Source organism: Streptomyces cylindrosporus (assembly GCF_022698165.1).
Taxonomy (GTDB): domain Bacteria; phylum Actinomycetota; class Actinomycetes; order Streptomycetales; family Streptomycetaceae; genus Streptomyces; species Streptomyces cylindrosporus.
The window spans coordinates 1-111,375 of sequence record NZ_JALDAY010000004.1 but is presented as its reverse complement, the minus strand read 5'-3'; the positions used below and the strand labels follow the sequence as shown (position 1 = coordinate 111,375).

Below are 111,375 nucleotides of genomic sequence, written 5' to 3'. Positions count from 1 at the left end.
CGCCGGCGACGAGCTGGAGGCGGAGAGCAGGCTCACGCTGATCTCCGACCGTCTGAGCACCCTTCTCCGCCCGCGCCCGACCCCGGGCCCCACCCGCCCGGACCCCGCCCTCGCCCGCCGCCTCCGCGAACTCCTCGACGAGCGCATCACCGACGGCCTCACCCTCGACCAGGCCGCGGCCCTCGTCCACGCCCATCCGGCCCATCTGGTACGGGCGTTCAGCACGGCGTACGGCATCGCCCCGCACCAGTACCTCAACTCCCGCCGCGTCGACCGCGCCCGCCGCCTCCTCCTGGACGGCCTCCCGCCGACCGAGGTCGCCTCGGCGACGGGCTTCTTCGACCAGTCCCATCTCACGCGCCACTTCCGGAAGTTGGTGGGGGTGACGCCGGGCCGGTACGCGGGCGAAAAGCGGCGGCGCCGCGATGACCCCACCCCATAGGGTCCGGCCATGGACTGGCACGCGTGGCACGACACGTACACCCGAGCGGACTCCCCCCTCCTACAGCGCCTCGCGGCCGTCCAGAACCGCGTCCGCGACGCCCTCGACACCGCGCCGCCGGGCCCGCTCACGGCCATCAGCATCTGCGCGGGCCAGGGCCACGACCTGATCGGAGCGCTCACCGAGCACCCACGGCGGCACGACGTGCGCGCCCGGCTGGTCGAGCTGGACGAGCGGAACGTGGCAGAGGCCCGCCGCGCCGCGGAGGCCGCCGGCCTGCCGGGCATCGAAGTCGTCGCCGGGGACGCGTCGTCGACCGACCACTACGCCGAACTCGCCCCCGCCGACCTGGTCCTGATCTGCGGTGTGCTCGGCAACATCACCGACGCCGACGTCGAACGCCTCCTCGACCAGTGCACCCGGCTGTGCCGCACGGGCGGCACGGTCGTCTGGACGCGCAACAGGAAGGACCCTGACCTGGTGCCGCAGGTGTGCTCCTGGCTGGAGGAACGCGGTTTCGAGCGGCTGTGGTTGTCCGAGCCCGCCGTCAAGCAGGCCGTCGGGGCCCACCGGTTCGGCGTGCGGCCCCGGCCGCTCGTGCCCGGGCAGCGCATGTTCGACTTCGTCGGTTACGACGTCCTGCGTCGGCCCTGAGTCACAACTCCCGCTGGGCCTCGTACAGGTTCCGCGGCCGTACTACACCCGTAGTCGGGTACAGCTCCAGGCGGGAGTGCAGATCCCCCGTGAAGTCCGGGACGTCGATCTGGTCGAAGTCCGTGACCTCGTTCACCGCCACCGTCGCGGAGTACGGAGCCAGGCCGTCGATCTTCATCAGGCCCGCGCGGCCGTTGGTGACGCGGACGTTCCAGTGGGTGAAGCGGGCGCCGAAGAGGGGGCCGGCGTTGGCGTCGCCGCCGTGGCGGCCGTTGTTGTCCACCGTGATGTCGGTGCGGACGTTGGCGAAGGGCAGGCCGCGGTGGGAGTCGAAGGTGCCCATCGCCATCGAGCCGCGCGACCAGACGTTGTAGGAGGACAGGCCCTCGACGTTGATGCCGTGGAGCTGGGTGTCGGAGGGCGCCGGGACCGTGCGTTCCTCGATCGTGAAGTCCTCGATGAGGTTGTCGTGCGAGCCCTCGCGGCAGAAGTACGGGTGGTGTTCGCCCCGGCCGCCGACGCGTGTGCGGCGCAGGGTGCAGGAGGAGGCGGCGACCAGGCCGAAGCCGTTGTCGACGTTGCGGACCGTGACGTCGTCCACCCAGCAGTCGTACGCGCACTGGAGCGCGACCCCGTTGTAGCCCTTGTCGAGGAGGTGCGGGGACTGAGGGGTCTCCATCACCTCCAGGGTCAGGCCCTCCACCCCGGCGCCCGTCAATTCACGTACGTGTGTGGTCAGTTGGGGATTCCACTCCGGGCGCAGGTCCAGTGGCAGCGGGCGTTCCAGTACGACCGTGCGGCCGCGCACCCGTGCTATGCGCACCGGCCATTCGTAGGGGACGTACGACAGCAGCTTGGTCTTGTCGGTCCAGTAGTACGCCGCCGGGCCCGGGCCGCCGCCCGACATGTGCTGAAGGAGGGTGTGGGCCGGGTCGTCCGAGATGCGGAGCAGGACCAGGGAGCCGGGGTGCAGGCGGGAGGGGTCGGCGACCTCGACCGTCCAGTCCCCCTGCCGTGCCGGCTCGACCGGCGTCAGCGGCTCCCACTCGTCCCGCTTGTTGCCCGTCCAGCCCTCGAACGGCCACGCCTGCGCCCTGATCGCCGCGACCAGGGAGTCCCAACGCGCCTTCGGCGCAAGCCAGATCAGGCCGCCCGCCCAGGACCACGCGGACTTGGTGCCGCCGTAACGGGAGCCGTACACGCCGATGAGCTCGGTGAGGTTCTTCGTCGCGTACAGGGTCGTACGACCGCTGCCCGCGCCGCGCAGCACCACGTTGTCGTACCCGACCTGGATCAGGCCGTCGATGCGGAAGGTGCCGGGCGGGATGGAGACCGTGCCGCCGCCGGCCCTTCCGGCGGCGGCGACGGCACGGTTGATCGCGGGGGCGCAGTCCGTGACGCCGTCGGCCACGGCTCCGTACGCGCGCACGTCGGCGACGACGGGACGGCGCGGGAAGCGGCGGGCTCCGCCGCGGCAGCCGGCGCGGCCGACGTACGGGATCTGCGGGTGGGTGAAGGGGGTGCGGGTGAACTCGTGCCACAGCTGCGGGACTTCGGTGGAGGCGGCCCGTGCCGTGCCGGTCGTCGCGCCGAGGGCCACGGCCGTGGCTCCGCCGAGCAGGGCCCGTCTGGTGAGATGCGCAGTACCCATGTCCGTACGCCCTTCCATGCCGCTCTTCATGGATGTGAACGACGTTCAGATGTGCGTTGGCCGTGAGCATGCCACGACCACCATGGGGAGGGAAGACGTCAGTCAGCAGAACGCTGGGTCAGGTGCGTGAACGCTTCGAGGTTCCGCGTCGACTCGCCGCGCGCGATCCGCCACTCGTACTCCTTGCGGATCGCCGAGGCGAAGCCCAGCTCCAGGAGGGTGTTGAAGGCGCCGTCCGCCGCCTCCAGGACCTGGCCGAGGAGGCGGTCGATCTCGTCGGGGGTGACGGCGGAGAGCGGGAGCCTGCCGGTGACGTAGACGTCGCCGAGCCGGTCGACGGCGTAACTCACCCCGTACAGCTTGAGGTTGCGCTCCAGGAGCCAGCGGTGCACGCCCGGCTCGTTCTCGTCGGGGTGGCGGATGACGAAGGCGTTGAGGGAGAGGGAGTGGCGGCCGACGAGGAGGGAGAGGGTCGTCTTCAGCTTGCGGGTGCCGGGGAGCTGGACGACGTAGTTGCCGGGTGCGGGGCTCTCCCACTCCAGCTCGGCGTCCTTCAGAACCCCCTCGATGACCTTCTGCACATCAGCCATGGTGGGAGCGTACGCGACGCCGGTACGACTGCATCGCGGCCGTGTAGACGTCCGCCGTCGCGGCGGCCGCGGTGTCCCAGCCGAAGGACTGCGCGTGCCGGGCGGCGGCCTCGCCGAGGCGGTCCGTGAGGTGCGGGTCGTCGCCGAAGGCGCGCAGCACGCGCGCGTACTCGGCGGGATCGTGACCTCGTACGAGGAAACCGGTCCGTCCGTCGCGCACGGCGACCGGCAGCCCGCCCACCGAGGCCGCGAGCACCGGCGTACCGGCCGCCTGCGCCTCTATGGCGACCAGGCCGAAGGACTCGCTGTAGGACGGCATGACCAGCACGGAGGCGGCCCGGAACCAGTCGGCGAGCTGGTCCTGATCGACCGGCGGGCGGAAGCGGACCACGTCCGCGATGCCGAGGCGGGCCGCGAGCTTCTGCAGGCCCTCGGGCTTGGCGAGACCGCTGCCGCTGGGGCCGCCGACGATTGGGACGACCATCCGCGAGCGCAGCTCGGGGCGCTCGTCGAGGAGGACGGCGACCGCGCGCAGCAGGACGTCCGGGGCCTTGAGGGGCTGGATGCGGCCCGCGAAGAGGGGGATCAGCGCGTCCTGCGGGAGGTCGAGGCGGGCGCGGGCGGCGGCGCGGCCGTCGGCCGGGCGGAAGCGGTCGAGGTTGACGCCCGGGTGGACGACGGCGACCTTGCCGGGGTCGGCGCTGTAGTGCCGTACGAGCTCGTCGGCCTCTTCGGAGGTGTTCGCGATGAGGCGGTCGGCGGCGGCGACGATCTGGGTCTCGCCGATGACGCGGGCGGCCGGCTCGGGGGTGTCGCCGTCGGCGAGGTTGGCGTTCTTGACCTTGGCCATGGTGTGCATGGCGTGCACGAGCGGGGCGCCCCAGCGCTGGGCGGCGAGCCAGCCGACGTGGCCGGAGAGCCAGTAGTGCGAGTGGACCAGGTCGTAGTAGCCGGGGCGGTGGCCGGCCCAGGCCTGCATCACGCCGTGGGTGAAGGCGCAGAGCTGGGCGGGGAGGTCCTCCTTGGCGAGGCCCTCGTAGGGGCCGGCGTCGACGTGGCGGACCAGGACGCCGGGGGCCATCTCGACCTTCGGCGGCAGGGCGGCCGTGGTCGCGCGGGTGAAGATCTCGACCTCGATGTTGATCGCGGCGAGGCGCTGGGCGAGCTCGACGATGTAGACGTTCATGCCGCCCGCGTCGCCGGTGCCCGGCTGGTGGAGCGGTGAGGTGTGCACGGAGAGCATGGCGACGCGGCGCGGGCGGCGGTGCGGCAGGCGCAGCCGGTGGGGTGCGGCCTGGGAGCGCCGACCGAGCCTGCTGACGTACTGGCTCACGTGGCGGTCCTCCTTGCAGCGGGCATGCCTGAGGGAGGGTGTGGGGCGCCCTCCAGGGGGTGCAACAGCGGAGGGACGGGTTCCCATTCCGGGCGGGATGATTTTTGCCGAGACATTACCGAGGGTCGCTCAACCGTTCGAGGGTGGTGTGCGTAGCGGCCGCCGGGTGAGGTGCGTGGCGGCCACGGCCGCCCGCTTACCCTCGTACACATGACATCCCGCGCCGCCCACCGCCCCGTGGGCACGGTCACGCGCGGGACCACCAACCCCAACCGGCTGCGCCGCATGGACCGCTGGATCGCGGCCGCGCACGGCGCCGAACTGCGCCGCGCCGCCGACCCCGTGGCCGTCGACCTCGGCTACGGCGCCGCCCCCTGGACCGCCGTGGAGCTGCTCCAGCGGCTGCGCACCGTCGCTCCGCACGCGCGCGTGGTCGGCATCGAGATCGACCCGGCGAGGGTCGCGGCCGCACAGCCGTACGAGCGCGACGGGCTCGCCTTCCGGCACGGCGGCTTCGAGATCCCGCTCCCCGGACGGCCGTTGCTGATCCGCGCGGCCAACGTCCTGCGCCAGTACGACGAACCGGAGGTCGCCGGTGTCTGGCAGCGGCTGTGCGCGCGGCTCGCGCCGGGCGGCCTGCTGGTCGAGGGCACCTGCGACGAGATCGGGCGCCGGCACGTGTGGGTCGCGCTCGGCCCGGAGGGTCCGCGCACGGTCACCTTCGCGACCCGGCTCGGCTCGCTGGACCGCCCCTCCGACCTCGCCGAGCGCCTGCCGAAGGCCCTCATCCACCGCAACGTCCCCGGCGAACCGGTGCACGCCTTCCTCCGCGACTTCGACCGCGCCTGGGCCGCCGCCGCGCCCTACGCCTCCTACGGCGCCCGCCAGCGCTGGCAGCGGGCGGTGCGCGAGCTGACGGCCGACTGGCCGGTGACGGACGGGCCGGTGCGCTGGCGGCAGGGCGAAGTCACCGTGGCCTGGGAGGCGTTGGAGCCCCGGAGCTGACCGGGCTCCTACGCCCTGACCTGCGGGGAACGATCTCCGTGAGTCGTTCGTCACAAAGGCGGGGAGATCGTCTTTCGGCGGCTTACGACGACGGCGAGGGGGGAAGTCCGAATTCCGACTGGCTCTGTCGTTTTGCGCGTCGGCGTGGCACGATCCCCCAGGCGTCCGTAAGTTACTGACGGTAAATCAGGTTGGGGGAGCCGTATGGGCACGGGCAAGCGCGGACTGGTCGCGACGGCCGTGACGGTGGTCTGCGCGATCACGGTGCTGGCCGCGCCGGGCACTGCCTTCGCGAGCCCGGACCCGACCCCCTCGGCCTCCGCGTCGTCGACTCCCGTGTCCAACAAGGACCTTGAGGCCGTACGCGACAAACTGGACAAGCTGTATCACGACGCGGCGGTCGCCACCGACTCGTACAACGCGGCCGAGGAGCGCGCCAAGCAGCAGTCCGCGGCGATCGTCGGGCTGGCCAAGGAGATCGTCAAGGGCCAGCGGAAGCTGGACGAGCTGAAGAAGCGCGCGGGCGCCGCGGCCGCCGCCCAGTACCGCACCGGCGGACTGCCCGACGAGGCACAGCTGCTGCTCAGCGACGACCCGCAGGAGTTCCTCGACGGGGCGGGGCGGGTCATGCAGGGCGAGCGCGCGACCAAGGGCCTGATCGCCGAAATGACCCAGACCCAGCAGGACTTGAAGCAGTACGCCGCGGACGCCGCCGAGCAGTGGAAGCAGCTGGAGGCCAACCGCAAGGCGAAGGACGCCGCCCGCAAGAAGATCAAGAAGCAGATCGCGGCGGCCGAGAAGCTGGAGTCCCAGCTGGAGGCGGAGGAGAAGGCGCGCCTGGCCGAGCTGGAGGAGGAGGCCGCCTTCAAGGCGCAGACCGCCTGGCTCGACTCCGGGATCCTCGACGAGATCAAGGGCAAGGCCTCCGCGCAGGGCAAGAAGGCGGTCGAGTTCGCGACCAAGCAGATAGGAAAGCCGTACGTCTGGGGCGCCGAGGGGCCCGACTCGTACGACTGCTCGGGGCTGACCTCACAGGCCTGGGCGAGCGCCGGCCGGCCGATCCCGCGCACCTCGCAGGAGCAGTGGAAGCAGCTCAAGCACATCGACATCAAGGACATGCGCCCCGGCGACCTCATCATCTACTTCGACGACGCGAGCCATGTCGGGATGTACATCGGCGACGGCGCGATGGTGAACGCCCCGCGGCCGGGGCGCACGGTGTCGATCGTGGGCGCGGGCTCGATGCCGATCCTCGGGGTGGTACGACCGGACGCGTGAGCGTTCGGTCTCCGGGTGTTCGGGCTCCGGGTGTCCGGAGCTCGTGGGCCTTCCGCCTCGGGCGCCCCGAGTTCGTGACCGCGACCACGTGACCCAGCACACGTCCGCCCGCTCCCAAACCCCCAGTGGACGTGACCTTCGTCATCCCCGCTGGTGGGGCACCCTGTCCAACTGCGGTACGGAACGCGGCATATGACAGTGGCCGGTGTGCGGGCGACGTGGCTCACACCATTCCGTTCGCCCGCCGACAACCGCTATGGTCCCCGTCGGTGGATCGAGACCCTCGCTCCGCCGCGCCCTCGGGGGGAGGGAAGGAACTCAAGACGATGCCCGCACCCATACCGCGGCAGAGAGCAGTCCCGGCCGCGGAGAGCGGTCAGGCGCCCGCCGCGCACCGAGGCGGCACCTCCAAGGAAGCGGCCCCGAGCAAGGAAGCCACGGTCGACACCAACGCCGCCCCCACCCAGCTGACGCTGCTGCTGATCGAGGACGATCCCGGCGGCTCCACGGTCGTACCCGAACTGCACGACTCGGCCGGCCGGCCGATCCGCGTGCGCACCGCGCGCAACCTCACCGAGGCGGAGCGGCTGCTGACCGACGACGTCCACTGCATCCTGCTCGACCTCGCGCTGCCGGCGCCGGGGCGGGCGGCCGCCGACGGGGACGAGCTCGCCGTGCTCAAGCACGTGCTGGAGCTCGCGCCCCGGCACGCCGTGCTCGCCCTCGCCCCCTCAGGTGACGCCGAGCGCGGCGCGGAGGCGGTGCGCGTGGGCGCGCAGGACTATCTCTTCCGGGACGAACTGGACGGGCGGCTGCTGAGCCGGGCGATCCGTTACGCCGTGGAGCGGAAACGTTCCGACACGGCGGAGCGGCGGCTCGCCGAGGGCCGGGTGCGGGCGCAGGAGAACCGGCGCCTGGAGCGCGGGCTGCTGCCCACGCCGCTGCTGGACGGGTCGCCGCTGCGGTTCGCCGCGCGGTACCGGCCGGGGCGGTCGCGGGCGCTGCTCGGCGGGGACTTCTACGACGTCGTACGGACGCCGGACGGGACCGTGCACGCCATGATCGGCGACGTGTGCGGGCACGGGCCGGACGAGGCCGCGCTGGGTGTCGAGCTGCGGATCGCGTGGCGGGCGCTGACGCTGGCGGGTCTGTGCGGGGACGAGCTTCTCGGGACCTTGCAGCAGGTGCTGGAGCATGAGCGGGCCGACGACGAGATCTTCGCGACGCTGTGCACGGTGGACATCGCGCCGGACGGGCGTCGGGCGGGGTTGTGCCTCGCCGGGCATCCGTCGCCGTTGATCGCCCGGCCGGGGCGTCCGGCGAAGCTGCTGCCGTACGACAACAACGGGCCCGCGCTGGGGCTGCTGCCCGGGGCTCGGTGGCCTCGGATGCAGGTGGAGCTGGGGCGGGAGTGGAGCCTGATGCTCTATACCGACGGGCTGATCGAGGGGCGGGTCGGGGCGGGGATGGAGCGGCTGGGGCAGGACGGGATGGTGGAAATCGTCCGGCGTCTGCTGTCGGAGGGGCTGAGCGGGGAAGGGTTGCTGCGGGCCGCAGTCAATGAGGTGCGGGAGCTCAATGGGGGCGAGCTGACGGACGACGTGGCGGTATTGCTGTTGGATCGGGGGGCCTGAGCGGAGACTCGCCGTTGGTGGATCGGTCGTGTGCCGACTGCGGGTCCGTGGGGGCTGGTCGCGCAGTTCCCCGCGCCCCTGAAGGGGCGCTCACCTCGACGTCGCTCTTTGAGTCAGCGGCCGCCGTTGTACGGGCCGTAAGGGCCGTCGCTGCTCGAACCCCGCCTGTTGTTGCGGCCGCCGCCCGGGAGGGCTCTGAGTGCGGGGCGGACGTCCACCATGTACACGATGGTGGCGACCAGGCCGATGATCGGCAGGAACGACAGGATGTTGAAGATCAGGTTCACCACGAAGGCCAGGCCGAGGATGATCAGCCAGAACGGCTTGCTCTGCTTGCCGGTCGCGCGGTAGCCGTCCTCGCGGCGCGTCGCGGCGTCGATCAGTGCGAAGCCGCTGAAAAGGATCAGGGCGATGCTCAGCAGCCACATGAACCCTGCGAACCCCTGCATCAGCACAACGTCCACCACCAGACTCGGCTTGTCATTACGCGGTCACCGTACCCGTTCGAGCAGACCCGCTACACCGAGAACGGGCCGGGCACCGTGAGAGTGCCCGGCCCGTCCCCCATCACCCGTTCGTGTCACTTGGCGGGCGGCGTGGTCTTCTTCGCGGCGGGCTTGCGGGCCGGCGCCTTCTTGGCGGGGGCCGTCTTCTTCGCCGGGGCGGGGGCGGCCTTGGCCTCGGCGGGCTTGGCGGGCTCGTCCTTGACCTCGACCGGCTCGGCCTTCGGCTCGACGGCGACGGCCAGTTCCTCGATCTCCTCGGCGGCCTCGCCGCGCCAGGTCTTCACGGCCTGCTCGCCGTGCTCGGCGACCTTCTCGTAGGTCTCACGGGCCTTGACGGCGTACTCGGCGGCGACGCCGACCCCGCGCAGCGCGAAGTCCTGGGCGGACTCGCCGAACTTCTTCAGGTCGGCGTCGATGGTGGCGCCGAGCTTCTTGAGGTCGCCGTCGATGTTGGCGATGAACTCGGTGACCTTGGTCTGCAGGGTCTCCTGCGTCTCCTTGACCTTGGCGCCGGCCTCCTTGGCGCGGGCCTGGGCCTTCTCCTGGTAGGCCTTCGGGTCGGTGTTGCGGACGGCCTCGATACGGGCCGGGGCCTCGGCGCGCAGCTGCTCCACGAGGCCGGGCACCTTCTTGGCCTGCTGGAAGGCCAGGTCTGCGGTGCCGGCGGCGAAGTAGAGCGGCGTCGGGTCGCTGAGGGTCTTGCGGAGGTCGTCGGTGATGGCCATGGTGATGGTCCTCCCGGATCGCTTTCAGCTGAGGGTTTTGGTTCCCGCGGGCAGCCGGTGCGGCCTGCTCAACCGGTGGGCTGCTGCGGGTCGTGCGGTTCGGCGTCGCTGCCGTCGGACGTGCGGGTGCGGCGCGCGGCGGACTTGCGCCCGCCGGCCGTGCGGGTCTTGCGGGTACGGCGCCCAGGGGCGTCGCCGATGTGACCGGTGCCACCGGTGTCACCCGGCTGGGCCTCCGTAGCCCCGTCGCCGGACGGGTCGGCGTCGGTGACGCCAACCGCTTCGCCGGTGTCGACAACGCGGGGGACGCGGACGCCGTCGTCCGGACCCCTCTCCGTATCGACCGCCGTATCGACCGTGGCCTCGACCACCGCATCGACTGCCGTGTCGATCCCGAAGCCGTTCTCCTTGCGGAACGACTCGTAGATCTGGAGCAGCACCTGCTTCTGCCGCTCGTTCAGCGTGGGATCGGCGAGGATGACGGCGCGCGTCTCCACCTCGTCCCGGTCCCGCTCGGCGTCGAGGATGCCGGCGCGGACGTACAGCGTCTCGGCGGAGATCCGCAGCGCCTTGGCGACCTGCTGCAACACCTCCGCGCTCGGCTTGCGCAGCCCGCGCTCGATCTGGCTCAGATACGGATTGGACACCCCGGCGGCGTCGGCGAGCTGCCTGAGCGACAGCTGCGCCGTGCGCCGCTGCTCACGCAGATACTCACCGAGATTGCCGACGTTGAGCGATGCCATGCCTCCACTGTGCACCACCCCCGCTAACTATTGCAAGCACCCGCTTGCAATAGTGCGCCACGCCACCCTCTCACACACACTTTGCACGGCTGCTGGCTCGGCCCCGCAGAATCGCCGGATGGATGACCACCGGAATCCGCAGTCGTTGAGGGCGCCGCGCTTGCGGCCCGGAGATCGGGTGCGGATCGTCTCTCCTGCCTGTCCGCCGAGTCGGGAGGAAGTCGCCCGGGGTGTCGACCTGCTCACCTCCTGGGGTCTTCAGGCCGAGCTGGGCGCACACGTCTTCGATCAGTGGGGCTACATGGCCGGCCGCGACGAGGACCGCGTCTTCGACCTGAACGCGGCGTTCCGCGATCCGGGCGTCCGCGCCGTGATCGCCGCCAAGGGCGGCAAGGGCACCTACCGCATCGTCGACGCCCTCGACACCGACGCCCTCAGCCGTGACCCGAAGCCGGTCGTCGGCTTCAGCGACATCACCCACCTTCACCTCGCCCTGTGGTCACGATGCCGCCTGGCCACACTCCACGGTCCCTTCGCCAAACGCGACGACACCTACGCCGGACCCGCCTCCGCGGAGTCCCTGCGCCGCGCGCTGATGACCACCGACCCTGTCACCCTCCACCGCGACCCGTCCGAGGCCACCGCGCCCGTCATAGTGGAGGGCACGGCGACGGGCGTCCTGATGGGCGGCAACCTCGACGCGATCCGCACGGAGACCGGAGCAGGCCTGCCCAGCCTCCAGGGAGCGATCCTCTTCCTCGAACACCAGCGAGGAACCGGGCTGGGCGAGGTCGACCGCGCGCTGACCCAGCTCATCCGTTCCCGAGCGCTCGATGGTCTGCGCGGCATCGCCCTCGGCCAGTTCATCGGCTTCGAGCGCGATGCCGACGATCCCACGCTGGGTGGATGGGGCATCCGCGACGTCCTGCGCGACCGACTGTCCGCACTCGGTGTTCCGGTGCTGGGCGGGCTCCCCGCCGGGCACGGCGCCCACCCCCCGACGATCCCCCTCGGCACCCAGGCGACGATCGACACAGCCACAGGAACGCTGACTGTCCTGCCGGCGGTCGTCTAGGGTCCTCCGGAACGCGGGTTCCGTCCGGGAAACGGCATTGTCGGTGGGCTCTGCCAGGGTGTGCGTCGTGGATGAACTGGTGGAGCGTGTCGACGATCAAGATCGCGTGCTGGGGGTGGCGGTCAGCCGCCGACAGGCCATCCGGGAGGGTTGGCTGCACCGGGTCGCCGTGACGGTGTGTCGTGACGAGGGTGAGCGGATCCTCGTCCACAGGCGCTCGGAGCAACTGTCGCGCTTTCCCCGGTTCTACGAGGTCGTGGTCGGTGGCGCCGTGCAGGTGGGCGAGTCCTACGAACAGGCCGCGGCGCGGGAGTTGGCCGAAGAGCTGGGCATTCGGGTACGGCCGCGCTTGCTGTTCACGTTCCTCAACCGCAGCGGTCTGAGTCCTCACTGGCTCGGCGTGCACGAAGCAGTGGTGCCAGATGCCGTAGTACCGGATGCCGTAGTACCGGATGCCGTGGTCCCCGATCCTGACGAGGTCGCCTGGCACGGCTGGCTCACGGAGCCGGAGCTGCGGTCGGCCCTGCTGGCGTGGCGTTTCACCCCCGACAGCCACGAAGCCTTCGGCCGGTATCACGCGTTCCGGACCGCGCACCCCTGACCCTCTTCCGTGGCCCGGGCTCATGAGTTCACCGGAATCACGAGTTCATCTGTCGATCGATGAGCCAGCGCGCCTGAGCCACATCGCCGCTGCCCACGGTCAGGCCGGCTCTGGCAGCGGTGTAGAAGCGATCCCGGCCCTCGTCGGCGCGCCTCACCGCGGCCACCCAGTCGAAGTCGTCGTCGGCGACGCCGCGTGCCGCCCGTTCCAGTTGGAGCACCGCCCAGCGCCACTCGCGTGCGGCGGCCACCGTGTCGGCGTCACCCAGCAACAGCACCCCCTCCCACGCCTTGGTCCGCCGGGCGCCCGGCCCAGTGCTGTGCTCGCAGTGGTCGCCCGGAGCACGCAGCCTCGACGCTCGGCCGGGGCCGAGCGGTCCGAGCAGGTGTCTAGGATCGCCCGCATGGCACTGCGACCCGTGATGGTGAACATCAAGGCGCTGGACGCCGCGGCCGTCGGCCGGTTCTGGGCGGAGGCGCTCGGGTGGAGTGCGTACGGCTCCGGCCAGACCAGGTACGTCGGCCCCGTCGGCGGCCTGGTCTGGCCGGACCCGGTGTTCGTCGGCGTCGACGTCGTACCCGTCCCCGAACCCAAGTCAACGACCAAGAACCGTACGCATCTTGACCTCGCCACCACCTCCACGGCCCACCACACGGAGTTGGTCGCGCGCCTGACAGCTCTCGGCGCGACTCCCGCCGACGTGGGGCAGGGCGGCCAGGTGCCGTGGACGGTGCTCGCCGACCCCGAGGGCAACGAGTTCTGCGTGCTGGAGCCCCGGGAGATCTACCGGGACACAGGGCCGATCGCCGCCGTCGTGGTCGACTGCGCGGATCCGCGGGCCATGGCCCGGTTCTGGGGCGAGGCGCTGGACTGGATACTGCACGAAGTCACCGACGAGTACGCCCGGTTGCGCTCCGCGAGCCATACAGGCCCGTACCTCGAATTCCTCCGCACGACCGACGCGAAGACGGTGCCGGACCGCGTCCACCTCGACCTCCTGCCGTACCCCGGCGACGACCAGGCGACGGAGGTGGCCCGCCTGCGGTCCCTCGGCGCCACGGACCTCGACGTCGGCCAGGGCGAGGTCCCGTGGACGTGCCTGTCGGATCCGGAAGGCCACGAGTTCTGCGTCCTGGCTCCTTCCGCGCGCTAACGTCGCCCCCATGATCGTATGGATCAACGGCACCCACGGCGCGGGCAAGTCCACGACCAGCCCCCTCGTACAGCAACTGCTCCCGGACTCAAGGGTGTTCGACGCCGAGAAGGTCGGCGAGACGCTCATGGACATCAAACCGGGACTGCCGGGCCCAGGGGCCGACAACTTCCAGCACTGGCCACCATGGCGGCAACTCGTCGTCGAAACAGCCCGCCGCGTACTCGAATTCACCGGCGGCACACTGGTGGTCCCCATGACCGTCCTGGTCGAGCAGTACTGGCGCGAGATCAGCACGGGCCTCGCCCAACACGCCATCCCGGTACGTCACTTCGTCCTCCACGCCGACCAGGCCACCCTCCGGGCCCGTATCGCCGCCGACACCGTCATCGGCCCCGACTCCCCCTTCCGCCTCCAATACCTGAAGCCCTACGCCGAGGCCTCCCGCACCTGGCTGCACGACGAGGCGGAGGTCGTCGACACCACCCAACTCACCCCGGCCGAGGCCGCCTTGCGCATCGCCGAGGCCGTCAAAAGCTGAGCAGCCAGGTCAGCGGGAGACCGGCGGGAGACATGCGCGCCTGGGCCCTTACGGCCGGCCCCCGCCGACCCGCCGAGCCCTCACCGAAACGCCCCCACATTCCGCCCCACCCACTCCCCGAACCCCCGAGCACCCCGCCCCAACACCCGCTCCACATCAGGACTCACGGCCCGTTCCTCCTCCGTCGGCGCCCCCAGCAGCGCCAGCGTGCCCTCCACCACCGGCAGCGGCATGAAGCGGGACATCTGCGCGTGCGCCTCCTCGCGGGTCTGCTCGACGAAGTCGACCCGCTCCCCCAGCGCCTCGGCCAACGCCGCCGCCCGCTCCCGCGGCGTCGTCGGCGCGGGGCCCGTCAGGGTGTACGTCGCCCCGGCGTGCCCCGGCTCCCTCAGCACCGCCGCCCCGACAGCCGCCACGTCGTCGGGGTCGACGATGGGCAGGCCGACGTCCCCGAAGGGCGCCGCGGCGGTGCGGTGGAGGCGGACCGGCTCGGCCCACGCGAAGGCGTTCGAATCCAGTCCGCCGGAACGCAGGACGGTCCACTCCAGACCCGACCCTCGTACGGCCGCCTCGAACTCGACCGCCTGCCGGTAGACCTCCGGCCGCGTCCCCGCCCCCTGGCTGGACAGCAGCACCAGCCGCCCGACCCCCGCCTCCTTCGCCACCCCGACCAGCCCCTCCGGATCCTCCCCCGCGACCAGCAGGAACACGGCCCGCGCCCCCTGCAGCGCGGGCCGCAGGCTGTCCGGGTTCCCGAGATCGGCGGCGACCGCCCGCACCCCCGCCGGAACATCGGCCTCCGTGACCCGCCGGGCGACGGCGGTCACTTCCTCCCCCGCTTCCACGAGCAGTCGTACGAGCGTCTGACCGACGTTCCCCGTGGCACCGGTGACTACGAACATGGTGATCCCCCAGCCATGAGCAAGCTAGTGAGTTAGTCGGCTGACTAACTCTTCGGTCGCGACGCTAGCACAGCCCGCCGCCAGTCCGCCGCCTATAGTTAGTCAGGTGACTGACTCACCGAATGCCTCACCAAATACGAGGACCAAGAGAGCCGGAGCCAAGCGGCGCAGCCTGATGGCCGCCGCCGCCGAAGTCGTCCACCGTCAGGGCGTCGAGCGGACCACCATCGCCGACATCGCCCGTGCCGCCGACGTACCGACCGGGAACGTCTACTACTACTTCAAGACGAAGGACGACCTGGTGGCTGCGGCCCTGGCCGAGCACGGCGGCCAACTGGAGCGCATCACCGCCGAGTTGGACCGCCTCCCCGACCCCCGCGAACGCCTCAAGGCGCTCGTCCGCGGCTGGGTCGACCAGCGTGAGCTCGCCGCCCGCTACGGCTGCCCCACCGGCACCCTCGCCGCCGAGCTCGGCAAACGCACCCCGGACGGCGGCCTGGACGCGGAGGCCGGCAAGCTCCTGCGTACGCTCCTCGACTGGGTGGAAGGCCAGTTCCGCGAGCTGGAGCTGCCCGACCCCGACGGCCTCGCCCTGGCCCTCGTCGGCGCCTACCAGGGCATGTCCCTCCTGGCCAACGCCCTGCGCGACCCCGACATCATGACCCGCGAGGGCAACCGCCTCACGGCCTGGCTCGACGCCCTCTGATCCACGCCTCCAGCACGGCGAAGTCCGCGTCCGTCAGGCCGTGTTCAGGGTCCACGCGGTGCAGCAGGGCCGGGGCCGGATGGTGTGCGGCCACCCACGCACAGTCCGCGTCCGTGATCTCGTCGTCGACCCACACGAACTCGCGCCCGGCCGCCCAGTCCACCAACGGCCGCGTCTTCCAGTGCAGCGGCGCGGACACGTCCTCCTCGTCCGGCCAGTCCACGAGCGGGAGTTGCGGCAGACCGAGCCAGGGCGCCAGGCACAGGTTCGCGTCGTCCAGCCAGGTCGTGGCCCACACCAGTTCGCAGCCCAGCGCGATGAACCGCGGCCCCAGCCCGGGGTCGACGCGGCTGGGCTAAGGAAGAGGAGCAGCGGGCACCAGCATCAGCCCTCGAACCCCCGCTCCGCCAGGATCTTGTCGATCCGCGCCCGGTGCGCCTCCTCCCACTCGTCCAGTGACTCCGCGGCCTCCTTGGCCAGCTTGGCGCGTGCCGCGGTCAGTACCTCGTCACGACGGGCGGCCGGTACGACGACCACGCCCTCCTCGTCCGCGACCACGACGTCGCCCGCCTCGACCCGTACGCCCCCGCATGTCACCGGCTCCCCCAGCGGCGCCACCGCCGCCTTGGCGCCGGGGATCGGGATGACGCCCCGGGCGAACACCGGGAAGCGCATCTCGCGTACCTCGGCGAGGTCGCGGATCAGGCCGTCCAGGACGAAGCCGGCCACGCCGCGCCGCTGGGCCACCGCGCACACGTTGCCGCCCGCCAGCGCCCAGTCCAGGTCGCCCGACTCCGCGACCACGACCGAGCCGGGCGCGGCGCGGTGGATGGCGGCGTGGAGCATCAGGTTGTCGCCGGGCGGGCAACGCACGGTGAAGGCCGGTCCGGCCACCCGTTCCGCCGGTCCCCACAGCGGGCGGATGCCGATGTCCATGACCTGCTCGCGGCCGAGGAGATCGGCGAGGGTGGTGGTGGGCACGGCCTGGAATTCACTGGCGTCAGTCATGAACACGAAGCTACCGTTCCGTCCCATGACTGCCGGGTCGGCCTTGTGCCGTGAGCGAATCGGGTGCCCGGCCTCTGAGTGAGGCCGCGGCGGGCCAGGGGCCCGCCTCTTTCTCCGTACCGCGTTGACGCCTCAAACATCAACCACGGAGAAAGAGAAGAAGAGACACGAATGCCCAACCCCTTCAATCAGCAGGTCATCGACGAGTTCCGCGCCAACCACGGGCGCGTGGGCGGCTACTTCGAGGGCGCCCGGCTGCTCCTCCTCACCACCACCGGCGCCCGCACCGGCACCCGGCACACCACCCCCGTCGGCTACTTCCCCGACGGCGGTGACCGTGTCCTGGTCATCGCCTCGGCGGGCGGCGCGGACCAGCACCCCGACTGGTACCGCAACCTCCTGGCCCACCCCCAAGTCACCGTCGAGAGCGGCACGTTCACGTACGAGGCGCTCGCCGTCGTCCTGGAGGGCGCGGAACGGGACCAGGCGTGGGCGCGGGCCGTGGAGACCGACACGGGCTGGGCGGCGTACCAGGAGAAGACGGACCGTCTGATCCCCGTGGTCGCACTTCACACGCTCCCCAACCCCGGCCCCCCGAACATCAACGCCTCCTCGCCCGGCGAGGCGATCAAGGTCGTCCACGACGTCTTCCGCCGCGAACTCGCCCTGATCCGGAAGGAGATGGCGACGACCGAAGGCGGCACGACCCTCGGCGCTCAACTCCGCGTCAACTGCCTGACCTTCTGCCAGGGCCTGCACAACCACCACACCGGCGAGGACACGATCCTCTTCCCGCACCTGGAGAACGACCACCCGTCCACCGCCCCGGTCCTCGCCCGCCTGCGTGAGGAACACGAGCGGATCGCCGACCTCGTCACGGCCCTGCGCCGAGCCGTGACCGCCGACGGGTCCGACCCCGCCGCCGCCCGCACCGAGGTGGAGCGGCTGACACGCGAACTGGAGGCCCATCTCACGTACGAGGAAGAGCAGTTGATCCCGCTCCTCGACACGGACGGGTGACCTTCGGGCGGCCGTTGCCCGCCGCCAGAACGGCACGCTAGAACGGCAACGGCCGCCCGTGCACCACCTCCAGCCGCGAAACCGCCCGGGTCAGCACCACGTACAGCCGATGCAGCCCCCGCGGCTCCGCCTCCGCGATCGCCGCCGGCTCGACGGCGACGACATGGTCGTACTCGAGTCCCTTGACGAGAGTCGCCGGTACGAGGGTCACCCGGGCGCCCAGTTCGTCCGGCCCGGCCGTCGCGATCCCGGCCGCGTCGAGCACCGCCCGCACCCCCTCCACCTCCCGGTCCGCCGCGACGACCCCCACGGACCCCTCCCGCCCGAGCGCGTCCCGCACGGCGTCGACGACCGCACCACCCAAGCCACCCTCCCTCGCCTCCCGCACCCTCAACTCCCCGTCCTTGCGCAGTGATCGGCCCGCCGGTACGTCGACGTCGAGCCGTTCCAGGAGCCGGTTGGCGAGGGTTACGACGGCCTCCGGGACCCGGAAGCCCGTGGTCAGCGGTACGACGGTCGCGTCGGGTTTGCCCAGGTGGCGCAGGGTGGTGTCCCAGGAGCGGGAGGCCCAGGGAGTCGTCCCCTGCGCCAGGTCGCCGAGGACGGTGAGCGATCCGAAGGGCGCCCGGCGGGCGATGGCCCGGCACTCCATCGGGGAGAGGTCCTGCGCCTCGTCGACGACTAGATGGCCGTACCCCTCCGGGTGTTCGACGAGCCCGGCGACCTCGTCGAGGAGAACCAGATCGGCGGCCGACCAGCGGGCCGACTTCCACGACCGCGGCGGCTTCCTCCAGAGCAGCGCGGCCTGCTCGTCCGCGTCCAGCAGCCCCTCGGCCACCGCCCCCAACACCGCCCCGTCCATGAGGAGTTGAGCGAGAACCTCCTCCGGCCGCACCCGCGGCCAGACCGCGTCCACGTACTCCTTCACCGCCCTCGCCCGCGAGACCTTCTGCACCCAGGCCGCCGACTGCGGCCCCGCCCGCCGCTCGGCCTGCAACTGCACGGCCCGCACGACACGCATCCGCACCCGTTCCCGCCCGATGCCGTACGGCGGTTCCTCGGCGCGGACGTCCTCGACGATCCGCACGAGTTCGCCCGCCGGCACCCGCCACTGATACGAACCGTCCGCGACCGAAAGGGAGTTGCTCCAGTCACTGTTCACACGCGCATACAGCGCCCGGCGCAACACCTCCGCCATCCGGGCGTCGTGCTTCACGACGGCGGTCCGCTCACCGTCGACCCCCTTGACCGGATGCCGGGCGATCTCCTCCTCCAGCGTCGGCTGCCGTACGCCGGTCTCGCCGAGGGCGGGAAGAACCTGCGAGATGTACGAGAGGAAGGTGCGGTTGGGACCGAGGATGAGCAACCCCCCGCGCCGGATGCGCGCCGGGTGGGTGTACAGCAGGTACGCGGCCCGGTGCAGCCCGACCGCGGTCTTCCCGGTCCCAGGCGCCCCCTGCACGCACACCGACCGCGCGAGATCCCCTCGTACGAGATCGTCCTGCTCGGGCTGGATGGTCGCGGCGATGTCGCGCATCGGCCCGACCCGGGGCCGTTCGATCTCCCGCGCGACGATGTCGCTGACCTGCGACTCCCCGCGGCCCAGATGCTCGTCCTCCAGCCCCGTGAGGTCGGCGGAGTCACCCCGGCTACCGGCCGCCCAGCCGAAACGCCGACGCACGGCCACGCCCTGCGGATCATGGGCTCCGGCCTGGTAGAAGGCGCGGGAGACGGGGGCCCGCCAGTCGACGACGAGCGGAGGGGCGGCGGGCTGCTCGCTGATCCGCAGCCGCCCGATGTGGTAACTCTGCCCGGCGTGTTCGCCCGCTTCTTCCCGGGTGAAGTCCAGGCGGCCGAAGAACAGCGGCCCCTCCGGCAGTTCCCTCATCTCCTTCGCCTTGCTGCGCAACTGGTAGCCGAGCACTTCGGCGTCGGCACCGGAGGCGGAGACGTCCTCGCCGGTGAAGACGTGTTCCTGGGCTCCGTCGACCATGGCGGCGAGGGCGGTGCGGCAACGGTCGTGGTGGGCGCGCTCGCGGCGGAGGGAGGCTTTCAGGTTCAGGACAGGTTCGACCGACGTCATAGGAGGAGGATACCCGAAAAGCGTGACCGAGTTAAATAATTTACTGAGTCTCAGGCGAGATGCGGCAGCCCCCGCGCCAACTGCCCGAAGGCCCGCTCGGCGGCGGCCACGGCGTCCGCCCGCACGTCCGCGACCCGTTCCCCTCCGGCGATCCGCCGCCAGTTCTCCATCGCGAGGATCCGTCGTACGGCGATGATCTGCCCGGCGGCGAGCCGCGCGTCGAGGTCACCGCCGAGGGCGTCGGCGAGCGCGTCCTCGGAACGTTCGAGGAAGGCGGCGGCGCGGGCGACGAGGGACGGGGTGCCGTAGAGGAGACGGTGAAAGGCGAGGACATCCGGGTGGTCATTGAGCCCGGTGACGGGCTCGCAGCGCTCCAGCCCGTCGAGGAAGTGCCGGCGCAGTGCGGCGAGCGGGGACGGCCCCTCGGCCGCGACCCGGGCGGCCTCCGTCTCGTGATCGGCGATGCGGTGGAGGACGAGGTCCTCCTTGGCCGGGAAGTAACGGAAGAGGGTCGGCTTGGAGATCTCGGCCGCGGCGGCGATCTCGGCGACCGACACGGCGTCGAACCCCTTCTCCAGGAACAGCCGGACGGCGATGTCGGAGAGGTCCTGATACATCCGCTGCCGCTTGCGCTCCCGCAGCCCGGTCCCGCCTTCCTCACTCATACGGCTCCCACCCATCCGGCTCCCACTCATGCGGCGAGCGTAACCAGTCGCCTTGACCTCAAGTCTGCTTGAGGTCGAAGACTGCGGGGAGATGGCTCGGCTCTGACGACTGGGAGTTGTGATGCGAGCAGCGCAGGTGACGAGGTTTGGCGGACCGGAGGTCCTGGTACCGGTGGAGCTCCCGGACCCGGTGCCGGGGCGGGGAGAGGTGCTGATCGAGGTCGCGTACGCCGACACGATCTTCGTGGAGGCGCAGGTGCGGTCGGGGTGGGGGCGGGAGTACTTCCCGGTGACGCCGCCGTACGTCCCGGGCGGCGGGGTCTCCGGAACGGTCGGCGCGGTCGGCCCCGAGGTGCCGGAGTCGTGGCTGGGGCGCCGGGTGGTGTCCTTCGTCCAGGGAAGCTATGCGTCGCGGGCGGTGGCGGCGGTCTCGTCTTTGACGCCCGTACCGGAGGGGCTGGACCTGCTGACGGCGGCAGCGCTGGTGCATGACGGGGTGACGGCGGCGGGGCTGATCGAACTGACGGCGGTCTCGGCCGACGACCGCGTCCTGATCCTCGGCGCGTCCGGGGGCATGGGCACGCTACTGGTCCAATTGGCCCGGTCGCGGGGAGCGCGGGTGGTGGGGGCCGCACGGGGGCCGGAAAAGGTGGCGCTGGTACGGGAGTTGGGGGCGTCGGCGGCGGTGGATGTGACGGACGGGGGCTGGGCTGAGGGGGCTCGGGAGGCCCTTGGGGGCGCGGCGGATGTGGTTCTGGACGGGGTTGGCGGCCAATTGGGCGGGGTGGCCTTCGGGCTGACTGCGGATGGGGGAAGGTTCTCCGCGCACGGGGCGCCGTCCGGGGGTTCGCCCTGACCGACGGGGAGGAGGCGGCCGAGCGCGGGATCAAGATGTTCGGGATCGGGGATGTGCAGTTCGGGCCGGCGGAACTTGGGCGGCTGACCACGTATGCGCTGGGGGAGGCGGCCGGGGGGCGGTTGCGGACGGTGGTGGGGGAGGTGTTTCCGCTGGAGCGGGCGGGGGAGGCGCATGTGGCTGTGGAGGGGCGGGGGTTGGTGGGGAAGGTGGTGCTGGAGGCTTGAGCATCTGCACAAGCCTCCACAGGTCGTCAAAATGCTCATCCCAGGTGGCCGAGTCACAGGCTGTCGGGGTAGCTGGACGCCAGCACTCCTCCATCGTCTCCGTGCGGCAACGCGCGTGCGAGGTAGGGGTTCGCCGTCGACTTCGCCTTGAGGCCCAGGGTCGCGGTGGCTGCGGTCAGCGTCATGGCGTATCTCTCCACCGCCCGCCGGACGTTGGGGGCTTCCAGGCTGTCGCCGGTCACCATGCGGTCGAGATCGACATAGGCCGAGCGGACGGTCTCGATCCAGCGGTACACCCGCCAGTCCTGCTGCCAGCCCTTCGTGCAGTCCTCCGGCAGAAGGGTGGACCACCGGGTGAACAGGCGCCCGCGGATGTCCGGCAACGTCGGCGTCAGATGCATGTGGCGGACCAGATCGTAGAGCGGGTCGCCCACCATCGCCATCTCCCAGTCGATGAGGGTCAGGCCGCTGCCGTCCTCACGGCGCACCAAGTTCCATGGGTTGAGGTCTCCGTGCAGGAGAACGGGACGACGCGGAGTCAGCAGGTGCCGCTCGAGGATCTCGCCGAGCCGGACGGCGCTGGGCAGGCCGAGTTCACGGGCCACGTCGGACGTCTGCTTGGGAAGTTCGGCAACCATACGGATCAGCTCGTCGCGCAGGTGCACATAGAAGTCCGAGTACGAGAAGGACGGGTCGAGGTTCTCGTAGTTCACGTGCGTCAGCGCGCGGAGTTGGTCGACGAGGTCGTCCGCCTCGTACGGCAGCAGACCGTCGGCCGGATGGTCCGGGTGGCGGATCTGCCCATTGGGCCCCTCGTAGGAGTGGATGGTGAACTGGTCTCCGAGCTCACTGGTGCCTAGCGCGAGCACCTTTGGCGCGCGCACCTTCACGCCCGACGCCTCGATGGCCCTGAGCACCGCGTGCTCGTTGAGGAACCGCCGCTCCAGGGGACTTGCCGACCCCACCTTGCGCCGCACCATGACCGGCTCCGGATATCCCCTCACCGTCACGGCCGTACTCAGGTGCATAGTCCCCTTGAACACCCGGTCCGCCGAGGCCGCGCCTTCTTCGAACAGCGCCTCCTGTACCGCGGACGAGGGAAACTGAGGGTGCTCGGGGACCCGCTTGTCACGCGTCCACGAGATCGACGACACAGCCCGGTCCCGGCTGTGCCTCTTGCCGTGGGACACGTTCCAGCGGAAGAGGATGCGTTCGATCGCCTTCTCGTCCGGCACGCTCTTGAGCCGAAGGGGCTCCTCGGCGGCCAGCAGGGCTCGGTGCACCGTGCGAGTCGCCGCGTCCAGATCCCGCTGGTCATAGGAGTCGCCGAGCGAGGTCGCGGCACGCATCACGTCCGGATAGACGGACTGGGCGCGCTCGAAGGCGACGTAGTGCTTCAGGTCCCGGTCGAGACCATTGACCGCTTTGAGACGCCGCTCTCCCATGCGGTCGCGCCACGCCTCTATCACCTCCCACCACTGGTGGTCCGGATACTGCATCCGCACCAGGTGGGTGGCGAGGTCGTGCAGGGGGTCCCCGTAACTTGCGAGCTCCCAGTCGACGCAGATCAGCGGCGGATCGCCGTTGTACGAAACGATCACATTGTCACGGTGCAGATCCGTGTGGAGCAGATTGAACGGGCGGCTGATCATCGACGGCACGCGCTCGGCGAACCGCACCATGGCGTCTTCGGGGATACCCAGCATGGCGAAGAGGCCGCCGAAGCCCGGCCAGTTGCGCTGCCTGATCTGTTCCTCTGCCGCGTACGCGAGGGCACGCAGGAAGGCGCGGCTGTCACGGCTGGACCGGGGCCAGGACTGCGGTAGAGGTGGCAGATCCTTTCTGCCGACCTGCGTCATGTCGCCGAGCAGCCCGACCAGGGCGTAGATCAGATGTGAGTCCACCGGTTTGCCGTTCGGGCAGACGCTGGACAGCGGCACGCCCTGCACATAGCTCAGGATGGTCACATCCCGGCTCTGGACGAGGCATTGCGGGACATGCGGCAGAAACCGCCGGACAGCGCCGAGGATCTCCGCTTCGTCCTGCCAGGTTCTGATGACCACGGACAGCGCAGAGCGGATCCGCTCACGCACCGTGACCAGTTCCCCGTCCGCACAGCCGATGAGCTGCCGCTGCTCCTCCGTGAGTGGCCGAACCATGTAGTTGAGGTTGTGATGCCCCCGGCCGAACTCCCCCATGGCCCTGGCGTAGCGCACGAAGTCGTCGTACGCCCAAGGCCCGACGCCGGGCATAGGTGGACCACCCAAGGGGCACTCCTGAATAGTTTTGCACGTTCTCTAATTTCCATGCACGAAAATAGAGATGGGGCACAGCCTAGTGGCTCGACGGACGCCTTGAGTCCAACATCACGGAACAGAGCCGCACTTGAGCATGTAGTGACCGGACGTCAGTGTTGCCCTTTCGGAATTCCTTCGCGTCAACGGCGGATTTCAGGACGCCGCACCAAGGAGCTCCCACCACGAGTCGTACCAGGCCTGCCAGCTCTCCATGAACACAGATCCGGTGGCGTTCGGATCGCCCGGGTCGTTGACGTGCCTGGTGAGAGTCGAACCGAGACCCAGGACGTCCAGGGCGTCGATCTCCGTGTCATCCTCCAGCAGGATCGAGCGCTTGACCACTTGGTACGGGCCGAAGAGCGCCTCGACGTCCCGCAGCATGTAGAGCTTGAACGGCGGAGCCAGGGTTATCTGCCGAACCTCCACCTCGACGGACGGCACCAGCCCTTCCGTCTCCAGATCCCGCAGCGCGGCGCGCAGCGAAGACGTGTGCCGTCGCGTGATGTCGCGCAGCCGGCTCTGGAGTCGGCGATCGATCTCCGCCGTGTCGAACTGACTCCCGGCCGACTTGTGGGCCCTGGGATACGGCAGGTCGACCGAGTCGGCGGGCAGCAGTATCCGTAGCTGGATGTGCTCGGGACTGATTTCCCCCAGGCGAATCCGCTCAGCCTGGAGCCGGATGTGCGCGTCGAGACTCTCAGAGGTGAGCGTGAAGACATCGAGGCGAACCGCCGGCTGGGCGAAGGCGCGGGCGACGAAAGGCCCGAGCGCCGCCCGCAGTCGCGGCGCCGACGGCGGCTGGATCAGCGAATGTATCGGCGGCTCCACGACCCATGTGCCGCTGCCCTGGCGGGACTCGACCCACCCTTCGCTCTTCAGTTCGGCCAGCACCTTCTGCACCGTCTCACGGGACACGCCGAACTCGTTCGCGAGCGCCCGCTGCGTGGGCAGATGCGAGCCCACCGGGTACTTCCCGTCGGCGATCCGGGCGCGCAACGTCCCCAAGAGGAGTGACCCCCTGCCCACGCCGTCACCACGTTCCGCGCCCACACCGCGACGGTACCTCTCTTGCACCCGGAGCAAACCAATTCAAGTCAAGTTGGGCAGGCTGTTAGCTGATCTAGCAGTCAGGGCACAACCAATCCAAGGCAATCAGTCCAATTGGACCGGGAGTTGATCGGTCTTCGGAAGTGGACAGGGGTGGGAGCTATGCTGGTCATCCAATTGGTGAGTTCGCTGCTGACGCTGATGCTCAACCAGGCGCTGCAGACACGCTACGGAGCCTCGGCGGTGCTGGGGCTCCTCCTCATAGGCGTCGGGATCAGGGCACGCAGCGCGACATGCGCCGGCATCGGCGCCGCGTTCATCATGCTCGGCACGATGACTCAGTCCTGATCCCGCAACACCCGCAACACCGGCAACAGCGACCCGACGACATGCAGCGCGCCCGCGTCCCGCAGTTGCTTCGCCTTGTACTCGTTACGCGCGTAGCCCAGGAACGGGATTCCGGCCTCCTCCGCGGCCCGGTAGTCCGTGGGTGCGTCGCCGATCATCAGGGCAGCCGAGGGGGCCGCGCCCATCGCGTTCAGGGCCCGGTTGAGGGTGTGCGGGTTGGGCTTGAGGAGGTTCAGTTCGTTGGTGCGGCCGTAGACGTGGGGCGTGAAGCAGTCGGCCAGGCCTCGTTGGAAGAGGTAACCCGTCACCGTGCGAGGTGAGTTGTTGGTGGCAATGGCAAGTCGGCTTCCCACGGCGGACCACGTGCGTATCAGCGGATCCGCGTACGCCGTCGGCATCGCGGACGTGACCGCCTTGAGCTCCTGCTGGGTGAGTCTCTCCTCCAGCTCCGCCACCAGGTCGCTGTTCGGATGGCGCCTGTTCACGGCATAGAGGACCACCATGGGGTCGGGGTGGCTCCGCTCCTCCTCGGTGAGCAGCCCGCGCAGGCCTTGCCGGGCCAGCCAGTCGACGAGTTCCTTCGCCACCCTCTCCGCCGTGTGCCCGGCGAACAGTCGGCAGATCGGGCCGTCGAAGTCGAACAGTACGAAGCGGGCGTTGGTGATCAGTTCTCGCAGGTTTCCAGTCTCTGCTGTCACCGGATCAGTCTGCGGCGTATCACTCTGCCTCGTATCACTAGTCACTAGGAGAGTGTCAGGTCCGTCGTGATGGTTTCCCAGAGGGCGTCGAACCACTTCTGGGATTGCTCGACGAAGGCGCCGTCCCGTTGACCGGCCCGCTGTTCGAAGGAGAAGAGGAGCGACTTGCCGCCCAAGGTGTCGTACATCTCCAGCGTTTCGCTGTCCCACTCCTCTTCCCGTTCGGTGATCACGTAGTAGGCGATCAGTGCCTCTGTCCCGTTGAGCAAGTAGAGCTTGATGGGTGGTGTGAAGGGCAGCGCACGGAAAGAGACCCGGACGTCGATCCCATGCGTCGACCGCAACGCCTGGAGGTTGTGCTTGAGCACCTGCCCCTGCGCGTTGCGCTGGGCCAGCCAGCGCTGGTGGACCGGGTCGTCGTCGCTGCGGCCCTCGATCGGGACCGGGAAGGCGAGGGTGATCTCCCGGGACGGCAGGAGGATGCGTACGTCGATCGACTCCGGGCGTATCTCGCCCGCGTGGATACGGCGCAGCGGCTCGCCGAGCGCCAGCATCAGGGTCTCCGCGGTCAGGCAGGCCGCGTCCACGCGCACGTGCGGGGCCGAGAAGGCCTCCGCCAGGCGTGGGGCCAATGCCACCATCGTCGGCTGCGGTTCACCGGAGACCGGGGCCGGCTCCGCGATCCTCGGCGGGCTGCCCTTGCTCACGTTGGTCAGCAGGCCGTCCTCCTGGAGCGCGCGCAGGGCCTGGCGGACGGTGCCGCGCTCCACGCCGAACTCGTCGGCAAGTTCGGCCTGGGTGGGCAGGCGGTCCCCCGCCTTGAGGTCGCCGACGCGGATGCGTTCCCGCAGGATGTCGGCGATCTCCTGGGGCGAGAGCCTTCTGCTGCCGTTCACTGCCACGTTCTCCTGGGTCACGACCAAACGCTACAACTCGGATCCATCTACGGGGAGTTGTTTGTGACTTGTTTATAAGGTGGTACCAAGTGGGGATAACTTAGACGGAGTTGGTTACCAACTTAGCCCAGTTGGCGGAAGTTTTGCCTCCTCAATTCCAACTCGTCCCCACCGCCCCGCCCGCGAAGCACCGAAGGGGGAAACACCGTGCCCGTCCTCGCCCTCCTCTCCGCCGTCTTCGTCGTCGGCATCGAGCAGTCCATCCAGGTGAAGTACGGCGTCACCGGGATCATCGGGCTGCTGCTGCTCACCGTAGGCCTCAAGGCGAAGAACCCCACCATCAGCTCCATGGGAGCCGTCGTCCTCGCCCTGCTGGTCGCCGGACCCGCTCTATGAGCGTAAACGCCCAGGTCAGCAAGGCAGCAGTAACAGCAGTAACGCTGTGGGAGACGATCAGTCCGTGAGCACCAGCTCCGAACTGATCGTCTCCCACAGCGCGTTGAACCACAGATGCGACTGCTCCACGAACGTCGTGTCCCGCAGGTCGGCGCCCTGCTCGAAGGCGAAGAGCATGGACTGCGTGCCCTCCGCGTCGTACATCTGCAGCTGCTCGTCGTCGACCTCCTCCTCACGGCGGGAGAGCGTGTAGTACGCGAAGAGCGCCTCCGTGCCGTTGAGCAGGTACAGCTTCACGGGCGGGGTGAACGGCAGGGCGCGGAAGGTGACCCGGACATCGATGCCATGAGTGGCCCGCAGCGCCAGCAGGTTGTGCTTGAGCACCCGGCCCTGCGCGTTGCGGTTGGTCAGCCAGCGGCGCTGCAGCCGGCCGTCGTCCGCCGGGTCCACCGGCGTCGGGAACGCCAGGTCGATGTCGTCGCTCGGCAGCAGGATCCGGACGTCGACCTTGGCCGGTTTCAGCCGTCCGGCGTGGATCTGGCGCAACGGCACGCCCAGCGCGAGGTTGAGGGAGATCGAGGTCAGGCAGAGGGCGTCTATCTCGACGTGGGTGTCGGCGAAGGCGGCCTCTATGCGGGGGGCCAGTGCCACCATCGTCGGCAGCGGCGGGGCCCCGGGACCGGAAAGCGCCCTGCTCAGGTCCAGGTCGGGCGCGACGGTGGCGGGCGCACCCTTCGACACGTTGGTCAGCAGGTGCTCGGACTGCAGGATGCGCAGTGCCTGGCGTACGGCGCCGCGCTCGACGCCGAACTCGACGGCCAGCCTGGCCTGCGTGGGCATGCGCTGACCCGGTCGGAGCGCACCCGACCTGATACGCGCGCGCAGCTCGTCGGCCACCTCTTCATGTGACCGCTGTGGCCGCTGTGACCTCGTCCGTCCATTGACGGAGGCGTGTTTCGGGTCCACGACCAAACACTACAACTTCCCGCCATCTTTGGGCAGTTCCAGGGAAGGTGGTTATAAGACGCTTCCAAGCGGAGATAAGTAGAGTTGAGTTGGTCGCCAACTTGAGCAACATGGTCAAACTTGGAGGGATCGAAATGCCACCCGTCGCCCTCGTTCTCGCCCTCGTGATCGCCTGCGTCGTGTTCTCCATCGGACTCAAGGCCAAGAACGGCCTGATCAGCGGTGCGGGAGCACTCATTCTCGTCATGTTGCTCGCCCAGGCGGGCTGACACCGAGTCCGGCTGGCCGGGCTCCCTTCCGGAGGGGAGCCGGGAGCCCGGTCAGTCTGCACAGCCACAACTGAACACCGACAACCGAAGAGCTCCAACGGCACTGCCACAACTCAACAGCAACTCAACAGCACAGTCACAACTGCATAGCTAGCTACGGATGAGCGTCAACCGTCCCCGGGAGAAAGGGGCTTCAGAACATGTCCGGGCACCAAGGGCGCCTGGACGTACGCAGCAGGGCGTCGGCCTTTCGGCCGGCGCCCGCTTGTTCTTCCCGCACCAGCCCGAGCGCCGCCAGCCGTACGGCCGACTCGTCGCCCAGCCACAGCCGTGCCAAGTCCGCGATGTCCAGGGTGAGTTCGGCGGCCTCGCGCGTCGGCGTGCAGGACGCGCCCGCCGGCGACGCCTCCAGCCGGTAGCGGCCGCCCGTGAACCCGGCCCGGTCGGTGACCTCCAGGACGAGGTCGCCGGTCCCCTCGTACGAACGCGCCTGCAGAGCCCGTACGACATCCAGGATCCGCACCCACAGCCAGTCCGCCTGCGTGGTGATCCTGGCCGCCCTCGGGTCCGGCAGGAGGTGCGGGAGGAGGTCGTCGGGGGCGCGTGGGCCGGTCTTGACCTGGGTGACCCAGTCGATGGAGCAGAGGTAGCGCCACAGGGCGTGTTCCGCGGCCGGGGTGGTCGTGAACAGGTCCCGGACCGTCGCCGTGTCCAGCGGCTGCTTGGCGTCGCCCCAGGTGTCGTCCACCTCGTACACGGCGAGCCCCTCGACCGTGCCGTCCGCCGCGCGGTAGACGGCGTAGAACGGCTCGGTCCACTTCGGGTCGACGCGCAGCGCGCCGGTGTCGAGCTGCCAGCGCCAGTCGGTGCGGCTGACCGCGCCGGGGGTCGCGCGGCGGAACCGGTCGTGCAGTTCGGGGCCGAGCTTGCCGGCCTCGTCGGCGTCCACCAGGTCGATGCGGGCGCCGTCGTCCGGGCCGGACCAGCGGCGGTCGAGGCCGGCCCGCGGGACGTCGACCGTCCACTCGGCCGTGGTGGTGGCGTCGCCGAAGCCGTAGCGGCCGTAGATCGGGTACTCGGCCGCGTTCAGCGTGGCCACGACGTCGCCGCGCTCCTTCGCCGCCGCGAGGTCCTGGCCCATCATGCGGGTGAGCAGGCCGCGGCGGCGGTGGGTGGCGGTGACGGTGACCGCGGATACCGCGTTGGCGGGGACCAGGGTGCCGCCGGGAGCGGTGACCTCCTGCGCGAAGGAGCGGAAGGTCGCCACGCAGCGGGCTCCGTCGAAGGCGCCGAGGAAGCGGTTGTCCTCGAACTGGCCCTGTCGGGCGTCGAGTTCGGCCTGCGGGACGGCGGGTTCCCGCAGGAACCCGACCTTGACGGCACGCAGCCACTCGGGGAATTCGGCCTCGGTGATCGGACGGACGTCTGTGTCATCGGCGGCTCGGCTCATGGGATCACGGTAGGCGGCGGGCGGAGGGGTGTCGCGCGGATTTCCCCCGCCCCACCCTCACCTCACGTCAGCAGATCGTCCACCTGCGCCTCGCCCTCCCGGTACCTCCGTGCGATCTCCGCGCTGCAGTCGTCCGTCGTACGCTGCAGTCGCTGCCGTCTTCGGGAGACCTGCTGCTCGTAGCGGACCAGCCGCCCCATCGCGGTGTTGAGTTCCAGGTCGGTGCGGGCGGCCAGGTCGGAGAGTTCGACCTCGGCGAGCATGTCGGTGGCCAGCCGTCGGTACTCCTCGTTGTGCGGGGTGCCCAGCGTGACGTGCCGGGCCGAGGAGCGGTGCCGGGCCGGTGCGTCCGTGAGGATCTCCGGGAGCCGCTCCACGACGGACGCCGCCCCCGCGGGCGACCTGCGCGCCAGTTCCGCGCGCAGGATGTCGATACGGCCCTGGAGCAGCCGCCGCACATAGCTGAGGTCGGCCTCGTCGCGCTGGGCGTCCCGGCGCAGGGTGCGCAGTTCGGGCAGGCTCAGCAGGGTCAGGTCGGGCTCGGGCGGATCGGCGGGCAGCCAGGGGCCGCCACCGTCCGGACCCCCGGTGCGCTGCACGGGCGTACGCGTCAAAGAGACGGGCGGCTGCCCGGTACTCGGTGTGCTCATGTGCCTCTACCGTCCCCTCGACCGGCTTGTGGAAGCATCGTGCCACCCCAAGTGGCCGCTATGTGACCGAGTGCCCCCGATCGGCCCCAGATGGGGGGTTAAGGATCATTAAGAAGCCCCGTGCGGTCTCCCCCGGACGGCCCGGCATGATGGTCGTATGCGAGCAGTGGTGCAGAGGGTGGACGGCGCGAGCGTCGTCGTGGACGGCGAGACGGTCGGGGAGATCACCGGCGAGGGGCTGTGCGTCCTGGTCGGGGTCACCCACGAGGACACGAAGGAGAAGGCGGCCGGGCTCGCCCGGAAACTCTGGTCGATCCGCATGCTGCACGACGAGAAGTCGTGCAGCGACATCGACGCCCCGCTCCTCGTGATCAGCCAGTTCACCCTGTACGGCGACGCCCGCAAGGGCCGCCGCCCTACCTGGAACGCCGCCGCACCCGGCGACGTCGCCGAGCCCCTGGTCGAGGAGGTCGTGGCACAGCTCCGCGCGCTGGGCGCGACGGTGGCGACGGGCCGCTTCGGCGCCCGGATGCGGGTGTCCCTGACGAACGACGGCCCTTTCACCGTTCTGTTGGAGATGTGAGCAGCAGTTCCCGGCAGTCCCGTGCCACACCGGCCATGCCGAGTTCCTCGGCCGTCCCGAGCGCGGTGCGCACCAGGTCATGGGCGCCGGCCCGCAGCGCGGGCGCGTTTGTCCGCAGCCGGGCGCGGGCCTCGTCGAGGCGCAGGCGGGCCATCTGCGGGGGCGAGTGCTGCGCCAGCCGTACCGCGCGGCGCAGATGCCCGAGCGCGGTCTCCGGCTCCCCCGCGACCAGCGCGAGCAGCCCGCTGAAGCGCGCGGCCGGTCCCAGCAGGACGGTGGGCCAGCAGGCCAGCACGAGTTCGCCGGGGTGCGCGTCGAGCAGGGCGCGCAACGGCGGGACGTACGGCAGGAGTTCGGTCCGGCGTACGCCCCGCAGCGCGAGCTCGGCGCACGCCTGGGCCAGTACGGCGGCGGTGGGCAGGGCCCAGCCGCTCGGCGGGAAGCCGGTGAAGCCGTCGGTGTCGGCGGCGAAGGCCAGCACCTGGTCCGCGGCCTGGTCGTGCCGGCCGGTCTCGCACAGGGCGAGGGCGACGCCGGCCCGCCACACCGGGAAGTAGTCCCGGCGCCGTACGCCGGACATCAGCGGGGAGGCGAACAGCTCAGCCATCCGGCCCTGTTCGTACCTGAGCCAGTAGGCCTGGCCCAGGCAGGTCTGGCTGAGCGTGTCGGCGGGCACCGACTGCTCACTCTCCATGCGGTCGGCGAGCGCCCGGGACTCGCCGTAGATCCACTCCTCGGCGGCGGCGAAGTCCCCGCGCCACAGGTTCATCAGGGCGTCCAGCGTGTGCTGCTGCCAGTGGGCCAGGGTGCTGTGCCGGTGGGCGGCGTGTTCGCCGTGGCGCCGGACGGTCGCGTCCGCGGCGGGCACCCGGCCCACCCGTAACTGGTCGATGGCGAGGGCGACCAGGGCCTCACCCATGAAGTAGCTGGAGCGGGAGCGAGTGGCGACGTCGCGGAGTTCGGCCGACAGCGCGAGCAGTTCGGCGGCCGGGGCGAAGTCGTACAGGGCCCACCGGCATTCGGTCAGCACCTCGCAGTGGGTGTCGGCGCCGACGCCGGGCAGCCGTTCGCGCAGTTCCCGCAGCACCCCGCGGGCCCGGTGCACGCTGGTGCCGGGCTCCGCTCCGGGGACCGCGGTGTCGTCACCGACGCCCATGGTCAGCTTCTTGGCGCGGTGCGCGGTCAGGCGCAGCCGCAGCTCCACCGCGGGCGGGTCGTCGCGGCCCCCCAGGGTCTTGAGGCTCTCGTCGATCATGGCGATGAGGTCCCGGTCGACCTGGCCCGGGTCCGACCAGCGGCGCGCGCAGCGGACGACGGCGTGGGCACGGGCGAGGTCGTCGCCCTCGGCGGCCTGGTACGCCGCCATGTAGAGCCGGCCGGCCTCGTACATGTCGCCGAGCAGATGGCGGGTGTCGCCGCGCCGGATCAGCTGGGCGAACTCGGTACGGTGGCCGGTGCCGGCCGGCGGGCCCGGGTCGGGCCTGGCCGGACCCCGGCGCCGCTCGGGGCGGGCGGGCGGCTCGGGCCGGGCGGGCAGGAGGGCGATCAGCTCGCCCTCGGCGTGCAGGGCCGTGTCGCATTCCCGGGCCAGCGCGGGGCCTGGTGCGCGGGTGCCGTTCTCCACCCGGCTGAGATAGCTCTTGCTGTAGTTGACGAGCCGTGCCAGGTCGCCCAGCGACAGTCCGGCGGCCCTTCTGCGGATCCGCAGGGCTTCGGCGAACTCCTCTTCCGGCGTCATTGCCGCCCTCCCCCGGGCACCTCGCCAACCCACAGCTCGAACACTTGCTCCCCGTGTCCGACCGGTTGCCGCCCGTTGCCAAATTATGGGTTGTCAACGGCATATCGCGCCCTGTGTTTCCCGGCCGGACTCACCCTGGTTGCCAGGGAGCGCCCCGCACGGGGGGCGGGGCGCTCCCGGCACCGGCACACACGGGGAGAGCCAGGGCAGGCATGAGCACGCACATCACCGATCCGGACGGCGACCAGGACGGACGCTCCGGGGGCCACGGGGGAACTCCGTCCGGCGGGCCGGGCGTCCCGCGCGGCATCGTGCTGGCGGGTCTGATCACCGCGCTGGGCGGACTGACCGGACTGGCCACGCTGATCACGGCTCTCACCGGCCACGGCCGGGCCGGCGACGAGGGCCACGCCACCGCACCGCCGTCGGTCTCCGCCACGGCGAAGGCGGCGGCACCGCGGACCGGCTCCGTCCGGATCACCTATCCGCAGGAAGCGGCCGCGGTCCTCAACCACCAGAAGTTCTACGGGGTGGCGGTGATCCCGCCGCACCACACCCTCTGGCTGATCGGCCAGAAGCAGGCCGAGACCTCGCTGTACCTGCTGCAGCGGGCGAGCGTCGACCAGGACACCGGCAAGTCCGGCGAGGCCGCATGGCACGCCTGTCCGCAGATCGGGGACTTCCCGGCACAGCGCGGGACCCGGTTCCGGATCACCGTGGCGCTCGTCCCGGACTCCGTCTCCGACTACCTCCTGGGCGCCACGACCTACACCGGCGTCCAGCTGGTCCCGGCGAAGATCGGCGCCGACGTGGCGGGTTTCGTCAGCCCGCGGTTCCCGCCGGGCACCGACACGGCCCACGCTGCCGCGGTGTGGGTGACGCTCACCGGCGGCGGCGAGAACTGCTCGAACAGCTGACCGTCCCTACGGCTCGACGACCGGTTCCTGCGCCGCCGCCGTGTCCCCGGCCGTCAGCCGGGCGTCCACCGGCACGTTCCGCTTGACCAGCGCCAGCGCCACCGGCCCCAGCTCGTGATGCCGTACCGACGTCGTGACGAATCCGATCTTCCGCCCCTCGGGCCCCTCGTCCGCGAGCCGGATCTCCGCGCCGGCGGGCGGCAGGTGCACCTCGCTGCCGTCCAGGTGCAGGAAGACGAGCCGGCGCGGAGGCTTGCCCAGGTTCTGGACGCGGGCGACGGTCTCCTGACCGCGGTAGCAGCCCTTCTGCAGATGCACCGCGCTGCCGATCCAGCCCAGCTCGTGCGGGATGGTGCGGTGGTCGGTCTCGAAGCCGAGGCGGGGGCGGTGCTGCTCCACCCGCAGCGCCTCGTACGCCAGGATCCCGGCCGCCGGGCCCGCCTTCTCGGCGTACGCCTCCAGGTCCGCGCGCGGCAGGAAGAGATCACGGCCGTACGACGTCTCCCGTACGACGACACCCTCCGGCACCTCGGCGATCGAACCGGCCGGCAGGTGCACGACCGCGAACTCGGCGGTGCGGTCGGCGACTTCGACCCGGTAGAAGAACTTCATCGACTCCAGGTACGCGATCAGCTCGGCCTGGGTGCCGGGTTCGACGTGGGCCCAGACCGTCTCGCCGTCGTCCACGAGGTAGAGCGCGTGCTCGATGTGGCCGTGCGCGGAGAGGATCAGGGCTTCGGTGGCCTGCCCGGCCGGGAGGTCGCTGACGTGCTGGGTGAGCAGCAGGTGCAGCCAGCTGAGCCGGTCGTCACCGGTGACCGTCACGACCCCCCGATGGGACAGGTCGACGAAACCGGTGCCGTCGGCGAGCGCACGCTGTTCGCGGAACAGGTCGCCGTAGTGGGCGGCTACGCCTTCGTCCACGCCCTCGGCGGGGACGGCGCCGGGCAGGGACAGCAGAGGGCTCTTCATAATCCCCAAGCCTACGACTCGGTAGTTGAACTCTTGAGCTTGCCGGAGCAGTCCTGGCAGCGACCGAAGATCGCGAAGTGCTTCATGTCGGTCTCGAAGCCGAACTCGCGGCGCAGCTTGGCCGTGAAGTCGGCGGCCACCGACACGTCGGCCTCGATCACGTTCTGGCAGTCGCGGCAGACCAGGTGGATGTGGTGGTGGCGGTCGGCGAGGTGGTACGTCGGCGCCCCGTGCCCCAGGTGCGCATGGCTGACCAGCCCGAGCTCCTCCAGGAGCTCCAGGGTCCGGTACACCGTGGAGATGTTGACCCCCGACGCCGTCTTCTTCACTTCCGTGAGGATGTCGTCGGGGGTCGCGTGCTCAAGGGTGTCGACGGCTTCGAGCACAAGTTGCCGCTGCGGGGTCAGCCGGTAGCCGCGCTGCCGCAGATCACTCTTCCAGTCGGTGCTCACCACACCGACGAGTCTAGGCCTACTTGAAAAACGCGATGCCGTCGTCGGGCATGTCGTCGGGGAGGGCCTTCGCCCAGCGTTCGACGTCCTCCGGGGTGACGACCTTCTTCAGGTGGGCCGACATGTAGGGGCGCAGCTCGACCTCGGGGGTCTGCTTCTCGCCGACCCACATGAGGTCGCTGTTGACGTAGCCGTAGAGGCGCTTGCCGCCGGTGTAGGGGCCCGAGGCGGCCGTGCGGGCCACCGCGTCCGTGACCAGGTCGATCTGCGGCTTCTTGTCGGCCAGCTCGCCGTACCAGACCTCGACGACACCGTCGTTGCGGACCATCGTCACCTCGACCTTGCGGTCGGCGTCGACGCGCCAGAAGCCGGACTCGGTCTCCAGGGGCCGGACCTTGTTCCCGTCGTTGTCCAGCACCCAGGTGTGGGAGTGGTACTCCAGGAAGTCACGGCCGTCGTGGGTGAAGCTGACCTCCTGGCCGAAGTTGCACTTCTCGGCGCCGGGGAAGTCGTGCACGCCCGCGCCGGCCCAGTTGCCGAGCAGGAAGACGAGCGGGACGAGGTCCTTGTGGAGGTCGGACGGGATCTCGATCATGAGGGGCGATTCCTAGACGGGGGTCAGCGCTGGCCCTGGTACAGCTTCTTCACGGTCAGCCCGGCGAAGGCGAGCACGCCGACGCAGACCAGGACCAGCAGGGTTTCGAAGAAGATCTCCACGGGGTGCTCCTTGTCGAGCGGAGGTGCTGTACGTACACAGGGCCGGGCCCCAGCTTACGCGGCCGGGACCGGGCCCTCCGTGTGAGGTGCTTCCGTGCGAGGTCTCCCCTGCCGGGCTCAGCTCAGCAGCTGGCTCTGCAGGATCACCGTCTGCTGGAAGGGGACCGCCTTCGCGGCGCCCTTCCGGGACTGGACGACCATGGCGAGGACGTCACCGGCCGACAGATAGGCTTGCCGGACCTGCTCACTGCCGTACGGCTTCGACTCCGCGTACACCGAGTACGGGATCTTCTCGACCCGGGCCGCGGAGGGGAAGTCCTGGTCGGCCGCGAAGTCACCGGCGCCGCGCAGGGAGTATCCCGGGCTGCTGTACGGGGCGACGTCGCCGGAGAAGAGCTCGTCGACGACGGCCGCCGTGTCGAACTGCAGCAGGTAGACGCGCGTACGGGTGCCGTCCGCCGTCGTCCAGCCGCGGGCCGCGATGTGCCGCAGGCCGTTGTCCTTGAGGTTCTGCCGCAGCGCGTCGACGCGCTCCTTGCCGGTGAACTGCGCGAGGAAGTCCTTCGTCGGCAGCCACCCGTCGCTGCCGCGCAGCGCCTTGTCCTCACTCGCCCCCTTGGGCGCGGGCAGCACCAGGGCACGCAGATCGGCGTAGTGGGAACCGGCCTTGTTCTCCTCGGCGAACGGCCCCGGGCTGCCGGAGGGCAGCGGCGGCTTGGTGAGCGTGGGGTAGTCCCACCGCCCGTCCGACTCCGTCTGGAGACCGGGTACGTCCGTCCGCTCCATCCCCGTGATCCCGTACGCCGTCCCCGCCCCGACCGCCGCGAACACGACGACGGCAGCGGTCCACCGCAACACGGCTCGCAACACCCGCCGGTCATTCTTCGGAGGAGCAGGGGGTACGAGGGGCGGGACATCCGGCGATACGAGGGACAGGGCATCCGCCGCCACGACGGGAACCGCGCCCGGCACCACGGCAGGAGCCGCGTCCGGCACCGGCGGGACCTCGGTCCGCTCCGGGGTCACCGGAGGCTGAGGCGTCTCGGTCTGCTCCAGGACGACCGGCCGGGACTCCTCGACCTGCTCCGGCACCACGTCCGGCTGAGGCGTCTCGGTCTGCTCCGGCCCTCCGGCCTGCTGCTGCTCGGTCATACCGCCTCCCCCGGCTCGGCGATGCGGTCGAGCTGTTGCTTCACCAGCGCCGCCACGCTCTTCGTCTGCATCGGCTTGACGCTGCTCGCGGTGACCGTGACCAGGACGTCGCCCACATGGGCCGAGCAGTACATCTCGTCGAGCTTCTCCTTCTTGTCGGCCGGCGCCAGGAAGCAGCCGGCGTCCTTGTGACCCTTGATCTTCGGGCCGGCACGGAAAATGCCCAGCACGTCGAGGAACTCGTTCTGGGCCTCCGAGATGTTGCGGACGGCCGCCCTGTTGTCCATCCGCGTCAGCTCGATGCTGACGATCGAGGCCGTGTCGGTGTAGATCGGCGAGCTCTGGTCGGTGCTGACGTAGCTGCGCATCGCCACACCCTCCAGCCGCTGCTTGTCGATCTGCTTCTCCAGCTGCTTGCGCTGCGTGCGCGGCAGCCCGCTCAGCGACTCCTTGCGCAGCGCCGTGGCCTCGGCGCCGCTGAGCTCGGCGTCGGACCCGTACTGCGCGATGTCCGGCCCCCGGCTCCAGCCGTCCTCGCCGAACGGCACGAGCATCCCCGACAGCCCCTTCGCGGAGGCCGCCTTCGCCTTCTCGGCGTCCTCCTTGGGGAGGTGCCACACCGGCGCCCCGGCGTCCCGGTCGGCGCCGTTCACGGTCACGACGGTGTATCCGACGCCCACGACGAGGGCCACGGCGAACAGCGCGGAACCGGCGACGGCGACGATCCGGCCCCGCCGGACGGGCTTCTCGGCGGGTGCTTCCGGCGCGCCGGCGGACGCGACGAGCTCGACCGGCCCGACCTCGCCGACCGGCTGGTTCTGGTTCTCGCTCACAGCCGCTCCATCTGCCGCTTTGCCAGGTCCATGATCTTCTTCTGCGGGACCGGCTTGCTGTCCCAGACGAAGATCTCCAGGGCGATGTCACCGCGCCAGGCAGCCGCCTCCGCGTTGTACTGCGGCAGATAGCCCGCCTTGGTCTCGGGCCGGGAGTCGACGTACACCATGCCCTTCCCGGTGCCCGGGATCGGCCAGCTGCGGGCGCCGTTCTCGGACTGCCGCCAGTACTGCTGGTCGTCGACGGTGTCGGAGGCCTCCAGGCGCTCCTGCTGCCGGTACTGGACCAGCCGGATCTCCACGCCGTACGTGCTGCCCACCGTCCAGCCGGTGACGGCCGCCCGGCGGAACTCCTCGGAGACGAGGTCGCCGAAGACCGACTGCGGGTGGTCGTAGGTCTCGGCGTAGGCGGCCAGGTCCATCCAGCCGTCGTCGCCCATCAGATAGTCGGCGTCCTTCGCACCGGCAGGCTTCTTCAGCAGCAGCTTGCGCAGGTCCCCGTCGGTCTTGACCCGGCGGTCCTGGGCCGCGGACAGGGGCTCGGGCCCGTCGCCCCCGGCCTGTGCGAGCACCGGCTGGGACAGCGAGGGCAGCTTCGTCGGCTCGCGGTCGGCCTGGACGAGATAGCCGGTGCAGGTACCGGCGACCACGCCGAGCACGGCGGCACCGGCGATCAGCAGAGCGGTACGGCCACGGCGCCGGGCCGTACCAACCGGCACAACCGGCACAACCGGTGCTTCAGCTCCTTCTTCGGGTACTTCCAAGACGTCCCCCCACAAACGTGAAGCGCGCATTCCGTATGCGCGCACAGGAGACCCATGGCCAACGCACGAAGTTGTAAGGGAGTTGATTACGATTCGGCCATGGCGAAGAAGCTGGTGATCAAGGTGACGGCGGGGGCCGACGCCCCCGAGCGCTGCTCGCAGGCGTTCACGGTCGCGGCGGTGGCCGTGGCGAGCGGCGTGGACGTCTCCCTCTGGCTGACCGGCGAGTCGGCGTGGTTCGCGCTGCCGGGCCGGGCGGCCGAGTTCGAGCTGCCGCACGCGGCGCCGCTGCCCGACCTGATCGACTCGGTCCTCGCCGCCGGCCGCCTCACCCTGTGCACGCAGTGCGCCGCCCGCCGGGACATCACGGAGAAGGACGTCATCGAGGGCGTACGGATCGCCGGCGCGCAGGTCTTCGTACAGGAGGCCCTCGCCGAGGACACCCAGGCGCTTGTCTACTAGGCCGTCGACCGGGTCAGGCCGTCGACAAGGTCGTGATCAGGTGCTCGACGAGCGCCAGGAGCAGGTCGCGGCCGACTTCTTTGCTTCTCATGTCGCCCATCACCAGGGGGACTTCGGGACCGAGGGTGAGGGCGTCGCGGACCTCCTGCTCGCCCCGGTCGACCTGGCCGTGGAAGCAGTTGACCCCGATGACGAAGGGGATGCCGCGGCTCTCGAAGAAGTCGATGGACGCGAAGCTGCTCTCCAGCCGCCGGGTGTCGGCCAGGACGACCGCGCCGAGGGCGCCGTGGACCAGGTCGTTCCACATGAACCAGAAGCGTTCCTGGCCCGGGGTGCCGAAGAGGTAGACGACCAGCTGGGGGTTGACGGTGATGCGGCCGAAGTCCATGGCCACGGTGGTGGTCGTCTTCTCCTCCACCCCGCCCACGTCGTCGACGCCTTCGCTCGCGACGGTCAGGTACTCCTCCGTGTGCAGCGGTGTCACCTCGCTGACCGCTCCGACCAGGGTCGTCTTGCCCACGCCGAAGCCGCCTGCCACAAGGATCTTGACGGCCGCGGGTGGTGTGCTCACGTGCACCCCGCCGGCGGCCGGCTCAGAGTCTGCGAAGACCATCTCTCACCGCTCGTAGAAGGTTCATGTCCGATTCGTTGCCCGCCGCCATGGCGATCGGCGGCCGGGTGGTGACCTGGCCGCGGGCGACCAGGTCGTCGATGAGGATCTTCGTCACCGACACCGGGAGGTTCAGCCCGGCGGAGATCTCCGCCACCGCCGCCGAGCCGCGGCACTGTCTGAGGATCACGTGGTGCTCGGGCTGCAGACCGCGCAGGGCGGACCGGCCCGGTGGCGGGTCCACGGTCTTGACGATGGTGATCAGGGTGAGGTCGTCGCGGGCCGGTGCCGTCCGCCCCTGGGTGAGGGTGTAGGGCCGGACGGACAGTTCCTCCGGGTCACCCGCGTCCGCCTCCAGGTCGTCCATCCAGTGGTTCACTCACGTACACCGCCCTCAAGGCTCACCGAGGCGACCCGGGCCTCGGTGCCGAGCCGGCGGCCCACCTGCTGCATGAGGGTGTGCATGGCCACGGCCAGCACCTCGGCCTCGACGTCCTGGGAGGCCACGACCGCGAGGTGGGTGCCGGCGCCCGCGGCGGAGATGAACAGCCACAGGTCGGCCATCTCGACGATGACCTGCTGCACGGGACCGCCGTTGAACAGCTTCCCGGCGCCGCGGGCCAGGCTCTGCTGGCCGGTGGCCACCGCGGCCAGGCGCTCGGCGTCCCGGCGGGCGATGGAACGGGACTGACTCACCACCAGCCCGTCGTCCGACAGCACGATCGCGTGCTGTGTGCCGGGGACCTGTTCGACCAGGCCATCCAGCAACCAGTCGAGGTCCTGATGCGTGGCGGTCGTTCGCTGTGTCATGGTCAGTCTTCCGTCGTGGTCCGTCTGCGGTGCGGCAGGACCTCGGGGCGATCCTGCTCTCCGGCGCGGTGATCCGCCGTGCCGGCTCGGTCGGTGGTGATGCCCCGGTCGGCCACGGCCGTGTGGGCGGTGAAGGCTCCCTGCCGGGCCATCCTGGACTGGCGCTGGAAGGCCCCGATCGTCGCGCCCGAGCGGGCCGCGCCTCCCGCGCGGGCCGCCGGCCGCTCCGGTGCCGGAGTGGGCCTAGTGTCGCCGTCCGGGTCGCGCAGCTCGTCGACGAGGCTGGCCATGCGCACCCGCTTGGGCAGCGGCTCGGTGCTGGGCAGGCGGGGCTCCGGCGCGTCGGCGGGACGGGGAGCCGGAGCCGTCCTGGGCCGCTCGGGCATGCGCCGTACGCCGCCCGGGGTCCCCCCGGAAGCCCGGCGCGGGCCGGAGCCCGGGGCCGGGGGCAGGTCGAACGCGCCGACATGCGCCGTGGGCGCGGTCCGCGGCATCGGCGGCACCCGGTCCGAGGAGGCGGCCGAGCCGGCCATGGCGCCGACGGGCTCGGGGGTCCGCTCGGCCACGGCGTCCTCGAGGACGAGTTCCTCGGGGATGAGGACGACCACCCTGGTGCCGCCGAACGACGAGGGCCGCAGCTCCACCTGGAGACCGAGGCTCTGAGCCAGCCGCGCCACCACGTACAGGCCCAGCCGGACGTCCTCGGCCCGCGACAGCACGTCCATCCGGGGCGGGTCGGCCATCAGCCGGTTCGCCTCCGCGTACTCCCCGGGTGACATGCCCATGCCGCGGTCCTCGATCTCCACGGCGAGCCCGCGCCCCACCCGGGACGCGTAGACCTCCACGGGGGTCGGCGGCTTCGAGAACGCCACCGCGTTCTCCATCAGCTCGGCCAGCACATGGACGACCAGACCGACGGCGCGTTCCGTCAGCCAGACCTCGCCCTCCACCTCGATCTGGACCCGCCGGTAGTCCTGGACCTCGCTCTGCGCCGAGCGCAGCACGTCCACCATCAGCACCGGCTTGCGCCACTTGCGCTGCGGCTGGCCGCCGCCGAGGATCACCAGGTTCTCCTCGTACCGCCGCAGCCGGGCCGTCAGGTGGTCGAGGTCGAACAGGCCCTCCAGGACCTCGGGGTCCTCGTGCCGGCGCTCCAGTTCGTTGAGCTTCTTCATCTGGAGCCCGATCAGCAGCTGCGTACGGCGGGCGATGCGCTGGAGCAGCTTCTCGAAGCCGCGGAACTGGCCGATCTGGGTCACCGTGGTGTCCAGGGCGCTGTGCCGGGCGAGGTTGAGGGCCTGCCCCAACTGGCCCAGCTCGTCGTCGCCGTGCTGGATCGGCGGCAGCTCGGCGTCGGGGTCGACCGCCTCGCCCCGCCGCATCCGCTCGACCACGTCCGGCATCCGGGTCTGCAGGTCCAGCGCCGCCTGGCGCAGGGCGAAGATCCGCCGCCGCAGCATCCGGGTGAGCAGCAGGCTGATCACGACGACCAGGACGACGGCCACCGCGTCCAGGGCGCTGGTGACGATCAACTTCGTCTGCATCGAGTCCAGTTCGTCCGCGATGGAGGCGTTGATGGTGACCCAGTAGGCCTGGTTGAACTTCTGGAGCTGGGGGGCGATCTGGCTCATGCCGCCGCTCCACTTCTTGGCGAGCGCGGCGGAGACGGCTCCGTCGGCGGACGACGATCCGCGCAGTACGGTCTGTTCGCTCGCCGTCTTCTGCTTCCAGGCGCTGCCCGACATCAGCTTCTCGTACATGGCCACCTGCACGGCGGGCATGTTGGGCAGCACCTTGGCCTCGTAGATGAACCGCTGCGATCCCACCAGCTCGGCCAACTGGCCGCGTTCGTCGGCCGACAGGCGTCCCGTCGCACCGGCGCGGCTGACGATCGCGTTCTCGCGCGCGACCATCTCCATGCCCCAGATGGCGTCGTTGGCGGGCCGGATGCGGTAGTCGATGTCGGCCATGCCGAGGTAGCTCATGGTGGAGAAGAGCTTGAGGTCGGCGGAGGTGAGAGCGGTGTAGTCGTCGTAGGTCTGCTGCTGGGTGGAGCTCCGGCGGTCGACGGCCTCGCGGTAACTCTCCAGCTTCCCGAGGCTCTTGATCACATTGGAGACGTCGCGGTCGAGGTCGGCGGGGCCGTCCCAGCCGCTGCTGGGGAGCGCCAGGACCGGCTTCACCGCCGCGTCGGTACGGTCGCGCTGGGCCGCCAGCTGGGTGCGGTACGCGTCGGGGTCGGCCAACGCCGCGCCGCTGAGCCGCCGTTCCTCCTGGAGGTTGTACCAGGCCTGGGCGACCTTGACCGAGGACTGCTGTGCCGAGTCACTGCGGTCCTTCTGTGTCCGCCAGTCGCTGTACAGCTGCACGGAGGTCGTCGACCACAGGGCCACGAGAGCCACGCAGGGCACCAGCGCCAGCACCAACAGGGCTGTGCGCAGCGATAGTTGACGCCTTCCCCCACTGTCCGTACGGCTCTGCTTCTTCGACGCGCGTGCATGCACTGCCACGGATGTCCCCAGCATGCTCGGAATGACGGACCGTTAGGGTCCGCTCGACGGGGCGAGATGTTACCGCTTGCGGAGATTATGTAAATATGCTCCGCAAATCGATTTAGCGGCCACCGCGGGTCAGCCTACAACCGGCAGAGCCGCCGGAGGCGAACTTTGAACGATTGCCCCCTAGAACGATTTAGCTTCGGACGCTAACGTGTGCCGCCGACTCCCTTCGCATCCTCATCACATCCTGCGCACCGCAGAGGAGCCGTCCACGCATGTGCAGCGCCGACGAGACCGAACACCCCACCCGCCGAACCCTGTTGGGCGCGGTGACGGCCTCGGCCCTGGCCGTCGCCCCGCTGATCGGGGCTTCACCGGCCTCGGCCGCGACCGCCTCCGACACCACCGACGCCGCCGACGCGGACCTGAGCCTGGTCCTGCTCGGCACCAACGCCGGACCGCCACCCCTGGCCGACCGGTACGGCATCTCCTCCGCGCTGGTGGTGAACGGCAAGACCTACGTCATCGACTGCGGCCGCGGAGCCGTCACCCAGTACATGCGCGCAGGCCTGTCCCTGCCCTCCCTGACCGGCATCTTCCTCACCCACCTGCACGCCGACCACATCGTCGACTACTACGCCTTCCCGCTGCTGGCCGCCGGCGCGGCCGGCACCCAGGGCTTCCAGACGACGGTTTCCGTCTACGGCCCCGGCTCCGCAGGGATCGCCTCCACCGTGACCGGCGCCCCCGGCACCGTCCCCGGCACCGTCGAGATGACGAAGCTGGCCGGCCAGGCCTACGCCGCATCCCCCACCTTCTTCATGACCGAGCACGCCGGCATCGACCCGGCCACCCTCCTGACCGTCCACGACGTCCTGCCCCCGGACGCCACCGGCGCCTCCGCGACGAACACCGCGCCCGCCATGCAGCCGTTCACGGTCATGGAGGACGACAACGTCAAGGTCACCGCCATCCTCGTCCCGCACGGCGCCGTGTACCCGGCCTACGCCTACCGCTTCGACACCGACCACGGCAGCGTCGTCTTCTCCGGCGACACCGCCCCCACCCCCAACATCATCACCCTCGCCCAGGACGCCGACGTCCTCGTCCACGAGGCCGTCTACCCCGACGGACTGCTCGGCCTCGGCCTCCCCCAGGCCCTCGTCGACCACATCCTGGCCACCCACACCGACGTCGCGAAACTCGGCGCCATCGCCGCCGCGGCCAATGTCGGCACCCTCGTCGCCACCCACCTCGGCCCCGGCGACCCGGCCACCGTCCCCGACACCACCTGGCGCCGCCTCCTGCGCGCCAGCGCGAGCAGCGCCGGCTACAACGGCCGCATGATCCTGGGCAGCGACCTCCTGCACCTCCCCGTGAAACACCGGGGGTAGCCGGGCGGCGGCCGGGCCGCCTACTGTCGGCGCTTCTTGCCGTCCAGCTCGTCCCACCACTCGTCGGACTTCGGGTCGCCGGAGGGGTCGTCCCACCAGCGGTCGTCCGGCCCGCGCCGGTTCGCGACCATCGCGGCGACGGGTGGGATGACCATGGCGACCACGCACATGGCCACGGCCGCCGGGATCGACCAGATGCGTACGACTCCCCAGGCCAGGACGAAGAGACCGATGCAGGTCCCCATCATGGCGAAATACACGCGACGCCGCCGTGCCAGCATGCCTCCAGAGTAGGCCCGGGCATGCCGAAGGGCCGTACTCCGAGTGAGTACGGCCCCTGCGGCGTTCAGCCCTCAGACCGCGATCGCGACCTCGGCCAGGCCGCCCTGCTGGGCGACGACCGTGCGGTCGGCGGTGGCGCCGGGAACCAGCGCGCGGACGGTCCAGGTGCCCTCGGCCGCGTAGAAGCGGAACTGGCCCGTGGCGGAGGTGGGGACCTCCGCGGTGAACTCACCGGTCGAGTCCAGGAGACGGACGTAACCGACGACGGGCTCGCCGTCCTTCGTCACCTGGCCCTGGATGGTCGTCTCACCGGGCTTGATCGTCGAGGCGTCCGGGCCGCCGGCCTTCGCTCCACACATGTCTTTCTCCAGATTCAGAGGGGTCTGACCGGAAGGAAGGCCGGTCGGGTTGAGAGGTTTTCGGGGCTTACTTGTTGGCGCCGAGCTCGATCGGGACGCCGACGAGGCTGCCGTACTCGGTCCAGGAGCCGTCGTAGTTCTTGACGTTCTCGACACCGAGCAGCTCGTGCAGGACGAACCAGGTCAGGGCCGAGCGCTCACCGATGCGGCAGTAGGCGATCGTGTCCTTGGCGAGGTCCACCTGCTCCTCGGCGTAGAGCTCCTTGAGCTCCTCGTCCGACTTGAAGGTGCCGTCGTCGTTGGCGTTCTTCGACCACGGGATGTTGCGCGCGGACGGGACGTGACCCGGACGCTGCGACTGCTCCTGCGGCAGGTGCGCGGGAGCGAGCAGCTTGCCGGAGAACTCGTCGGGGGAACGGACGTCGACGAGGTTCTGCGAGCCGATGGCCGCCACGACGTCGTCGCGGAAGGCGCGGATGGAGGTGTCCTGCGGCTTGGCCTTGTAGTCGGTCGTCGGGCGCTCGGGCACCTCCTCGACCAGCTCGCGGGCGTCCAGCTCCCACTTCTTGCGGCCGCCGTCGAGAAGCTTGACGTTCTCGTGGCCGTAGAGCTTGAAGTACCAGTAGGCGTACGAGGCGAACCAGTTGTTGTTGCCGCCGTAGAGGATCACCAGGGTGTCGTTGGCGATGCCCTTCGACGACAGAAGCTTCTCGAAGCCCTCCTGGTCGATGAAGTCACGGCGGACCGGGTCCTGCAGGTCCTTGGTCCAGTCGATACGGATCGCGTTCTTGATGTGGTTCTTCTCGTAGGCGGACGTGTCCTCGTCCACCTCCACGATCGCGATCTCGGGGTTGTCCAGGTTCTCCTGGACCCAGTCGGCGTCTACGAGGACGTCGCTGCGGCTCATGCTCTTTCTCCTCCGGGGCAGTTCGGGGCGCACGGGTGCCCGTGACAGGGCAGCTGGGAATGCGGAGGTCGGTGCCGTCCGCTCAGAAGGCGCGACAGAGCATGGCGGCGACGCGGCACAGGTCTACTGCCCGCCGCTTCGTGAGAACCGCCTGTCGCTTCATAGCGTTGAGCTTAGGGACGGAAACGCGGGCATGTCACCGGTGTGTCGTATTGTGAGATGCGATCGTCCGGAATGCGGGATGAATCAACCGGGAAGGCCGCTCCCGCAGGGGTTCGCGGCCCGTGTAGCCGCCGTCACACCTCTGGTACGGACATCACCGTCTCGCCCTTCGGACTGCCCTACCCCGCCAGCTTGACGTTCGAACCCTTCACCGCGATCTCCACACCATCCGCCGCGGCCTTCACCGAGTCCAGCTTGATGCCGCCGGGGAGCTGGTCGATGGCCTGGCCGAAGTCGGAGGCCTGGCGGAAGCGGTCCTCGACGAGGCTGATCCCGGGGAGCTTGGGGAGGTTGTCGGCGTGCACCTGGACGGTGTTGTTCTTGACGGTGACCGCGCTGAGGACGTTCACCCTCTGGTTGTCGACAGCGGGTCCGTTGACCTCGAGGGTGACCTTGATCTTGCCGTTGCCGCCGTCGCCGAGACCGACGACCTTGCCGGTGTAACCGAGGCCGATGTCGACGGGCTCCGTCGCCGCGTTCTTCAGCAGCTCGTCGTAGGAGACCAGCGCGGTGCCGGTGGCGGTCTGCGCGGTGGCGGAGCTGTAGTCGCCGCTGAAGGTGACGTCCTTCATGTCGGCGTGCAGGTCGTCGATGCGGATGGTCTTGCCGGCGGTGCCGGTGTCGGCCTCGTAGTCCTTGATGTCGACCACGACGTCGTCCAGTTCACCGGAGGCGACCTGGGTGAGGAAGGGGAAGCCCTTGATCGAGACGTCCGGGGTGGCGTCCAGCCCCTCGGTGCTGCGCACCTTGTCGGCCGCCTCGTTCTCGGCGAAGTGCACGGCCACGCGGTCGGCGATCACGAACAGGCCGCCCAGGATCACGACGACGATCAGAAGTATTCGCAGGGCGCGCATGCGGTGATTCCCCCCGGAGCGGCGGTAGGCGGAGCGGCGTTTCGACCGACGGACGGGTTGGCCGTCGACGGCGACACTAACCCCCGGGGCAAGGGGAGCCGGAAAATTGTCGATCACCTGTGACAGAGCCGGAGGGGGCCCGGGAGGCCGCCGACATCCCCGCCCTCGAAGGCATCACCCGCTGAGCGCGCGCCCCATCACATAGACCGCCGGTGCTGCCGCCGCCAGTGGCAGCGCCACACCCGCCGTGAAGTGGACGAACCTCGACGGATAGTCGTAGCTCGCGACCCGGTGCCCGATCAGGGCGCACACCGCCGCGCCCGCGCCCAGTAGCGCACCCTTCGCGCCCAGACCCGTCATCCCGCCGACCGCGATGCCCGCGCCCGCCGCCGCGAGGACGGAGACGACCACCGAGGCCGGCGTGGGCAGCGGGAGGGCGCGGGCCAGGACGGCCACCGCGACCGCCGCCGCGCCCACGGACACCGCGTCCGGGTCGGCGGCGAGGTAACCCGCCGCGACGATGGCCAGCGCCGCCGAGGCGACCGTCGCCATCAGGCCGTACATGCGGGTGTCCGGGTCGGCGTGGGAACGCAGCTGCAGGACCAGGGAGAGCAGGACCCAGACGCCCAGCGTGCCGAGGATCGCCGCCGGGCCGTTCTCCCGCCCGGCCGCGAGCAGCGCGACGTCCGCGACCAGCGCGCCCAGGAACGCCAGCGCGATGCCCTGCCGGGCGGGCCACATGCCGTTCAGCCGGAACCAGCCCGCCGCGGTGACGGCCTGGAGGACGACGAGCGGTACGAGGAGGGCGTACGAGCCGACCGCCGCCGTACCGGACAGCAGGAGGCCGAGAAGAGCCGTGAGGCCGGCGGGCTGCATGCCGGGCTCGATGATCGGGGAACGCCCTTCGAGGCGGGCCCGCTGGGCGTCGGTGATGCGGGCGTTGCCGGAGAGGGTGGCGGGGCCGTAGCCGGAGGTCGCCGGGGATTCCTCGGGGACGGGGGCCGGAGCGGGGGCGGAGGCGGGGGCGGGGGCCTGGAGCGGCTCCTGCTGCTGCACCTGCTGGTTCCAGGAAGGGTCCTGGTTCCCGTACTGCGGCGGGAGGTATCCCGTCTCCGCAGCCGTCGTGACCGGCGCCTGGTACTGCGTCTCCCAGGTCTGCCCCTGCCACTGCTGCGTGTACTGCTGCGCGGCATACGGGTCGTCGTACCCCTGCGGCGCCTGCTGCCACCGTGGGTCGTATCCCTGCGGATACTCGTTCTGGTACGGCTGATCCGTCATCGTCACCCTCCTGCGAACGGCGGGAGCACCTCGACCGTGCCGCCGTCGGCCAGCCGTACCGTCTCATGTCCGCGGGTGCCCACGGGGTCACCGTCGACGAGGAACGAGCATCGCCGCAGCACGCGCGCCAGTTCCCCGGGGTGTCGCTCGCGCACCGCGTCCAGCGCCTCGGCGAGGGTGGCCGCGTCATACGGCTCCTCGGCGACCCCGGCCGCGGCCTTCGCGGCGGCCCAGTAGCGCACCGTGACCTTTGGCATCCGCTTCCTCAAATCAGTGGTGATGAACACGGCCAGGCTCACACATGTCCTCGGGAATCGGATAACGGTAGGTCATCCGCCGCCGTCATGCTGCGTGTCCGGCACCGACACCAGATTCGCACACGGATACAGCCGTCGAATGCGTGACCTCTCAACGAAGGCGTCGTTAATCGGATGACAGCATCGCGGACGCGAGGGGGTGCATGTGAGCCGGAAGCTGCGACTCGCCGAGGGCGAGACCTCTCGCGTCGCGTCCGCACGCGTGCCGGTACGTACAGCCGTGGACGAGAAGACCGGCGAGATCCTGCCGCGGGCCGTGCTCACCGAGCGGGTGGGATGGTGCGCCGAGCTGGTGGCGGGCATGGTCTGCCAGCTACTGGTCGAGCACTGGAACGCAGGTGACGTTGATGTACTGGCCGGCGGGGTGGATGCGGGCGGACAGAAACTGCCGTCGAACGCATGGATGGCGCTGCGCCGCCTGGGCTGGACCACCGCTGCACCGGATGCGGTGAAGGTCAACGATCGGATCGTGCGCATGGCCCAGGAGCAGGCAGGCCGCGCCCTGCGGTCGGTGAAGTGGCGTGCTGACCTGGCCGCAGGGGTACTGGCCACGTGGCCGGACGATCCGGCCAAACGCACCCCGGTCGAGTGGCAGCAGGTGCGGGACGCTGTGCCGGGGGGCGAGTATCTGCCATCCAGCATCATCAAGGGCCGTACCCAGCAGGTGGTCAAGTTCCTCAAGATCAACGGTCGCCTGCCGGCCGATGTGTACGAACTGGAGGGCATCCCCAAGGTCCCACGGACTCTGCTGCTTGCCGCGTGCGACGGACAACAGGCCATGGTCGAGCGCTCAGAAACCGAAGCGACACGGGCGCTGCTGAGGCTACAGCTACCCACCCGCCCCGATCCGGCCGGCTACCAGGACTGGACGTGGGTGGCCTGTCGGCTGTCCCTGCCGCCGACCGTACCGGCAGGTGCGGTGCTCCACCTACCCACCCTCCGCATCATGGGCGGACAGGTACGGGCAGACGTCGCATACACACACTCTGTCTTGAAAGCCCAGCGCACCGGGCACACAACCGCTCTCGGCGTGGATTGGGGCCTGAACACGCTCCTGTCCGCAGGGGCCGGCAAGCTCCATGAGGACGGGCGTATCACAACGCTCGGATCGGGAGCGCAGTTCCGGGCCGCTGGGGTGCTGGCCAAACAGCATCGTCTCCGGCGGTTGTCAGAGCGTCTGCACACGAAGGCCGAACAGTACGTACGGCTGCTCGGCGGCCACTGCGACGAGCGGCTGGCAGCGAAGCACGAGCTCCTGCGCAGCGAGATCCGGCACCTGTCCGACCGCAGATCGAACCTCAACGACGCCCTTGCCCGGACCGCTGCCCGTTGGGCCGTTGATCAGGCCATTGCGGCTGGAGCAAGCGTGATCTACCTCGAAGACCTGCGCTCGCTGGAAGCCAAGGGGATGGGCCACACCATGAATACGCGGCTGTCCCAGCAGGTGCGCGGGCAAATCGTCGATCGGACTCGGCACCTGGCCGCCGAAGTCGGCATCGCCGTGGTGACCGTGCCCGCCCGTGACACATCGCGACTGTGTCCGCAGTGTCTTACTCCCCTACGACACCGCAAAGCCCCGGACAGACCGACCGTCTCCGGCTGGAAGTGGGCCCTGTGCCCCAACCAGTCGTGTTCCTGGCAGGGCGATCGGGACGACGGCGCCTGGCGCCGTATTGCCGCGCGCGGCCTTACTCATCAGGCCAAAACCGTCATCGACCGAAGGAGCGGCGGCATGCTGATCCGCTCAGTGGTCGACAAACTCGAAGCCAAGGCCGTCATCTCCCCGAAGACCAGCCGGAAGGACCGGTCGAAGACGGGCTCCACCTGGCCTCACACCTCACGCCCCGCGCCCAGGCGACGCAGGGCACCCTCCCCGACACGGCCTTGCGGTCCTGTCGGCAAGCGTCCGGAGGGACACGCACCAACGGACCGGACCCGGCTGCCCCGTGCAGCCCACCGGCACCAGGGCGTGAAGGCGATCAGCACACCCACCGGCGGTCACCGGCCGCGGGGAGCAGCACTGGGCGCGGGATTCCATCTGCACGCCCACGCTTCCCCACCCAGATGGGCAGAACCTGCGCCAGACGTCATGTCCCGCGTGGACAGCTTGGCTGATCCGAGACGCTAGCCCGCCGCGCCGACAGCCCAGTCCCCGATCCGGCCGAGGAGCTCGTCGTCGGCCGCGTGTTCGGCGTGGCCCATGGGTTCCATCCACAGGTCGGCGTGGCCGTCGGACGCCTCGTGCAGGGACCTGGGGTGGTCCACCGGGAAGTAGCCGTCGCGGTCGCCGTGCACGATCAGGAGGGGGGTGGGCGCGATGTGCGGTACCGCCTCCACGGGGGAGAGCGGGACCGGGTCCCACTCGCGGTGCGTGATCCTCGTACGGAATCCGTAGCGGCCCACCAGGCGGCCCTCGGGGCGGGTTACCAGCCAGTGGAGCTTCCGCATAGGGGCCGTACCCCGGTAGTACCAGCGAGCCGGTGCACTCACCGAAACCACCGCGTCCGAGGACGCTTCCGTGCGCCCCTCCTGCCCCGACCGGTACAGAGCGGCGTGCCGCAGCACCACGGAGCCGCCCATGGAGAAGCCGACGGTGGCCACGCGCGTGTGCCCGAGCTCCCGGGCCCAGCGCACCGCGGCGGCCAGGTCGAGCACTTCCTTGTCGCCGACCGTGGAGAGTCCGCCGGACGCGCCGTGCCCGCGGAAGGAGAAGCTGACCACGGCTCCGTACTGCGCGAACGCGTCGATCACCCGGCGCACGTGCGGCTTGTCCACGTCACCGGTGAAGCCGTGCGCCACGACGAACGCGAGGTGTCCGGCAGGCTGCGCGGAGACGTCGTATACGGCCCTCGACGGGTCGTATACGGAATCGATCGTCACGCCGTCGTCCGTGTGTAGAAACGTCCGTAAAGGTGTGCGTCTGCTCGTCTCGAAGTTCGGACGAACGGTGGATCGCGCCACATGACCTGCCGGAGTAGTGCTCATGTGGGCTATTCTGCTGGGCAGAGGACTCGGGCAGCGTAGCCCCCGGGTCCTTTTGTGCTTTCGGAAGCGTTGTATACGAAGCGGGAAACTCCAGGTGACCGCCGGTGTACGGGGCTTTTCGGGATCGCAGAGCAGGTGATGCACCACACACGTCCTCGCAGGGACCGAGGAGGAACCAGACGTATGAGTTCTCTGCTGCTCCTGACCAATGCCCTCCAGCCGTCGACGGAGGTGCTGCCGGCCCTCGGCCTGCTGCTGCACAACGTGCGCGTGGCACCGGCGGAAGGCCCGGCTCTCGTCGACACCCCGGGTGCCGACGTCATCCTCATCGACGGCCGCCGTGACCTCCCGCAGGTCCGCAGCCTGTGCCAGCTGCTGCGCTCCACCGGCCCCGGCTGTCCGCTCATCCTGGTCGTCACCGAGGGCGGCCTCGCCGCCGTCACCGCCGACTGGGGCATCGACGACGTGCTCCTCGACACCGCCGGTCCCGCAGAGGTCGAGGCCCGGCTGCGGCTGGCCATGGGCCGCCAGCAGATCGTCAACGACGACTCCCCGATGGAGATCCGCAACGGCGACCTGTCGGTCGACGAGGCGACGTACAGCGCGAAGCTGAAGGGCCGGGTCCTCGACCTCACCTTCAAGGAGTTCGAGCTCCTGAAGTACCTCGCCCAGCACCCGGGCCGCGTCTTCACCCGCGCCCAGCTGCTCCAGGAGGTCTGGGGCTACGACTACTTCGGCGGCACCCGGACGGTCGACGTGCACGTACGGCGCCTGCGCGCCAAGCTCGGCCCCGAGCACGAGTCGCTGATCGGCACCGTCCGCAACGTCGGTTATCGATTCGTTACGCCCGAGAAGGCCGACCGCGTCTCCGACGAGGCGAAGGCCAAGGCCGACCGGGCAAAGGCGGAGGATGCGGACGAGACGGTGGCCCTGGACGCGGCCGAGGTACCGGCGGAGGCATAGCGGGCCCCCGGGCAGGGCATTGCTTCCGCATACGAGGTACCCCCGGAAGCTTCCGCTCGCCCTGCCCGGAGCGGGTATATCCGCGTAGACTCCGCGCGTGGCCAAGGTGACTCGGGATGATGTGGCGCGGCTGGCGGGGACTTCGACCGCCGTCGTCAGCTATGTCATCAACAACGGACCCCGGCCGGTCGCCCCGGCAACGCGCGAGCGGGTACTCGCCGCGATCAAGGAGCTGGGGTACCGGCCCGACCGGGTCGCCCAGGCGATGGCGTCCCGGCGCACGGATCTCATAGGCCTGATCATCCCGGACGCCCGCCAGCCCTTCTTCGGCGAGATGGCGCACGCGGTCGAACAGGCCGCGTCCGAGCGCGGGAAAATGGTCCTGGTCGGCAACACCGACTACGTCGCCGAGCGCGAGGTCCACTACCTGCGCGCGTTCCTGGGCATGCGGGTCTCCGGGCTCATCCTCGTCTCGCACGCCCTGAACGACCAGGCGGCCGCCGAGATAGACGCCTGGGACGCCCGGGTGGTGCTGCTGCACGAGCGGCCCGAGGCCATCGACGACGTCGCCGTCGTCACGGACGACCTCGGGGGCGCGCAGCTCGCCGTGCGCCACCTCCTGGAGCACGGCTACGAGTACGTCGCCTGTATGGGCGGTACGGCCGAGACGCCCGCCGTCGGCGACCCCGTCTCCGACCACGTCGAGGGCTGGCGGCGCGCGATGGAGGAGGCCGGCCGGCCCACCGAGGGGCGGCTGTTCGAGGCGCCGTACAACCGCTACGACGCGTACCGGATAGCGCTGGAGCTGCTCGCCGGGCCGCGGCGGCCGCCGGCGATCTTCTGCTCCACCGACGACCAGGCGATCGGTGTCCTGCGCGCGGCCCGCGAGCTGCGCATCGACGTGCCGGGCGAGCTGGCGGTGGCGGGCTTCGACGACATCAAGGAGGCGGCCCTCACGGACCCGCCCCTGACGACGATCGCGTCCGACCGCAGCGCGATGGCGCGGGCGGCGGTGGACCTCGTACTGGACGACGGGCTGCGGGTGGCGGGCTCGCGCCGGGAGCGCCTGAAGACGTTCCCGTCGCGGCTGGTCGTGCGGCGCTCGTGCGGGTGCGAGTGACTCCATGAGGCCTGTCTGAGAGACCCCGCTCAGCTGCCAGTACGGCCTTTATATCGGGCATACGAGGTTCTGGCGGGCTTCTCAGCGGGCACTCAGGAAGCTCTCATGGTCGCGCGACAAGCTCTGTGACATGACCGAGAGCTTCCGCCGCGACGGCGAGTACGAGCAGTACGAGAACCCTTACCAGGGCGCCCAGCAGCACTCCTCGCCCGTGAACCCGGAGTGGCCGCCGCCGCCCGCGCACCAGCCCGCGCAGCAGCACCCCGCGCCGCACCCGCAGCCCGTGGAGCCGGTCACCGTAGAGCCCGGCACCACGGTGTGGCCCGCCCAGGCCGCACACGCCGCGGCGCCCGCCGGCTTCACCGCGGAGGGCAGCGGCGGGGACGGCAGCGGCGGCGGTACGGCCGTGCTGACCGCCGTACCGGCCGAGCCCGCGCCCGGCACCGCGCCGGCCGCGAAGAAGCGCGCCCGGGGTCCCTTCGCCCTGCTGGCCGCCGTCGCGATAGTCGCCGCGGCCGTCGGCGGCGGCACCGCCTACGCCTTCCAGGAGCTGACCGGCAGCGACACCGTCGCCACCAGCTCCACGACCACCAGCGTGGTGCCGTCCAGCAAGAAGGGCGACGTCGCCACCATCGCCGCGGCCGTGAGCCCGAGCGTCGTCGAGATCAGCGCCACCTCCAACTCCGGCGAGTCCACCGGCTCCGGCGTGATCATCACCAGCGACGGCGAGATCATCACCAACAACCACGTCATCTCCGGCGCCTCGTCGATCAAGGTGACGACCAACAACGGCAAGTCGTACACCGCGAAGGTGGTCGGCACCGACAGCAAGAAGGACCTCGCCCTGATCAAGCTGGAGAACGCCTCCGGCCTGACGAAGGCCACCCTCGGCGACTCCGACGGCGTCCAGGTCGGCGACACGGTCGTGGCGATCGGCTCCCCCGAGGGCCTGAGCGGCACCGTCACCAGCGGCATCGTCTCCGCCCTCAACCGTGACGTGACCGTCGCGACCGACGAGGGCCAGAGCCAGAGCCAGGGCCAGGGCGGCAACGGCCAGTGGCCGTTCTCCTTCGGCGGCCAGCAGTTCAACGGCGACACGGGTTCGTCGACGACGACCTACAAGGCGATCCAGACGGACGCCTCGCTCAACCCCGGCAACTCCGGCGGCGCGCTGATCGACGCCTCCGGCGACATCATCGGCATCAACTCCGCGATGTACTCGGCCAGTTCGTCCTCGTCCGGCTCCTCCTCGGACGCCGGCAGCGTCGGCCTCGGCTTCGCCATCCCGATCAACACCGTCAAGTCCGATCTGGCCACGCTGCGGGCCGGCGGCACCGACAGCTGAATCCCCCCTTCACGAGCAGGGAGTACGTCATGATCAAGCAGGTTTCGCACACCGTCACCGGCACCGACCCGGCCGGCTTCGCGCTGGCCCTCGAAGTGGCGTACGAACTGCACGCACCGGCGGCCCGGGCCCCCGAGGTCGCGCCCGCCCTGGGCGCCGGGCGCCGGGCGAGTGCGGCGCGTGGCCGCCGCCGTACGGCAGCCGCCCGCGGCTGAGCCGCTTTCCGCGCTCCGCCTTTACGCGCCCGCCGGGAAACATGCGAGGCTGAAAGCCGTCAGCAGCAGTGCCGGCCCCATGTCGTCCCACCGCACCCGAGGAATCCACGCCCATGAGCCCCGCCGATGGCGACCGTGAACCCCAGCGCATCCTGATCGTCGACGACGAGCCGGCCGTGCGCGAAGCACTTCAGCGCAGCCTCGCCTTCGAGGGGTACGACACCGAGGTCGCGGTGGACGGCGCCGACGCGCTCGAAAAGGCCACGGCCTACCGTCCCGACCTGGTCGTCCTCGACATCCAGATGCCGCGCATGGACGGCCTGACCGCGGCGCGCCGCATGCGGGGTGCGGGCACGACGACGCCGATCCTGATGCTGACGGCGCGGGACACGGTCGGGGACCGGGTGACGGGCCTGGACGCCGGGGCCGACGACTACCTGGTCAAGCCCTTCGAACTCGACGAACTCTTCGCGCGTGTACGTGCGTTGCTGCGGCGCAGCTCCTACGCGGCGGCGGCCGTCGCGGGCGCCGAGGAGGACGAGGCGCTGACCTTCGCGGACCTCCGCATGGACCTCGCCACGCGTGAGGTGACGCGGGACGGGCGGCCGGTGGAGCTGACCCGCACGGAGTTCACGCTCCTGGAGATGTTCATGGCGCACCCGCGCCAGGTCCTCACGCGCGAGCAGATCCTGAAGGCGGTCTGGGGCTTCGACTTCGAGCCGTCGTCGAACTCGCTGGACGTGTACGTCATGTACCTCCGCCGCAAGACGGAGGCGGGCGGCGAGCCGCGACTGGTGCACACGGTGCGGGGAGTCGGGTACGTGCTCCGCCAGGGCGGCGCGGAGTGAGGAAGCCCAGGCTTCTGCGCCGCTTCCAGACCCTGCCGATCAGGTCGCGGCTGGCGTTGCTGGTGGCCGCAGCGGTGGCCTTCGCGGTCGCGGCCGTCTCGGTCACCTGCTGGTTCATCGTGCAGGGGAAGCTGTACGACCAGACGGACAACGACCTCAAGAAGGCCATCGGCATGCGAGGGCCGGACAACGACCTCCGGCAGGTGGTCGTCGACTGTCTGCAGACCCCGCAGCAGTCCACCAACGGTGGCTTCCGCAACAGCTACTCGCAGGTGGTCAAGGCGAACGGGACGGTCTGCCTCTTCCCCAACTCGGTGGGCAAGATCAAGGTCTCGCAGGCCGACAAGACGGTGATCAAGAAGGCGAACACCACCGATGCCCGGGCGGTGTTCCACAACGGCTCGGACGAGGACGGCAACGCCCTGCGTGTGCTGACCATCCCGCTGACCATCACCGACCCCATCACCCAGGTCAGCTCCAACGGTGCCCTGATCGTCGCCGTGTCCCTGAAGGGCACCCAGTCCACCCTCAACGACCTCGCCCTGATCCTGCTCCTCGTCTCCGGCATCGGAGTCCTCGGCGCCGGTGCCGCCGGGCTCTTCGTGGCCCGTGCCGGTCTCCGCCCCGTCGACAAGCTCACCGAGGCCGTGGAGCACGTGGCCCGGACGGAGGACCTCGGCATCCGCATCCCCGTCGAGGACGACGCCGAGGACGAGATCGCGCGGCTCTCCCGGTCCTTCAACTCGATGACCTCCTCGCTCGCCAGCTCCCGCGAGCTCCAGCAGCAGCTCATCGCCGACGCCGGGCACGAGCTGCGCACTCCGCTCACCTCCCTCCGTACCAACATCGAACTCCTCACCCGCAGCGAGGAGACCGGCCGCCCCATCCCCCCGGCCGACCGCAAGGCGCTTCTCGCCTCGGTGAAGGCCCAGATGACCGAACTGGCCTCTCTCATCGGCGACTTGCAGGAGCTGTCGAGGTCGGAGGGCCAGCGGGGCGAGCGGGTGCAGGTCGTGTCGCTCCAGGACACCGTCGAGGCGGCCCTGCGCCGCGCCCGGCTCCGCGGCCCCGAGCTGACGATCACCGCCGACCTCCAGCCCTGGTACGTACGGGCGGAGCCCTCCGCACTGGAGCGGGCGATCGTCAACATCCTCGACAACGCGGTGAAGTTCAGCCCGGAGGGCGGCACGATCGAGGTCCAGCTCGACCACGGCACGCTCACCGTCCGCGACCACGGCCCCGGCATCCCCGCCGACGAACTCCCCCACGTCTTCGACCGCTTCTGGCGCTCCCCCAGCGCCCGCGCCCTGCCGGGCTCGGGCCTCGGCCTGTCGATCGTGGCCCGCACGGTGGAGCAGGCCGGCGGCGAGGTCTCACTCGCCCGCGCGGACGGAGGCGGCACGATGGCGACCGTGCGCCTGCCGGGGGCCCCGACCCCACCGCCGGAAAGCCCGTGACGCCGCCGAACGGGTGAAACGGGGCATACCCGTGCAACCGCTGGGGATGGTGATCTTGGCCAGCTCGCCTCATCACCTCCCCGGGATCCTCCACATGCGTCAACTCCTCGTCGCCGCCGCCGTGTTCGCGGCCCTTGTGCCCACCGCCGCGCCCGCCGCCGCCCGCCCCGCCGCCGTACCGCCGGGACAGGTGTACTTCTGGCCCGAGCCCGGGCAGATGGGTGCGGGCGGCGCCTGGGCGTACACACCGCCCGGTTACCGGGAGGCCGACTCCCGGGTGAAGCGGCACGCGTACTCCTTCGACTCGCACGCCGCCGTCAGCGTCTACGCGATCAGCTACCAGGGCGGTGGCAGCTGTCTGTACCGGGAGATCCGACCGGACGACTACGACAACGACTGGACCGCCTGGGCCACGAAGTTCGACGGGGTCAGCGATACGACCATGGGGTGCGAGCAGGGCTGATCCGCCGATGCTCCTCGCGCGCACCCTCGCACGCGCCCTCGCGCTGCTGACCGGTGGGGTCCTCCTCACCGCCTGTGCCGGCACCAGTCCATCGTCCCCTCCGGCCCGGCCCTCCCCCGACGACCTCATCAAGGCCGCCACCCAGCTCCTCACCGACGGCTGCCTCACCCGCCAGGGGCTCACCCCGCCGCGCCCGGGACAGGGCCCGGCGTCCGAAGCCCGGCAACAGCGGGTCGCCGACGCGCTGTTCGGGGCCGGGCCGGCCGAGCTGTCCCTCACCCTGCCCACCGGGTACGTCGTACGCGCCCACACCGACGGCTGTCTCGCCGCCGCCAACCAGCGGCTCTACGGCGACCAGCGGCGCTGGTTCCGCGCGTCGGTGATCGTCGACAACCTGCGCGCCGAGGCCGCCCGGGCCCACCTCACCCTCGACCGGGTCCGCGCCCGGCACCGCGCCGAACTCGCCGACTATCGGCGGCTGCGCGCCCACGCCGTCCGCGAGGCTTCCGCACTCCTGAACCACACCGATCAGCCATCGACAGAAAGCACCCGACCGTGAAGCGTCTCACCGCCCTGCTCACCGCCACCCTTCTCGCCGCCGGCGCCGTGCTCGCCACCTCCGCCGCCGCGCAGGCCGTGCCCTGCGGCAGCGGCAACTTCTGCGTCTGGACGGACGCGAACTTCACCGGGCTGAAGATCGAGCACAGCGGCGACGACCGCTGGTGGGAGGGGGACATGGCCTGGCACGACTCGTCCTGGGCGAACCACGGCATCTCCGGCCCGGGTGTGAAGGACCACGTGCAGGTCTACTCCGCCCGCGAGCTGCTGGGCCACGTCACCCTCTGCCTGGCCCCGGGCCAGGAGGTCGGCTACAACGCCGCCGCCAACGACCAGGGCGCCTCCCACACCTGGACGACGGGCTGCTGAGAAACCCCGGGCGACCCCGGCAACCTTTCCGTGCGCGGTGACGACCCCTCACCGGTCCCTGTCACCCGCACGGAATGGATGCACCCCCCATGGCCCAGCACAGACGGCGTCGTACCGCCCTCGCGATCGCCATCCCCGTCGCCCTGACGGCCGCCTCGGCCGCCGCCTACGGACTGCTGCCGGGCTCGCAGTCCAGGGCCTCCGCCGCGACCGCGCCGGCCTGGGCCACCGCCACCGCCGACGGCTTCGCCTCCGTCAACGCCCTCGGGCAGAACGGGACTTACGGGGGACGGGACGGCAAGACGGTCACCGTGAAGACCCTCGCCGATCTGGAGAAGTACGCCACCGCCTCCGAGCCGTACGTCATCGTCGTGGCGGCGACCATCACCATGGATCCGGTCGGGAAAGAGATCAAGGTCCAGAGCGACAAGACGATCGTGGGGTCCGGGACCTCCGGGCAGATCGTCGCCGGCGGGTTCTTCCTCGGCGAGGGCGTCCACAACGTGATCATCCGGAACCTGACGATCCGGGACGCCTACCAGGGCACCTGGAACGACAAGGAGCACGACTACGACGGCATCCAGATGGACGGCGCCCACCACGTCTGGATCGACCACAACGACATCCGGCACATGGCCGACGGGCTCATCGACAGCCGCAAGGACACCACGTACCTGACAGTGTCCTGGAACAGGCTCAGCCAGGAGAACAAGGCGTTCGGCATCGGCTGGACCGACAACGTGACTTCGGACATCACGATCCACCACAACTGGATCCGCGAGACCGAGCAGCGCAACCCGTCCACCGACAACGTCGCCCACGCCCACCTGTACAACAACTACCTGGAGGACGACCCGGGCACCGACATCACGTCGTCGTACGGCAACTACTCCCGCGGCAAGACCAACATGCTGCTGGAGAACTCGTACTTCCAGGGCGTCAACAACCCCGTGATCAGGGACAGTACGGCCACGCTCGTGCAGAAGGGGAACGTCTTCTCCGGGACCAGCGGGCGGAACGAGAGCGGGGGCAGCGGGGCCGCCTGGGATCCGAGGAGCTACTACCCGTACACCCTCGACAAGGCCGCCGACGTGCCGGCTCTTCTCAAGTCCGGCGCCGGGCCCCGTACTTCCATCGGTACGACCGCCACGACCACCTCCGCTGCCGCCACCACGCTCACCGTCGCCCAGGACGGGTCCGGGCAGTACAAGACGGTGCAGGCCGCCGTGGACGCCGTGCCGGTCAACAACCCCTCCCGGGTGGTCATCTCGGTCAAGCCGGGCACGTACCGCGAGGTCGTCAAGATCCCGGCGAACAAGCCGCACGTCACCATCCAGGGGGCGGGCAGCAGCCGTAAGGACACGGTGATCGTCTACAACAACGCGGCGGGGACGAAGAAGCCCGACGGGTCGACCTACGGCACTCCCGGCAGCGCCACGGTCTCCGTACAGTCCGACGACTCCCAGCTGCGCAACCTGACCGTCACCAACGACTTCGACGAGGCCACGCACCAGGACATCGCCAATCAGGCCGTGGCACTGCTGACGCAGGCGGACCGGATCTTCCTCGACGGGGTCATCGTCAACGGCGACCAGGACACCCTGGAGATGGAGACCGCGGCCGCGGACAAGCTCGGCCGGGTGTACATCGCCAACTCCTACATCACCGGCAACGTCGACTTCATCTTCGGGCGGGCGACGGCCGTCGTGGACAAGTCCGTCATCACGCTGAAGAAGCGCTGGGACGGCACGTCGGCCGGCTATGTCACCGCCCCGTCGACCGCCGCGGACCGCAAGGGCATCCTGATCAACAGGTCGACGGTCAACGGCGACGTCTCCGCGGCCTCCTTCTACCTCGGGCGCAGCTGGCACCCCGGCGGCAGCACGACCGTCGACCCGCAGACCACGGTCCGCAACTCCACGCTGAGCGCCGCGATCAGGTCCACCCCCTGGTCGGACATGGGCGGCTTCTCCTGGAAGGACGACCGGTTCGCCGAGTACAAGAACACCGGCGCCGGTTCGGGCGCGGCGAGCGGCGACCGCCCGCAGCTGACCGACGCCCAGGCCGCGGACCAGGAGGTCGCCGACTGGCTGGGCGACTGGACGCCGTCCGCGTCCTGACCTTCACAGCTCCCCGCCCTACCATCGGCCTCGAACAACAGGGGGAGGGCGTATGGGCGGGGACGCCGACGGGATCGAGCGGGTGTACCGGAGACGGCGCAGGCCGCCGGGGCTGGTCGTAGGGCTGTTGGGGCTGGTGTGCTGCAACGCCCTGCTCCAGGTCGACGGCTCCGGCGAGGACCGCGACAGGTGGTTCTCGTGGATGACCGTGGCGGCGCTGGCGGTGGCCGCCGCGCATCTCGTCCTGACGCAGTACCGGGCCTACACCCGGGTCACGCGCGAGGGCATCACCGTCCAGTGGGCCGTACGGTCGCGCTCCTGGACCTGGCAGCAGGTGTACGACATCCGGGTCGAGCCCGCGGGGCGGGGTTCGAGCCGGACCAGTCCCCAATGGGTCGCATACCTCCACGACTTCGACGGCCGCCGCTTCCTCCTCCCCCACATCGACGACCGGCAGCTCGACGACCCGTACGCCGAGGTGTCCGACCTCTGCCTGGCCGCCGACCCCGGCCGCAGCCTCGGCTGGGAACGGCTCCCGCAGGTCGAGACCCTGATCCTGCGGCGGGCCGCCCGCCGCAAGGCGTGGATCCGGGCCGCCCTCGGCGCGGCGTTGGTGCTTCTCATCACGTCGGCAGTCGACACCTGGGAAGTCATCGTCGGCCGCCCCGAACACCCGTTCCTGCTGTTCGTGTGCGTGCCGCTGGCCTCCTTCGCCCTGCTGGGTGCCCTGCTGGAGCGGCGCTGGAAGTCGCTGGTCCCAGCTCAGCCATAAGTCGCTGCCAGCTCCAGCACAGCACCTCGTCACACCTTGTTCAGATGGCTCGGAAGACAACGGTTCTGCTGGCCGACGACGACGAGGCCGTGCGGGAGGGGATCGGGCGGCTGCTCCGGTTCGAGGGGTACGACACCCTGCTCGCCGGGGACGGGCGTACCGCCCTCGACCTGCTCGGCGTGCCCGAGGGGGCGCCCGATCTCGTGCTGATGGACGTCACCATGCCCGGCCTCGACGGGCTGGCCGCCACCCGGCGGATCCGGGCCTCCGGGTCCACCGTGCCGATCCTGATGATCACCGGGCGGGATGCCGTGGGCGACCGGATCGTCGCCCTCGACAACGGCGCGGACGGGTATCTCATGAAGCCCTTCGCCGCCGAGGAACTCCTCGCGCGGGTAAGGGCGTTGCTGCGCCGTGTCCCCCGGCAGCCGACCGAGCCCGTCCCCGACCACCGGCTCCGCTTCCAGGACCTCGCCCTGGACCCGCGCACCCGCACCGTCACCCGCGCCGACCGCCCCCTCGACCTCACCAGGACCGAGTACGCCCTGCTGGAGTACCTGATGCGGCACGCGGGCAAGGTGCTCAGCCGCGGGCAGATCCTCAAGGACGTGTGGGGCTTCGACTTCGAGCCGACCTCCAACACCCTCGACGTGTACGTCATGTACCTGCGGCGCAAAACGGAGAGCCGCGGCGAACCGCGGCTCATCCAGACCGTACGGGGACTCGGCTACACCCTCAGGGCTACCACCTGAGGATCATCGTCTCGTCCACCGTCGGCGGTACGTCCGCCACCGCGTCCGGCAGCGGCTCGGCGAGCGCCGCGTAGGCGCCCTGCTTGGCGAGCAGTTCCTTGTGGGTGCCCGACTCGACCAGGCGCCCGCGGTGCACGACCAGGATCCGGTCCGCGTCCGGCGCGAGGCTCAGATCGTGCGTGATCATGATCGTCGTACGGCCCGCCATCAGCTTCCGCAGCGGCGCCACCACCTGGCGGGCGGCCACCGCGTCGAGGCCGGCGGTCGGCTCGTCCAGGACGAGGACCGGTGCCGCGCGCAGCATCGCGCGGGCGATGGCGACCCGCTGGAGCTGGCCGCCGGACAGCGCGGCCGTGCCGGGCGCGATGTGGGTGTCGTAACCCTCGGGCAGTGCGGTGATGAAGTTGTGCGCCGCCGCCTCCTGTGCCGCCCGCTCGATCTCCTCGTCGCTCGCGCCGGGGCGGCCGCAGGCGATGTTCTCGCGGATGGTGCCGTTGAGGATGAGGGTCTCCTGCGGGAGCAGCGCGACGTTCTCGCGCAGGAACTCCAGTGACACGTCGGTGAGCGGGACGCCGTCCAGGGTGATGGTGCCCTGCGCGGGGTCGTAGAAGCGGGTGAGGAGCTTGGAGAGGGTGGACTTGCCGGCGCCGCTGGAGCCGGTGACGATCACCAGCTCGCCGGGGCTCGCGGTGAAGCTCACGTCGCGCAGGGAGGCGCGGCGGGACTCCGGGTAGCGGAAGGAGACGTCGTGGAAGGCGACCCAGCCGCGCGCGGGCCAGGGGGCGACCGGTTCGGCGGGGTCGGTAACGGCCGGCTCCGAGTCCAGGATCTCGTTGAGGCGCTGGGCGCCCGCCGTCGCCGCGGTGAGGGTGAGGCCGAGCTGGCCGAGGCTGCGGACCGGCGGGTAGAGGTAGCCGATGAACGCGGCGAAGGCGAGCAGTTGGCCCAGCGTCATGCGGTCGGCGGAGATCTCCCACACCCCGAGGCCGATCACCGCGAGCACGCACAGCGTCTCGACGACCTCGACGAACTGCTCGTACATCTCGCTCAGCCGTGCGCCGCGCACGCTCGCCCGCATCCAGGCGCGTGCCTCGCGGTCGAGGCGCTTCTCCTCGTCCGCGCGGCGGTTGTACGCCTGCGTCAGCACGATGTTGCCGAGCGACTCCTCGACCACGGAGGTGATCGCGCCGTCGGCGACCCGCTCGTCCTGCGAGGCCGTGCGGATACGGCCGGAGAAGCGGCGCGCGGCCAGGAGGAAGAGGGGGGCCAGGACGAAGGTGGCCAGGGCCAGGTCCCAGCGGAGGTAGAGGGCGGCGGCGGAGTAGAAGACCGCCGAGAAGGCGGCGGAGACGGTGCCGACCACGCCGGAGACGACCATCTGCTCGATGGCCTCGACGTCACCGGTCAGCCGCTCCACCAGGTCGCCCTGGCGGTGCTTCTGGAAGAAGTGCGGGGGCAGGTCCTGGACGTGCCGGAAGACCTTCGCCCGCAGCCGCAGGACGAATCTCTCCGCGGTCCAGGTGGCGAGCGAGTTGCCGAAGTAGCCGACGAGCGCGCCGAGCGCGGCCACGCCCAGCCAGGCGCCGGCCGGACCCCAGAACGCGGTGATCGAACCGGCCTTCAGGGCGTTGTCGGTGAGCTCGGCGAACAGCAGGATCGAGGCGGTCTCGGCGAGCGCGGACACCACCACGCACGCGACGATCGCCGCCAGCCACTTGCGGTCACCGCGGGTCAGCGGCCAGAAGCGGCGGAAGGCCTCGCGGACCTCTCTCATGATCAACTCCCTTCGGGGGCACGGTGGCCACGGCATGGCCGAGGCGGGGCCACCGGCGCGAGCTCGCTCGCTAACCGGTGACCCCGCCTCACGGGACGGCTCAGCCCTGGTGGCCGACGGGGCGGCGCTTCGGGGCCTTCTTCGGCGCGGGCTTGGCGGCGCGCTTCGCGGCGGGCGCGGCCTTCTTGCAGTCGTTCTTCTTGACCGGGGCGATCTTCTTGAAGCTCATGTCTGTGTCCCTCGCTACTGTTCTGCAACAGTCCTTCTACCGATCTGCTGCAATTGCCTGTGATTTACGTGGGTAAATTCTGCGTCAGTGCTTGTGCTCGACCGGGCGCCGCTTCGGGGCCGGCTTCTTCGGAGCGGGCTTCTTGGGCGCGGGAGCGGGCTTGCGGGTCTTCTTGACGGGGACGATCTTGTGGAAGCTCATGATGTTTCCCTCCCTGGTTTCTTTACGTTCTTCTTCTTTACGAGTGACTTACTTGTGGCCGACCGGGCGGCGCTTCGGGGCCGGGGCGGCCTTCTTGACCGGCTTCTTCTTGGGGGCCGGGGCGGGCTTGTGGGTCTTCTTGACCGGGGCGATCTTGTGGAAGCTCATCGTGCTCTCCTTCGTTTCGGTGTCGTCCGCGCCGTTCGCTTTCGACATGGAAAACACTACGGCATTTCCGAAGCCGGAAAAGCCGAATTGCCTTAGACGTCAATAAGGATCGATGTGGGTTGCCTCTGAATTTAAACTGCTACACAAACCCCGGAACTGGAACCGCGCTCACACAGAATTTACGCGGGAAAAGGGAACGGCCGCCGGTCTGTGACCGGCGGCCGTCTGCGGGCGGGGAGGGGCGTCACGTCTCCGTGCGGTACATCAGGTCCGTCTCGTACGTGGTGAAGCCGAGCCGCTCGTACACGGACACCGCCGCCTTGTTGTCGGCGTCGACGTAGAGCATCGCCGTCGGCAGCCCCTGCGCCTCCAGGTGCCGCAGCCCGATCGTGGTGAGCGCCTTGCCGAGCCCCCCGCCCTGCTCGCCGGGCCGCACTCCCAGCACGTACACCTCGCCCAGCCGCTCTTCCGCGTGCACCTTCGTCCAGTGGAAGCCGACGAGTTCGTCGCCGCGGAAGGCGAGGAAGAAGCCGGCCGGGTCGAACCAGGGCTCGGCCATGCGGGCGTCGAGGTCCCGCTGGGTCAGCGAGCCCTGCTCGGGATGGTGGGCGAAGGCCGCCGCGTTCACCGCGAGCCAGGCCGCGTCGTCCTGGCCGGGCACGAAGGTCCGCACGGTCACGTCCAGCGGCAGCACCGGCTCGGACAGGTTCAGCCCCTCCAACGGCCGCCGCATCTGGCGCAGTTCACGGAAGAGGGTGAGCCCGAGGACCTGCGCGAGATGCCGGGCGGCGGAGTGGCCGCCGTGCGCCCACACCCGCAGCCGCTTGCCGGACGCGGCGAGCAGGGCCGAGCCCAGCGCCCGCCCGTGCCCGTGCCCGCGGTGCGCGGGGTGCACGACCAGTTCGGCGGCCGGCGCCTCCACGGGGTCGGTGTCCTCCAGCTGCGCGTAGCCGACGAGTTCCTCGCCGACCGTGAGCAGCAGATGGGAGACGCCCTCGCGCTCGCCGTCGCGCAGTTGCAGCCGGCCCTGCTCGGACACCGCCTGCCGGCCGTCGTTCTTGGCGGCCTCCGCCAGCAGGGCGAGCACGGCCTCGGTCTGCCCGGGGGAGAGCGCGGAGTGGGTCTCGATGGAGCGGGTCCGGCCCGCGTTTGCGGTGTCGTCGCTGGTCATGCGTACGAGGGTAAAGGCGTCGGCCGTCAAAGTGGGGGCGGGTGGCGAACCGGACGTAAAGGCAAAGCGGAGGGCAAAGGGAAACCAGGATGTAACCAAGAACCCCCTGTCGCGCTACGCGCGTTGACCCTAGGCTGCCGCCGGACGGGGCCATGACACTCAGCAGACCCACAGCGGGGCTGCCGACCCACAGGGGGGCGTATGCCAGCCACCACACAGCCGTACCCGCGCCGCAGACGGGCCTACCGACTGCTGGCCGCGGCCGCCGCGCTCGCCACCGCCGGTGCCCTCGCGGCCGCGCTGCCGGCCGACGCGCACGAGAGCAAGGGCGGCGGTCATCTCCCGAGCCGCTACCAGGACGTCCAGCTGCTCTCCTTCAACGACCTGCACGGCAACCTCGAACCCCCGTCGGGTTCGTCGGGCCGGGTCACCGAGCTTCAGGCGGACGGTACGACGAAGACGATCGACGCCGGTGGTGTCGAGTACCTCGCGACGCATCTGCGTGAGGCCCGCAAGGGCAAGGCGTACTCCATCACCGCGGCGGGCGGCGACATGGTCGGCGCCTCCCCGCTGATCTCGGGTCTCTTCCACGACGAGCCCACCATCGAGGCGCTGAACAAGCTGGACCTGGACGTCACGAGCGTCGGCAACCACGAGTTCGACGAGGGCGCGAGGGAGCTGGCCCGCCTGCAGAACGGCGGCTGCCACCCGACCGACGGCTGCTACACGGACGAGGAGTTCGAGGGCGCCGACTTCCCCTACCTCGCCGCGAACGTCCTCGACGAGAAGACGAACAGGCCGATCCTCAAGCCGTACTGGGTCTGGAAGAAGAAGGACGTCAAGGTCGGCTTCATCGGCGTGACGCTGGAGGACACCCCGGGTGTGGTGTCCGCCGAGGGCGTCAAGGGCCTGAAGTTCAAGGACGAGGTCGAGACGATCAACAAGTACGCGCGCGTGCTCCAGGCGCAGGGCGTGAAGTCGATCGTGGCCCTCATCCACGAGGGCGGGCTGCCGGCCTCCGGCTCGTACAACTACGACTGCGACTCCGGGAGCGCGGGCAGCGGCATCTCCGGCCCGATCGTGGACATCGCGAAGAACATCTCGCCGTCGGTCGACGCGCTGGTCACCGGCCACACGCACGCGGCGTACGTCTGCACGATCCCGGACCCGGCGGGCAAGCCGCGCATGGTCACCTCGGCCGCCTCCTTCGGCCGCCTCTACACCGACACGACCCTCACGTACGACCGTTGGACGGGTGACATCGCCCGTACGTCGGTGAAATCGGCGAACCACGTGGTGACCCGGACCGTCGCCAAGGCGCCGGACCTGACCGAGCTGATCGCCAAGTGGAACACCCTCGCCGCCCCGATCGGCAACCGCGCGATCGGCCACATCTCGGCGGACGTCTCCAACACCGGCACGGAGTCGCCGATGGGCGACCTCATCGCCGACGCGCAACTGGCGTACGGCAGGGAGCTGGACGCGGAGACCGACCTCGCGCTGATGAACCCGGGCGGGGTGCGGGCGGGTCTGACCTACGCGGCGAAGGGGAGCGAGGGCGACGGTGTGGTGACGTACGCCGAGGGCTTCACGGTCCAGCCGTTCTCCAACACGGTCAACCTCCAGGACTTCACCGGCGCACAGCTCATCCAGGTGCTGAGGGAGCAGGTGAGCGGCACCAACGCCGCCTCCCCGAAGATCCTCCAGCCGTCGGCGAACCTCTCCTACACGCTGGACCTGACGAAGTCCGGCGCGGACCGCGTGGTGACGGACTCCATCAAGCTGAACGGCACGGCGATCGACCCGGCCGCCACCTACCGCGTCGCGACGAACAGCTTCCTCGCGGGCGGCGGCGACGGCTTCACGACCCTGGGCCAGGGCACGAACGACCTGGTCGGCGGCGACGACCTGGCCGCGCTGGTGGAGTACCTGACGGCGAACTCGTCGGCATCCGCGCCGATCGCACCGCCGGTGGCGAACCGGATCACGATCGTTCAGTGACCACTTGGGACATATGAGCCGGTGCGACGGCGGAACAGCCTCCGCCGCCGCACCGGCTCCCCCAGACACGCCACCCACACCACAACGGTCGCCGCCAGCACCATCCCCCACCGTTCGTGCGACGCCTCCCACCTCTTGTCCTGTGGGAAGACGAGCAGTGCCCAGCGGGCCGGGAGCGACAGGGGGCCGACCACGGCCGTGAAGAGCAGGGCCGCCGCCACCGAGGGGCCCGGGCGGGGTTCGTCCGTCAGGCGGATCGCGAGGGCTCCCGCGGCGAGCGCCAGGGCGCAGGCCGCGCCGGCCTCCAGGGTGACGGGGCCGACCGGAGGGCGGAGGTCGGACGGGATCAGCAGGACGACCGCCGTCCACCAGAGCACGGTGACCGGGGTGACCAGCGCGACCCGGAGCAGCGTGCGCAGGGGGCGCCGGGTCGGTACCGCCGCGGTGGTGTGGCGGGCCGGGTCGTCGAGGAGGAAGGCCAGGCCCAGGGCATGGGCGAGGGCGGCGGTGCGCAGCAGGGTCAACGCGGACCAGCCGGCGAGCGAGTCGCCGTACAGCCGCAGCAACCCCGCGAGCCCCAGCCCGAGCCCGCCACCCGCAGCGAGCGCCCGCCAAGGCAGGGTGCGCAGGACCGGAAGCGTCAACTCCCGTACCAGGCTCCGCACTTCACCGGCCCCGCGTTCCCCCCTCAGTCGCACTTGTCCGCCTCCTTCGGCGCCGCAACCCCGAGCAGCTCCGCCACCCGCGCGCTCGTCACCTTGGGTGCCGTCAGCTCGGCCCAGTGGGCCTTCACCTTCGCGGCAACGGACTGCTGCGGCTTCGCGAGCAGTTCGCGTACGACGTCCGTCTGGCCCGCCGTCATCTGGAGCGGGTCGGTCGGGGACAGGACGATCGCCGAGCCCGTCACGCTGTCGTCCAGGCGGACGTCGCGCAGGGATCGCATCGGGTCGGGCTGCCAGGACAGGGCGAGCCACATCGCGGTGACCATGCGGCCGTCGCACATCCCGCCCGTCGCCTTCTCGCTGCCCGCGACCAGCACCGAGGAGACCGCCGCCGAGAACTCGGGGACGCGGTTGCCGCCCCACCCCGTGCCGACCGTGACCTGGTAGGGGTTGGCCGAAGGGTCGATCGCGCCGTCGGAGTAGAGGCCGTCCGTGGCGTAGATCCGCTGCCGGACGAGGACCGGCTGGGTGTGCGCCCTGCCGCCGGCCAGGGACTGGACGTGCCGCACGACGGAAGCCCAGGTGGCCGTCCGCGGCTGCCATTCCGGGAAGGAGCAGTACGTGGAGCCGTCCCGGTTCACGCAAGTCTGCTGCTTCTCCGGGTTGTTGGTGGCCGCCGCCCGCGCCACGACCGTCTTCGCCGGAAGCCCCGAGGTCTGCGCCACCCCGCCCGTGACCGCCAGTGCCAGCGCCGCCGCCACCGCGCCCTTGAGCGCCCAGCCGCGACCGCCCCCGGCGACCACCGCGAGCAGCCCCACCGTCAGGCCGAGCCCGAGCAGGTACAGCGCGTGCCAGGCCGCCGGGCGGTCCATCAGGTCGGACGGGATGGCGCCGCTGCTCATCTCGCCCACCACCGGCGCCAGCCAGCGCGTGCCCCGCTCGCCGGTCCCCGTGGGGACCGCCCCGGCGAAGAAGAGGAAGAAGAACAGCACGATCGCCATCGGCACCGCGAACCCGGACGGGATCAGCCGCGCCAGCAGCACCCCGACCGCCCCGAACAGCAGCACGAGCAGCGGTCCCACGAGCAGTTCGGCCACCGAACCGGTCCCGACGGCGCCCGGCCGCAGCGCCTCCCACCCGAACTGCCCCGCCACGCCCACCGCGACGAGCAGCACGGCCGGTACGACGGACAGCACATGCGCCGCCGTACGCCGTCCGGGCGTGAGCACCAGGACCCCGAAGTGCCGTTCCGTGTCGTGCCGTTGCGAGCGCAGCACCGCGTGGTTGGCGCACAGCATCACCGCGAGGCCGACCAGCAGCGGGCCGCTCTGGGTGGCGCGGTCGGCGTTCTGCAGGGCGGGGAAGCCGTCCTCGAACTTCGGGGTGCGCCACACGATCCAGGCGACGTACGCCGCGAAGGCGAGCAGCATCGGTATGCGGGTCAGCAGTCGCCGCGCCTCGAACAACGCCAGGTCGAGCGTCGCCGACGTGGCCCCGCCGGAGTGCGCCGTCCGCTCCGTCACGGGCGCTTCTTCCAGCACCGCGCTCATGCCGCCACCCCCGCGCGCACGCCCGCGTCGTCGAGGGTGAGCAAGTAGCCGTCCTCCAGGGTGGGTTCGGCGAGGTCCGCGCCCTCGGGCGGGTTGCCGACGTTGCGGAAGGAGCCGGTGCCGGTGCGCCAGCCGGCCTTCGCGCCGGGGTCGCGTCCGGTGCTGTTCCAGACGCGGCCCGCGGCCCGTGCGGTCAGCTCGGCGGGGGTGCCGTCGAAGCGGATGGCGCCGCCCGCCATCACGAGCACGCGGTGGCAGAGCATCGCCACGTCCTCGGTCTGGTGGGTGGACAGGAGGACGGTCCGGCCCTCACCCGCCTGCGCGATCAACTCCCGGAAGCGCATGCGCTGTTCGGGGTCGAGGCCGACCGTCGGCTCGTCCAGGACCAGGAACCCGGGGTCGCCGACCAGCGCGGCGGCCAGCGCGACTCGCTGCCGCATACCGCCGGACAGCTTCCTGATGCGCTTGCCGCGCACCTCGGAGAGGTCGACCTGGTCGAGCACGCGCCGCACCTCGCGGTGGCGGGCGCCCCGGTCGGTCAGTTCCTTGAGGATCGCCACGTAGTCGACGAACTCGAAGGCCGTGAAGTCCGGGTGGAAACCGGGGGTTTGGGGCAGATAGCCGAGCCGCCGCCGCACCTCCTGCCGGCCGGCCGCCGTGCCCGGGTCCTGGCCGAGCACGGTGAAGGCTCCGCCGTCGGCGGGCACGGCGGTGGCCAGCACCCGCAACAGGGTCGTCTTTCCGGCGCCGTTGGGGCCGAGCAGGCCCGTGACGCCCGGTGTCAGCCGCAGCGACACGTCGTCGAGGGCGCGGGTCGCGCCGTAGCGCAGACTCAGCCCGGAGGCGGAAACGGTGGTGGTCATTCGGTACTCCCCCAGAAGCGGTCGGACAAAGAAGGCGCGACGGCGGTCATGCGGCGCTCCCCCGAAAGCGGTCGAATCGGTCCCGTACGAGAAACAGCAGGCCGCCCGCGAGCACGGCGACCGCCGCCGCCACCCCCTGGCCGGCCGCGGTGAACGGCGCGAGCGTGGAGCCGGGGCCGGCGTCGGCGGCCTTCGCCGCCAGCAGCACCGCGACCCACCCCCCGCCGACCAGCGACGGCGCGAGCACCGGGCCGAGCCGGGCGGACAGCGCGAGCCCGGTCGAGGTGAGCGCGAGCGCGGGCAGCAGCCAGGCCAGGGCGCCGAGGCCGTAGCCGGGCAGCGCGAGCGTCGCGAGCCCGCTGAGGCCGAGCACGGCGGCGAGGACGGCGACGGTACGGATCATCAGCAGCCGGAACCCGTGCACCGGGGCGACCACCGCCATCTCGTACGTCGAGTCCAGCGCGGGCCCGTACGACAGCGCGACCCCGGCGAGCGGGAGCAGCGGCGCGAGGGCCAGGAACAGGGTCGGCGACGCGGAGTTGCGGGCCGAGTGGGCGGCCGCGACGGACATCACGAGGACCGCGACGACCGAGCCCAGCCAGGAGCGGCGCAGCACGGGCGTCGCCGCGAGCAGCCGCGCGACGTGATCGGCGACCCCGACCCGCACCAGCGTCCGCTCGAACAACCCCGGCCGGGGAGCGTCGAGTTCGGCGTCGAGCCGCTCCCAGCCGGCGTCGAGGGAGACGGGATCGCTCACGGAGGCGAGCACCCCGCGGCACTCGGCGCACGCGACCAGATGCGTGTCTGCCGACCAGAGCATCGGGGCCGCCAACTCGCCCTGGGCGTAGGCCCGTAGATCCTCGGCTTCCACATGCCACGTCATGCCAGCGCCTCCCTCAGCTGCTTGCGGGCCCGCATCGCCCGTGTCTTGACCGTCCCCGGCGGAATCCCCAGCAGGACGGCCGCCTCGCGGGTGGTCAGCCCGTCGATGACCGTCGCCTGGAGGACCGCCCTCAGCTCCGGCGAGAGCCGGACCAGGGCGCCCGCGAGGTCCCCGTGCTCCACCCCCGCGAGCACGCGCTCCTCCGCGGACGCCTCGTCCCGGTGCCGCAGCCGCGCCAGCGCCTGCCGCAGCCGCCCCCGCGCCCCGTCGCCGCGCACCGCGTCGACCAGCCGCCGCGACCCGATCCGCCACAGCCACCCGGCCACGTCACCGTCCTCGCGGTAGCGGGCCTTGCCCCGCCAGATCGCCAGGAACGTCTCCTGTACGACGTCGTCGACGATCCCCGCGTCGGCGCACCGGCCGCGCAACCGGGCGGTCAGCCACGGCGCGTACCGCCGGTACAGCTCCTCGCAGGCGCGCCGGTCCCCGTCCGCGGCGGACCGCAGCAGCTCCCCGTCGCTTCTCGTTTCGCTCACGTCCCCTCATCGGATGGGCACGGCGGATCGGTTCACGCGATCTCGCTTGACTTTTTCAGACCCCTTCAACCACCCTTTCACTACTCAATTAGTGAAAGGGTGGTTGTACGGGTGGTCGAGTACCGCATCGACCGGCGCTCCGGCGTCGCCACCTACGTCCAGATCGTCCAGCAGACCAAGCAGGCCCTCCGGCTGGGCCTCCTGGAGCCGGGAGACAAGCTGCCCACCGCGCGCGAGGTGGTCGAGGCCACCGCGATAAACCCGAACACCGTCCTGAAGGCCTACCGCGAGCTGGAACGCGAGGGCCTGGTGGAGGCCCGCCGCGGCCTCGGCACCTTCGTACGCCGCTCACTGGGCACCGCCACTCCGGCCGAGTCGCCCCTGCACGGGGAACTGGACGCGTGGGCGTCGAAGGCCCGCGAGGCCGGCCTGGACCGGGAGGACGTGGCGGCGCTCTTCACCGCCGTACTCGAGAAGCACTTCACCGACAAGCACAGCCTGGGGGACGTTTCATGACCGACACCGCCGGCCTCGCCCTGGAGGCGACCGCCGTGGGCAGGCGCTTCGGCGCCCGTTGGAAGGCGCCGGCCTGGGCGCTGCGCGACTGCACGTTCAAGCTCGCCGCGGGCCGCGTCTGCGCGGTCGTCGGCCCGAACGGCGCCGGCAAGTCCACGCTCCTCGCCCTCGCCGCCGGCCTGCTGGTCCCGACCGAGGGCACGGTCACCGTCCTCGGCACCGACCCGGCCTCGGCCCGCACCCGCGTGGGCTACGTCGCCCAGGACAAGCCGCTGTACCCGCAGCTGACCGTCGCCGAGACCCTGCGCATGGGCGCCGATCTGAACCCCGGCCGCTGGGACGCGGCGACCGGCGAGCGGATCGTGGCCGACGGCGGCCTCGACCCGGCCGCCCGCGTCCGCTCCCTCTCCGGCGGCCAGCGCACCCGCGTGGCGCTCGCCCTGGCCCTCGCCAAGCGGCCCGAACTGCTGCTCCTGGACGAGCCGATGGCCGACCTGGACCCGCTGGCCCGGCACGAGCTGATGGGCGTGCTGATGGCGCAGGCCGCCCAGCACGGCACCACGATCGTGATGTCCTCGCACGTGGTCGCCGAGCTGGAGGGCTCCTGCGACCACCTCCTCCTCATCGGCGGCGGCCGGGTGCGGCTGTCCGGCGAGATCGACGACCTCCTCGCCGCGCACGTGCGCGTGTCCGGCCTCGCGGAGACCTCCCTCGACCCGCACACGGTCGTCGAGGCCCGCACCACGGGCCGCCAGCTGACCGCCCTGGTCCGGCCGTCCGGCCCACTCCCCGAGAGCCTGCGCACGAGCACACCCTCCCTGGAGGAGCTCGTCCTGTCCTACCTGCGCAACCCCCAGGCCCCGGGCACCACCCCGGCCGAGCACGAGAAGGCCGCGATATGACCGCCCTGGCCGCCCCCGCCGCGCTCCGCGCCCCGTCCCCCCGCCTGTCCCGCTGGCTGCTGCGCCTGCACCGCCCGGCCCTGTACGTGTTCACGGGACTGGTCCTCGTACTGGCCGCGGCGCTGCTGTGGCTGTGGGGCCCGCTGACGGACGCCGCCGCCGAGGGCTGGCGGCAGTGGAACGCGTGCGGCGACCACCCGCGCTGCTCGTACGACCAGGACGCGATCCTGCGCTACAAGAAGGTCTACGACGTCACCACGCTGGCCATGTTCCTGCTCCCGTTCCTGGTCGCCGCCTGGGCGGGCGGTGCGCTGACCGGCGGCGAACTGGAGAACGGCACCGCCGAGCTGACCTGGACCCAGGGCGTGACCCCGGCCCGCTGGCTCGCCGCCAAGCTGGCCCTGCCGGCCGCCCTGGTCGCCGTCGGCACCGGGCTCCTGGTCCTGCTGCACCATCTGATGTGGTCGGCGGGCGAGGGCCGCATCGACACCAGCAAGTCCTGGTATGACACCCTCACCTTCGCCGTCAACGGCCCCGGTCTGGTCGGTCTCGCCCTCGCCGGTCTGGTCGTCGGGGCCCTCGCGGGCCTGGTCGTGCGCCGGGCGCTCGCCGCGCTGGGCGTCGCTCTGGCCGCGATGGCCGCCCTGTGGTTCGCCACCTTGTCGGCGCTGCCGTACCTGTGGCCGGCCGTCACCACGACGGGCGACCTGGACAGCGGCTTCGCCGTCGACGGCCTCCACGTCGACTACGGCCTCGTCACCTCCACCGGCCGGCACATCCCGGTGCCGGTCTGCAACGGGAGGTGCGAGGACGTGTACACGAAGCTCGACGCCGTCGGCATCTACAACGACTACCACCCCCGCTCCCACTTCTGGCCGCTGCACCTGATGGAGGCCGGGCTCCTGCTCGCCCTCGCCGCGCTGCTGACCCTGCTCGCCTTCCGCCTGCTCACCCGCCGGACCGCCACGGCCCGCCACCGCGAGGAGGCCGCCGTATGACCACATTCGCCCTGCCCGGACTGCCCCGCACGGTTCTGCGGCTGCACCGAACGGCACTGATCGTCTGGGGCACGTTCGTCGCCGCCGTGATCGGCTGGCTGGTCTGGCTGAACACGGTCACCGCAGACCGGGGCGAGCGGGAGATGGCCTACTGCGAGCACCACGAGACCTGCAACATCCTCACCGCGCTGAACTACAGCGAGCGGACCGGCTACATCGGCACCCTCGTCTGCTACAGCTTCCTCGCGGTCGCCGCCTGGGCGGGCGCCGCGCTGATCGGCCGGGAGCTGGAGTCGGGTACGGCGAAGCTGGCGTGGACGCAGGGCGTCACCCCCGTCCGCTGGCTGACCGCCAAGCTGGCCCTGCCCGCGCTGCTGCTCACCCTCGGCGGGACGGCGCTGGTGCTGGCGTTCCGCTGGGGCTGGAGCGCCCACCGGGACCTGATGGGCGACGACTGGACCTTCGCCGACGTCTTCGTGGCCCGCGGTCCGGCGACGGTGGCGTACGGGCTGTGCGCCCTCGCGGTCGGCACGCTCACCGCGCTCCTGATCCGCCGCACCCTGCCCGCCCTCGGCATCTCCCTCGCCGCGATGTGGCTCCTCAACTTCGTCCTGGAGCGCCACCGCGGCTCCTTCTGGCCCACGCTGACCCGGACCTCGGCGACCCGCTTCGACCTCCAGAACGGCCTCTGGCAGCTGACCAAGGGACATGGCGCCGACGGCTATTACGTCACCTACCACCCGCAGTCCCACTTCTGGCCCATGCACCTCGTGGAGACCGGCATCGTCCTCGCCGTCGCCGCCCTCGCGACCCTGATCGCCTTCCGCCTGCTCCCCCGCCGCACCGTGTGACGCACCCGATCCGCGTACGTCCTTTCCACGGGGGGACGGACGTACGTACCCTCGGGGGCGGCTCCCAGCCAGGTGTTACGCCGGTCCGGCCGGCGTAGACGCCCGGGAGCCGCTCCCCGATATCCCGCACGCCATGTCGCCGTAACCAACGGTTCAGACGGGCTTGCGACGCTCGGCCAATGACGCCCTCCGTGCCAGAGCCTTCGCCGCCCTCCGAGGGGACCGCGGGGAACGGGGACGCCCTCCACACCGTGGCCGCTCTCCCGCCCGCCGCCTCCGACGCGCCCGTGACGCCGTTGGCGCGGAAGAATGGGTCCATGAGTCAGCCAAACGCCCAGGCACAGGTCCAGCACCCGCAGCCCTCCGTGGGCTCCATAGCCGCGCACCGCCCGCACACGGTGGCCGCCGCGGTCTCCGACCTGGAACCCGACATCGACGCCGACCTCGATGCCTACGAGGAGTCCCAGGTCGACGGGGTACAGCTGCCGCAGGGCCGGTTCCTGGACCGGGAGCGCAGCTGGCTCGCGTTCAACGAGCGCGTCCTCGAACTCGCCGAGGACCCGAACACCCCGCTGCTCGAACGGGCCAACTTCCTCGCGATCTTCGCCAGCAACCTGGACGAGTTCTTCATGGTCCGGGTGGCCGGTCTGAAGCGCCGTATCGCCACCGGGGTCGCCACCCGTTCGGCGTCCGGCCTCCAGCCGCGCGAGGTGCTGGAGATGATCTGGGCCCGCTCCCGCGAGCTGATGGCCCGGCACGCCGCCTGCTACCACGAGGACGTCGCCCCCGCGCTCGCGGAGGAGGGCATCCACCTGGTCCGCTGGAGCGAGCTGACGGAGAAGGAGCAGGCGCGCCTCTTCACGCTCTTCCGGCACCAGATCTTCCCGGTCCTGACCCCCCTCGCGGTCGACCCGGCGCACCCCTTCCCGTACATCTCCGGCCTCTCCCTGAACCTGGCCGTGGTGGTACGCAACCCGGTCACCGGCCACCGGCACTTCGCCCGCGTCAAGGTCCCGCCGCTGCTGTCCCGCTTCCTGGAGAGCTCCCCCGGCCGTTACGTGCCCATCGAGGACGTCATCGCCGCGCACCTGGAGGAGCTGTTCCCGGGCATGGAGGTCCTGGAGCACCACGCCTTCCGCCTCACCCGCAACGAGGACCTGGAGGTCGAGGAGGACGACGCCGAGAACCTGCTCCAGGCCCTGGAGAAGGAGCTCATGCGGCGCCGCTTCGGACCGCCGGTGCGCCTGGAGGTGGAGGAGTCCATCGACCGCGAGGTCCTCGACCTCCTGGTCCGCGAGCTGAAGATCTCCGAGGCCGAGGTGTACCCGCTGCCGGGTCCGCTGGACCTCACCGGCCTCTTCCGGATCGCCTCCATCGACCGGCCCGAGCTGAAGTACCGCAAGTTCATCGCGGGCGTCCACCGCGACCTGGCCGAGGTCGAGTCGGCGTCCGCGCCGGACATCTTCGCCGCCCTGCGCACCCGGGACGTCCTGCTGCACCACCCGTACGACTCCTTCTCCACCTCCGTCCAGGCCTTCCTGGAGCAGGCGGCGAACGACCCGGACGTCCTCGCCATCAAGCAGACCCTGTACCGGACTTCGGGCGATTCCCCGATAGTCGACGCGCTCATCGACGCCGCCGAGTCCGGCAAGCAGGTGCTCGTCCTGGTCGAGATCAAGGCACGCTTCGACGAGCACGCCAACATCAAGTGGGCGCGCAAGCTGGAGGAGGCGGGCTGCCATGTCGTCTACGGCCTGGTCGGCCTGAAGACCCACTGCAAGCTGTCCCTGGTGGTCCGTCAGGAGGGCGACACGCTACGGCGTTACAGCCACGTCGGCACCGGCAACTACCACCCGAAGACGGCACGCCTGTACGAAGACCTCGGCCTGCTCACCGCCGACCCCCAGGTGGGCGCCGACCTGTCCGACCTGTTCAACCGCCTCTCCGGCTACTCTCGCCGGGAGACGTACCGCCGCCTCCTGGTCGCCCCGAAATCCCTGCGGGACGGCCTGATCGCGCGGATCAACAAGGAGGCCCAGCACCACCGTGCCGGGCGTCCCGCGTTCATCCGCATCAAGGTCAACTCGATGGTCGACGAGGCCCTCATCGACGCGCTCTACCGCGCGTCCCAGGCCGGCGTGCCGGTCGACGTCTGGGTGCGCGGCATCTGCGCGATCCGCCCCGGCGTGACCGGCCTGTCGGAGAACATCCGGGTCCGCTCGATCCTCGGCCGCTTCCTGGAACACTCCCGGGTCTTCGCCTTCGGCAACGGCGGCGAACCCGAGGTGTGGATCGGCAGCGCCGACATGATGCACCGCAACCTCGACCGCCGTATCGAGGCCCTGGTCAGGGTTACCGACCCGGCCCACCGCGCAGCCCTGAACCGGCTGTTGGAGACCGGCATGTCCGACACCACCTCCTCCTGGCACCTCGGCCCGGACGGCGAGTGGATCCGGCACGCCATCGACGCGGACGGCCAACCCCTGCGGAATATCCAGGAGATGCTCATAGACGCCCGGAGGCGCCGGCGTGGCACAGCAACACCTTGACCCGACGGACCCCACGGCCGGGCCCGCCCCCACCGGGGACGCCCTCGCGGGCTACCTGCGGGCCCAGGCCACGGAGTTCCTCCGCGCCCTGCGGCTGCACCGCGAGTCCGGTGCGGCCGCGAACGGCACGGACGAATCCGTCGACGCGGCCCGCGCCCTGCGCCGCTCGGTCCGCCGCATCAGCGGCAGCCTGCACACGTACCGGCCGCTGCTGGAGACCGACTGGTCGGAGAGCCTGCGCCCGGAACTGGCCTGGCTGTCGGGCACGTTGACGATGGAGCACGCGTACGCGGCCCGTCTGGAGCGGCTGTTGCTGGCGCTGCACCGCTTGTCAGGAGCCGCGGTCTTCCCTGCTCAGACCAGCGCAGCTGTGGGCACTCCCGCCGACGTAGCTGCGGGCAGTCGTGCCGCTGGGGCGGCACCCGTCCCACTGAAAGCGGCACCGTCCCACGCCGGGCCCCCAAACCCCGCCCCCACTGCGGACCGCGGCAATCTCACCGTCGGCGCGGCAAAAGCAGGCGCCCTCCTCGAACGTCAGCTCACCCTCGCCCGCACCCGGGCCCACAGCACCGCCCTCCAGGCCCTCGGCTCCTCCCGCTTTCACGCCGTCGCGGACAAGGTCGCCGTCCTGGCCAGCGAGGTCCCCCTCACCCCCACCGCCGCCACCACGAACCTCCACCCCCTGGCAGCCGCGGCCGAGGAACGCCTCACGGACGCCATCGCCGCCCTCCCCCTCGTCACCGCCGGCCACCCCTACAACGCCGAGGCCCTCATCCACGGCCTCTCCCCCGACCCGGCCCCGCACCCCCAGGACGCTCCCTGGCACCAGGTCCGCCTCCTCCTCCGCCTGCACCGCTACGCCCGCGAGGCCCTCCACGGCGAGAACGTTCCCGTGGACGTCCGCCTCCTCACCGCGGGCCAGGCCCTGGACCGCCACCGTGACGCGTCGGAGGCGGCGGCGGCCGCGGCCTCGGCGGCCCGGACCCCCCGTATCGCGCCGGCCACCGCCTACGCGCTCGGGGTACTCCACGCTGATCAGCGCCACGAGGTGGAGGCGGCGCGGTTCGCGTTCCAGCAGTGCTGGCAGAAACAGGTGGTGAGTACGTGACGGCGACCCCGGAAGGCAACCACACCCTCATCCAGGCGGCCGGCTGCATCCTCTGGCGCCGCTCCCCCGTGGACGGCGAGCTGGAGGTCTGCCTGGTCCACAGGCCGAAGTACGACGACTGGTCCCATCCCAAGGGCAAGCTGAAGCGCGCCGAGGAGCCGCTCGCGGCCGCCCTGCGCGAGGTCGCGGAGGAGACGGGTTACACGGCGGAGCCCGGCGTCGAGCTGTCCTCGGTGCGGTACTTCGCCAACGGCCGTCCCAAACAGGTGCGTTACTGGGCCGCCGAGGCGATCTCCGGCGGCTTCACGCCCAGCACGGAGGTGGACCGCATCCTGTGGCTCTCCCCCGCCGCGGCCCGCAGCCGCCTGACCCAGCACCGCGACCGCACGCTCGTCGACGAACTGCTGACGGCACTGCGTCACGCCTGAGGGGTGGTCAGGTGCACCTGGGCGTCCGTCCGGGCCTGGCTCCGGGCTCTGCGCGCCGGTCCCCGCCACCCGCAACTGCACCGGGCGAAGCAGAACCGCCCTTGTTCGACCGTCATCGTGCGGTGTTCCTCCTGAGCCACGCTGACAACGTTACCGAGCCCGAGTAAAGGCCTCGTATGCGCGTGACGGCCCCTCCTACCCGTCGTTAAGCGGAACGACAGGGGGCCCGTGACGGACGTACCGGCTGGGGGTAGGCAGGCGATGGCGGAGCGGCAGCACAGGGTGGGCGGGGCGGTCGCCGCGGGGATCGCCGTCTGTCTCGGCGCGGCCGGATGTTCCGGTGGCGCTGCCGCCGAGGACTCCCGCGGCTCCGACGCCGTGCAGGTGCTGCACCGGGCGCCCGGCACCCTGGTCGACGCGGGCAGCTCGAAGGCGACGACCTCGATGGAGATGGCAACCGGCGGCACCCGCGTCACCATCCGCGGCCAGGGCGTGTACGACTACCGGCGGCAGCTCGGCCGGTTGTGGGTGCGGTTGCCGCAGGATCCGACCGGTACCGCCGAGCACCGCCCGATCACCGAACTCCTCGCGCCCGGCGCCCTGTTCATGAAGAACCGGGGCGCCGGAGTGCCCGCCGACAAGTGGGTCCGGGTGGACACGGCCGGCCTCGCCGACGGGAACCTGGTGACCGGCGGCGCCACCGACCCGTTCGCCGCGGCCGGGCTGCTGCGCGGGACGCGTACGGCGACGTATCTCGGGAAGACGCGGCTGGCGGGGGTGCCGGTGCGGCACTACCGCGGGACGACGGAGCTGCCCGCGGCGGTGGTGAAAGGGTTCGCCAGGAGGTCGGTGCCGTTCGACGCGTACCTCGACGAGCAGGGCCGTGTCCGCAAGGTCCGGCACGAGTTCAGCTTCGTCAACGGGCGGCAGAAAGGCACGGTCGTGGTCTACTCGACGACCTTGCTGTACGACTTCGGGACCCCCGTCGACGTACGTCTCCCGGCCTCGAAGGACATCTACGCGGGGAAGATCGCGGAATAGCAAGTGGGCGTGACGGGCGTCAAGAACTAGCCCGTCCGTGCCATGCGCGGTGTGTAGGCCGCTCCCTACTCTAGGAAGTCGGTGACGGCAGAGATGAGGTGACGCACGTGGCTCCGGTCGGCGGTACGGCAGTTCAGGACCACGTGGCCCTCGCCGAGATCGAACTGTGCGGAGAGCTGATCATCGCGGCCTCGGCCGCCGAGGAGCGGCTCAGCCTTGCGAGCATCGACGAGGTGCTGAAAGTGGCCGAAGAGCGTGAGGCCTCCGGCGACTAGCCGGAGGCCCCCCTTCGGATCCGGGCCCGGGTCAGGTGCGCAGCAGGCGTCCGATCGCCTTCGTCGCCTCCTCGACCTTCGCGTCGATCTCGTCACCGCCCTTGACCGCCGCGTCCGCGACGCAGTGCCGCAGGTGCTCCTCCAGCAGCTGCAGCGCGAAGGACTGCAGGGCCTTGGTGGAGGCGGACACCTGGGTGAGTATGTCGATGCAGTAGACGTCCTCGTCGACCATCCGCTGCAGGCCGCGGATCTGGCCCTCGATCCGGCGCAGCCGCTTGAGGTGCTCGTCCTTCTGTTTGTGGTAGCCGTGCGTGGTGGTTCCGGAGGGCGCCGTGGCGCCGGCCTCGGTCGTCGTCATCGCGTCCTCCCGCAACTCAAGGGGACATATACCCCAGGTGGGTATATGGTATCGAACTTTGCTGGGTATAGGGCCTTTGGCCAAGGCCGGAACCCGAGCCCCGTACCGCCCCCGTGCTGAGCACTCTGCCTGATGGGCGACACTGGACGACGGCCCATTAGCCGTGGCCGGATGATGCACTTAGCATCAGCCTGACCGAAACCGATGCAATCCGAGGACCCCTTGTGCGCTTTCGTCTGACCCCCAGGGAGACGAGCTTCTACGACATGTTCGCCGCATCCGCGGACAACATCGTCACGGGCTCGAAACTCCTGATGGAACTGCTCGGGGCGGACGCCTCCGCCCGGGCCGAGATCGCAGAGCGTATGCGGGCCGCTGAACACGCAGGTGACGACGCCACGCACGCGATCTTCCACCAGCTGAACTCCTCCTTCATCACGCCCTTCGACCGCGAGGACATCTACTCCCTCGCGTCCTCCCTCGACGACATCATGGACTTCATGGAGGAGGCCGTCGACCTGGTCGTCCTCTACAACGTCGAGGAGCTGCCCAAGGGCGTCGAGCAGCAGATCGAGGTCCTGGCGAGGGCGGCGGAGCTCACGGCGGAGGCCATGCCGAACCTCCGCACGATGGACAACCTCACCGAGTACTGGATCGAGGTCAACCGCCTCGAGAACCAGGCCGACCAGATCCACCGCAAGCTTCTCGCCCACCTCTTCAACGGCAAGTACGACGCCATCGAGGTGCTGAAGCTGAAGCAGATCGTGGACGTCCTGGAGGAAGCGGCGGACGCCTTCGAGCACGTGGCGAACACGGTGGAGACCATCGCCGTCAAGGAGTCCTGAGGCGTCGATGGACACCTTCGCCCTGGTCGTGACCATCGCGGTCGCGCTCTTCTTCACGTACACCAACGGCTTCCACGACTCGGCGAACGCGATCGCGACGTCGGTCTCCACGCGGGCGCTCACGCCGCGAGCGGCCCTGGCCATGGCCGCGGTGATGAACCTCGCCGGTGCCTTTCTCGGCAACGAGGTCGCCAAGACCGTCAGCGAGGGGCTGATCGAGACCCCGTCGGGTTCGCACGGGATGGGCATCCTCTTCGCGGCGCTGACCGGCGCGATCGTCTGGAACCTCGTCACCTGGTACTTCGGCCTGCCCTCCTCGTCCTCCCACGCCCTGTTCGGCGGCCTGGTCGGCGCGGCGCTGGCGGGCGGCTCCGACGTCCTGTGGCACGGGGTGCTGGAGAAGGTCGTCATCCCGATGTTCGTCTCGCCCTTCGTCGGCCTGATCGTCGGCTACCTGGTGATGACGGCCATCATGTGGCTCTTCCGCCGCTCCAACCCGCACAAGGCCAAGCGCGGCTTCCGTATCGCGCAGACCGTCTCCGCGGCGGGCATGGCGCTCGGCCACGGCCTCCAGGACGCCCAGAAGACGATGGGCATCGTCGTCATGGCACTGGTGATTTCCGGCCATGAGACGTACGGCGACCCGATCCCGGTCTGGGTGAAGATCGTCTGCGCGCTGATGCTGTCCCTGGGCACGTATGCGGGCGGCTGGCGCATCATGCGCACGCTGGGCCGCAAGATCATCGAGCTGGACCCGCCCCAGGGCTTCGCGGCGGAAACAACCGGCGCGTCGATCATGTTCGTCACGGCCTACCTCTTCAAGGCCCCCATCTCCACGACCCACGTGATCACCTCGGCCATCATGGGCGTAGGCGCGACGAAGCGCGTGAACGCGGTCCGCTGGGGCGTGGCCAAGAACATCGTCCTGGGCTGGTTCATCACGATGCCGGCGGCGGCGCTGGTAGCAGCGGGAGCCTTCGGCCTGGTGAACCTGGCGTTCCTGTAACTGCTCAGGACATCGGAGCACGTACGGGGGCGTTCGGGGACGAGCAACTGCCGCCCCGATCCCCCGCCCCCACTCAGCCCGTCCGGGGACATTCGAGGACGAGCGACTGCCATCCCCATCCCCCCCCCCCCCCGCCGAGAGCGACCCCACACGCTCCTGCCCGGCACCACCCAGCCCGCCCCGGGGGCGTTCGAGGACGAGCAAACGCCATCCCGATCCCCCACCCACCCACTGAGGGCGGCCCCACACGCCCCCGCCCGGCACCACCCAGCCCGTCCGGCGTTTGAGGACGAGGCCCCTTCAGGGCCGATCGGGGGGCTGGGGGCGTGTACCCCCGCACAGCCGCAGGCATACGACGACGGGCCCGCCCCCGGGAGCCAGGGGCGGGCCCTTCATCGTCCTCGCGGTGGCACCGCCATGCAGCACCGCGAGGGGTTCGTCACGGCCTAGCCGAAGCGGCCGGAGATGTAGTCCTCCGTGGCCTGGACCGACGGGTTGGAGAAGATGCGTTCCGTGTCGTCGATCTCGATCAGCTTGCCGGGCTGTCCGACGGCGGCCAGGTTGAAGAACGCCGTGCGGTCGGAGACACGCGCCGCCTGCTGCATGTTGTGCGTCACGATGACGATCGTGAAGCGCTCCTTGAGCTCACCGATCAGGTCCTCGATTGCGAGGGTGGAGATCGGGTCCAGGGCCGAGCAGGGCTCGTCCATGAGCAGCACCTTCGGCTCGACCGCGATCGCCCGGGCGATGCACAGCCGCTGCTGCTGACCACCGGACAGACCCGAGCCCGGCTTGTTCAGGCGGTCCTTGACCTCGTTCCAGAGGTTCGCGCCCTTGAGCGACTTCTCGACCGTGTCGTCGAGCTCGCTCTTCTTGAACTTGCCGTTGAGCTTGAGACCGGCGACCACGTTCTCGTACACCGACATCGTCGGGAACGGGTTCGGCCGCTGGAAGACCATGCCGATCTCGCGCCGCACGGCCACCGGGTCGACCCCGGCGCCGTACAGGTTCTCGTCGTCGAGCATGACCTTGCCCTCGACCCGGCCGCCCGACGTCACCTCGTGCATCCGGTTCAGGGTGCGCAGGAACGTGGACTTGCCGCAGCCGGACGGGCCGATGAAGGCCGTGACGGTACGGGGCTCGATGGTCATCGAGATGTCCTCGATGGCCCTGAACGAGCCGTAGTAGGCGCTGAGGCCGCTGACGTCGATTCGCTTGGCCATTACTACTTCACTTCCAAAAGTCTGGTGGGGTCGCTGTCTGGCCCCACGCGGCGGTAGCCGCACATTGACGCTTTAGCGACCGGACTTGGGGGCCTTCCAGCGGGCGATGCCGCGGGCCACCAGGTTGAGGATCATCACGAAGGCGATCAGCGTGAGCGACGCCGCCCAGGCGCGGTCGTACGCCGCGTTCGCGCCGGCGCTCTGCGCGTACTGCTGATAGATGTACAGCGGCAGCGACTGCTGCGCACCCTCGAACGGGTTGTTGTTGATGAACCGGTTGCCGAACACCAACAGCAGGACGGGCGCGGTCTCACCGGCGATACGGGCGACCGCCAGCATGACACCGGTCGTGATGCCGCCGATGGAGGTCGGCAGGACCACCTTGAGGATCGTGCGCCACTTCGGCACGCCCAGCGCCAGGGACGCCTCGCGCAGCTCGTTCGGGACGAGCTTGAGCATCTCCTCGGTGGAGCGGACGACGACCGGCATCATCAGGATGGCCAGGGCCATCGAACCGGCGAAGCCGAACGGCTCCATGTCGAAGATCAGCATCAGCGACAGGATGAACAGACCCGCGACGATCGACGGGATACCCGTCATGACGTCGACGAAGAAGGTCACCGCGCGGGCGAGCTTCCCGCGGCCGTACTCCACCAGGTACACGGCGGTGAGGATGCCGACCGGCGCCGCGATGATCGTGGCGAGGCCGACCTGCTCCAGGCTGCCGATGATGGCGTGGTAGATGCCACCGCCCGGCTGGGAGTCGGGGACGACACCCATCGAGTGGGTCAGGAAGTAGACGTCCAGGACCTTCACACCGCGCGAGATGGTCGTCCACACCAGGGAGACCAGCGGTACCAGGGCGACCAGGAAGGCGACCCAGACCAGGCCGGTCGCGATGCGGTCCTTGGCCTGCCGGCGTCCCTCGACGTAAGCGGCGATGCCGTACGTGGCGAAGAGGAAGAGCAGCGCGGCGATCAGGCCCCACTGGACCTTGCTGTCGAGCCCGGCGCCCGCGCCGATGCCGACGGCCACGAGCAGGGAGCCGGCGGCGATCGCCCACGGCGACCACTTCGGCAGACGGGCGCCGTGCAGGGCGCCGGGGCGCTTGTCGGCGATGGTGGCGTTGCTCATGCGTTGGCCCCCGAGTACTCCGCACGACGGGCGATGATGAGCCGGGCCGCGCCGTTGACGAGCAGGGTGATGACGAACAGGACCAGACCGGAGGCGATGAGCGCGTCACGGCCGAACTCGTCGGCCTCGCTGAACTTGCTGGCGATGTTCTGGGCGAAGGTGCCGCCGCCGCCGTTGAGCAGGCTGGCGTGGATCAGGAAGTCGGGGGAGAGCACGGTCGCGACGGCCATGGTCTCGCCGAGCGCGCGGCCGAGGCCGAGCATCGAGGCGGAGATGACACCGGAGCGGCCGAAGGGGAGGACGGCCATGCGGATGACCTCCCAGCGGGTGGCGCCGAGCGCCAGCGCCGCTTCCTCGTGCATCTGCGGGACCTGGCGGAAGACCTCGCGGCTCACGTTGGTGATGATCGGCAGGATCATGATCGCGAGCAGGATGCCGACGGTGAGCATCGAGCGCGGCGGGCCCTCGTCCCAGGAGAGGACGCCGGTCCAGCTGAAGTAGTCGTTCAGCCAGCCGAAGAGGCCGGTGAGGTGCGGAACCAGTATCAGCGCGCCCCACAGGCCGTAGACGATCGACGGCACGGCGGCCAGCAGGTCGATCACGTAGGCGATCGGACCGCGCAGCTGGCGCGGCGCGTAGTGGGTGAGGAACAGCGCGATGGCCACCGCGATCGGGACCGCGAGGACCATGGCGATGATCGAGGAGATGATCGTGCCGTAGGCCAGCACCGCGATGCCGAAGGTCGGCGGCTGGATGTTGGTGTTCCACTCGAAGGTGGTGAGGAAGTTCCCGTGGTCCTTGCTGATGGCGAGGGACGCACGGTAGGTGAGGAAGACCGCGATCGCGGCCATGATCACCAACAGGAAGATGCCCGACCCACGGGAGAGACCGAGGAAGATCCGGTCTCCGGGTCGGGTGGCGCCGCGGGCGTTGCGCTTCTGCTCGGCCTCGGTCGGCTGCGGGGCGGGGGGTGGTGTGTCTTCGGTGTTCTGCGTCGTTATGTCCATCGGGTTCTCCGGTCTGCGGAACCACATCCATGATGCGGTTCTGCGAAGCCGTACGTCTCGGTACGGCTCGTGGCGGCGGTGCACCGGACGGTGCGGTCCGGTCCCGGGACGAGGCCCGGGACCGGACCGCACTCTCAGATCAGCTAAGGCCGTCGATGGTGGTGCGGACCTTGGCGATGATGTCGGCGGGCATCGGGGCGTACTTCAGACCGTTGAGGAGGCCCTGGCCGTCCTCGGAGGCGATGTACGTCAGGAACGCCTTGGTGGCGGGCAGGGTGTCCGCCTTGTTGCCCTTGTCGCAGGCGATCTCGTAGGTGACCAGGGTGATCGGGTAGGCGCCGTCGGCCTTGGTCGTGTAGTTCAGCTGGAGCGACAGGTCCTTGCCGGTGCCGATGACCTTGGCGTCGGCGATGGCCTTGGTGGCGGAGTCGCTGCTCGGGGCGACCGGGGCGCTGGCGCCCGTGTCGATCGAGACGGCCTTCATGCCGTCGGCGACGTAGGAGAGCTCCATGTAGCCGATGGCGCCGTTGGTCTGCTTGACACCGGCGGCGACACCCGCGGACTGGGCGGCGGCCTGGCCACCCTTGGCCTGCCACGCCTTACCGCCCTCGTACTTCCAGTTGTCGGGGGTGGCGGCGATCAGGTACTTGGTGAAGTTGTCCGTGGTGCCGGACTCGTCCGAGCGGTGGAACGCCTGGATCTTCAGGTCGGGAAGCTTCGCGTCGGGGTTCAGCTTCTTGATCGCGGCGTCGTTCCACTTGGTGATCTTGCTGTCGAAGATCTTCGCCAGGGTGGGGGCGTCCAGGACCAGGTTGTCCACGCCGGAGAGGTTGTAGGCGACGGCGATCGGGCCACCGACCATCGGGAGGTCGATGCCCTGGCCGCCGGTGCAGACCTTCTTGGAGGCGGTGACCTCTTCGGGCTTCAGCGCCGAGTCGGAGCCGGCGAAGGCGAGCTGGCCCTGGTTGAAGGAGGTGACACCGGCACCGGAGCCGGAGGCCTTGTAGTTGATCTGGACGCCACAGGCCTTGGAGAACTGCGCGACCCACGCGTCGATCGCGTTCTTCTGCGCGGACGAGCCGTCGGCGAGCAGCTGGCCCTTGGCGTCGTTGCACTTGATCGAGCCGGCCTGGGTGGAGGCCGAGGCGCTGCTGGAGCTGCCGCTGCTGTCGCCGTTGTCGTCCGAGCCGCACGCCGTGAGGACCAGGGCGCTCGACGCGGCGAGAGCACCGAGGGCGATGGCCCGCCGATTCATGCGCTGAAGCTTCACTTGAAAGAGTTCCTTCCAGGAGCCGCCGTCCTGAATCGGCGGCGTGCGGGGTTGCGAAGTCTGTCGACGCGGGACGCACCTCTGTCGAAGGACGACCCACATCGGTAAGGCCGAAATTAGGCAGATCAGGTGAAGGCGCCGACTGGCGCAAATGAACGGAAGGTGAACCCCTGCAGACGTTGTGGTTAGGTCACGGAACGCTTACGGGCAGGGCACATAGCGGTTCCAGACATACGGTGACACAGGAGTGACACTGGCCCTGGAACCCGTGGGGTCGGCGTGCCGTCTCGTTCCCCGAGAGCCATCGGGAGGCAGAGCATGGAACGGCGTACGTTCATAGGCGGCGGCGCGGCCGCCATGGCCGCGGTCGCGACGGCCGCGTGCAAGGGCGGTTCGGCGGACGCGGACACCAGCTCCTCGTCATCCTCAGGAACCTCCGGTACGTCGATCCGGTCCCAGTCCGCCGCGGCCGCCCCCGCGAACTGGACCGCCCTCGCCCACGACCTCGACGGCACCCTCGTGCGTCCGGGTGACGGGAAGTGGACGACGGCCCACCAGCTCTACAACACCCGCTTCGACGGGCTGAAGCCGGCGGCGGTCGCCTATGTCGCGCACGCCGACGACATCCGTACGACCCTCGCCTACGCCCGCGCCCACCGTATCCAGGTCGCGATCCGCAACGGCGGCCACTCGTACGCCGGCTGGTCCTCCGGGAACGGCAAGCTGATCCTCGACGTCTCCAGGCTGAACCAGATCCGGGTGAGCGGTGGCCAGGCCGTCGTCGGCGCCGGCGCCAAGCTGATCGACGTCTACCGCGGGCTGACCGCGAAGGGCGTGACGATCCCGGCCGGTTCCTGCCCCACGGTCGGCGTCTCCGGCCTGGTCCTCGGCGGCGGCCACGGCGTGGTCTCCCGGGCGTACGGACTGACCTGCGACAGCCTCACCCAGGCCACGCTGATCACGGCCGACGGCAAGGAGATCACCGCGAACTCCACGACCAACAAGGACCTGTTCTGGGCGCTGCGCGGCGCGGGCAACGGCAACTTCGGCGTGGTGACCGAGCTGCACTTCAAGACCCACCCGGCCCCGCAGGCCGTCTCCGCGTACGTCACCTGGCCGTGGTCCAAGGCGGCCGCGGTGGTGAAGGCGTGGCAGGAGTGGGGTCCCGACCAGCCGGACGAGATCTGGTCCTCCTGCCATCTGGAGAACGGCGGTTCGCCCAGCGTCTCGGTCGCCGCGTTCTCGCTCGGCACGTACGGGGAGTTGCAGAACGCGCTCGACCGCCTGGCCGACCAGGTCGGCGCGCCGGCCCGCAGCGTCACGCTGAAGCGGCACACGTACGAGGGCGCGATGGAGGCGTACGCGGGCTGCTCGTCCTTCCCGACCGCCGCGCAGTGCCACCTGCCGGGCTCCACGCCGGGCCGCAACCCCCAGGGCTCGCTGGGCCGGGAGACCTACGCGGCCCGCTCGGACTTCTTCGACCGCTCGATCTCGACGGCGGGCGTCCAGACCCTGCTCTCGCACATCGCCTCGGTCCAGGGCGGCGCCGGCAGCATCGCCCTCACGGCCCTCGGCGGCGCGGTCAACCGCGTCTCCCCCACGGCAACGGCCTTCGTCCACCGCCGCTCACGCATGCTGGCCCAGTACATAGTGTCCTGGCACGCGGGCTCGGCGGGCACGACGGCCCAGTCCTGGCTGACGAAGGCTCACGACGCGATGAAGCCGTACGCCTCCGGAGCGGCCTACCAGAACTACACGGACCCGACCCTGACGAACTGGCGCAAGGCGTACTACGGGGACGCGGCGGCCCGTCTGGCAACGGTGAAGAAGCAGTACGACCCGAACCGCTTCTTCATATACCCACAGTCGCTGTAGCGCCCCAAAGGGGCGCGGGGCTGTATTGATATGCGGCTCCGCCGCGTGGGCGCGACCAGCCACGACGCAGCCGCAGACGGCTCTCGGCAGACCGCTACGCGGCGAGATCCCGCTCCTCCGCCCCCACCGCCTCGGTCCGCGCCCCCGGGATCAGCGCGTCCTGCCCTACCCCGGCCCGTCCTCGCGCCCGTACGAACCACCCACCCCGCGGCGACTTCTCGACCGCCTTCATCAACGGAGTCAGCAGCGCCATGGCCAGCGGCGACAGCAGCAGCGCGACCGCCGTGCCGAGCGCGAACCCCCCGACCACGTCCGTCGGGTAGTGCACGCCCATGTACACCCGGCAGAACCCTTCGAGCAGTGCCAGCCCGATCCCGGCGATCCCGAACTTCCGGTTGGCGACGAACAGTCCGACCCCGAGGGCCATGGCGATCGTCGCGTGGTCGCTGACGAAGGAGTAGTCGGTCTTCCCGGAGATCAGGACGTCGAGCCCCTGGTGGTCGAGGAAGGGCCGGGGCCGCTCCACGAATCCCCTTATCGGCACGTTCACCAGCACGGCGATCCCGGCGGCGAGCGGCGCCCACACCAGCGCGGCGACCGAGGAGGCCGCCTCCTCGCCGCCCCGCCTGCGCACGGACCACCAGCACCACACCACGAGCAGCACCAGGGCGAGCACGATCCCGTACTCCCCGACGTACTCCATGATCCGGTCGAACCAGTGCGGGGCGTCCTTGGCCAGACCGTTGATGTCATAGAGCAGGTCGACGTCGGGGTTCGACCCGGATTCGGCGAGTCCAGCCATGGTGCTGCGGCCCCTTCGTCGTCTGCTCCCGGACGCGCTCGCGCACGCCCGCCTACCCACCCCCGTGGTTGTAGATCACGTCGTAGATCACATCGTCGCTGACTACGACAACAGGAACGCACGGCCCCGGTTGATACGTTCCACACTCCACCGAATGATCACGCAGACGTTATCGAAGAGAGACCCGTTCCCCCAGCTCAGGGGGTGGGTTCACACTCGGCTCACACCGTCGTGGGCAACGCTTTCGCGCCATCTTCGGTGACCCGGGTCGCACCGAAGTAATCCGGGGTGTCGATCGGGTCGAACCGGATCACGGCCCCCGTCCGGGGCGCGTCGATCATGTATCCGCCACCGACGTAAATCCCCACATGCCGGATGGCCCGGGAGTCGGTGAGGTCGTCCGAGAAGAACACGAGATCGCCGGGCAGCAGCTCGTCCCGCTTGGGGTGCGGACCGGCGTTGTACTGATCGTTCGCGACGCGCGGAAGCGTCACCCCGACACTCTCGTACGCCGCCTTCGTCAGCCCCGAGCAGTCGAAACGCCCGTTGTCCGCGGCCGTCCCGTTCCCGCCCCACAGATAGGGCGTGCCGAGCTTCCTCTGCGCGTAGTAGATCGCTCCGGCCGCCTGCTTGCTGGGATCGACCCGCGTGACGGGCGCCGCGAAGCTCTCCTCCAGCGTCGTGATGGTCTTGACGTAGTTCCGGGTCTCCGAGTACGGCGGCACGCCCCCGTACTTGATCACCGCGTAGGCCCCGGCGTTGTACGAGGCGAGCATGTTTTCGGTCAGGTTCCCGGGTACGTCCTTCACGTACGAGGCGAGTTTGCAGTCGTACGACGCGGCGGACGGGATGGCGTCCTGCGGGTCCCAGACGTTCTTGACACCGTCGCCGTTCCCGTCGATCCCGTGCGTGGCCCAGGTCCCCGGGATGAACTGCGCTATCCCCTCCGCGGCCGCCGCGCTCTTCGCGTTCGGGTTGAAACCGCTCTCCTGGTACAACTGGGCGGCGAGCAGCGCGGGGTTGATGGCGGAGCAGAGGTTGCCCCACTTCTGCACGATGGCCGAATAGGCGGCGGGCACCGACCCCTTGGCGAGCGCCTTGGTCCCGCCGCCGACCCCGTTGACGAGGTTCCCGGCGACGACGTAGACGCCCACCACGAGCAGCATCACGAAGGACAGAGCCGAGCCGACGGCGACCCCGGCGATGACCCACGCCTTACGCACCGTCAACCGCCCCTCGCCGCCCAGCAGTCCATAGCCCAGGTCAGTGTAGGCGCGGGGGCTGTGTTCCGGGGTGATCACACAGGAGCGAAAACAGGTCAGGGATCAGCAGCGGCATCCTTGTAAAGCTCGGCCGCCTCGGTGCCCAGCACCACGCTGTACGAGATGTCGTCGGTGTTCCCGCCCTGTTCGTGCCCGCCGAGGACCCCCACGACCTGCTCGTCCCCGTTCACCCAGGGGCTGCCGCTGGTCCCGCCGCTGAGGTCGGGGCAGTCGATGCGCTGCTGGGTAGGGCTGTGCGTAGTCGGTTTGTTGGTGCAACTGACCGGCACCTCACGGGAGTTGGGGTACCCGGTGACGGTGACGGCGGTGGCCCCGGTGGCCGTGCCGGTGACGAACCGGTTGCCCCCGACGACGTCCTCGATCCCCTTCTCCGTGCCCTCCGCCTTCTCCTCGCCGAGCACGGCGAACGCGACGTCGCTGTCCTCGTCCTGCGCCTTGGACCACCCGTCGGGCAGGAACCGCCGCTTGACGTTCCACACCCCGTACGGCGCCTTCCCGTCCCGGTACCCCGGCACGAAGACGAGGTCCCCGGCGTCGTCCCCGTCCAGGCAGTGCGCCGCGGTGACGATGAGGTTCCGGTTGGGGCTGTGCACGACGGAGGCGGTGCAGAAGTGCCCGCCGGCCAGCTTGTCGGCCCGGTCGGCGCCGAAGAGGGCGCCGATCCGGGCCGTCTGTCTGTCCGCGGCGGCGACGGCGGTCACTCCGAAGGGCCCGGGCCCGTCGTCGGCGGACGCGAGGGAGGCGGAGGTGAGGGCCGGCACGAGCAGGACGACGGCCGCACAGAGGGGGCTGGAGACGCCTCCGCGGATGCGTGGGGTGCGTGGGGTGCGCTTCATCGGAGGCCACTGTGTCCGACGAAGGTGAGAGAACGGCCGGGGTATCAATGAGATCTCTCCGTGAGAGACCCCTTCTGCGGCTCCGGACGGGTCGCGGTCCCGGCCTTCTCGGCAACCTCGGGCGACACGGACATGGCTCGCTGCCTCCGTCCCTCCACCTCGCCGACTGCGTCAACGGGGTCGCCGGGAGGTCCGACGTCCCGCTCGGTGTCGAATCCACCGTACTGTGCGACCCCGTACACCGCCCCCCGTACCTCCTGCCCTGAGCAGCCACTCGACCACCGTCGGCCCGGTGCGTCTCCCTCCCCGCCTACCGCGCTCCGGTGGGCGCGACCGGGCGACCGCCCACGAAGGTGCGGGTGGGATGGAGGTCACGCAGGGCTTCGCCGAGGCAGTCCGCGGGGTCCTGGTCCCAGATCGTGAAGTCGGCCCACCGGCCCGGGGTCAGCATGCCGCGCAGGTGGGACTCGCCCGTGAGCCGGGCCGCCTGGGTGGTGTGCAGGGTGAGAGCCTCGTCGTAGGTGATGGCGTGTTCGGGGCCCTTGACGCCGATGACGGTCTGCCTGGTCGTCATGCCGTACACCGAACGCATCGCGCCGAACTGGCCGACGGGGAAGTCGGACCCCGCGCTGACCTGGGCGCCCAGGTCGATCCAGCCGCGGGCCGGGAAGAGACGGGCGACCCGCTCCGGGCCCCAGAAGCCCTCCTCCACCTCGGCGGTGTCGTGCAGCAGCGGCTGCTGGATGGTGACCGGGATGCCCAACGCGACGGCACGGGCGCGCTGCTCGGGGCCGGCCAGGCCGCCGTGCTCCATCACCAGCGTGCCGGCGGGCAGGCCGGGGTTGCGCTCCAGGACCCGCTCGTAGACGTCGAGGAGGGTACGGACGGCACGGTCGCCGTAGGCGTGGGTGCCGACCCGCCAGCCGCGCCGGACCACCGCTTCGACCGCCTCGACCAGGGCGTCCGGCTCCCAGATCAGCATCCCGGAGAAGGAGTGGTCACAGGCGTACGGCTCCTCGGTGGCGCCGGCCTCCAGGCCGCCGTCGAGGCCGAACTTCACGCCCCACACCGACAGATACGGGTCGGAGCCGTCGCGCCACTCCTCCATGGTGTCCAGGAGGTCCTCGACCTGGGTCGCGCTGGTCAGTCCGAGCGCCGAGATCAGCGCGCGCACCCTGGTGCCGAGCGCGCCTGCCTCGCGGGCGGCCAGGAGCACCCGGTAGTCCTCGGGGGTGACCGCGCAGTCCCGCACGGTGCCGATGCCGGTGGCGGCGTAGTCGCGGGAGGCGATCCGCAGGCCCTCGATGCGCCGGGCCCGGTCGGGGGCCGGGACCAGGTGCTCCACCAGGTGCAGGGCGTTGTCGATCAGCCGGCCGTCCAGCCTGCCGTCGCCGCTGCGGCCGATGGTGCCGCCGGGCGGTGCGGGGGTGTCCTCGGTGATGCCCGCGAGGCGCAGCGCGTGGCTGTTGACGACGTCGTTGTGGCCGCCGCGCTTGACCAGGACGGGGTGCCGGTCGGTGGCCGTGTCGAGTTCGGCCGCGGTCGGCATGCGGCGCTCGGCGAGGTTGAGTTCCTGCCAGTTGGTGGTGGTGCGGATCCACTCGCCCTCGGGGGTGACCGCGGCCCGCTGCCGGATCAGGTCGAGGAACTCGGGGATGGTGCGGGCCCGGTGGACGGGGACGTCGTGGGCGCCGAGGGCGGCGAAGACCAGGTGGGTGTGGGTGTCGTCGAAGGCGGGCAGCACGGTGGAGCCGGGCAGGTCGTGGACCCGGGTCCGCCCGGTGACCAGGTGGTCGAGGCCGTGCGGGTCGGCGGACACGGCGGCGATCCGGTCACCGCGCACCGCCAGGGCCCGCTGCGCGACCTGGCCGGGCACCAGGGTGTGCACCGCGCCGGCACGGATCAGCAGATCGGCTCCGGGGTCGGTCATCGTCTTCTCCCTCAGCTCGCAGCGTTTCGGTGGTGTCGCTGACGAGACTGTTGTAGAAGTCGTTCGACGATTCGCCGCCATTTATGGATCGGAAACGCGGTAAACACGCCACTGACATGCCACGAAATGCAGATCATGCGCCAAATTCGGGTGATGTAGAGGTGGTGCAGAGGAGGGCGGTTCGACGTGCGCCAACAGCTGAATGAAACCGACAGCCGGATCGCCGCCGCGATGCTGGCCGCCCCGCGCGCTTCCTGGCGCACCGTCGGCCGCGTCCTCGACATCTCGGAGCGCACCGTCGTCCGCCGGGCGGCACCGTTGTTCGGCGACGGCACACTGCGGGCCACGGCCGTACGCAACCCCCTGCACTTCCCCACGCTGAGCCCCCTGGCCCTGCGCATCCGCTGTGAGCCCACCCGGATCGGCGTCATCGCCGCCACCCTCGCCCGCCGCCCCGACACCATCTGGGTCGACGTCCTCGGCGGCGGCGACGAAATCTGCACCATCCTGTTCCTGGACGGACCGGACGCCCGCAACAACCTGCTGCTGCGCGACCTGCCCGCCACTCCCGCGGTCCGGTCCTGGACCTCGCACGTCCTGCTACGGGTCTTCCCGGCCGCCTTCGACTGGAGTGGCGGCCTGCTGACGGAGGCCGAACTCACCAGCCTGCGACCGGACATGGCCGCGGCACCCACCCGCCCCGTCCTCCAGCCCCTCGACCACCAGCTGATCACCGCGCTGGTCGAGGACGGCCGCGCCTCCTACACCGAGCTCGCGCGCCGCGCCGACACCACCGCCCTCACCGCCCGGCGCCGGGTGGAGGCACTGGTGAACGGTCAGGTACTCCGGCTCGCGACCGAGGTCGACCTGGCCCGGTTGGGCATCCGGGCCGAGGCCCTGCTGTGGATCACCGTCGCACCGGGCGGACTGGAGGAGACCGGGCAACGGCTCAGCCGCCACCCGCAGGTCCGCTTCGCTTCCGCCACCACCGGCTCCGCCAACCTGCTCGTGGCCGTCGCGGCGAGGGACCTCAACGCGCTCTACCACTTCCTCAGCGACACGATCGGCGCCCTCGACCACATCACCACCCTGGAGGTCACGCCCATCCTGACCGGCGTCAAGAGGACCGGCCTGGTCCGCCCGGGCAGTCTCTGAGCCGATCGCAGGGTGTCGCCGGCCGGCCTTCAGAACGTCGTCGTCATCCCCCCGTCCACCGCGATCGTCTGCCCCGTGATGAAGGACGCCGCGTCGCTCGCCAGGAACACCACGAGCCCGGCGACCTCCTCCGGCCGGCCCCAACGCCCCAGCGCCGTACGGCTGCGCAGCCACCGCGTCCACTCCGGGTCGTCCGCCAGCTCCGCGTTGACCTCGGTCGCGAACGTCCCCGGCGCGACCGAGTTCACCGTCGTCCCGCTCGGCCCCAGGTCCGCCGCCAGCGCCCGCGTCAGCCCGTCGAGGCCCGCCTTCGCCGCCGAGTACGCGACGTCACCGGCCCGGCCGAGGCTGCCCATGACCGAGGAGACGTTGACGATCCGGCCCGGCACGCCCCGCGCGGCCAGACCCTGCGCGACCGTCCGCGCCATCGCGTACGCCGAGGTCAGATGCACGTCGAGGAGCCGGGCCAGCTGGTCCGGCGTCATCTCCGCCATGCCACGCCGGTCCCGGTGGCCCACGTTGTTGACGAGTACGTCGATGTCCCCGAGCCCGGTCACGGCCTCGCGGGCCGCCTCCCGCTCGGTGACGTCGAAGGCCGCCGTGCCGACGTCGAGCCCTTCCTCGCGCAGCTTCCCGGCGGCCTGCGCCAGCGTCGCCGGATCCCGCCCGTTGAGGACCACCCGCGCACCGGCCCGTGCCAGCCCGCGCGCCATCTCCAGGCCCAGCCCCCGCACCGAGCCGGTCACCAGCGCCGTACGCCCGTCGAGTCCGAAGTCCATGTGGCCGCCCATCCGCAGTGCCACCTCCACTGAAACACTCGTTTCAGTTACCGTAACCCCGTGCCCCCGACACCGTCACCCCGCCGCACCGAACTCCTCGACGCCTGCTACGCCTACCTGCTCGACCACGGCCTGACCGGCCTCTCCCTCCGCCCCCTGGCCGCCGCCACGGGCACCAGCCCCCGCGTCCTGCTCTACCTCTTCGGCAGCAAGGACGCCCTGGTCAGAGAGCTGCTGGCCCGAGCGCGGCACGAGCAGGTGCGCATGATGGCCGAGGTGCTGGAGGACAAGGGCGACGACAGCGGTCTCGAAGCCCTGACCGACCGGCTCTGGGACTTCCTCTCCTCCCCGGCCCAGCGGCCCATGGTGCGGCTGACCTACGAGGCGTTCCTGCTGTCCCTGACCCGTGACCCCGGCCCCTGGGCCGGTTTCGCCGGTGAGGCGGCGCGGGAGTGGCTCGACCTGCTGGTGCGGGCCCAGCCGCCCGGCACCCCGCCCGCCGTGGCCGAGGCCCGCGCCACCCGCGCCCTCGCCCTCGTACGCGGGCTGCTCCTCGACCTGCTGGCCTGCGAGGAGCCCGAGCGGGTGGCGGCGGCGATGCGTGTCACAGACGACAGCCCCAGTCCGTCAAGGAAGCAGGACAGCCAAGCCCACACATCCTGAGGAGGGCACACCATGGCACCCCTCGTCTCCAGCATCGAAATCTCCCGCCCGCCCGCCGAGGTCTTCGCCTACGTCACGGACCCGGCCCACTTCGCCGAGTGGCAGGGCGACGTGGTGAGCGCACGGGCGGCGAGCGACGGCCGTACGTTCACCACGACCCGTCGTATCGGCCCGAAGGAGCGCACCTTCACCCAGGAGGTCACTGATTCCCGTCCGCCGGTCCACTGGTCCGCCCGCGGCCTGGACGGCCCCCTGCGCCCGTCGATGGACATGACACTCGAACCCCTCGCCGACGGCACCGCCTCCCGCATCACCTTCGCCCTCGACTTCGCCCCGCAGGGCATCGGCGTCGCCCTCCTCCCCCTGGTCCGCCGCCAGGCCGCGAAGGGCGCCCCGATCAGCTACCGAAACCTGAAGCGACGACTGGAGAGCGGGGCCGCGTAGCGACAGCGGGCAGCGGCGGCGCGGGCCCCACACCGCCGGACCACAGCGACAACACGCCCCCGGCGCCGACAGACCACAACGACCCGATCAACCCCCGCGCCAGCGGACCCCAACGCCCGCCCCACCCGGCCTCAGCCACCCGCCACCCCATGCAGCAACTTCGCCGCCAACCCCCGCAGCTGCACATGTTCGGCGGCCGTCAGTGACGCGGTCAGCATGCCGATCCGCTCGTCCATCTCCGCCTCGCCCCGCTCCGCGAGCTCCCGCCCGGCCGGTGTGAGGGTGACGAGCACGCCCCGGCCGTCGACCGGTGACGGAATCCGCCGTACCAGCCCCCGCTTCTCCGCGCGCCCCACGAGCCCGGTCATGGAGGACTTGTCCAGCCCGAGGTGGCGGGCGAGTTCGAGCATGCCGGGCCGGCGGTCGCGCAGGATGGCGAGGAGGCGGACCTGGACGAGGGAGAGGTCGTGCTCGGCGGCGACCCGCCCCAGCACGCCCTGCACCAGGAACGACAGCTGGACCAGCGCGTCCACGGTGCTCTCCTCGACGTCGCTTCTGTCACCGGCGGTCATGCGGGCCTCCTCCGGAGCATTTGGTTTGTGACACAAACCTCTTGACCTGGTACGTGACACAAACTACCTTCGCAGTAGTACGCATCGCAAACCAAGTCAGCCGTCGCGGTCGCACGACCAAGTAGTACGTGACACAAACTACCGACCTACCATCGACGCCCGGGAGACCCCCCATGCACGCAGCCGTCGTCCACTCCTTCGACACCCCGCCCCGCTACGACACCACCGACACCCCCACCCCGCACGGCGCGCACGAGGTCCTCGTCGACGTCCTGGCCGCCGCCCTCCACCCCCGCGTCCGCTCCGCCGCCGACGGCACGCACTACACCTCAGACGGCACCCTCCCCCTCGTCCCGGGCATCGACGGCGTCGGCCGCACCCCCGACGGCGAGCTGCTCTACTTCGTCGCCCCGGACGACCACGGCACCATGGCCGAGCAGGCCGTCGTCGACCGCCGCCGCGCCGTCACCCTCCCCGCGGACACCGACCCGGACGGCGTGACCGCCCTGGCCGCCGCGATGAACCCGGCGATGTCCTCCTGGGTCGCCCTGCGCCGCCGCGTCACCCTCGCCCCCGGCGCCCGCGTCCTCGTGCTCGGCGCCACCGGCAGCGCCGGCCGGCTCGCCGTACAGATAGCCAGGCACCTCGGCGCCGGACACGTCGTGGCGGCCGGCCGCGACCCCGAACGCCTCGCCCTGCTCCCGGAGTTGGGCGCCGACGAGACGGTCTCCCTACAGGGCGACCCGGCACAGGCGGCCGAACGCCTCGCCGCCACCACCGCCCCCGACGCCGACGTCGTCCTCGACTACCTCTGGGGCCCGGTCACCGAGCGCGCCCTCCCCGCCCTCCTCACCGCCCGCACCGACCGCGCGCGGCCCCTCGCCTGGATCCAGATCGGCTCGATGGCGGGCCTGGAGCTCACCCTCCCCTCCCAGTACCTGCGCGCCGCGAACCTCCAGCTCATGGGCAGCGGCCAGGGCTCGGTCAGCACCGCTGGCATCCTCGCCGAACTCCCGCCCCTGGCCGAGCGGATCACCTCGGGGGCGTTCGCGGTCGACCCCGTCGCCGTCCCCCTCTCGAAGGTCGAGCAGGCCTGGACCGCAGCCACCACCCCCGGCCGACGGATCGTCCTGACACCCGGCGAATAGCCCGCGAATAGCCCGCGAACAGCCCCTCCCGCCCCTCACTCAACGCGCGTCAACCTGTGCGAACCCTGTGCCCCGAGTCAAGCCGCACCCATCCCCCAGCCATCCCACCGCCATTGATCCACAAACCCCCAACCCCCTTCAGTAATGCGGAAGTCAGGATTCCGAAACGCTCTTGTTTGTCGCGTACTCAACAAGCGAAGGTCGGTGCGGGCCGCCGCCCCCACCGGGAACCTCACCGGTGGTCCCCCCACCCGCAGGCCTCTGTCAACCACTCACAGGAGGCTGTACGTTGCGTACGGACACCCCCAACTCCCCCCACATATCCGGCAGATGGCGCCGCATCGGCTCGGCCGCCACGGCCACCGCCGCGCTCGTCTTCGCCGGCCTCGGCACCGCCGTGCACGCGGACGCCGCCACCACGGCCGCCTCCCCCAAGGTGAGCGCCCGGACGATCGCCGCGCAGGTCGCCAAGGCGCACGTGCGGTACGAGAAGTCCTGTGCCGCGACCCCGAAGAAGGGGTTCGCCGCGTGCAACGCCCTCCGGGTCACCGGCGGCACCACCGCCTTCATGGAGAAGCAGGCCGCGCTCAAGGGCGTGACCCCCAAGACCATCAAGCCGAACGCCGCCTCGGACTCCCCGACCGGCTACGGCCCGAGTGACATCCAGTCGGCGTACGGCCTGGCAGACGCCGCCTCCGCCAACGGCTCCGGCGAGACCGTCGCGATCGTCGACGCGTACGACGACCCGAACGCCGAGGAGGACCTGGCGACCTACCGCGACTACTACGGTCTCTCCGCCTGCACCACGGACAACGGCTGCTTCAGCAAGGTCTCCCAGACGGGCTCCACGACCTCCCTCCCCTCCGCCGACAGCGGCTGGGCCGGTGAGATCTCGCTCGACCTCGACATGGTCAGCGCGACCTGCCCGAACTGCAACATCCTCCTGGTCGAGGCCAAGTCGGCGTCCGACGCCAACCTGGGCACCGCGGTGAACGAGGCCGTCAAGCTCGGCGCCAAGTTCGTCTCCAACAGCTACGGCGGCTCCGAGTCCTCCTCCGACACGACGTACGACACCTCGTACTACAAGCACGCGGGCGTCGCCATCACCGCGAGCGCGGGCGACGAGGGCTACGGCGCCGAGTACCCGGCCGCCTCCCGGTACGTCACCGCCGTCGGCGGCACCAAGCTCTCCACTTCCTCCAACAGCCGCGGCTGGACCGAGAGCGTGTGGAAGACCAGCTCGACGGAGGGCACCGGCTCCGGCTGCTCCTCGTACGACGCGAAGCCGTCCTGGCAGACCGACACCGGTTGCACCAAGCGCATGATCGCCGACGTCTCCGCGGTCGCCGACCCGGCCACCGGCGTCTCGGTCTACGACTCCTACGGCTCCGACGGCACCGGCTGGAACACCTACGGCGGCACCAGCGCCTCGTCCCCGATCATCGCCTCGGTCTACGCCCTCGCGGGCACCCCGGGCAGCAGCGACTACCCGGCCCAGTACCCGTACAACGCGGCCGGCACGTCCGCGCTCAACGACGTGACCAGCGGCAACAACGGCTCCTGCTCGACCGCGTACTTCTGCACCGCGGAGTCCGGTTACGACGGTCCGACCGGCTGGGGCACCCCGGAGGGCCTGGACGCCTTCACCGGCTGACCCTCGGCCGGAAGCACGACCTCCCCGTCGGGTCACGGGGAAGCCGCCGATGTGAGGAGTACGTGGGGACTCCTCGGCGGCGCGGAAAGGAAAAAGGAAAGGAAGACGGGTCACGGCAGCCGGCCGCGGCCCGTCTTTCCGTTGCCGGTATCGTCCGCGGGACGCCGCCCAACAGACGACGCACCGGGGGAACCACCATGAAGCGCACGCTCGCCGTCCTGCTCACCGTCGCCGCACTCACCGCGCCGCTGGCCGGGTGTAGCAAGTCGAAGCCCGTCACCGGCACGGTCGTCAGCAAGGACACGGACCACGAGTGCAAGACGAAGCGCAAGGGCACGAAGAAGACCCGCACTTGCCACACCGAGTACGAGCTGAACGTCCGCACGAAGGGCGGCGACGAGAAGGAGGTCGACGTCAGCAGCAGCGCCTACGCCCTGTGCACCGAGGGCGCGGCCTACCCCAAGTGCAGCACGCGCTAGCCGGTCCGCAGCCCCGCCAATCCATGCAACTCCCTTGAGTCTCCTGTGGGTTGAGTAAAGGACTGAACCACGTTCAGTAAGCCGGAAGTCAGAATTCCGTAAGCCTCTTGTTGTCGCGTACTCAACAAGCGATGGTCATCGCGGGCCGCCGCCCGCCGCCGGGGAACCCGTACCGACGGCATCGCACCCGCACTGCCCCTGTTCCACCCCATCAGGAACATCAGGAGGCTGCACGATGCGTTCCACTCCCCCCAACAGACCTTCGACGCAGCGCGGTTGGCGCCGGGTCGGCTCGGCCCTCGCCGCCACCGCCGCGCTGGTGTTCGCCGGCCTCGGCACCGCGGTCCAGGCCGACGCGGCCGCCACCGCGTCCACGAAGGTCACGTACGTCTCGACCCCCTGTGCCACCCCCAAGCACGCGGGCGACCTCACCTGCAAGTCCTACCGGGTCACCGGCGGTCTCACCGCCTTCCAGAAGATGCAGGCCAAGAAGACCGGCATCACCCCGAAGGCCGCCGACGCCTCGACGCCCTCCGGCTACAGCCCGACCAACCTCCGGTCCGCCTACGGCCTGACCTCCGCCGCCGCCTCCAACGGCTCCGGCGAGACCATCGCGATCGTCGACGCGTACAACGACCCGAACGCCGAGTCGGACCTCGCGACGTACCGCTCGTACTACGGCCTGTCGGCCTGCACCACGGCCAACGGCTGCTTCAAGAAGGTCTCCCAGACCGGCTCCACCACCTCCCTGCCCTCCTCCGACGCCGGCTGGTCCGAGGAGATCTCCCTCGACCTCGACATGGCCTCCGCGATCTGCCCGAACTGCAACATCCTGCTGGTCGAGGCCACCAGCGCCTCCTACGCCAACCTCGGCACCGCCGAGAACGAGGCCGTCGCCCTCGGCGCCAAGTTCGTCTCCAACAGCTACGGCGGCTCCGAGACCTCCTCGCAGACGTCGTACGACACCTCGTACTACAAGCACGCGGGCGTCGCGATCACCGTCTCCGCCGGCGACAGCGGCTACGGCGCGGAGTACCCGGCGACCTCCCAGTACGTGACGGCCGTGGGCGGCACCAAGCTCTCCACGTCCTCCACCACCCGAGGCTGGACCGAGTCCGTCTGGCGCACCTCCAGCTCCGAGGGCACCGGCTCCGGCTGCTCCTCCTACGACGCCAAGCCGAGCTGGCAGACCGACACCGGCTGCACCAAGCGCATGGAGTCCGACGTCTCCGCGGTCGCCGACCCCGCCACCGGCGTCTCGGTCTACGACTCCTACGGCGTCACCGCCGGCTGGTACACCTTCGGCGGCACCAGCGTCTCCGCCCCGATCATCGCCGGCGTCTACGCCCTCGCGGGCACCCCGGCCAGCGGCACCTACCCGGCGCAGTACCCCTACGACTACGCGGGCACCTCGTCCCTCAACGACGTGACGAGCGGCTACAACGGCTCCTGCTCGACCGCGTACTTCTGCACCGCCGAGACCGGCTACGACGGCCCGACGGGCTGGGGCACCCCGGAAGGCATCACGGCGTTCGCCAACTGACACAGCCTCACATGGCCTGCGGGCCCCGGCAGCTGCCGGGGCCCGCAGGCCATTTCCCCCCGTCGACCGTGAGAACATCGTCTCGACCCCTCACCCGGCCGGCCGCCAGAATCGGCCCAGGTCGTAGAAGGGGTCAACGACGGAACCACACGACAGGTTCCGCTCAGGCCTCATTGCCCGGCGTGACCTGCCGTGATACACAGAGTGACCGTACGTGCTATTCGTACGAAACCCGCCAATCAATGACGTCAAGTCGACATACGACGACGGCATTGTCGGCGACAATGAGCCTGCCCTCTGCACCGACGCAGAGGACACGAACGCGAACGCGAACCGGAACTACCCACCAGGGGCGGTGACTTACATGCTCTTTGCGGCCGACAAGGGAGACATCAACACCATCATCGGCGGGATCGCTCCGGACTGGGGCCCCTTCGGCAGCCTGGGCAACGAGGCCAAGGTGATGATCGAGGTCGTGATGGCGGTGGCCATCCTGCTCTGCCTCGGCATCGCGGTGTGGGGCGCCGCCAAGCAGCGCATCGGCGCGACCGCGCTCCGCGACACCTTCAGCGCGGAACAGGGCAAGGGCCTCATCATCGCCGGCCTCACCGGGGTCTTCATCATCGGCTCCCTGGGCACGCTCTTCACCATCGTGTACGGCATGGCGGTCTGACCCGACGTCCCCTCACCCCACCCCCACCCTCTACCCCACCCGCCCGTCGTGCTCACCGGCTGAGGTTGCGTTTCCCTGATGTCGAGTCACCACACCGCGCCCGCGCGGACTCCAGCACGGCTACCGTCGTATGTCTGTGTCCACGAGGTGGAGAGGGCGTACGCGGCATGAGTCTCGGAGACGACCACGAGGCCTCCGGCGGTTACGGCGGCACGGGCCAGACCCGGACACGGCTGCCGGAGAGCGGCGGCGACGTCTACGGCGGCGCCCGCCGCCCCGGCCGCTCGTCCTCCCGCAGCCTGGTCACGGTGGTGGGCGTGGTGGTCCTCCTGATCGCCGCGATCGCCTTCGCGAACCGCGGAGACGACAACTCGCCCTCCTCGGCGGCAGGAAGCGCAAACAAGCCGGAAACCTCAACGACAGCGGCAACCGGCACAAAGCCGGTCCAGTCGAAGGCGGGAGGCATTCCGACGGGGTTCGCGCATGACCAGCAGGGGGCGCAGAGCGCGGCGACGAACTATGCGACGGTGCTGGTTTCGGCCGACATTCTCAAACCTGCCCGGCGGACCGAGATCGTGCAGCAGGTCTTCGTCTCCGACAAGCAGGCCGCGCTTCAGCAGCAGCTCGACAACGCGTACTCCAAGGACTTCCTGAGCAAGATCGGCCTCGACGAGAACGGCAACGCGGCGTCGGGCAGCACCTACATCTCGCGCACGGTACCGGTCGGCACGAAAACCACCAGCTACTCGGACAGCACGGCGACCGTGGAGGTCTGGTGCACCGGGCTGTACGGCACCGCCGGTGAGAAGTCGACCAACCCGGTCACCAGCGACTGGTTCACCATGACGCTCCAGCTGCGCTGGGCAAACGGCGACTGGAAGGTCGACAGCTTCTCGCAGAAGGACGGCCCCGCGCCCGTCCCCGGGGACGACAAGGCGTCCAGCGCCGACGACATGGCCAAAGCCGTCGAGGAGTACGGAGGCTTCACCTATGCCCGGTAGCCCGCGCCGCGTATTCAAGGTCGCCGCCACCCTCACGGCAGTACAAACCACGGTCGTACTGCTGGCCACCCGCGCCGCCGCAGCCCCCTCTCCTTCCCCGTCGCCATCCGCTTCGACCGACAAATGCGACCTCATCGTCGGTCCGGCCAAGAAGTACTGCGAACGCGGCAGCGGCGACAAGGGCACCACGGGTACCGACACCCCCAGCCTCACGTCCACCCTCGACCCCCTCTCCTCCCTCGCCAAGGGCTGTGCCGACGCCGCGTCCTGGACCATCGGCAAGCTCAGTGACGCCGTCAAAGAGACCGCCAACGTCGACTTCACCAATCAGAAGTTCCTGCAGCAGTACGCCGTCGTCTTCGCCGCCTCCACCATCCTCACGCTCCTCCTCTGGCTCCTCGCCGTCGCCAAGCGAGCAGTACGAGGCGTCCCCCTCACCACCGCCATCTCCGAAGCCGTCGGGTTCCTCTGGCTGACCGTGCTCGCGTCCGCCTTCACGCCGCTGATCCTCTACACCGTCGTATCGGCGGCGGACGGCGTCACCGACGTCCTCGCGAAAGCCACCGGCGACCAGACGGACACCTTCTTCGGCAACTTCTCCGGCGCCCTCGACAAGGGCACCGACATCGGCGGCGGCCCCATCATGCTGATCGTCGTGTCGCTGGTCAGCATCCTCGCCGCCGGCGTCCTGTGGCTGGAGCTCGTCATCCGCGCCGCCCTCCTCTACGTCGGCGCCCTCCTCGGCACCGTCGTCTACGCCGGCCTCGTCGACAAGAACCTCTGGAGCCACGTCCGCCGCTGGGCCGGCATCATGATCGCCGTCATCCTCGTGAAGCCGATCATCGTGATCGTCCTGGGCCTCGCCGGCGCGCTCAGCTCCGAGAACGGCCCGGACTCCTTCTCCGCCGTCGTCTCCGGCCTCGCCATCATCCTGCTCGCCATCTTCGCCAGCGCGATGATCTACCGCTTCGTCCCCGGCTTCGGCGACGAGATCGCCAGCGGCCGCAACAACCGCATCATGCAGGGCGCCGAGAGCAAGGCCGCCGCAGTCATCAGCTCCCCCGCGACCATGGTCGCCCAGGGCATCAAGACCCACAGCGCCCGCGCCAACGACAACGGAGGCGGCGGCCAGTCGTCCTCCAACGGCGGCGCCCGCCCGAGCAACCCGGTCTCCGGCGGCGTCGCCGCCCACAGCACCCGGACCCCGAACGGTGGTGGCGGCGGATCTGTCCCCTCCGCCGCACCCGCACCCCGTTCCGCAAGCCCGGTGAACACCCCGCACGCCGGCAACACCCGCAACAGCAGTACCAACCGCACGGGAGGTGAAGGGCGTTGACGACCGAGTCCCACCTGTCCCATCCGGTCACGCCCCGCCGTACATATCTCATCGGCCGCGCCCGGCCGAACGCGATCGTCGGCCGGAATCGTGAATCCGGCGAGATCGCGCTCATCATCGGCGGCGCGTTCCTCGGCATGATGTGCGGGCTCCTGGTCCCCGTCCTCTCCCTGCGCATCGTGCTGCTGATGGGCTTCCCCCTGCTGGCGCTGATGGCGGTCTACGTGCCGTACAAGCACCGGACCTTCTACAAGTGGTTCGAGATCAACCGCAGTTACAAGCGCACCCTCAAGCAGGGCACCCTGTACCGGTCCGGCGTCATGGAGGCCGGCACCCGCCTCGACGGCCGCGAGGTCGAGGTCGGCCCGCCGCCCGGCATCGGCCGCATCACCTGGCTCGCCGCGCCCTTCGGCCCCGACGAGATCGCCGTACTGCTGCACGCCGACCGCCGCATGGTGACCGCCGCCATCGAGATCGAGGGCCCCGGCGTCGGCCTGCGCGACTCCGAGGACCAGGAAGCCCTCGTCGACCGCTTCGGCACCCTGCTCAAGCACGTCGCCAACGGGGACGGCTTCGTCACCCGCCTCCAGATGCTCGCCCGCACCCTCCCGGCCGACCCGGACGCCCACGCCAAGGACGTCGCCCTGCGCGGCGACGACAAGGCCCTGCCGTGGCTGCAGACCTCGTACGACCAACTGCAGTCGATGGTGTCCACCAGCAGCGAGCAGCACCGCGCCTATCTCGTCGCCTGCATGCACTACACGCGCGAACTCGCCGCCGAGGCCCAGGCGATGGCCCGCGCGGCGCGGCCGCAGGCCGGCCGGAAGGTGGACCGGGACGCCGGTCTCGCGGTCGTCATGGCCCGCGAGCTGACCGACATCTGCTCGCGCCTCCAGGAGGCCGACATCCGCGTACGACAGCCGCTCGGCCAGGGCCGTCTCGCCTCCCTCATCCACTCCATGTACGACCCCGACCACCCGATCGACCACATCCAGGCGATGACCAAGCGCAACGCCTGGCCGGCCGAACTCGACGCCATGGAACCGACGTTCCTCCAGGCGAAGACCCGGGAGTCCTCCACCCGCGCGCCCTGGTGCCACGCCACCGCCTGGGTGAAGGAGTGGCCGATGACGCCCGTCGGCGTCAACTTCCTCGCCCCGCTGCTCGTCCACACCCCGGACGTCATCCGCACGGTCGCCGTCACGATGGACCTCGAACCCACCGAGGTCGCCATCGAGCGCATGCTGACCGAGAAGACGAACGACGAGGCGGAGGCGTCCCGCGCCGCCAAGATGAACCGCACGGTCGACCCCCGCGACATCGCCGCCCACAACCGCCTCGACCAGCGCGGCGAGGACCTCGCGAGCGGCGCCGCGGGCGTCAACCTCGTCGGCTACATCACGGTCTCCTCCCGCTCCCCCGAGGCCCTGGCCCGCGACAAGCGGACCATCCGGGCGTCGGCCGGAAAGTCGTACCTGAAGCTGGAGTGGTGCGACCGCGAGCACCACCGCGCCTTCGTGAACACGCTGCCGTTCGCCACCGGAATCCGAAGGTAGGGGCTGATTCGCCGATGCGGGATCCGCTGTCCGTCCTCACCGACGCCTTCACGTCCTTCCTCTTCGGGAAGGTCGAGACGACCCGCCTGCCGGTACGCACCTCGACGGGCCAGGCCCAGGCCGTCTACCTCCCCACGGCGGCACCGGGGTTGGGCGACTCGGGCGTGATCATCGGCCGCGAGGTGTACTCCGGCAAGGGCTACATCTACGACCCCTTCCAGCTCTACGGCCAGCAGCTCCCCGCCCCCCACTGGCTGGTCCTCGGCGAGTCCGGAAACGGCAAGTCGGCGCTGGAGAAGACGTACGTCCTACGGCAGTTGCGCTTCCGCGACCGCCAAGTGGTCGTCCTGGACGCCCAGGGCGAGGACGGCGTCGGCGAATGGAACCTCATCGCGGAGGAGTTGGGGATAACCCCCATCCGCCTGGACCCCATGGCCGCCCTGGACCACGGGATCCGCCTCAACCCCCTCGACCCGGCGATCACGACCACCGGCCAGCTCGCGCTGCTGCGCACCATCATCGAAGTCGCCATGGGGCACGGCCTCGACGAGCGCTCGGGCTTCGCGCTGAAGGTCGCGCACGCCTACGTCAACGAGACGATCGTCGAACGCCAGCCGATCCTCACCGACATCGTCGAGCAACTACGGCACCCCGAGCCGGAGTCGGCCGAGGCGATGAACGTCGACATAGAGGACGTACGGGCGTGGGGACTTGATGTCGCGCTGGTGCTCGACCGCCTGGTCGACGGCGACCTGCGCGGCATGTTCGACGGCCCGACGACGGTCGGCATCGACCTCGACGCGCCCCTGATCGTCTTCGACCTGTCCCACATCGACCGCAACTCCATCGCCATGCCGATCCTGATGGCGATCGTCGGTGTGTGGCTGGAGCACACCTGGATCCGCCCCGACCGGAAGAAGCGCATCTTCCTGGTCGAGGAGGCCTGGCACATCATCAACAGCCCCTTCGTGGCCCAGCTGTTCCAGCGGCTGCTGAAGTTCGGCCGACGGCTCGGCCTGTCCTTCGTGGCGGTCGTCCACCACCTGTCCGACGTGGTGGACGGCGCGGCGGCGAAGGAGGCCGCGGCGATCCTGAAGATGGCGTCGACGCGGACGATCTACGCCCAGAAGGCGGACGAGGCCCGGTCCACGGGGCGGGTGCTCGGCCTCCCGCGCTGGGCCGTCGAGATCATCCCGACCCTGACGCCCGGCATCGCCGTGTGGGACGTCAACGGCAACGTCCAGGTGGTCAAGCACCTGATCACGGAGACGGAACGCCCACTGGTCTTCACCGACCGCGCGATGACCGAGTCGTCCGCCGACCGCGACCTGGCCGACGACGCCCTGCGCGCCGCCGAGCTGGAGGCGGAGGAGCGTGCGGCGGCGTTCGTGGAGCAGCACCTGAGCGACTACGACGGTTCCTCCGAATCGACGGTGGCGTAGCGGGAGGCGGACGTGGTGAGACCGGACGACCGGCGGCGCGACCGCCGGGAGGGCGAGGGCGGCATCCCCGACGGGCTGCTGGTCGGCATACTCGCCTTCCTCCTCGGCATGACGCTGCTGGTCTGGTCGGCGACGGGCCTGGCGGGCCTGTTCTCGAAGGGTTCCTGGCCGGAAGCGGTCTCCTTCACCCGCACCCCCCTGGCCATGCGCCACCTCATCGGCAAGCCGCACGACATCACGGGCGCCTGGCCGGCCACCCCCAAGGCCCAGCTCTCCGGCTACGGCCTGTTCTGGGGCCTGTTCATCGGCCAGCTGATGGTCCTGTTCGTGCTGACCGTGTTCGTGATGGGCACGACAGCACGATGGCGGGCGGGCCGGGCACGCCGACGACTGGAGCGCACGGCGGCCATCGAACGGGCCACAGCGGCGGCGACAGAGCCCCTCCCCCACCCGGAACCACTCCCCCAGCAGCAGCCAACACCCCAACAACCGACCGAGGGTTACGGCGTCCACGAGGTCCCGGTGCCACGGGCGGAACCCGCACCGCCGCCCCCGCACCCCACGGACACCGGCCACCCCCTGTCGCCGTCGACGACCGGCCTGGTCCACTACGCCCCACCCGCAAGCCGCCAGGAAACCGCGACGCAGGCCGTACGTGACGCGGAGGGCCCCACCCTCGTCGTCACCTCGAACCCGGCCGTCTGGTCGGACACGAAGGACGCCCGCGCCAAACTGGGCCCGGTCCACCTCTACGACCCCGCCCACCGCTGCGACACCCCGGCCCGCCTCCACTGGTCCCCCACGGCGGGCTGCGAGGACAAACAGACGGCGACCTCCAGAGCCACCGCGCTCCTGGCCCCCATCCGCCCCACGGCCAAGCTCGACCAGGCCCTGTCGGCCACAGCGGAAACGCTCCTGCGCTGCTACCTGCACGCCGCCGCGGTGGACGGCCGCACCATCCGCCATGTCCACCGCTGGTCGCAGGGCACCCAGATCCAGGACGCGGTCCGCGTCCTCCGTACGAACCCGAAGGCCGCCGCCGGCTCCGCGGGCGAGTTGGAGGCCGCGCTCACCGCGCACCCCGAACGCCGGGACATGGCCCAGGAGTTGACGAGCCGAGCCCTGTCCTCCCTCTTCACGGTCAACATCCGAGAGGCGTGCACACCCAACCGAACCGATGCACTCGCCTTGGATTCCTTCGTCGACGAAGGGGGCACGCTTTATGTAGTGGGGGAGTCCATCGAGGACCCCAGGACCAATCCAGGCGCGATGCCTCTCCTGACGGCCCTCGTCTCCAGCGTGGTCGAGCGTGGCCGCCGCATGGCCGAACGGTCATCCGCCGGTCGCCTCGACCCACCACTGACGCTCGTCCTGGACGACGTCGCCGCGGTGGCTCCGCTTCCCCAGCTCCCGGAGCTGCTGGCCACCGGAGCGGACCGGGGCCTGCCGACCCTGGCCCTGCTCCGCTCCAGGGAACAGGGCCGCGCCCGCTGGCCGCACGACGAGTTGCCGGTGTGACCCTCCAAGACCTTCTAAGCCCGCTCCCGCTCGACGGCCATCTCCAGCTCCCGCTCCTTGGTGCCCTCACCAAGGGGTACGACGACGCCGGTGGCCACGAATCCCGCCTTGCCGTAGAACCGTCGGGCCCTGGCGTTGTCCTCGTGCACGATGAGCCGGACCCGCTCGACCCCCTGCCCCCAGGCCCATTCCAGACCGGCGTCGAAGAGCACCTCCGTCAGCCCGATCCCCCGGTACTCCTCCCGCACGAACACGCCGACGACATGCCCCTGCTTCCGCTCGACGGGGAGCCCGGCCCAGTCCTCCGTGCCGGCCTCCTCGATCAGCACGGTCAAGGTCCCGACCCACTCCCCGTCCGGCCCCTCGGCAATGATCTGCTGCGCCCCGGTGGCGCCCTTCGCGGCCCCCTCGGCCCGTTCCTTCCAGAAGGAGTCCGGCCGTCCCAAGGCGTCGTCGTACGTCTCCAGGAACGCGAGGTGTGCCACGGGGTCCTGGAGCGCGAGGAGCCGAAGCGCCTTGGCGGCGGGCCACTCGTCGGGCCGTATGGAGCGGATGACGTAGTTCATGCGCCTCACAGTAGCCGGAAACGCAAAAAGGCCCACACCATTTCTGGTGTGGGCCTTTCGCACAATTT

General features: G+C 70.5%; 116 protein-coding genes and 1 pseudogene (1 of these 117 only partly in view). 59 read left to right on the top strand and 58 right to left on the bottom strand.

Features of this window, described 5'->3' with window-relative positions; genetic code table 11:
- Positions 1–442: the 3' portion of a helix-turn-helix transcriptional regulator gene (locus MQP27_RS13300; protein WP_242765262.1), read on the top strand. The gene continues 389 nt to the left of window position 1, outside the view; 442 of the gene's 831 nt are visible here — the last part of the coding sequence; the start codon falls outside the window, past its left edge; it ends in the stop codon at positions 440–442.
- 9 nt (positions 443–451) lie between these two features.
- The gene (locus tag MQP27_RS13295; RefSeq protein WP_242765261.1) at positions 452–1,096 is read left to right on the top strand and encodes a class I SAM-dependent methyltransferase; all 645 of its coding nucleotides are present in this window, start codon (positions 452–454) and stop codon (positions 1,094–1,096) included.
- A gap of 1 nt (position 1,097) precedes the next feature.
- Here MQP27_RS13295 and MQP27_RS13290 read toward each other — a convergent pair whose 3' ends face one another.
- From MQP27_RS13290 to mshA, 3 genes are all read right to left on the bottom strand, one after another.
- Positions 1,098–2,747 (bottom strand): glycosyl hydrolase family 28-related protein, encoded by a 1,650-nt coding sequence (locus MQP27_RS13290; RefSeq protein WP_242765260.1) that lies wholly within the window; start codon positions 2,745–2,747, stop codon positions 1,098–1,100.
- A 98-nt stretch (positions 2,748–2,845) separates the two neighbouring features.
- Positions 2,846–3,337 (bottom strand): type III secretion system chaperone family protein, encoded by a 492-nt coding sequence (locus tag MQP27_RS13285; RefSeq protein ID WP_242765259.1) that lies wholly within the window; start codon positions 3,335–3,337, stop codon positions 2,846–2,848.
- Positions 3,330–4,670: a D-inositol-3-phosphate glycosyltransferase gene (mshA, locus tag MQP27_RS13280; RefSeq protein ID WP_242765258.1), complete on the bottom strand. Its 1,341-nt coding sequence runs from the start codon at positions 4,668–4,670 to the stop codon at positions 3,330–3,332. The genes MQP27_RS13285 and mshA overlap by 8 nt, the downstream gene beginning before the upstream one ends.
- A gap of 210 nt (positions 4,671–4,880) precedes the next feature.
- Between mshA and MQP27_RS13275 the strand changes: the two genes are divergently transcribed.
- The 3 genes from MQP27_RS13275 to MQP27_RS13265 all read left to right on the top strand — a co-directional run bounded on the left by MQP27_RS13275 (position 4,881) and on the right by MQP27_RS13265 (position 8,587).
- Positions 4,881–5,675 carry a class I SAM-dependent methyltransferase gene (locus MQP27_RS13275; RefSeq protein ID WP_242765257.1) on the top strand — a complete coding sequence of 265 codons (795 nt, stop codon included), beginning with the start codon at positions 4,881–4,883 and terminating at the stop codon, positions 5,673–5,675.
- Between the two features lie 204 nt (positions 5,676–5,879).
- A complete protein-coding gene (locus tag MQP27_RS13270) occupies positions 5,880–6,953 on the top strand; it encodes a C40 family peptidase (protein ID WP_242765256.1) in 1,074 nt (357 codons plus the stop codon).
- A gap of 326 nt (positions 6,954–7,279) precedes the next feature.
- On the top strand, positions 7,280–8,587 hold the full coding sequence (locus MQP27_RS13265; protein ID WP_242765255.1) for a PP2C family protein-serine/threonine phosphatase: 1,308 nt from the start codon (positions 7,280–7,282) through the stop codon (positions 8,585–8,587).
- A gap of 113 nt (positions 8,588–8,700) precedes the next feature.
- On the opposite strand, the gene MQP27_RS13260 is transcribed toward MQP27_RS13265, so the two are convergent.
- The 3 genes from MQP27_RS13260 to MQP27_RS13250 form a co-directional block, all read right to left on the bottom strand.
- A complete protein-coding gene (locus tag MQP27_RS13260) occupies positions 8,701–9,036 on the bottom strand; it encodes a DUF2516 family protein (protein ID WP_242765254.1) in 336 nt (111 codons plus the stop codon).
- 131 nt (positions 9,037–9,167) lie between these two features.
- Positions 9,168–9,818: a hypothetical protein gene (locus tag MQP27_RS13255; protein ID WP_242765253.1), complete on the bottom strand. Its 651-nt coding sequence runs from the start codon at positions 9,816–9,818 to the stop codon at positions 9,168–9,170.
- Between the two features lie 68 nt (positions 9,819–9,886).
- A complete protein-coding gene (locus MQP27_RS13250; protein WP_242765252.1) occupies positions 9,887–10,561 on the bottom strand; it encodes a helix-turn-helix domain-containing protein in 675 nt (224 codons plus the stop codon).
- Between the two features lie 118 nt (positions 10,562–10,679).
- Here MQP27_RS13250 and MQP27_RS13245 point away from each other — a divergent pair, with 118 nt between their 5' ends.
- Entirely contained in the window at positions 10,680–11,636 is a 957-nt protein-coding gene (locus MQP27_RS13245; RefSeq protein ID WP_242765251.1) for a S66 peptidase family protein, read from the top strand.
- 67 nt (positions 11,637–11,703) lie between these two features.
- Positions 11,704–12,237, top strand: coding sequence for an NUDIX domain-containing protein (locus tag MQP27_RS13240; RefSeq protein WP_372511178.1), 534 nt, complete (start codon positions 11,704–11,706; stop codon positions 12,235–12,237).
- A 37-nt stretch (positions 12,238–12,274) separates the two neighbouring features.
- Here MQP27_RS13240 and MQP27_RS13235 read toward each other — a convergent pair whose 3' ends face one another.
- Positions 12,275–12,508: a hypothetical protein gene (locus MQP27_RS13235; RefSeq protein WP_242765249.1), complete on the bottom strand. Its 234-nt coding sequence runs from the start codon at positions 12,506–12,508 to the stop codon at positions 12,275–12,277.
- A gap of 132 nt (positions 12,509–12,640) precedes the next feature.
- On the opposite strand from MQP27_RS13235, the gene MQP27_RS13230 reads away from it, so the two are divergent.
- Together MQP27_RS13230 and MQP27_RS13225 are read left to right on the top strand one after the other, a co-directional pair.
- Positions 12,641–13,390 carry a VOC family protein gene (locus MQP27_RS13230; protein WP_242765248.1) on the top strand — a complete coding sequence of 250 codons (750 nt, stop codon included), beginning with the start codon at positions 12,641–12,643 and terminating at the stop codon, positions 13,388–13,390.
- 10 nt (positions 13,391–13,400) lie between these two features.
- On the top strand, positions 13,401–13,931 hold the full coding sequence (locus MQP27_RS13225; protein WP_242765247.1) for an AAA family ATPase: 531 nt from the start codon (positions 13,401–13,403) through the stop codon (positions 13,929–13,931).
- Positions 13,932–14,011: 80 nt separating this feature from the next.
- On the opposite strand, the gene MQP27_RS13220 is transcribed toward MQP27_RS13225, so the two are convergent.
- Positions 14,012–14,833 (bottom strand): SDR family oxidoreductase, encoded by an 822-nt coding sequence (locus MQP27_RS13220; protein WP_242765246.1) that lies wholly within the window; start codon positions 14,831–14,833, stop codon positions 14,012–14,014.
- A gap of 106 nt (positions 14,834–14,939) precedes the next feature.
- Here MQP27_RS13220 and MQP27_RS13215 point away from each other — a divergent pair, with 106 nt between their 5' ends.
- Entirely contained in the window at positions 14,940–15,539 is a 600-nt protein-coding gene (locus MQP27_RS13215) for a TetR/AcrR family transcriptional regulator (RefSeq protein ID WP_372511177.1), read from the top strand.
- On the opposite strand, the pseudogene MQP27_RS13210 reads toward MQP27_RS13215, so the two are convergent.
- Together MQP27_RS13210 and MQP27_RS13205 are read right to left on the bottom strand one after the other, a co-directional pair.
- Positions 15,514–15,891, bottom strand: a pseudogene (locus MQP27_RS13210) (HAD domain-containing protein); the annotation flags it as partial. The gene MQP27_RS13215 and the pseudogene MQP27_RS13210 sit on opposite strands and share 26 nt — an antisense overlap.
- A gap of 32 nt (positions 15,892–15,923) precedes the next feature.
- Positions 15,924–16,547: an RraA family protein gene (locus MQP27_RS13205; protein WP_242765245.1), complete on the bottom strand. Its 624-nt coding sequence runs from the start codon at positions 16,545–16,547 to the stop codon at positions 15,924–15,926.
- Positions 16,548–16,718: 171 nt separating this feature from the next.
- On the opposite strand from MQP27_RS13205, the gene MQP27_RS13200 reads away from it, so the two are divergent.
- Complete coding sequence (locus MQP27_RS13200; RefSeq protein ID WP_242765244.1) at positions 16,719–17,567, top strand: nitroreductase/quinone reductase family protein; 849 nt, start codon at positions 16,719–16,721, stop codon at positions 17,565–17,567.
- Positions 17,568–17,604: 37 nt separating this feature from the next.
- Here the strand turns inward: MQP27_RS13200 and MQP27_RS13195 are convergent, their stop codons facing one another.
- Both MQP27_RS13195 and MQP27_RS13190 read right to left on the bottom strand, forming a co-directional pair.
- Positions 17,605–19,650: a HelD family protein gene (locus tag MQP27_RS13195; RefSeq protein ID WP_242765243.1), complete on the bottom strand. Its 2,046-nt coding sequence runs from the start codon at positions 19,648–19,650 to the stop codon at positions 17,605–17,607.
- A gap of 50 nt (positions 19,651–19,700) precedes the next feature.
- Positions 19,701–20,315 (bottom strand): TetR/AcrR family transcriptional regulator, encoded by a 615-nt coding sequence (locus tag MQP27_RS13190; protein ID WP_242765242.1) that lies wholly within the window; start codon positions 20,313–20,315, stop codon positions 19,701–19,703.
- A 121-nt stretch (positions 20,316–20,436) separates the two neighbouring features.
- Here MQP27_RS13190 and MQP27_RS13185 point away from each other — a divergent pair, with 121 nt between their 5' ends.
- Both MQP27_RS13185 and MQP27_RS51630 read left to right on the top strand, forming a co-directional pair.
- Positions 20,437–21,171 carry a zinc-binding dehydrogenase gene (locus MQP27_RS13185; protein ID WP_242765241.1) on the top strand — a complete coding sequence of 245 codons (735 nt, stop codon included), beginning with the start codon at positions 20,437–20,439 and terminating at the stop codon, positions 21,169–21,171.
- Positions 21,172–21,206: 35 nt separating this feature from the next.
- The gene (locus tag MQP27_RS51630; RefSeq protein ID WP_372511176.1) at positions 21,207–21,398 is read left to right on the top strand and encodes a zinc-binding dehydrogenase; all 192 of its coding nucleotides are present in this window, start codon (positions 21,207–21,209) and stop codon (positions 21,396–21,398) included.
- 53 nt (positions 21,399–21,451) lie between these two features.
- Here MQP27_RS51630 and MQP27_RS13175 read toward each other — a convergent pair whose 3' ends face one another.
- Together MQP27_RS13175 and MQP27_RS13170 are read right to left on the bottom strand one after the other, a co-directional pair.
- Positions 21,452–23,650: a phosphotransferase gene (locus tag MQP27_RS13175; protein ID WP_372511201.1), complete on the bottom strand. Its 2,199-nt coding sequence runs from the start codon at positions 23,648–23,650 to the stop codon at positions 21,452–21,454.
- Between the two features lie 198 nt (positions 23,651–23,848).
- Positions 23,849–24,745, bottom strand: a complete 897-nt coding sequence (locus MQP27_RS13170) for a GntR family transcriptional regulator (RefSeq protein WP_242765240.1) — start codon at positions 24,743–24,745, stop codon at positions 23,849–23,851.
- A gap of 159 nt (positions 24,746–24,904) precedes the next feature.
- Here MQP27_RS13170 and MQP27_RS13165 point away from each other — a divergent pair, with 159 nt between their 5' ends.
- Entirely contained in the window at positions 24,905–25,090 is a 186-nt protein-coding gene (locus MQP27_RS13165; RefSeq protein ID WP_242765239.1) for a hypothetical protein, read from the top strand.
- Here the strand turns inward: MQP27_RS13165 and MQP27_RS13160 are convergent.
- Together MQP27_RS13160 and MQP27_RS13155 are read right to left on the bottom strand one after the other, a co-directional pair.
- Positions 25,081–25,788: an HAD family hydrolase gene (locus MQP27_RS13160; RefSeq protein WP_242765238.1), complete on the bottom strand. Its 708-nt coding sequence runs from the start codon at positions 25,786–25,788 to the stop codon at positions 25,081–25,083. The two genes, MQP27_RS13165 and MQP27_RS13160, sit on opposite strands and share 10 nt — an antisense overlap.
- 44 nt (positions 25,789–25,832) lie before the next feature.
- Positions 25,833–26,711, bottom strand: coding sequence for a GntR family transcriptional regulator (locus MQP27_RS13155; protein WP_242765237.1), 879 nt, complete (start codon positions 26,709–26,711; stop codon positions 25,833–25,835).
- 180 nt (positions 26,712–26,891) lie between these two features.
- Between MQP27_RS13155 and MQP27_RS13150 the strand changes: the two genes are divergently transcribed.
- Entirely contained in the window at positions 26,892–27,080 is a 189-nt protein-coding gene (locus MQP27_RS13150; RefSeq protein WP_242765236.1) for a hypothetical protein, read from the top strand.
- Positions 27,081–27,137: 57 nt separating this feature from the next.
- Here the strand turns inward: MQP27_RS13150 and MQP27_RS13145 are convergent, their stop codons facing one another.
- Complete coding sequence (locus MQP27_RS13145; protein ID WP_242765235.1) at positions 27,138–28,052, bottom strand: winged helix-turn-helix domain-containing protein; 915 nt, start codon at positions 28,050–28,052, stop codon at positions 27,138–27,140.
- A 128-nt stretch (positions 28,053–28,180) separates the two neighbouring features.
- Between MQP27_RS13145 and MQP27_RS50925 the strand changes: the two genes are divergently transcribed.
- Complete coding sequence (locus MQP27_RS50925) at positions 28,181–28,315, top strand: hypothetical protein (RefSeq protein ID WP_278196049.1); 135 nt, start codon at positions 28,181–28,183, stop codon at positions 28,313–28,315.
- 193 nt (positions 28,316–28,508) lie between these two features.
- Here MQP27_RS50925 and MQP27_RS13140 read toward each other — a convergent pair whose 3' ends face one another.
- On the bottom strand, positions 28,509–29,765 hold the full coding sequence (locus MQP27_RS13140) for a GNAT family N-acetyltransferase (protein ID WP_242765234.1): 1,257 nt from the start codon (positions 29,763–29,765) through the stop codon (positions 28,509–28,511).
- Between the two features lie 62 nt (positions 29,766–29,827).
- Positions 29,828–30,415: an RsiG family protein gene (locus MQP27_RS13135; protein WP_242765233.1), complete on the bottom strand. Its 588-nt coding sequence runs from the start codon at positions 30,413–30,415 to the stop codon at positions 29,828–29,830.
- Between the two features lie 157 nt (positions 30,416–30,572).
- Between MQP27_RS13135 and dtd the strand changes: the two genes are divergently transcribed.
- A complete protein-coding gene (gene dtd, locus MQP27_RS13130; RefSeq protein WP_242765232.1) occupies positions 30,573–30,998 on the top strand; it encodes a D-aminoacyl-tRNA deacylase in 426 nt (141 codons plus the stop codon).
- Here the strand turns inward: dtd and MQP27_RS13125 are convergent.
- Positions 30,976–32,736, bottom strand: coding sequence for a helix-turn-helix domain-containing protein (locus tag MQP27_RS13125; RefSeq protein WP_242765231.1), 1,761 nt, complete (start codon positions 32,734–32,736; stop codon positions 30,976–30,978). The genes dtd and MQP27_RS13125 overlap by 23 nt on opposite strands.
- Before the next feature lie 212 nt (positions 32,737–32,948).
- On the opposite strand from MQP27_RS13125, the gene MQP27_RS13120 reads away from it, so the two are divergent.
- On the top strand, positions 32,949–33,653 hold the full coding sequence (locus MQP27_RS13120; protein ID WP_242765230.1) for a hypothetical protein: 705 nt from the start codon (positions 32,949–32,951) through the stop codon (positions 33,651–33,653).
- 6 nt (positions 33,654–33,659) lie between these two features.
- Here MQP27_RS13120 and ygfZ read toward each other — a convergent pair whose 3' ends face one another.
- From ygfZ to MQP27_RS13090, 6 genes are all read right to left on the bottom strand, one after another.
- Positions 33,660–34,625 carry a CAF17-like 4Fe-4S cluster assembly/insertion protein YgfZ gene (ygfZ, locus tag MQP27_RS13115; RefSeq protein WP_242765229.1) on the bottom strand — a complete coding sequence of 322 codons (966 nt, stop codon included), beginning with the start codon at positions 34,623–34,625 and terminating at the stop codon, positions 33,660–33,662.
- Between the two features lie 11 nt (positions 34,626–34,636).
- Complete coding sequence (locus MQP27_RS13110; protein ID WP_242765228.1) at positions 34,637–35,080, bottom strand: Fur family transcriptional regulator; 444 nt, start codon at positions 35,078–35,080, stop codon at positions 34,637–34,639.
- Positions 35,081–35,096: 16 nt separating this feature from the next.
- Positions 35,097–35,672 (bottom strand): heme-binding beta-barrel domain-containing protein, encoded by a 576-nt coding sequence (locus MQP27_RS13105; protein WP_242765227.1) that lies wholly within the window; start codon positions 35,670–35,672, stop codon positions 35,097–35,099.
- Between the two features lie 239 nt (positions 35,673–35,911).
- Positions 35,912–36,946 carry a hypothetical protein gene (locus MQP27_RS13100; RefSeq protein ID WP_308289928.1) on the bottom strand — a complete coding sequence of 345 codons (1,035 nt, stop codon included), beginning with the start codon at positions 36,944–36,946 and terminating at the stop codon, positions 35,912–35,914.
- Positions 36,943–37,779, bottom strand: coding sequence for a hypothetical protein (locus MQP27_RS13095; RefSeq protein WP_242765226.1), 837 nt, complete (start codon positions 37,777–37,779; stop codon positions 36,943–36,945). The genes MQP27_RS13100 and MQP27_RS13095 overlap by 4 nt, the downstream gene beginning before the upstream one ends.
- Positions 37,776–38,507 carry a hypothetical protein gene (locus MQP27_RS13090; RefSeq protein WP_242765225.1) on the bottom strand — a complete coding sequence of 244 codons (732 nt, stop codon included), beginning with the start codon at positions 38,505–38,507 and terminating at the stop codon, positions 37,776–37,778. The genes MQP27_RS13095 and MQP27_RS13090 overlap by 4 nt, the downstream gene beginning before the upstream one ends.
- Before the next feature lie 135 nt (positions 38,508–38,642).
- Between MQP27_RS13090 and MQP27_RS13085 the strand changes: the two genes are divergently transcribed.
- Positions 38,643–39,005 (top strand): DsrE family protein, encoded by a 363-nt coding sequence (locus MQP27_RS13085; RefSeq protein WP_242765224.1) that lies wholly within the window; start codon positions 38,643–38,645, stop codon positions 39,003–39,005.
- A 13-nt stretch (positions 39,006–39,018) separates the two neighbouring features.
- Here MQP27_RS13085 and MQP27_RS13080 read toward each other — a convergent pair whose 3' ends face one another.
- The 4 genes from MQP27_RS13080 to MQP27_RS13065 are packed head-to-tail and all read right to left on the bottom strand — an operon-like array spanning position 39,019 to position 42,935.
- Positions 39,019–39,618 carry a GTP-binding protein gene (locus MQP27_RS13080; RefSeq protein ID WP_242765223.1) on the bottom strand — a complete coding sequence of 200 codons (600 nt, stop codon included), beginning with the start codon at positions 39,616–39,618 and terminating at the stop codon, positions 39,019–39,021.
- Positions 39,599–39,982, bottom strand: a complete 384-nt coding sequence (locus MQP27_RS13075) for a DUF742 domain-containing protein (RefSeq protein ID WP_242765874.1) — start codon at positions 39,980–39,982, stop codon at positions 39,599–39,601. The genes MQP27_RS13080 and MQP27_RS13075 overlap by 20 nt, the downstream gene beginning before the upstream one ends.
- Positions 39,983–39,990: 8 nt before the next feature.
- Positions 39,991–40,425, bottom strand: coding sequence for a roadblock/LC7 domain-containing protein (locus MQP27_RS13070; RefSeq protein WP_242765222.1), 435 nt, complete (start codon positions 40,423–40,425; stop codon positions 39,991–39,993).
- Positions 40,426–40,427: 2 nt separating this feature from the next.
- Complete coding sequence (locus MQP27_RS13065; RefSeq protein WP_242765221.1) at positions 40,428–42,935, bottom strand: sensor histidine kinase; 2,508 nt, start codon at positions 42,933–42,935, stop codon at positions 40,428–40,430.
- 263 nt (positions 42,936–43,198) lie between these two features.
- Here MQP27_RS13065 and MQP27_RS13060 point away from each other — a divergent pair, with 263 nt between their 5' ends.
- Complete coding sequence (locus MQP27_RS13060; RefSeq protein ID WP_242765220.1) at positions 43,199–44,317, top strand: MBL fold metallo-hydrolase; 1,119 nt, start codon at positions 43,199–43,201, stop codon at positions 44,315–44,317.
- 20 nt (positions 44,318–44,337) lie between these two features.
- On the opposite strand, the gene MQP27_RS13055 is transcribed toward MQP27_RS13060, so the two are convergent.
- From MQP27_RS13055 to MQP27_RS13030, 7 genes are all read right to left on the bottom strand, one after another.
- The gene (locus MQP27_RS13055; protein WP_242765218.1) at positions 44,338–44,598 is read right to left on the bottom strand and encodes a DUF3099 domain-containing protein; all 261 of its coding nucleotides are present in this window, start codon (positions 44,596–44,598) and stop codon (positions 44,338–44,340) included.
- A 72-nt stretch (positions 44,599–44,670) separates the two neighbouring features.
- Complete coding sequence (locus tag MQP27_RS13050; RefSeq protein WP_003991226.1) at positions 44,671–44,958, bottom strand: DUF1416 domain-containing protein; 288 nt, start codon at positions 44,956–44,958, stop codon at positions 44,671–44,673.
- A 67-nt stretch (positions 44,959–45,025) separates the two neighbouring features.
- Complete coding sequence (locus tag MQP27_RS13045; RefSeq protein ID WP_242765216.1) at positions 45,026–45,865, bottom strand: sulfurtransferase; 840 nt, start codon at positions 45,863–45,865, stop codon at positions 45,026–45,028.
- An 82-nt stretch (positions 45,866–45,947) separates the two neighbouring features.
- Complete coding sequence (locus MQP27_RS51625; protein WP_372511200.1) at positions 45,948–46,028, bottom strand: putative leader peptide; 81 nt, start codon at positions 46,026–46,028, stop codon at positions 45,948–45,950.
- A 178-nt stretch (positions 46,029–46,206) separates the two neighbouring features.
- On the bottom strand, positions 46,207–46,941 hold the full coding sequence (locus MQP27_RS13040) for an LmeA family phospholipid-binding protein (RefSeq protein ID WP_242765214.1): 735 nt from the start codon (positions 46,939–46,941) through the stop codon (positions 46,207–46,209).
- A gap of 174 nt (positions 46,942–47,115) precedes the next feature.
- Positions 47,116–48,219 carry a hypothetical protein gene (locus MQP27_RS13035; protein ID WP_242765212.1) on the bottom strand — a complete coding sequence of 368 codons (1,104 nt, stop codon included), beginning with the start codon at positions 48,217–48,219 and terminating at the stop codon, positions 47,116–47,118.
- 2 nt (positions 48,220–48,221) lie between these two features.
- Positions 48,222–48,476, bottom strand: a complete 255-nt coding sequence (locus tag MQP27_RS13030; protein ID WP_242765210.1) for a MoaD/ThiS family protein — start codon at positions 48,474–48,476, stop codon at positions 48,222–48,224.
- 280 nt (positions 48,477–48,756) lie between these two features.
- Here MQP27_RS13030 and MQP27_RS13025 point away from each other — a divergent pair, with 280 nt between their 5' ends.
- Positions 48,757–50,664, top strand: coding sequence for a zinc ribbon domain-containing protein (locus MQP27_RS13025; protein WP_242765208.1), 1,908 nt, complete (start codon positions 48,757–48,759; stop codon positions 50,662–50,664).
- Here the strand turns inward: MQP27_RS13025 and MQP27_RS13020 are convergent.
- Positions 50,661–51,521, bottom strand: coding sequence for an alpha/beta hydrolase (locus tag MQP27_RS13020; protein WP_242765206.1), 861 nt, complete (start codon positions 51,519–51,521; stop codon positions 50,661–50,663). The two genes, MQP27_RS13025 and MQP27_RS13020, sit on opposite strands and share 4 nt — an antisense overlap.
- A 183-nt stretch (positions 51,522–51,704) precedes the next feature.
- Here MQP27_RS13020 and MQP27_RS13015 point away from each other — a divergent pair, with 183 nt between their 5' ends.
- The 12 genes from MQP27_RS13015 (at position 51,705) to MQP27_RS12960 (ending at position 62,503) form a co-directional block, all read left to right on the top strand.
- Positions 51,705–52,484: a winged helix-turn-helix transcriptional regulator gene (locus MQP27_RS13015; RefSeq protein ID WP_242765204.1), complete on the top strand. Its 780-nt coding sequence runs from the start codon at positions 51,705–51,707 to the stop codon at positions 52,482–52,484.
- A 97-nt stretch (positions 52,485–52,581) separates the two neighbouring features.
- A complete protein-coding gene (locus tag MQP27_RS13010) occupies positions 52,582–53,604 on the top strand; it encodes a LacI family DNA-binding transcriptional regulator (protein WP_242765202.1) in 1,023 nt (340 codons plus the stop codon).
- A 130-nt stretch (positions 53,605–53,734) separates the two neighbouring features.
- Entirely contained in the window at positions 53,735–54,949 is a 1,215-nt protein-coding gene (locus tag MQP27_RS13005; RefSeq protein ID WP_242765200.1) for a S1C family serine protease, read from the top strand.
- Between the two features lie 29 nt (positions 54,950–54,978).
- The gene (locus MQP27_RS13000) at positions 54,979–55,164 is read left to right on the top strand and encodes a hypothetical protein (protein WP_242765198.1); all 186 of its coding nucleotides are present in this window, start codon (positions 54,979–54,981) and stop codon (positions 55,162–55,164) included.
- 113 nt (positions 55,165–55,277) lie between these two features.
- Complete coding sequence (locus MQP27_RS12995) at positions 55,278–56,012, top strand: response regulator transcription factor (protein ID WP_242765196.1); 735 nt, start codon at positions 55,278–55,280, stop codon at positions 56,010–56,012.
- Positions 56,009–57,469, top strand: a complete 1,461-nt coding sequence (locus MQP27_RS12990) for a HAMP domain-containing sensor histidine kinase (protein WP_242765194.1) — start codon at positions 56,009–56,011, stop codon at positions 57,467–57,469. The genes MQP27_RS12995 and MQP27_RS12990 overlap by 4 nt, the downstream gene beginning before the upstream one ends.
- A 94-nt stretch (positions 57,470–57,563) precedes the next feature.
- Entirely contained in the window at positions 57,564–57,932 is a 369-nt protein-coding gene (locus tag MQP27_RS12985) for a hypothetical protein (protein ID WP_242765192.1), read from the top strand.
- Positions 57,933–57,939: 7 nt separating this feature from the next.
- Positions 57,940–58,491 carry a hypothetical protein gene (locus MQP27_RS12980; RefSeq protein WP_242765190.1) on the top strand — a complete coding sequence of 184 codons (552 nt, stop codon included), beginning with the start codon at positions 57,940–57,942 and terminating at the stop codon, positions 58,489–58,491.
- Complete coding sequence (locus MQP27_RS12975) at positions 58,488–58,859, top strand: peptidase inhibitor family I36 protein (protein WP_242765188.1); 372 nt, start codon at positions 58,488–58,490, stop codon at positions 58,857–58,859. The genes MQP27_RS12980 and MQP27_RS12975 overlap by 4 nt, the downstream gene beginning before the upstream one ends.
- Positions 58,860–58,948: 89 nt before the next feature.
- Positions 58,949–60,979 carry a pectinesterase family protein gene (locus MQP27_RS12970; protein ID WP_242765186.1) on the top strand — a complete coding sequence of 677 codons (2,031 nt, stop codon included), beginning with the start codon at positions 58,949–58,951 and terminating at the stop codon, positions 60,977–60,979.
- 52 nt (positions 60,980–61,031) lie between these two features.
- Positions 61,032–61,751 (top strand): PH domain-containing protein, encoded by a 720-nt coding sequence (locus MQP27_RS12965; protein ID WP_242765184.1) that lies wholly within the window; start codon positions 61,032–61,034, stop codon positions 61,749–61,751.
- A gap of 44 nt (positions 61,752–61,795) precedes the next feature.
- The gene (locus MQP27_RS12960; RefSeq protein ID WP_242765182.1) at positions 61,796–62,503 is read left to right on the top strand and encodes a response regulator transcription factor; all 708 of its coding nucleotides are present in this window, start codon (positions 61,796–61,798) and stop codon (positions 62,501–62,503) included.
- Here MQP27_RS12960 and MQP27_RS12955 read toward each other — a convergent pair.
- The 3 genes from MQP27_RS12955 to mshD form a co-directional block, all read right to left on the bottom strand.
- Entirely contained in the window at positions 62,493–64,277 is a 1,785-nt protein-coding gene (locus MQP27_RS12955; RefSeq protein WP_242765180.1) for an ABC transporter ATP-binding protein, read from the bottom strand. The two genes, MQP27_RS12960 and MQP27_RS12955, sit on opposite strands and share 11 nt — an antisense overlap.
- A 100-nt stretch (positions 64,278–64,377) precedes the next feature.
- Positions 64,378–64,506 (bottom strand): hypothetical protein, encoded by a 129-nt coding sequence (locus MQP27_RS50920; RefSeq protein WP_278196046.1) that lies wholly within the window; start codon positions 64,504–64,506, stop codon positions 64,378–64,380.
- Between the two features lie 613 nt (positions 64,507–65,119).
- Positions 65,120–66,046 (bottom strand): mycothiol synthase, encoded by a 927-nt coding sequence (gene mshD / locus MQP27_RS12950; RefSeq protein ID WP_242765178.1) that lies wholly within the window; start codon positions 66,044–66,046, stop codon positions 65,120–65,122.
- A gap of 201 nt (positions 66,047–66,247) precedes the next feature.
- Between mshD and MQP27_RS12945 the strand changes: the two genes are divergently transcribed.
- The gene (locus MQP27_RS12945) at positions 66,248–68,047 is read left to right on the top strand and encodes a bifunctional metallophosphatase/5'-nucleotidase (protein WP_242765176.1); all 1,800 of its coding nucleotides are present in this window, start codon (positions 66,248–66,250) and stop codon (positions 68,045–68,047) included.
- Here the strand turns inward: MQP27_RS12945 and MQP27_RS12940 are convergent.
- From MQP27_RS12940 to MQP27_RS12920, 5 genes are read right to left on the bottom strand one after another with little or no spacing between them, the layout of a single operon-like run.
- Positions 68,041–68,739, bottom strand: a complete 699-nt coding sequence (locus MQP27_RS12940) for an ABC transporter (RefSeq protein WP_242765873.1) — start codon at positions 68,737–68,739, stop codon at positions 68,041–68,043. The two genes, MQP27_RS12945 and MQP27_RS12940, sit on opposite strands and share 7 nt — an antisense overlap.
- Complete coding sequence (locus MQP27_RS12935) at positions 68,736–70,259, bottom strand: ABC transporter permease (protein ID WP_242765174.1); 1,524 nt, start codon at positions 70,257–70,259, stop codon at positions 68,736–68,738. The genes MQP27_RS12940 and MQP27_RS12935 overlap by 4 nt, the downstream gene beginning before the upstream one ends.
- Complete coding sequence (locus tag MQP27_RS12930) at positions 70,256–71,122, bottom strand: ABC transporter ATP-binding protein (RefSeq protein WP_242765172.1); 867 nt, start codon at positions 71,120–71,122, stop codon at positions 70,256–70,258. The genes MQP27_RS12935 and MQP27_RS12930 overlap by 4 nt, the downstream gene beginning before the upstream one ends.
- Before the next feature lie 46 nt (positions 71,123–71,168).
- Positions 71,169–72,005 (bottom strand): cupin domain-containing protein, encoded by an 837-nt coding sequence (locus MQP27_RS12925; RefSeq protein WP_242765171.1) that lies wholly within the window; start codon positions 72,003–72,005, stop codon positions 71,169–71,171.
- Positions 72,002–72,541, bottom strand: coding sequence for an RNA polymerase sigma factor (locus MQP27_RS12920; protein WP_242765169.1), 540 nt, complete (start codon positions 72,539–72,541; stop codon positions 72,002–72,004). Before MQP27_RS12920 ends, MQP27_RS12925 begins: the two co-directional genes overlap by 4 nt.
- 111 nt (positions 72,542–72,652) lie before the next feature.
- Between MQP27_RS12920 and MQP27_RS12915 the strand changes: the two genes are divergently transcribed.
- The 9 genes from MQP27_RS12915 (at position 72,653) to MQP27_RS12875 (ending at position 81,209) form a co-directional block, all read left to right on the top strand.
- Positions 72,653–73,057 carry a GntR family transcriptional regulator gene (locus tag MQP27_RS12915; protein ID WP_242765167.1) on the top strand — a complete coding sequence of 135 codons (405 nt, stop codon included), beginning with the start codon at positions 72,653–72,655 and terminating at the stop codon, positions 73,055–73,057.
- A complete protein-coding gene (locus MQP27_RS12910; protein WP_242765165.1) occupies positions 73,054–73,959 on the top strand; it encodes an ABC transporter ATP-binding protein in 906 nt (301 codons plus the stop codon). The genes MQP27_RS12915 and MQP27_RS12910 overlap by 4 nt, the downstream gene beginning before the upstream one ends.
- Positions 73,956–74,957, top strand: coding sequence for an ABC-2 membrane transporter-related protein (locus MQP27_RS12905; RefSeq protein WP_242765163.1), 1,002 nt, complete (start codon positions 73,956–73,958; stop codon positions 74,955–74,957). Before MQP27_RS12910 ends, MQP27_RS12905 begins: the two co-directional genes overlap by 4 nt.
- Positions 74,954–75,808 (top strand): ABC-2 membrane transporter-related protein, encoded by an 855-nt coding sequence (locus MQP27_RS12900; RefSeq protein WP_242765161.1) that lies wholly within the window; start codon positions 74,954–74,956, stop codon positions 75,806–75,808. The genes MQP27_RS12905 and MQP27_RS12900 overlap by 4 nt, the downstream gene beginning before the upstream one ends.
- Before the next feature lie 317 nt (positions 75,809–76,125).
- On the top strand, positions 76,126–78,357 hold the full coding sequence (locus tag MQP27_RS12895) for an RNA degradosome polyphosphate kinase (protein WP_242765159.1): 2,232 nt from the start codon (positions 76,126–76,128) through the stop codon (positions 78,355–78,357).
- Positions 78,338–79,465, top strand: coding sequence for a CHAD domain-containing protein (locus MQP27_RS12890; protein WP_242765157.1), 1,128 nt, complete (start codon positions 78,338–78,340; stop codon positions 79,463–79,465). Before MQP27_RS12895 ends, MQP27_RS12890 begins: the two co-directional genes overlap by 20 nt.
- Positions 79,462–79,893, top strand: coding sequence for an NUDIX hydrolase (locus tag MQP27_RS12885; RefSeq protein ID WP_242765156.1), 432 nt, complete (start codon positions 79,462–79,464; stop codon positions 79,891–79,893). Before MQP27_RS12890 ends, MQP27_RS12885 begins: the two co-directional genes overlap by 4 nt.
- A gap of 261 nt (positions 79,894–80,154) precedes the next feature.
- Entirely contained in the window at positions 80,155–80,934 is a 780-nt protein-coding gene (locus MQP27_RS12880; protein ID WP_242765154.1) for a hypothetical protein, read from the top strand.
- Positions 80,935–81,041: 107 nt separating this feature from the next.
- On the top strand, positions 81,042–81,209 hold the full coding sequence (locus MQP27_RS12875) for a hypothetical protein (RefSeq protein WP_242765905.1): 168 nt from the start codon (positions 81,042–81,044) through the stop codon (positions 81,207–81,209).
- Positions 81,210–81,240: 31 nt separating this feature from the next.
- Here the strand turns inward: MQP27_RS12875 and MQP27_RS12870 are convergent, their stop codons facing one another.
- Positions 81,241–81,567 carry a metal-sensitive transcriptional regulator gene (locus MQP27_RS12870; protein WP_242765152.1) on the bottom strand — a complete coding sequence of 109 codons (327 nt, stop codon included), beginning with the start codon at positions 81,565–81,567 and terminating at the stop codon, positions 81,241–81,243.
- A 224-nt stretch (positions 81,568–81,791) separates the two neighbouring features.
- Here MQP27_RS12870 and MQP27_RS12865 point away from each other — a divergent pair, with 224 nt between their 5' ends.
- A complete protein-coding gene (locus tag MQP27_RS12865; RefSeq protein ID WP_009326469.1) occupies positions 81,792–82,412 on the top strand; it encodes a DUF47 domain-containing protein in 621 nt (206 codons plus the stop codon).
- Between the two features lie 7 nt (positions 82,413–82,419).
- Positions 82,420–83,418 carry an inorganic phosphate transporter gene (locus tag MQP27_RS12860; protein ID WP_242765150.1) on the top strand — a complete coding sequence of 333 codons (999 nt, stop codon included), beginning with the start codon at positions 82,420–82,422 and terminating at the stop codon, positions 83,416–83,418.
- Positions 83,419–83,864: 446 nt separating this feature from the next.
- Here the strand turns inward: MQP27_RS12860 and pstB are convergent, their stop codons facing one another.
- From pstB to pstS, 4 genes are all read right to left on the bottom strand, one after another.
- Positions 83,865–84,641: a phosphate ABC transporter ATP-binding protein PstB gene (gene pstB / locus MQP27_RS12855; protein WP_242765148.1), complete on the bottom strand. Its 777-nt coding sequence runs from the start codon at positions 84,639–84,641 to the stop codon at positions 83,865–83,867.
- Positions 84,642–84,713: 72 nt separating this feature from the next.
- Entirely contained in the window at positions 84,714–85,775 is a 1,062-nt protein-coding gene (gene pstA, locus MQP27_RS12850; RefSeq protein WP_242765146.1) for a phosphate ABC transporter permease PstA, read from the bottom strand.
- Entirely contained in the window at positions 85,772–86,782 is a 1,011-nt protein-coding gene (gene pstC / locus MQP27_RS12845) for a phosphate ABC transporter permease subunit PstC (RefSeq protein WP_242765144.1), read from the bottom strand. The genes pstA and pstC overlap by 4 nt, the downstream gene beginning before the upstream one ends.
- 139 nt (positions 86,783–86,921) lie before the next feature.
- Positions 86,922–88,052, bottom strand: coding sequence for a phosphate ABC transporter substrate-binding protein PstS (pstS, locus tag MQP27_RS12840; RefSeq protein ID WP_242765142.1), 1,131 nt, complete (start codon positions 88,050–88,052; stop codon positions 86,922–86,924).
- Positions 88,053–88,370: 318 nt separating this feature from the next.
- Between pstS and MQP27_RS12835 the strand changes: the two genes are divergently transcribed.
- On the top strand, positions 88,371–89,927 hold the full coding sequence (locus MQP27_RS12835) for an FAD-binding oxidoreductase (RefSeq protein WP_242765140.1): 1,557 nt from the start codon (positions 88,371–88,373) through the stop codon (positions 89,925–89,927).
- Positions 89,928–90,021: 94 nt separating this feature from the next.
- On the opposite strand, the gene MQP27_RS12830 is transcribed toward MQP27_RS12835, so the two are convergent.
- The 4 genes from MQP27_RS12830 to MQP27_RS12815 all read right to left on the bottom strand — a co-directional run bounded on the left by MQP27_RS12830 (position 90,022) and on the right by MQP27_RS12815 (position 94,778).
- Positions 90,022–90,729, bottom strand: a complete 708-nt coding sequence (locus MQP27_RS12830) for a phosphatase PAP2 family protein (RefSeq protein WP_242765138.1) — start codon at positions 90,727–90,729, stop codon at positions 90,022–90,024.
- Between the two features lie 221 nt (positions 90,730–90,950).
- A complete protein-coding gene (locus tag MQP27_RS12825) occupies positions 90,951–91,958 on the bottom strand; it encodes a C40 family peptidase (protein ID WP_242765872.1) in 1,008 nt (335 codons plus the stop codon).
- 89 nt (positions 91,959–92,047) lie between these two features.
- Positions 92,048–92,848 carry a trypsin-like serine peptidase gene (locus MQP27_RS12820; protein ID WP_242765136.1) on the bottom strand — a complete coding sequence of 267 codons (801 nt, stop codon included), beginning with the start codon at positions 92,846–92,848 and terminating at the stop codon, positions 92,048–92,050.
- 310 nt (positions 92,849–93,158) lie between these two features.
- Positions 93,159–94,778: an amidohydrolase gene (locus tag MQP27_RS12815; protein ID WP_242765134.1), complete on the bottom strand. Its 1,620-nt coding sequence runs from the start codon at positions 94,776–94,778 to the stop codon at positions 93,159–93,161.
- Positions 94,779–94,964: 186 nt separating this feature from the next.
- Here MQP27_RS12815 and MQP27_RS12810 point away from each other — a divergent pair, with 186 nt between their 5' ends.
- Positions 94,965–95,933 carry an Lrp/AsnC family transcriptional regulator gene (locus tag MQP27_RS12810; RefSeq protein WP_242765132.1) on the top strand — a complete coding sequence of 323 codons (969 nt, stop codon included), beginning with the start codon at positions 94,965–94,967 and terminating at the stop codon, positions 95,931–95,933.
- 29 nt (positions 95,934–95,962) lie between these two features.
- Here MQP27_RS12810 and MQP27_RS12805 read toward each other — a convergent pair whose 3' ends face one another.
- Entirely contained in the window at positions 95,963–96,742 is a 780-nt protein-coding gene (locus MQP27_RS12805; RefSeq protein WP_242765129.1) for an SDR family oxidoreductase, read from the bottom strand.
- A gap of 30 nt (positions 96,743–96,772) precedes the next feature.
- Between MQP27_RS12805 and MQP27_RS12800 the strand changes: the two genes are divergently transcribed.
- A complete protein-coding gene (locus tag MQP27_RS12800) occupies positions 96,773–97,375 on the top strand; it encodes a TetR/AcrR family transcriptional regulator (RefSeq protein ID WP_242765127.1) in 603 nt (200 codons plus the stop codon).
- A gap of 12 nt (positions 97,376–97,387) precedes the next feature.
- Positions 97,388–97,819: an SRPBCC family protein gene (locus tag MQP27_RS12795; RefSeq protein ID WP_242765125.1), complete on the top strand. Its 432-nt coding sequence runs from the start codon at positions 97,388–97,390 to the stop codon at positions 97,817–97,819.
- A 131-nt stretch (positions 97,820–97,950) separates the two neighbouring features.
- Here MQP27_RS12795 and MQP27_RS12790 read toward each other — a convergent pair whose 3' ends face one another.
- Complete coding sequence (locus tag MQP27_RS12790) at positions 97,951–98,391, bottom strand: MarR family winged helix-turn-helix transcriptional regulator (RefSeq protein WP_242765123.1); 441 nt, start codon at positions 98,389–98,391, stop codon at positions 97,951–97,953.
- Between the two features lie 173 nt (positions 98,392–98,564).
- On the opposite strand from MQP27_RS12790, the gene MQP27_RS12785 reads away from it, so the two are divergent.
- The 10 genes from MQP27_RS12785 (at position 98,565) to MQP27_RS12740 (ending at position 110,741) form a co-directional block, all read left to right on the top strand.
- Positions 98,565–99,539 (top strand): quinone oxidoreductase family protein, encoded by a 975-nt coding sequence (locus tag MQP27_RS12785; protein ID WP_242765121.1) that lies wholly within the window; start codon positions 98,565–98,567, stop codon positions 99,537–99,539.
- 289 nt (positions 99,540–99,828) lie between these two features.
- Positions 99,829–101,193, top strand: a complete 1,365-nt coding sequence (locus tag MQP27_RS12780) for a S53 family peptidase (RefSeq protein ID WP_242765119.1) — start codon at positions 99,829–99,831, stop codon at positions 101,191–101,193.
- A 197-nt stretch (positions 101,194–101,390) separates the two neighbouring features.
- Positions 101,391–101,672 carry a hypothetical protein gene (locus tag MQP27_RS12775; RefSeq protein WP_242765117.1) on the top strand — a complete coding sequence of 94 codons (282 nt, stop codon included), beginning with the start codon at positions 101,391–101,393 and terminating at the stop codon, positions 101,670–101,672.
- A gap of 235 nt (positions 101,673–101,907) precedes the next feature.
- Positions 101,908–103,215 carry a S53 family peptidase gene (locus MQP27_RS12770; RefSeq protein ID WP_242765115.1) on the top strand — a complete coding sequence of 436 codons (1,308 nt, stop codon included), beginning with the start codon at positions 101,908–101,910 and terminating at the stop codon, positions 103,213–103,215.
- 364 nt (positions 103,216–103,579) lie between these two features.
- A complete protein-coding gene (locus MQP27_RS12765; RefSeq protein WP_014673544.1) occupies positions 103,580–103,888 on the top strand; it encodes a DUF8827 family protein in 309 nt (102 codons plus the stop codon).
- Positions 103,889–104,055: 167 nt separating this feature from the next.
- Complete coding sequence (locus MQP27_RS12760) at positions 104,056–104,889, top strand: DUF8175 domain-containg protein (protein ID WP_242765112.1); 834 nt, start codon at positions 104,056–104,058, stop codon at positions 104,887–104,889.
- Positions 104,879–106,225 carry a hypothetical protein gene (locus tag MQP27_RS12755; protein ID WP_242765110.1) on the top strand — a complete coding sequence of 449 codons (1,347 nt, stop codon included), beginning with the start codon at positions 104,879–104,881 and terminating at the stop codon, positions 106,223–106,225. The genes MQP27_RS12760 and MQP27_RS12755 overlap by 11 nt, the downstream gene beginning before the upstream one ends.
- Positions 106,222–107,781 (top strand): SCO6880 family protein, encoded by a 1,560-nt coding sequence (locus MQP27_RS12750; RefSeq protein ID WP_242765108.1) that lies wholly within the window; start codon positions 106,222–106,224, stop codon positions 107,779–107,781. Before MQP27_RS12755 ends, MQP27_RS12750 begins: the two co-directional genes overlap by 4 nt.
- A 14-nt stretch (positions 107,782–107,795) precedes the next feature.
- Positions 107,796–109,223 carry an ATP-binding protein gene (locus MQP27_RS12745; protein WP_242765106.1) on the top strand — a complete coding sequence of 476 codons (1,428 nt, stop codon included), beginning with the start codon at positions 107,796–107,798 and terminating at the stop codon, positions 109,221–109,223.
- A 15-nt stretch (positions 109,224–109,238) separates the two neighbouring features.
- Positions 109,239–110,741, top strand: a complete 1,503-nt coding sequence (locus MQP27_RS12740) for a type IV secretory system conjugative DNA transfer family protein (RefSeq protein WP_242765871.1) — start codon at positions 109,239–109,241, stop codon at positions 110,739–110,741.
- Positions 110,742–110,755: 14 nt separating this feature from the next.
- On the opposite strand, the gene MQP27_RS12735 is transcribed toward MQP27_RS12740, so the two are convergent.
- Positions 110,756–111,307, bottom strand: coding sequence for a GNAT family N-acetyltransferase (locus MQP27_RS12735; RefSeq protein ID WP_242765104.1), 552 nt, complete (start codon positions 111,305–111,307; stop codon positions 110,756–110,758).
- Positions 111,308–111,375: the final 68 nt, after the last annotated feature.

Coding starts and splice junctions, on each gene's coding strand:
- MQP27_RS13295 (WP_242765261.1), top strand. CDS start 452: ATGGACTGGCACGCGTGGCACGACACGTACACCCGAGCGGACTCCCCC.
- MQP27_RS13290 (WP_242765260.1), bottom strand. CDS start 2,747: ATGGGTACTGCGCATCTCACCAGACGGGCCCTGCTCGGCGGAGCCACG.
- MQP27_RS13285 (WP_242765259.1), bottom strand. CDS start 3,337: ATGGCTGATGTGCAGAAGGTCATCGAGGGGGTTCTGAAGGACGCCGAG.
- MQP27_RS13275 (WP_242765257.1), top strand. CDS start 4,881: ATGACATCCCGCGCCGCCCACCGCCCCGTGGGCACGGTCACGCGCGGG.
- MQP27_RS13270 (WP_242765256.1), top strand. CDS start 5,880: ATGGGCACGGGCAAGCGCGGACTGGTCGCGACGGCCGTGACGGTGGTC.
- MQP27_RS13265 (WP_242765255.1), top strand. CDS start 7,280: ATGCCCGCACCCATACCGCGGCAGAGAGCAGTCCCGGCCGCGGAGAGC.
- MQP27_RS13260 (WP_242765254.1), bottom strand. CDS start 9,036: ATGCAGGGGTTCGCAGGGTTCATGTGGCTGCTGAGCATCGCCCTGATC.
- MQP27_RS13255 (WP_242765253.1), bottom strand. CDS start 9,818: ATGGCCATCACCGACGACCTCCGCAAGACCCTCAGCGACCCGACGCCG.
- MQP27_RS13250 (WP_242765252.1), bottom strand. CDS start 10,561: ATGGCATCGCTCAACGTCGGCAATCTCGGTGAGTATCTGCGTGAGCAG.
- MQP27_RS13245 (WP_242765251.1), top strand. CDS start 10,680: ATGGATGACCACCGGAATCCGCAGTCGTTGAGGGCGCCGCGCTTGCGG.
- MQP27_RS13230 (WP_242765248.1), top strand. CDS start 12,641: ATGGCACTGCGACCCGTGATGGTGAACATCAAGGCGCTGGACGCCGCG.
- MQP27_RS13225 (WP_242765247.1), top strand. CDS start 13,401: ATGATCGTATGGATCAACGGCACCCACGGCGCGGGCAAGTCCACGACC.
- MQP27_RS13220 (WP_242765246.1), bottom strand. CDS start 14,833: ATGTTCGTAGTCACCGGTGCCACGGGGAACGTCGGTCAGACGCTCGTA.
- MQP27_RS13205 (WP_242765245.1), bottom strand. CDS start 16,547: ATGACTGACGCCAGTGAATTCCAGGCCGTGCCCACCACCACCCTCGCC.
- MQP27_RS13200 (WP_242765244.1), top strand. CDS start 16,719: ATGCCCAACCCCTTCAATCAGCAGGTCATCGACGAGTTCCGCGCCAAC.
- MQP27_RS13195 (WP_242765243.1), bottom strand. CDS start 19,650: ATGACGTCGGTCGAACCTGTCCTGAACCTGAAAGCCTCCCTCCGCCGC.
- MQP27_RS13190 (WP_242765242.1), bottom strand. CDS start 20,315: ATGAGTGAGGAAGGCGGGACCGGGCTGCGGGAGCGCAAGCGGCAGCGG.
- MQP27_RS13185 (WP_242765241.1), top strand. CDS start 20,437: ATGCGAGCAGCGCAGGTGACGAGGTTTGGCGGACCGGAGGTCCTGGTA.
- MQP27_RS51630 (WP_372511176.1), top strand. CDS start 21,207: ATGTTCGGGATCGGGGATGTGCAGTTCGGGCCGGCGGAACTTGGGCGG.
- MQP27_RS13175 (WP_372511201.1), bottom strand. CDS start 23,650: ATGCCCGGCGTCGGGCCTTGGGCGTACGACGACTTCGTGCGCTACGCC.
- MQP27_RS13165 (WP_242765239.1), top strand. CDS start 24,905: ATGCTGGTCATCCAATTGGTGAGTTCGCTGCTGACGCTGATGCTCAAC.
- MQP27_RS50925 (WP_278196049.1), top strand. CDS start 28,181: ATGCCACCCGTCGCCCTCGTTCTCGCCCTCGTGATCGCCTGCGTCGTG.
- MQP27_RS13140 (WP_242765234.1), bottom strand. CDS start 29,765: ATGAGCCGAGCCGCCGATGACACAGACGTCCGTCCGATCACCGAGGCC.
- MQP27_RS13135 (WP_242765233.1), bottom strand. CDS start 30,415: ATGAGCACACCGAGTACCGGGCAGCCGCCCGTCTCTTTGACGCGTACG.
- dtd (WP_242765232.1), top strand. CDS start 30,573: ATGCGAGCAGTGGTGCAGAGGGTGGACGGCGCGAGCGTCGTCGTGGAC.
- MQP27_RS13125 (WP_242765231.1), bottom strand. CDS start 32,736: ATGACGCCGGAAGAGGAGTTCGCCGAAGCCCTGCGGATCCGCAGAAGG.
- MQP27_RS13120 (WP_242765230.1), top strand. CDS start 32,949: ATGAGCACGCACATCACCGATCCGGACGGCGACCAGGACGGACGCTCC.
- ygfZ (WP_242765229.1), bottom strand. CDS start 34,625: ATGAAGAGCCCTCTGCTGTCCCTGCCCGGCGCCGTCCCCGCCGAGGGC.
- MQP27_RS13105 (WP_242765227.1), bottom strand. CDS start 35,672: ATGATCGAGATCCCGTCCGACCTCCACAAGGACCTCGTCCCGCTCGTC.
- MQP27_RS13100 (WP_308289928.1), bottom strand. CDS start 36,946: ATGACCGAGCAGCAGCAGGCCGGAGGGCCGGAGCAGACCGAGACGCCT.
- MQP27_RS13085 (WP_242765224.1), top strand. CDS start 38,643: ATGGCGAAGAAGCTGGTGATCAAGGTGACGGCGGGGGCCGACGCCCCC.
- MQP27_RS13080 (WP_242765223.1), bottom strand. CDS start 39,618: ATGGTCTTCGCAGACTCTGAGCCGGCCGCCGGCGGGGTGCACGTGAGC.
- MQP27_RS13075 (WP_242765874.1), bottom strand. CDS start 39,982: ATGGACGACCTGGAGGCGGACGCGGGTGACCCGGAGGAACTGTCCGTC.
- MQP27_RS13070 (WP_242765222.1), bottom strand. CDS start 40,425: ATGACACAGCGAACGACCGCCACGCATCAGGACCTCGACTGGTTGCTG.
- MQP27_RS13060 (WP_242765220.1), top strand. CDS start 43,199: ATGTGCAGCGCCGACGAGACCGAACACCCCACCCGCCGAACCCTGTTG.
- MQP27_RS13055 (WP_242765218.1), bottom strand. CDS start 44,598: ATGCTGGCACGGCGGCGTCGCGTGTATTTCGCCATGATGGGGACCTGC.
- MQP27_RS13050 (WP_003991226.1), bottom strand. CDS start 44,958: ATGTGTGGAGCGAAGGCCGGCGGCCCGGACGCCTCGACGATCAAGCCC.
- MQP27_RS13045 (WP_242765216.1), bottom strand. CDS start 45,865: ATGAGCCGCAGCGACGTCCTCGTAGACGCCGACTGGGTCCAGGAGAAC.
- MQP27_RS51625 (WP_372511200.1), bottom strand. CDS start 46,028: ATGAAGCGACAGGCGGTTCTCACGAAGCGGCGGGCAGTAGACCTGTGC.
- MQP27_RS13040 (WP_242765214.1), bottom strand. CDS start 46,941: ATGCGCGCCCTGCGAATACTTCTGATCGTCGTCGTGATCCTGGGCGGC.
- MQP27_RS13035 (WP_242765212.1), bottom strand. CDS start 48,219: ATGACGGATCAGCCGTACCAGAACGAGTATCCGCAGGGATACGACCCA.
- MQP27_RS13030 (WP_242765210.1), bottom strand. CDS start 48,476: ATGCCAAAGGTCACGGTGCGCTACTGGGCCGCCGCGAAGGCCGCGGCC.
- MQP27_RS13020 (WP_242765206.1), bottom strand. CDS start 51,521: ATGAGCACTACTCCGGCAGGTCATGTGGCGCGATCCACCGTTCGTCCG.
- MQP27_RS13015 (WP_242765204.1), top strand. CDS start 51,705: ATGAGTTCTCTGCTGCTCCTGACCAATGCCCTCCAGCCGTCGACGGAG.
- MQP27_RS13005 (WP_242765200.1), top strand. CDS start 53,735: ATGACCGAGAGCTTCCGCCGCGACGGCGAGTACGAGCAGTACGAGAAC.
- MQP27_RS13000 (WP_242765198.1), top strand. CDS start 54,979: ATGATCAAGCAGGTTTCGCACACCGTCACCGGCACCGACCCGGCCGGC.
- MQP27_RS12995 (WP_242765196.1), top strand. CDS start 55,278: ATGAGCCCCGCCGATGGCGACCGTGAACCCCAGCGCATCCTGATCGTC.
- MQP27_RS12985 (WP_242765192.1), top strand. CDS start 57,564: ATGCGTCAACTCCTCGTCGCCGCCGCCGTGTTCGCGGCCCTTGTGCCC.
- MQP27_RS12980 (WP_242765190.1), top strand. CDS start 57,940: ATGCTCCTCGCGCGCACCCTCGCACGCGCCCTCGCGCTGCTGACCGGT.
- MQP27_RS12970 (WP_242765186.1), top strand. CDS start 58,949: ATGGCCCAGCACAGACGGCGTCGTACCGCCCTCGCGATCGCCATCCCC.
- MQP27_RS12965 (WP_242765184.1), top strand. CDS start 61,032: ATGGGCGGGGACGCCGACGGGATCGAGCGGGTGTACCGGAGACGGCGC.
- MQP27_RS12960 (WP_242765182.1), top strand. CDS start 61,796: ATGGCTCGGAAGACAACGGTTCTGCTGGCCGACGACGACGAGGCCGTG.
- MQP27_RS12955 (WP_242765180.1), bottom strand. CDS start 64,277: ATGAGAGAGGTCCGCGAGGCCTTCCGCCGCTTCTGGCCGCTGACCCGC.
- MQP27_RS50920 (WP_278196046.1), bottom strand. CDS start 64,506: ATGAGCTTCAAGAAGATCGCCCCGGTCAAGAAGAACGACTGCAAGAAG.
- mshD (WP_242765178.1), bottom strand. CDS start 66,046: ATGACCAGCGACGACACCGCAAACGCGGGCCGGACCCGCTCCATCGAG.
- MQP27_RS12945 (WP_242765176.1), top strand. CDS start 66,248: ATGCCAGCCACCACACAGCCGTACCCGCGCCGCAGACGGGCCTACCGA.
- MQP27_RS12935 (WP_242765174.1), bottom strand. CDS start 70,259: ATGAGCGCGGTGCTGGAAGAAGCGCCCGTGACGGAGCGGACGGCGCAC.
- MQP27_RS12930 (WP_242765172.1), bottom strand. CDS start 71,122: ATGACCACCACCGTTTCCGCCTCCGGGCTGAGTCTGCGCTACGGCGCG.
- MQP27_RS12925 (WP_242765171.1), bottom strand. CDS start 72,005: ATGACGTGGCATGTGGAAGCCGAGGATCTACGGGCCTACGCCCAGGGC.
- MQP27_RS12910 (WP_242765165.1), top strand. CDS start 73,054: ATGACCGACACCGCCGGCCTCGCCCTGGAGGCGACCGCCGTGGGCAGG.
- MQP27_RS12905 (WP_242765163.1), top strand. CDS start 73,956: ATGACCGCCCTGGCCGCCCCCGCCGCGCTCCGCGCCCCGTCCCCCCGC.
- MQP27_RS12900 (WP_242765161.1), top strand. CDS start 74,954: ATGACCACATTCGCCCTGCCCGGACTGCCCCGCACGGTTCTGCGGCTG.
- MQP27_RS12895 (WP_242765159.1), top strand. CDS start 76,126: ATGAGTCAGCCAAACGCCCAGGCACAGGTCCAGCACCCGCAGCCCTCC.
- MQP27_RS12880 (WP_242765154.1), top strand. CDS start 80,155: ATGGCGGAGCGGCAGCACAGGGTGGGCGGGGCGGTCGCCGCGGGGATC.
- MQP27_RS12870 (WP_242765152.1), bottom strand. CDS start 81,567: ATGACGACGACCGAGGCCGGCGCCACGGCGCCCTCCGGAACCACCACG.
- MQP27_RS12860 (WP_242765150.1), top strand. CDS start 82,420: ATGGACACCTTCGCCCTGGTCGTGACCATCGCGGTCGCGCTCTTCTTC.
- pstB (WP_242765148.1), bottom strand. CDS start 84,641: ATGGCCAAGCGAATCGACGTCAGCGGCCTCAGCGCCTACTACGGCTCG.
- pstA (WP_242765146.1), bottom strand. CDS start 85,775: ATGAGCAACGCCACCATCGCCGACAAGCGCCCCGGCGCCCTGCACGGC.
- pstC (WP_242765144.1), bottom strand. CDS start 86,782: ATGGACATAACGACGCAGAACACCGAAGACACACCACCCCCCGCCCCG.
- MQP27_RS12835 (WP_242765140.1), top strand. CDS start 88,371: ATGGAACGGCGTACGTTCATAGGCGGCGGCGCGGCCGCCATGGCCGCG.
- MQP27_RS12830 (WP_242765138.1), bottom strand. CDS start 90,729: ATGGCTGGACTCGCCGAATCCGGGTCGAACCCCGACGTCGACCTGCTC.
- MQP27_RS12820 (WP_242765136.1), bottom strand. CDS start 92,848: ATGAAGCGCACCCCACGCACCCCACGCATCCGCGGAGGCGTCTCCAGC.
- MQP27_RS12815 (WP_242765134.1), bottom strand. CDS start 94,778: ATGACCGACCCCGGAGCCGATCTGCTGATCCGTGCCGGCGCGGTGCAC.
- MQP27_RS12795 (WP_242765125.1), top strand. CDS start 97,388: ATGGCACCCCTCGTCTCCAGCATCGAAATCTCCCGCCCGCCCGCCGAG.
- MQP27_RS12790 (WP_242765123.1), bottom strand. CDS start 98,391: ATGACCGCCGGTGACAGAAGCGACGTCGAGGAGAGCACCGTGGACGCG.
- MQP27_RS12785 (WP_242765121.1), top strand. CDS start 98,565: ATGCACGCAGCCGTCGTCCACTCCTTCGACACCCCGCCCCGCTACGAC.
- MQP27_RS12775 (WP_242765117.1), top strand. CDS start 101,391: ATGAAGCGCACGCTCGCCGTCCTGCTCACCGTCGCCGCACTCACCGCG.
- MQP27_RS12770 (WP_242765115.1), top strand. CDS start 101,908: ATGCGTTCCACTCCCCCCAACAGACCTTCGACGCAGCGCGGTTGGCGC.
- MQP27_RS12765 (WP_014673544.1), top strand. CDS start 103,580: ATGCTCTTTGCGGCCGACAAGGGAGACATCAACACCATCATCGGCGGG.
- MQP27_RS12760 (WP_242765112.1), top strand. CDS start 104,056: ATGAGTCTCGGAGACGACCACGAGGCCTCCGGCGGTTACGGCGGCACG.
- MQP27_RS12755 (WP_242765110.1), top strand. CDS start 104,879: ATGCCCGGTAGCCCGCGCCGCGTATTCAAGGTCGCCGCCACCCTCACG.
- MQP27_RS12745 (WP_242765106.1), top strand. CDS start 107,796: ATGCGGGATCCGCTGTCCGTCCTCACCGACGCCTTCACGTCCTTCCTC.
- MQP27_RS12735 (WP_242765104.1), bottom strand. CDS start 111,307: ATGAACTACGTCATCCGCTCCATACGGCCCGACGAGTGGCCCGCCGCC.